Origin of the sequence: Streptomyces sp. NPDC127197, assembly GCF_042672405.1 — a bacterium.
GTDB lineage: Bacteria > Actinomycetota > Actinomycetes > Streptomycetales > Streptomycetaceae > Streptomyces > Streptomyces flavusporus.
Map to the genome: position 1 here is coordinate 213314 of NZ_JBHXVG010000004.1, position 113083 is coordinate 326396.

Annotated in this window: 100 protein-coding genes and 1 pseudogene (2 of these 101 cut by a window edge); 43 read left to right on the forward strand and 58 right to left on the reverse strand. The window is 71.3% G+C overall.

Going from position 1 to position 113083, the window contains the following annotated elements:
- Together xylA and ACFVJQ_RS08470 are read left to right on the forward strand one after the other, a co-directional pair.
- A protein-coding gene (gene xylA, locus ACFVJQ_RS08465; RefSeq protein ID WP_385781921.1) for a xylose isomerase crosses the window boundary here: on the forward strand, nucleotides 1–456 show its final stretch. Its footprint begins 711 nt before the window's first position; the window shows 456 of its 1167 coding nt (coding positions 712–1167); the start codon falls outside the window, past its left edge; the stop codon is at nucleotides 454–456.
- Nucleotides 457–577: 121 nt separating this feature from the next.
- Entirely contained in the window at nucleotides 578–967 is a 390-nt protein-coding gene (locus tag ACFVJQ_RS08470) for a hypothetical protein (RefSeq protein ID WP_385508945.1), read from the forward strand.
- Between the two features lie 10 nt (nucleotides 968–977).
- Here ACFVJQ_RS08470 and ACFVJQ_RS08475 read toward each other — a convergent pair whose 3' ends face one another.
- The 3 genes from ACFVJQ_RS08475 to ACFVJQ_RS08485 all read right to left on the reverse strand — a co-directional run bounded on the left by ACFVJQ_RS08475 (nucleotide 978) and on the right by ACFVJQ_RS08485 (nucleotide 6569).
- The gene (locus ACFVJQ_RS08475; RefSeq protein WP_385781925.1) at nucleotides 978–2318 is read right to left on the reverse strand and encodes an esterase-like activity of phytase family protein; all 1341 of its coding nucleotides are present in this window, start codon (nucleotides 2316–2318) and stop codon (nucleotides 978–980) included.
- Between the two features lie 121 nt (nucleotides 2319–2439).
- Entirely contained in the window at nucleotides 2440–3708 is a 1269-nt protein-coding gene (locus ACFVJQ_RS08480; protein ID WP_385781928.1) for an SWF or SNF family helicase, read from the reverse strand.
- Nucleotides 3705–6569: a DEAD/DEAH box helicase gene (locus ACFVJQ_RS08485; protein WP_385781931.1), complete on the reverse strand. Its 2865-nt coding sequence runs from the start codon at nucleotides 6567–6569 to the stop codon at nucleotides 3705–3707. Before ACFVJQ_RS08485 ends, ACFVJQ_RS08480 begins: the two co-directional genes overlap by 4 nt.
- Nucleotides 6570–6814: 245 nt before the next feature.
- On the opposite strand from ACFVJQ_RS08485, the gene ACFVJQ_RS08490 reads away from it, so the two are divergent.
- Complete coding sequence (locus tag ACFVJQ_RS08490) at nucleotides 6815–6997, forward strand: hypothetical protein (protein WP_129796572.1); 183 nt, start codon at nucleotides 6815–6817, stop codon at nucleotides 6995–6997.
- Nucleotides 6998–7001: 4 nt separating this feature from the next.
- Here ACFVJQ_RS08490 and ACFVJQ_RS08495 read toward each other — a convergent pair whose 3' ends face one another.
- The 4 genes from ACFVJQ_RS08495 to ACFVJQ_RS08510 form a co-directional block, all read right to left on the reverse strand.
- Complete coding sequence (locus ACFVJQ_RS08495) at nucleotides 7002–8402, reverse strand: tannase/feruloyl esterase family alpha/beta hydrolase (protein ID WP_385781934.1); 1401 nt, start codon at nucleotides 8400–8402, stop codon at nucleotides 7002–7004.
- A gap of 171 nt (nucleotides 8403–8573) precedes the next feature.
- On the reverse strand, nucleotides 8574–9407 hold the full coding sequence (locus tag ACFVJQ_RS08500) for a hypothetical protein (protein ID WP_385508940.1): 834 nt from the start codon (nucleotides 9405–9407) through the stop codon (nucleotides 8574–8576).
- A gap of 136 nt (nucleotides 9408–9543) precedes the next feature.
- On the reverse strand, nucleotides 9544–9840 hold the full coding sequence (locus tag ACFVJQ_RS08505; protein WP_385781937.1) for a hypothetical protein: 297 nt from the start codon (nucleotides 9838–9840) through the stop codon (nucleotides 9544–9546).
- A gap of 128 nt (nucleotides 9841–9968) precedes the next feature.
- Nucleotides 9969–10568, reverse strand: a complete 600-nt coding sequence (locus tag ACFVJQ_RS08510) for a class I SAM-dependent methyltransferase (protein WP_385781940.1) — start codon at nucleotides 10566–10568, stop codon at nucleotides 9969–9971.
- Nucleotides 10569–10720: 152 nt separating this feature from the next.
- Here ACFVJQ_RS08510 and ACFVJQ_RS08515 point away from each other — a divergent pair, with 152 nt between their 5' ends.
- From ACFVJQ_RS08515 to ACFVJQ_RS08535, 5 genes are all read left to right on the forward strand, one after another.
- The gene (locus tag ACFVJQ_RS08515; protein ID WP_224739445.1) at nucleotides 10721–11494 is read left to right on the forward strand and encodes an MHYT domain-containing protein; all 774 of its coding nucleotides are present in this window, start codon (nucleotides 10721–10723) and stop codon (nucleotides 11492–11494) included.
- A 49-nt stretch (nucleotides 11495–11543) separates the two neighbouring features.
- Complete coding sequence (locus tag ACFVJQ_RS08520) at nucleotides 11544–14045, forward strand: nitrate- and nitrite sensing domain-containing protein (protein ID WP_385781943.1); 2502 nt, start codon at nucleotides 11544–11546, stop codon at nucleotides 14043–14045.
- Nucleotides 14042–14515 carry a roadblock/LC7 domain-containing protein gene (locus tag ACFVJQ_RS08525; protein WP_385508935.1) on the forward strand — a complete coding sequence of 158 codons (474 nt, stop codon included), beginning with the start codon at nucleotides 14042–14044 and terminating at the stop codon, nucleotides 14513–14515. Before ACFVJQ_RS08520 ends, ACFVJQ_RS08525 begins: the two co-directional genes overlap by 4 nt.
- A 22-nt stretch (nucleotides 14516–14537) precedes the next feature.
- On the forward strand, nucleotides 14538–14951 hold the full coding sequence (locus ACFVJQ_RS08530) for a DUF742 domain-containing protein (protein ID WP_129796565.1): 414 nt from the start codon (nucleotides 14538–14540) through the stop codon (nucleotides 14949–14951).
- Nucleotides 14952–15095: 144 nt separating this feature from the next.
- A complete protein-coding gene (locus tag ACFVJQ_RS08535) occupies nucleotides 15096–15701 on the forward strand; it encodes an ATP/GTP-binding protein (protein WP_224739448.1) in 606 nt (201 codons plus the stop codon).
- Between the two features lie 21 nt (nucleotides 15702–15722).
- Here the strand turns inward: ACFVJQ_RS08535 and ACFVJQ_RS08540 are convergent, their stop codons facing one another.
- Nucleotides 15723–16151 carry a PPOX class F420-dependent oxidoreductase gene (locus tag ACFVJQ_RS08540; RefSeq protein ID WP_385508932.1) on the reverse strand — a complete coding sequence of 143 codons (429 nt, stop codon included), beginning with the start codon at nucleotides 16149–16151 and terminating at the stop codon, nucleotides 15723–15725.
- 93 nt (nucleotides 16152–16244) lie between these two features.
- Here ACFVJQ_RS08540 and ACFVJQ_RS08545 point away from each other — a divergent pair, with 93 nt between their 5' ends.
- Together ACFVJQ_RS08545 and ACFVJQ_RS08550 are read left to right on the forward strand one after the other, a co-directional pair.
- Nucleotides 16245–16655, forward strand: a complete 411-nt coding sequence (locus ACFVJQ_RS08545; protein WP_129796562.1) for a roadblock/LC7 domain-containing protein — start codon at nucleotides 16245–16247, stop codon at nucleotides 16653–16655.
- A gap of 127 nt (nucleotides 16656–16782) precedes the next feature.
- Nucleotides 16783–17664, forward strand: coding sequence for a DUF6397 family protein (locus ACFVJQ_RS08550; protein WP_385781948.1), 882 nt, complete (start codon nucleotides 16783–16785; stop codon nucleotides 17662–17664).
- 45 nt (nucleotides 17665–17709) lie between these two features.
- Here the strand turns inward: ACFVJQ_RS08550 and ACFVJQ_RS08555 are convergent, their stop codons facing one another.
- On the reverse strand, nucleotides 17710–18576 hold the full coding sequence (locus ACFVJQ_RS08555; RefSeq protein WP_385508930.1) for an acyl-CoA thioesterase: 867 nt from the start codon (nucleotides 18574–18576) through the stop codon (nucleotides 17710–17712).
- Nucleotides 18577–18595: 19 nt separating this feature from the next.
- A complete protein-coding gene (locus ACFVJQ_RS08560) occupies nucleotides 18596–21109 on the reverse strand; it encodes a DEAD/DEAH box helicase (RefSeq protein WP_385508929.1) in 2514 nt (837 codons plus the stop codon).
- Nucleotides 21110–21254: 145 nt separating this feature from the next.
- On the opposite strand from ACFVJQ_RS08560, the gene ACFVJQ_RS08565 reads away from it, so the two are divergent.
- A complete protein-coding gene (locus ACFVJQ_RS08565) occupies nucleotides 21255–22049 on the forward strand; it encodes a metal-dependent hydrolase (protein WP_129796558.1) in 795 nt (264 codons plus the stop codon).
- Between the two features lie 56 nt (nucleotides 22050–22105).
- Here ACFVJQ_RS08565 and ACFVJQ_RS08570 read toward each other — a convergent pair whose 3' ends face one another.
- From ACFVJQ_RS08570 to ACFVJQ_RS08585, 4 genes are all read right to left on the reverse strand, one after another.
- The gene (locus ACFVJQ_RS08570; RefSeq protein ID WP_385508928.1) at nucleotides 22106–22369 is read right to left on the reverse strand and encodes a type B 50S ribosomal protein L31; all 264 of its coding nucleotides are present in this window, start codon (nucleotides 22367–22369) and stop codon (nucleotides 22106–22108) included.
- 51 nt (nucleotides 22370–22420) lie between these two features.
- The gene (locus ACFVJQ_RS08575; RefSeq protein WP_385508927.1) at nucleotides 22421–22888 is read right to left on the reverse strand and encodes a DUF5709 domain-containing protein; all 468 of its coding nucleotides are present in this window, start codon (nucleotides 22886–22888) and stop codon (nucleotides 22421–22423) included.
- Between the two features lie 360 nt (nucleotides 22889–23248).
- Nucleotides 23249–25066, reverse strand: coding sequence for an ABC transporter ATP-binding protein (locus ACFVJQ_RS08580; protein WP_385781953.1), 1818 nt, complete (start codon nucleotides 25064–25066; stop codon nucleotides 23249–23251).
- Nucleotides 25063–26868, reverse strand: a complete 1806-nt coding sequence (locus ACFVJQ_RS08585; RefSeq protein WP_385781956.1) for an ABC transporter ATP-binding protein — start codon at nucleotides 26866–26868, stop codon at nucleotides 25063–25065. The genes ACFVJQ_RS08580 and ACFVJQ_RS08585 overlap by 4 nt, the downstream gene beginning before the upstream one ends.
- Nucleotides 26869–27304: 436 nt before the next feature.
- On the opposite strand from ACFVJQ_RS08585, the gene ACFVJQ_RS08590 reads away from it, so the two are divergent.
- The gene (locus ACFVJQ_RS08590) at nucleotides 27305–28669 is read left to right on the forward strand and encodes a cation:dicarboxylate symporter family transporter (protein WP_385508924.1); all 1365 of its coding nucleotides are present in this window, start codon (nucleotides 27305–27307) and stop codon (nucleotides 28667–28669) included.
- A gap of 74 nt (nucleotides 28670–28743) precedes the next feature.
- Here the strand turns inward: ACFVJQ_RS08590 and ACFVJQ_RS08595 are convergent, their stop codons facing one another.
- Nucleotides 28744–29211: a MarR family winged helix-turn-helix transcriptional regulator gene (locus tag ACFVJQ_RS08595; RefSeq protein WP_385508923.1), complete on the reverse strand. Its 468-nt coding sequence runs from the start codon at nucleotides 29209–29211 to the stop codon at nucleotides 28744–28746.
- A gap of 93 nt (nucleotides 29212–29304) precedes the next feature.
- Between ACFVJQ_RS08595 and ACFVJQ_RS08600 the strand changes: the two genes are divergently transcribed.
- Both ACFVJQ_RS08600 and mltG read left to right on the forward strand, forming a co-directional pair.
- Nucleotides 29305–31107, forward strand: a complete 1803-nt coding sequence (locus tag ACFVJQ_RS08600) for an ABC transporter ATP-binding protein (protein ID WP_385508922.1) — start codon at nucleotides 29305–29307, stop codon at nucleotides 31105–31107.
- 43 nt (nucleotides 31108–31150) lie between these two features.
- Nucleotides 31151–32005: an endolytic transglycosylase MltG gene (gene mltG / locus ACFVJQ_RS08605; RefSeq protein WP_385781961.1), complete on the forward strand. Its 855-nt coding sequence runs from the start codon at nucleotides 31151–31153 to the stop codon at nucleotides 32003–32005.
- Between the two features lie 49 nt (nucleotides 32006–32054).
- Here mltG and ACFVJQ_RS08610 read toward each other — a convergent pair whose 3' ends face one another.
- The gene (locus tag ACFVJQ_RS08610; protein ID WP_385781964.1) at nucleotides 32055–33134 is read right to left on the reverse strand and encodes an NAD(P)-binding domain-containing protein; all 1080 of its coding nucleotides are present in this window, start codon (nucleotides 33132–33134) and stop codon (nucleotides 32055–32057) included.
- An 84-nt stretch (nucleotides 33135–33218) separates the two neighbouring features.
- Here ACFVJQ_RS08610 and ACFVJQ_RS08615 point away from each other — a divergent pair, with 84 nt between their 5' ends.
- Complete coding sequence (locus ACFVJQ_RS08615) at nucleotides 33219–33647, forward strand: secondary thiamine-phosphate synthase enzyme YjbQ (protein WP_385508919.1); 429 nt, start codon at nucleotides 33219–33221, stop codon at nucleotides 33645–33647.
- Between the two features lie 59 nt (nucleotides 33648–33706).
- On the opposite strand, the gene ACFVJQ_RS08620 is transcribed toward ACFVJQ_RS08615, so the two are convergent.
- The 5 genes from ACFVJQ_RS08620 to benA all read right to left on the reverse strand — a co-directional run bounded on the left by ACFVJQ_RS08620 (nucleotide 33707) and on the right by benA (nucleotide 40357).
- Nucleotides 33707–36535, reverse strand: a complete 2829-nt coding sequence (locus ACFVJQ_RS08620; RefSeq protein WP_385781967.1) for an AAA family ATPase — start codon at nucleotides 36533–36535, stop codon at nucleotides 33707–33709.
- A 116-nt stretch (nucleotides 36536–36651) separates the two neighbouring features.
- Complete coding sequence (locus ACFVJQ_RS08625; protein WP_385781970.1) at nucleotides 36652–37425, reverse strand: 1,6-dihydroxycyclohexa-2,4-diene-1-carboxylate dehydrogenase; 774 nt, start codon at nucleotides 37423–37425, stop codon at nucleotides 36652–36654.
- Nucleotides 37422–38453 carry a benzoate 1,2-dioxygenase electron transfer component BenC gene (gene benC / locus ACFVJQ_RS08630; RefSeq protein WP_385781973.1) on the reverse strand — a complete coding sequence of 344 codons (1032 nt, stop codon included), beginning with the start codon at nucleotides 38451–38453 and terminating at the stop codon, nucleotides 37422–37424. Before benC ends, ACFVJQ_RS08625 begins: the two co-directional genes overlap by 4 nt.
- Nucleotides 38454–38486: 33 nt before the next feature.
- Nucleotides 38487–39008: a benzoate 1,2-dioxygenase small subunit gene (gene benB, locus ACFVJQ_RS08635; RefSeq protein ID WP_385781975.1), complete on the reverse strand. Its 522-nt coding sequence runs from the start codon at nucleotides 39006–39008 to the stop codon at nucleotides 38487–38489.
- Entirely contained in the window at nucleotides 39005–40357 is a 1353-nt protein-coding gene (gene benA, locus ACFVJQ_RS08640; protein ID WP_385781978.1) for a benzoate 1,2-dioxygenase large subunit, read from the reverse strand. The genes benB and benA overlap by 4 nt, the downstream gene beginning before the upstream one ends.
- A gap of 251 nt (nucleotides 40358–40608) precedes the next feature.
- Here benA and ACFVJQ_RS08645 point away from each other — a divergent pair, with 251 nt between their 5' ends.
- The 6 genes and pseudogenes from ACFVJQ_RS08645 (at nucleotide 40609) to ACFVJQ_RS08670 (ending at nucleotide 44913) form a co-directional block, all read left to right on the forward strand.
- A complete protein-coding gene (locus tag ACFVJQ_RS08645; protein WP_385781981.1) occupies nucleotides 40609–41508 on the forward strand; it encodes a LysR substrate-binding domain-containing protein in 900 nt (299 codons plus the stop codon).
- Nucleotides 41505–42608 carry a mandelate racemase/muconate lactonizing enzyme family protein gene (locus ACFVJQ_RS08650; RefSeq protein ID WP_385781984.1) on the forward strand — a complete coding sequence of 368 codons (1104 nt, stop codon included), beginning with the start codon at nucleotides 41505–41507 and terminating at the stop codon, nucleotides 42606–42608. Before ACFVJQ_RS08645 ends, ACFVJQ_RS08650 begins: the two co-directional genes overlap by 4 nt.
- 92 nt (nucleotides 42609–42700) lie before the next feature.
- Nucleotides 42701–43567 carry a catechol 1,2-dioxygenase gene (gene catA, locus ACFVJQ_RS08655; RefSeq protein ID WP_385781987.1) on the forward strand — a complete coding sequence of 289 codons (867 nt, stop codon included), beginning with the start codon at nucleotides 42701–42703 and terminating at the stop codon, nucleotides 43565–43567.
- A gap of 40 nt (nucleotides 43568–43607) precedes the next feature.
- Nucleotides 43608–43904, forward strand: a complete 297-nt coding sequence (gene catC / locus ACFVJQ_RS08660; protein WP_385781991.1) for a muconolactone Delta-isomerase — start codon at nucleotides 43608–43610, stop codon at nucleotides 43902–43904.
- Nucleotides 43901–44029, forward strand: a pseudogene (locus ACFVJQ_RS08665) (CoA-transferase); the annotation flags it as partial. The gene catC and the pseudogene ACFVJQ_RS08665, both read left to right, overlap by 4 nt.
- Nucleotides 44030–44109: 80 nt before the next feature.
- Nucleotides 44110–44913 carry an alpha/beta fold hydrolase gene (locus ACFVJQ_RS08670; protein WP_385781994.1) on the forward strand — a complete coding sequence of 268 codons (804 nt, stop codon included), beginning with the start codon at nucleotides 44110–44112 and terminating at the stop codon, nucleotides 44911–44913.
- 89 nt (nucleotides 44914–45002) lie between these two features.
- Here ACFVJQ_RS08670 and ACFVJQ_RS08675 read toward each other — a convergent pair whose 3' ends face one another.
- Nucleotides 45003–45728: a polysaccharide deacetylase family protein gene (locus ACFVJQ_RS08675; protein ID WP_385781996.1), complete on the reverse strand. Its 726-nt coding sequence runs from the start codon at nucleotides 45726–45728 to the stop codon at nucleotides 45003–45005.
- Between the two features lie 300 nt (nucleotides 45729–46028).
- Between ACFVJQ_RS08675 and ACFVJQ_RS08680 the strand changes: the two genes are divergently transcribed.
- Nucleotides 46029–47135: an NAD(P)/FAD-dependent oxidoreductase gene (locus ACFVJQ_RS08680; RefSeq protein WP_385781999.1), complete on the forward strand. Its 1107-nt coding sequence runs from the start codon at nucleotides 46029–46031 to the stop codon at nucleotides 47133–47135.
- Nucleotides 47136–47171: 36 nt separating this feature from the next.
- On the opposite strand, the gene ACFVJQ_RS08685 is transcribed toward ACFVJQ_RS08680, so the two are convergent.
- The 9 genes from ACFVJQ_RS08685 to ACFVJQ_RS08725 all read right to left on the reverse strand — a co-directional run bounded on the left by ACFVJQ_RS08685 (nucleotide 47172) and on the right by ACFVJQ_RS08725 (nucleotide 58494).
- Complete coding sequence (locus ACFVJQ_RS08685; RefSeq protein WP_385782002.1) at nucleotides 47172–48746, reverse strand: SMI1/KNR4 family protein; 1575 nt, start codon at nucleotides 48744–48746, stop codon at nucleotides 47172–47174.
- Nucleotides 48747–48871: 125 nt separating this feature from the next.
- Complete coding sequence (locus ACFVJQ_RS08690; RefSeq protein WP_385782005.1) at nucleotides 48872–49351, reverse strand: (2Fe-2S)-binding protein; 480 nt, start codon at nucleotides 49349–49351, stop codon at nucleotides 48872–48874.
- A 12-nt stretch (nucleotides 49352–49363) separates the two neighbouring features.
- The gene (locus ACFVJQ_RS08695; RefSeq protein ID WP_385782008.1) at nucleotides 49364–51730 is read right to left on the reverse strand and encodes a molybdopterin cofactor-binding domain-containing protein; all 2367 of its coding nucleotides are present in this window, start codon (nucleotides 51728–51730) and stop codon (nucleotides 49364–49366) included.
- A 200-nt stretch (nucleotides 51731–51930) separates the two neighbouring features.
- Entirely contained in the window at nucleotides 51931–52920 is a 990-nt protein-coding gene (locus tag ACFVJQ_RS08700) for a helix-turn-helix domain-containing protein (protein WP_385782011.1), read from the reverse strand.
- Nucleotides 52921–53011: 91 nt separating this feature from the next.
- Complete coding sequence (locus tag ACFVJQ_RS08705) at nucleotides 53012–53986, reverse strand: alpha/beta hydrolase (RefSeq protein ID WP_385782014.1); 975 nt, start codon at nucleotides 53984–53986, stop codon at nucleotides 53012–53014.
- Between the two features lie 240 nt (nucleotides 53987–54226).
- Complete coding sequence (locus tag ACFVJQ_RS08710; protein WP_385782017.1) at nucleotides 54227–56347, reverse strand: MMPL family transporter; 2121 nt, start codon at nucleotides 56345–56347, stop codon at nucleotides 54227–54229.
- A gap of 190 nt (nucleotides 56348–56537) precedes the next feature.
- On the reverse strand, nucleotides 56538–56852 hold the full coding sequence (locus ACFVJQ_RS08715; RefSeq protein ID WP_385274152.1) for a hypothetical protein: 315 nt from the start codon (nucleotides 56850–56852) through the stop codon (nucleotides 56538–56540).
- A complete protein-coding gene (locus ACFVJQ_RS08720) occupies nucleotides 56849–57211 on the reverse strand; it encodes an ArsR/SmtB family transcription factor (protein WP_385508916.1) in 363 nt (120 codons plus the stop codon). Before ACFVJQ_RS08720 ends, ACFVJQ_RS08715 begins: the two co-directional genes overlap by 4 nt.
- Nucleotides 57212–57372: 161 nt before the next feature.
- The gene (locus ACFVJQ_RS08725) at nucleotides 57373–58494 is read right to left on the reverse strand and encodes an amidinotransferase (RefSeq protein WP_385782022.1); all 1122 of its coding nucleotides are present in this window, start codon (nucleotides 58492–58494) and stop codon (nucleotides 57373–57375) included.
- A 312-nt stretch (nucleotides 58495–58806) separates the two neighbouring features.
- On the opposite strand from ACFVJQ_RS08725, the gene ACFVJQ_RS08730 reads away from it, so the two are divergent.
- Both ACFVJQ_RS08730 and ACFVJQ_RS08735 read left to right on the forward strand, forming a co-directional pair.
- The gene (locus tag ACFVJQ_RS08730; RefSeq protein WP_385508914.1) at nucleotides 58807–60144 is read left to right on the forward strand and encodes a hemolysin family protein; all 1338 of its coding nucleotides are present in this window, start codon (nucleotides 58807–58809) and stop codon (nucleotides 60142–60144) included.
- On the forward strand, nucleotides 60141–61163 hold the full coding sequence (locus ACFVJQ_RS08735; protein WP_385508913.1) for a hemolysin family protein: 1023 nt from the start codon (nucleotides 60141–60143) through the stop codon (nucleotides 61161–61163). The genes ACFVJQ_RS08730 and ACFVJQ_RS08735 overlap by 4 nt, the downstream gene beginning before the upstream one ends.
- Nucleotides 61164–61254: 91 nt before the next feature.
- Here ACFVJQ_RS08735 and ACFVJQ_RS08740 read toward each other — a convergent pair whose 3' ends face one another.
- The 5 genes from ACFVJQ_RS08740 to ACFVJQ_RS08760 form a co-directional block, all read right to left on the reverse strand.
- Nucleotides 61255–62262 (reverse strand): trypsin-like serine peptidase, encoded by a 1008-nt coding sequence (locus tag ACFVJQ_RS08740; protein ID WP_385508912.1) that lies wholly within the window; start codon nucleotides 62260–62262, stop codon nucleotides 61255–61257.
- Nucleotides 62263–62465: 203 nt separating this feature from the next.
- The gene (locus tag ACFVJQ_RS08745; RefSeq protein WP_385782026.1) at nucleotides 62466–65375 is read right to left on the reverse strand and encodes an ATP-binding protein; all 2910 of its coding nucleotides are present in this window, start codon (nucleotides 65373–65375) and stop codon (nucleotides 62466–62468) included.
- 186 nt (nucleotides 65376–65561) lie between these two features.
- Nucleotides 65562–66479, reverse strand: coding sequence for a (-)-alpha-amorphene synthase (locus ACFVJQ_RS08750; protein ID WP_385508910.1), 918 nt, complete (start codon nucleotides 66477–66479; stop codon nucleotides 65562–65564).
- Between the two features lie 118 nt (nucleotides 66480–66597).
- A complete protein-coding gene (locus tag ACFVJQ_RS08755; RefSeq protein WP_385782029.1) occupies nucleotides 66598–67968 on the reverse strand; it encodes a cytochrome P450 in 1371 nt (456 codons plus the stop codon).
- Between the two features lie 261 nt (nucleotides 67969–68229).
- On the reverse strand, nucleotides 68230–68748 hold the full coding sequence (locus tag ACFVJQ_RS08760) for a TetR/AcrR family transcriptional regulator (protein WP_385782248.1): 519 nt from the start codon (nucleotides 68746–68748) through the stop codon (nucleotides 68230–68232).
- 304 nt (nucleotides 68749–69052) lie between these two features.
- Between ACFVJQ_RS08760 and ACFVJQ_RS08765 the strand changes: the two genes are divergently transcribed.
- From ACFVJQ_RS08765 to ACFVJQ_RS08780, 4 genes are read left to right on the forward strand one after another with little or no spacing between them, the layout of a single operon-like run.
- Complete coding sequence (locus tag ACFVJQ_RS08765; protein ID WP_385782033.1) at nucleotides 69053–69598, forward strand: 2Fe-2S iron-sulfur cluster-binding protein; 546 nt, start codon at nucleotides 69053–69055, stop codon at nucleotides 69596–69598.
- Nucleotides 69595–70587: an FAD binding domain-containing protein gene (locus ACFVJQ_RS08770; RefSeq protein WP_385782036.1), complete on the forward strand. Its 993-nt coding sequence runs from the start codon at nucleotides 69595–69597 to the stop codon at nucleotides 70585–70587. The genes ACFVJQ_RS08765 and ACFVJQ_RS08770 overlap by 4 nt, the downstream gene beginning before the upstream one ends.
- Nucleotides 70584–72719, forward strand: coding sequence for a xanthine dehydrogenase family protein molybdopterin-binding subunit (locus ACFVJQ_RS08775; RefSeq protein ID WP_385782039.1), 2136 nt, complete (start codon nucleotides 70584–70586; stop codon nucleotides 72717–72719). Before ACFVJQ_RS08770 ends, ACFVJQ_RS08775 begins: the two co-directional genes overlap by 4 nt.
- On the forward strand, nucleotides 72712–73845 hold the full coding sequence (locus tag ACFVJQ_RS08780) for an XdhC family protein (RefSeq protein ID WP_385508905.1): 1134 nt from the start codon (nucleotides 72712–72714) through the stop codon (nucleotides 73843–73845). Before ACFVJQ_RS08775 ends, ACFVJQ_RS08780 begins: the two co-directional genes overlap by 8 nt.
- Nucleotides 73846–73932: 87 nt before the next feature.
- Here the strand turns inward: ACFVJQ_RS08780 and ACFVJQ_RS08785 are convergent, their stop codons facing one another.
- Nucleotides 73933–74319 (reverse strand): DUF5997 family protein, encoded by a 387-nt coding sequence (locus tag ACFVJQ_RS08785; protein ID WP_385782042.1) that lies wholly within the window; start codon nucleotides 74317–74319, stop codon nucleotides 73933–73935.
- A gap of 58 nt (nucleotides 74320–74377) precedes the next feature.
- Between ACFVJQ_RS08785 and ACFVJQ_RS08790 the strand changes: the two genes are divergently transcribed.
- A complete protein-coding gene (locus tag ACFVJQ_RS08790; protein WP_385508903.1) occupies nucleotides 74378–75121 on the forward strand; it encodes a LysR family substrate-binding domain-containing protein in 744 nt (247 codons plus the stop codon).
- A 165-nt stretch (nucleotides 75122–75286) separates the two neighbouring features.
- Here ACFVJQ_RS08790 and ACFVJQ_RS08795 read toward each other — a convergent pair whose 3' ends face one another.
- Both ACFVJQ_RS08795 and ACFVJQ_RS08800 read right to left on the reverse strand, forming a co-directional pair.
- A complete protein-coding gene (locus ACFVJQ_RS08795; protein WP_385782047.1) occupies nucleotides 75287–75982 on the reverse strand; it encodes an HAD family hydrolase in 696 nt (231 codons plus the stop codon).
- Between the two features lie 34 nt (nucleotides 75983–76016).
- A complete protein-coding gene (locus tag ACFVJQ_RS08800; RefSeq protein ID WP_385508901.1) occupies nucleotides 76017–76493 on the reverse strand; it encodes an Lrp/AsnC family transcriptional regulator in 477 nt (158 codons plus the stop codon).
- A gap of 256 nt (nucleotides 76494–76749) precedes the next feature.
- Between ACFVJQ_RS08800 and ACFVJQ_RS08805 the strand changes: the two genes are divergently transcribed.
- Nucleotides 76750–78246: an FUSC family protein gene (locus tag ACFVJQ_RS08805; protein ID WP_385508900.1), complete on the forward strand. Its 1497-nt coding sequence runs from the start codon at nucleotides 76750–76752 to the stop codon at nucleotides 78244–78246.
- A 73-nt stretch (nucleotides 78247–78319) separates the two neighbouring features.
- Here the strand turns inward: ACFVJQ_RS08805 and ACFVJQ_RS08810 are convergent, their stop codons facing one another.
- The 4 genes from ACFVJQ_RS08810 to ACFVJQ_RS08825 form a co-directional block, all read right to left on the reverse strand.
- Nucleotides 78320–79243, reverse strand: coding sequence for a sirohydrochlorin chelatase (locus ACFVJQ_RS08810; protein ID WP_224735704.1), 924 nt, complete (start codon nucleotides 79241–79243; stop codon nucleotides 78320–78322).
- 181 nt (nucleotides 79244–79424) lie between these two features.
- Entirely contained in the window at nucleotides 79425–80477 is a 1053-nt protein-coding gene (locus tag ACFVJQ_RS08815) for an N-acetylglucosamine kinase (protein WP_385508899.1), read from the reverse strand.
- Nucleotides 80478–80539: 62 nt separating this feature from the next.
- Nucleotides 80540–81217 (reverse strand): uracil-DNA glycosylase, encoded by a 678-nt coding sequence (locus ACFVJQ_RS08820; RefSeq protein WP_385508898.1) that lies wholly within the window; start codon nucleotides 81215–81217, stop codon nucleotides 80540–80542.
- Between the two features lie 78 nt (nucleotides 81218–81295).
- Nucleotides 81296–82381 carry a WD40/YVTN/BNR-like repeat-containing protein gene (locus ACFVJQ_RS08825; protein WP_385508897.1) on the reverse strand — a complete coding sequence of 362 codons (1086 nt, stop codon included), beginning with the start codon at nucleotides 82379–82381 and terminating at the stop codon, nucleotides 81296–81298.
- Nucleotides 82382–82585: 204 nt separating this feature from the next.
- Between ACFVJQ_RS08825 and ACFVJQ_RS08830 the strand changes: the two genes are divergently transcribed.
- A complete protein-coding gene (locus ACFVJQ_RS08830; RefSeq protein WP_385508895.1) occupies nucleotides 82586–83170 on the forward strand; it encodes a hypothetical protein in 585 nt (194 codons plus the stop codon).
- Between the two features lie 29 nt (nucleotides 83171–83199).
- Here the strand turns inward: ACFVJQ_RS08830 and ACFVJQ_RS08835 are convergent, their stop codons facing one another.
- Nucleotides 83200–84876 (reverse strand): acyl-CoA dehydrogenase family protein, encoded by a 1677-nt coding sequence (locus tag ACFVJQ_RS08835; RefSeq protein ID WP_385508894.1) that lies wholly within the window; start codon nucleotides 84874–84876, stop codon nucleotides 83200–83202.
- Nucleotides 84877–84951: 75 nt separating this feature from the next.
- Between ACFVJQ_RS08835 and ACFVJQ_RS08840 the strand changes: the two genes are divergently transcribed.
- On the forward strand, nucleotides 84952–85716 hold the full coding sequence (locus ACFVJQ_RS08840; protein WP_385508893.1) for a PaaX family transcriptional regulator C-terminal domain-containing protein: 765 nt from the start codon (nucleotides 84952–84954) through the stop codon (nucleotides 85714–85716).
- A gap of 81 nt (nucleotides 85717–85797) precedes the next feature.
- On the opposite strand, the gene ACFVJQ_RS08845 is transcribed toward ACFVJQ_RS08840, so the two are convergent.
- The gene (locus ACFVJQ_RS08845) at nucleotides 85798–86580 is read right to left on the reverse strand and encodes a pectate lyase (protein ID WP_224736623.1); all 783 of its coding nucleotides are present in this window, start codon (nucleotides 86578–86580) and stop codon (nucleotides 85798–85800) included.
- A gap of 31 nt (nucleotides 86581–86611) precedes the next feature.
- Entirely contained in the window at nucleotides 86612–87589 is a 978-nt protein-coding gene (locus ACFVJQ_RS08850) for a polysaccharide lyase family 1 protein (RefSeq protein ID WP_385508891.1), read from the reverse strand.
- A 364-nt stretch (nucleotides 87590–87953) separates the two neighbouring features.
- Here ACFVJQ_RS08850 and ACFVJQ_RS08855 point away from each other — a divergent pair, with 364 nt between their 5' ends.
- Both ACFVJQ_RS08855 and ACFVJQ_RS08860 read left to right on the forward strand, forming a co-directional pair.
- Nucleotides 87954–88724, forward strand: coding sequence for a hypothetical protein (locus tag ACFVJQ_RS08855; protein ID WP_385508890.1), 771 nt, complete (start codon nucleotides 87954–87956; stop codon nucleotides 88722–88724).
- 60 nt (nucleotides 88725–88784) lie between these two features.
- A complete protein-coding gene (locus tag ACFVJQ_RS08860) occupies nucleotides 88785–93068 on the forward strand; it encodes a cation-translocating P-type ATPase (RefSeq protein ID WP_385782056.1) in 4284 nt (1427 codons plus the stop codon).
- 39 nt (nucleotides 93069–93107) lie between these two features.
- Here the strand turns inward: ACFVJQ_RS08860 and ACFVJQ_RS08865 are convergent, their stop codons facing one another.
- Both ACFVJQ_RS08865 and ACFVJQ_RS08870 read right to left on the reverse strand, forming a co-directional pair.
- Nucleotides 93108–94496, reverse strand: coding sequence for a nucleobase:cation symporter-2 family protein (locus tag ACFVJQ_RS08865; RefSeq protein WP_385508888.1), 1389 nt, complete (start codon nucleotides 94494–94496; stop codon nucleotides 93108–93110).
- Nucleotides 94497–94623: 127 nt separating this feature from the next.
- The gene (locus tag ACFVJQ_RS08870; RefSeq protein WP_385782059.1) at nucleotides 94624–95967 is read right to left on the reverse strand and encodes an FAD-dependent oxidoreductase; all 1344 of its coding nucleotides are present in this window, start codon (nucleotides 95965–95967) and stop codon (nucleotides 94624–94626) included.
- A 220-nt stretch (nucleotides 95968–96187) separates the two neighbouring features.
- Between ACFVJQ_RS08870 and ACFVJQ_RS08875 the strand changes: the two genes are divergently transcribed.
- A complete protein-coding gene (locus ACFVJQ_RS08875) occupies nucleotides 96188–96652 on the forward strand; it encodes a DUF6214 family protein (protein WP_385508886.1) in 465 nt (154 codons plus the stop codon).
- A 39-nt stretch (nucleotides 96653–96691) separates the two neighbouring features.
- Here the strand turns inward: ACFVJQ_RS08875 and ACFVJQ_RS08880 are convergent, their stop codons facing one another.
- On the reverse strand, nucleotides 96692–97345 hold the full coding sequence (locus ACFVJQ_RS08880; protein WP_385508885.1) for a DUF305 domain-containing protein: 654 nt from the start codon (nucleotides 97343–97345) through the stop codon (nucleotides 96692–96694).
- Nucleotides 97346–97539: 194 nt separating this feature from the next.
- Between ACFVJQ_RS08880 and ACFVJQ_RS08885 the strand changes: the two genes are divergently transcribed.
- Entirely contained in the window at nucleotides 97540–99042 is a 1503-nt protein-coding gene (locus ACFVJQ_RS08885) for an LVIVD repeat-containing protein (RefSeq protein ID WP_224735668.1), read from the forward strand.
- Here the strand turns inward: ACFVJQ_RS08885 and ACFVJQ_RS08890 are convergent.
- The 5 genes from ACFVJQ_RS08890 to ACFVJQ_RS08910 all read right to left on the reverse strand — a co-directional run bounded on the left by ACFVJQ_RS08890 (nucleotide 99030) and on the right by ACFVJQ_RS08910 (nucleotide 102926).
- Nucleotides 99030–99728: a TetR/AcrR family transcriptional regulator gene (locus ACFVJQ_RS08890; protein ID WP_385508884.1), complete on the reverse strand. Its 699-nt coding sequence runs from the start codon at nucleotides 99726–99728 to the stop codon at nucleotides 99030–99032. The two genes, ACFVJQ_RS08885 and ACFVJQ_RS08890, sit on opposite strands and share 13 nt — an antisense overlap.
- Nucleotides 99729–99855: 127 nt before the next feature.
- Nucleotides 99856–100557, reverse strand: coding sequence for an HAD family hydrolase (locus ACFVJQ_RS08895; RefSeq protein WP_385782063.1), 702 nt, complete (start codon nucleotides 100555–100557; stop codon nucleotides 99856–99858).
- Nucleotides 100558–100613: 56 nt separating this feature from the next.
- Nucleotides 100614–101285 carry a phosphatase PAP2 family protein gene (locus ACFVJQ_RS08900; RefSeq protein ID WP_385508882.1) on the reverse strand — a complete coding sequence of 224 codons (672 nt, stop codon included), beginning with the start codon at nucleotides 101283–101285 and terminating at the stop codon, nucleotides 100614–100616.
- A 55-nt stretch (nucleotides 101286–101340) separates the two neighbouring features.
- On the reverse strand, nucleotides 101341–102276 hold the full coding sequence (locus tag ACFVJQ_RS08905) for a M56 family metallopeptidase (RefSeq protein WP_385782066.1): 936 nt from the start codon (nucleotides 102274–102276) through the stop codon (nucleotides 101341–101343).
- Nucleotides 102277–102371: 95 nt separating this feature from the next.
- Nucleotides 102372–102926, reverse strand: coding sequence for a DUF5134 domain-containing protein (locus ACFVJQ_RS08910; protein WP_385782069.1), 555 nt, complete (start codon nucleotides 102924–102926; stop codon nucleotides 102372–102374).
- A 195-nt stretch (nucleotides 102927–103121) separates the two neighbouring features.
- On the opposite strand from ACFVJQ_RS08910, the gene ACFVJQ_RS08915 reads away from it, so the two are divergent.
- Together ACFVJQ_RS08915 and ACFVJQ_RS08920 are read left to right on the forward strand one after the other, a co-directional pair.
- Entirely contained in the window at nucleotides 103122–104789 is a 1668-nt protein-coding gene (locus ACFVJQ_RS08915) for an FUSC family protein (RefSeq protein WP_385782073.1), read from the forward strand.
- A complete protein-coding gene (locus tag ACFVJQ_RS08920) occupies nucleotides 104786–105364 on the forward strand; it encodes a MarR family winged helix-turn-helix transcriptional regulator (RefSeq protein ID WP_385782077.1) in 579 nt (192 codons plus the stop codon). Before ACFVJQ_RS08915 ends, ACFVJQ_RS08920 begins: the two co-directional genes overlap by 4 nt.
- A 30-nt stretch (nucleotides 105365–105394) precedes the next feature.
- Here ACFVJQ_RS08920 and ACFVJQ_RS08925 read toward each other — a convergent pair whose 3' ends face one another.
- The 3 genes from ACFVJQ_RS08925 to ACFVJQ_RS08935 all read right to left on the reverse strand — a co-directional run bounded on the left by ACFVJQ_RS08925 (nucleotide 105395) and on the right by ACFVJQ_RS08935 (nucleotide 107778).
- Complete coding sequence (locus tag ACFVJQ_RS08925; protein ID WP_385782080.1) at nucleotides 105395–106447, reverse strand: aldo/keto reductase; 1053 nt, start codon at nucleotides 106445–106447, stop codon at nucleotides 105395–105397.
- Nucleotides 106448–106530: 83 nt separating this feature from the next.
- A complete protein-coding gene (locus tag ACFVJQ_RS08930; protein WP_385508877.1) occupies nucleotides 106531–107295 on the reverse strand; it encodes a VOC family protein in 765 nt (254 codons plus the stop codon).
- A 90-nt stretch (nucleotides 107296–107385) separates the two neighbouring features.
- Nucleotides 107386–107778 (reverse strand): VOC family protein, encoded by a 393-nt coding sequence (locus ACFVJQ_RS08935; protein WP_385508876.1) that lies wholly within the window; start codon nucleotides 107776–107778, stop codon nucleotides 107386–107388.
- Nucleotides 107779–107852: 74 nt separating this feature from the next.
- Between ACFVJQ_RS08935 and ACFVJQ_RS08940 the strand changes: the two genes are divergently transcribed.
- Nucleotides 107853–108401, forward strand: a complete 549-nt coding sequence (locus tag ACFVJQ_RS08940; protein ID WP_385508874.1) for a GNAT family N-acetyltransferase — start codon at nucleotides 107853–107855, stop codon at nucleotides 108399–108401.
- Nucleotides 108402–108419: 18 nt separating this feature from the next.
- On the opposite strand, the gene ACFVJQ_RS08945 is transcribed toward ACFVJQ_RS08940, so the two are convergent.
- A complete protein-coding gene (locus tag ACFVJQ_RS08945; RefSeq protein ID WP_385508873.1) occupies nucleotides 108420–109103 on the reverse strand; it encodes a glycerophosphodiester phosphodiesterase in 684 nt (227 codons plus the stop codon).
- A 317-nt stretch (nucleotides 109104–109420) separates the two neighbouring features.
- Between ACFVJQ_RS08945 and ACFVJQ_RS08950 the strand changes: the two genes are divergently transcribed.
- From ACFVJQ_RS08950 to ACFVJQ_RS08965, 4 genes are all read left to right on the forward strand, one after another.
- On the forward strand, nucleotides 109421–110818 hold the full coding sequence (locus ACFVJQ_RS08950) for a DUF6421 family protein (protein WP_385782085.1): 1398 nt from the start codon (nucleotides 109421–109423) through the stop codon (nucleotides 110816–110818).
- Between the two features lie 38 nt (nucleotides 110819–110856).
- Nucleotides 110857–111603: an SDR family NAD(P)-dependent oxidoreductase gene (locus ACFVJQ_RS08955; RefSeq protein WP_385508871.1), complete on the forward strand. Its 747-nt coding sequence runs from the start codon at nucleotides 110857–110859 to the stop codon at nucleotides 111601–111603.
- A complete protein-coding gene (locus ACFVJQ_RS08960) occupies nucleotides 111600–112670 on the forward strand; it encodes a threonine aldolase family protein (protein ID WP_385508870.1) in 1071 nt (356 codons plus the stop codon). The genes ACFVJQ_RS08955 and ACFVJQ_RS08960 overlap by 4 nt, the downstream gene beginning before the upstream one ends.
- Nucleotides 112671–112763: 93 nt before the next feature.
- Nucleotides 112764–113083 carry the 5' portion of a transglutaminase domain-containing protein gene (locus ACFVJQ_RS08965; RefSeq protein WP_385782089.1) on the forward strand. 274 nt of this gene lie beyond the right edge of the window, so only the first 320 of its 594 coding nucleotides appear in the window; the start codon lies at nucleotides 112764–112766; its stop codon lies beyond the right edge, outside the window.

Below are 113083 nucleotides of genomic sequence, written 5' to 3' on the forward strand. Positions count from 1 at the left end.
GCGGGCAAGCTCTTCCACATCGACCTCAACGGCCAGTCCGGCATCAAGTACGACCAGGACCTGCGCTTCGGCGCCGGTGACCTGCGCGCCGCCTTCTGGCTGGTCGACCTCCTGGAGAGCGCCGGTTACGACGGCCCCCGCCACTTCGACTTCAAGCCGCCGCGGACCGAGGACCTCGACGGCGTGTGGGCGTCGGCCGCCGGCTGCATGCGCAACTACCTCATCCTGAAGGAGCGCTCGGCCGCCTTCCGGGCCGACCCGGAGGTCCAGGAGGCCCTGCGCGCCTCCCGCCTCGACGAGCTGGCCCAGCCCACCGCGGCGGACGGTCTGCAGGCACTGCTCGCCGACCGCACGGCCTTCGAGGAGTTCGACGTGGAGATGGCCGCCGCGCGCGGGATGGCCTTCGAGCGGCTCGACCAGCTGGCCATGGACCATCTGCTGGGCGCGCGCGGCTGAGGCTGCGCCCGTCGTGGCCTCCACGCGGAATGCCGCGGAATCGTGCGATCCATGGCATGAGTCCGCGTCAATATCCGCGTGGGGGTCGCGGCACGGCCGGGCGTGCCGCGACCCTGGCGGTATGGCCCTGCCGCCCGTACCGCCTCAACCGCCCGGCCCTCCGGGTGACGCGCCGCCTCCGGGCGGCGGCTTCGGACCGCCGCCGGAACCTCCGGCACGACGGCGGAACCCCGTCCTGATCGTGCTCGCCGCGCTCGTGGGCGTCGGCGCCGTCGCCGCCGTCGTCCTCCTGGCCTCCGGCAACGACGACTCCCCGGACGGCAAGCAGCCCGCAGAGAGCAGCACGAGTCAGTCGCCCCGTCCGTCCCTCGGCATCCCGACCGAGCTGCCCAGCAGACTGCCCAGCCAGTTGCCGTCCCTGCCGTCGCAGTTCCCGACCGAGCTGCCGAGTGGGGTACCGAGCGACCTCGAATCGCTGATCCCCTCCATCCCGGGCGACCTACTGCCCTAGGAGGACTGCATCACAGCCCGCGCGGCAGCCGTACGTAGACCACCGACGTCTCGATCCCGCTGTCGACCAGGCGGCCCTGGGCGTCGAACGCCTCCGCGCCGTCCGTCATCCCGAAGTCGTTGTCGTTGATCAGGGCGAGCGTGTCGCGGTCCACGCGCGCGACGCCCTCGATCTTGCCGGGGACGCCGGCGACCGTGCCCAGGTCGACGACCAGCCGCTTGGCGAGCACCGGAACACCTGCGGACGCCGGGTCGTCGAGCTGCTCCAGGGACGGCGACGTGGCGTCGTCGTCCCACGCGCCGCCCAGGATGTTCGCGCCGCGGTCCAGGCGCACGAGCTGCAGCCGGGCGGCCTTGTCGGTGCGCTCCTCGACCAGCAGACGGTCACCGCCCACGGCAACCACCGAGGAGATCTTGAGCTCGGAGGTGTCGTCCTCGCCGGGATCGACGACGTTCACCGCGTCGAAGCGGTACGCGTACTCGGCGGTGACGGCCTTCTTCTTCGGGGAGAAGCGCAACAGCCGGGTCGTGCGCGACGCCTCTCCGGCATCCTTGTCCGGCAGGGACAGCGGGCTCTGCACCGCCATCACCAGGTCGCCGCCCGGCAGCAGCGCGAGCCCCTCGAAGCCACGGTTGATCTTCCGGTGCAGCAGCACGGACGGCAGCGCCTCCACGACCGGGTAGTCCGCGCCGGTGAGGTTCAGCCCCTCCGGCACATAGCGCGTGAGCACCTTCCCGCGCGCGGAGACATGGACCAGAGAGGGCCCGTACTCGTCGACGAGCCAGAAGCTGCCGTCCTCGGCCCGTACGATGCCCTCGATGTCCAGCCCGTTCGGGTCGTACGACAGCGGGGTCCTCGCGTCGTAGGAGTACGGCGCCTCGTCACGCCCCTCCTGGTTGGACAGGCCGGTCACGGGCTTCCCGGAGGACGTGGTGATCGGGATCGCGTCCAGCACCCGCACCGAGTCACCGCAGACCCGGATCCGCACGATCGCCGGGTCGAAGCCCGGCACCGGGAACGTCCGCCGATTCTTGCCGTCCACCTTGATCTGGCCGTTGGGCCCGCGGTCGGTGACCGTCCAGAACTCGCCCTTGCGGCCCGCCGGGTAGATGTCGCTGCCGATGCCGCCGAGGTCCACACCCCGGTCGTCGGCCACCGTGCCGGGCAGCAGCGCGTTGCTGAACGCGCCGAGCGACATGTCGCCCAGTGTCGCCGTGCGGATCACGCGCGCGTCCTGCGACGGGGCGCCCGTGGCCGGAGCTGCCGCCAGCAGAGCGGCGACCACGGCGAGGGGGACACCCGCCGCGACGGAACGGTGGACGCGGCGCCGGCCGGTGGCGTGCGGGGACATCGGGCCTCCTGATGGACCAAGTTCGGTGACAGCGGCCAGACTTGGACCCCACGGGGAACGTCGTGCGACGCTCCGGTGAACGCCGGACATCGGCCGCCGGTCCGGCCGACGTCCGGTTCGGTCAGGCTTCTTCCGCGGCCGGTTGTTCCGCCGCAGCCAGTGCCGTGGCCGGATCCTGGACCCCACTTCCCGCCGGTGCCCAGCGGCCGTGCTCCTTCCGGTACGGCCACCAGCGGCCGTCGTCGCCCAGCCGCAGCTGGCTCGGCGCGCCGACGATCGTCCACCGGTTGCCCCTGGCGCGCAGCGTCGGCCGCTCGTCGTCGTCCCAGGCCGCCTCCAGGGCGGCACGCGCGCGTGCGAGGGTTTCCCCCTGCACGGCCCACTCCTCCTCGAGCACCGACAGTCCGGCTGCGCCACCGTACTGCCAGGCGCGTACGGCCGACGCGAGTTCGTCCCGGCCGCGCCCGGAACCGTCGGCGAGCCGGTCCGCCACGGCCTCCTCAGGAGAGCCCGCAGCCAGCCGGACGGCGTCCTGCGCGACCGTCAGTTCCGCTTCCGGAGCAGCCGTCGGCCGCAGCGCCTGGGCCAGCATCCGATGCGCCGCCACGGCGGTCCGGGCAGCCAGGAACTCCAGGGCGGCCGGGTCGACCCCCAGGGCAGGCGGTGCCTCGGTGTCCAGAGAGGGCGGGAGACCGGGGTGCTCGGGGAGTCCGGGCGGGTCGGGCAGCGGAGGCAGGATGTCGCCCGCCGCCCAGACCTCCGCGGCGTCCAGTCCCTCCGGCTCGACCGGTTCTTCGGCGGGCCTGTTGGTGCGGTCCTGGAGGCCGTCCAGCAGGGCGCGTTCGCCCCGCCCCCGCATCAGCAGCAGAACGAAGGGATCCTCGTCGAGCAGTCGTGCCGTCTGGTAGCACAGCGCTGCCGTGTGCCCGCACTGGTCCCAGGCGCCGCAGTCGCACTCGGGCTCCAGATCGCCCATGCCCGGCAGCAGTTCGATCCCGGCCGCCGCCGCGTCCTCCACGAGGTGCGGCGGCATCTCCCGGTCGAGCAGCGCGGCGACATGCCCGGCCCGCTCCACCGCCATCTCGAGGAAGCGGTTCCACTGCTCTGCGGACAGCTCCTCCAGCAGCACGTCGGCCCGGTGCCCCGTACCGTCGCGGTCCTGGACGACCGCGGTGATACGGCCCGGCCGCACCGACACCGCGCCCACGGCTCCCGCGCGCGCGAGCCGACGGCCCGTCTTCACCTGCTCGGCGTCCAGTGCCGCGTCCTCCAGGGCCCTGAGCCAGGCACGGCCCCACCACGTCACCGCGAAAGCCCTCCCGCGCGTGGGCGGCAACGCGGCGAACGTGCGCTCTGTCTCGTCGGCGTGTCCGTGGTCGTGACGGCTCATCGTGTGGTCCCCCTCAGCTCGACCAGATCGGCCAGTTCCGCGTCCGTCAGCTCCGTCAGCGCCGCCTCGCCGGAGCCGAGCACCGCGTCGGCCAGTTCCCGCTTGCGGTCCAGCATGTCGGCGATCCGGTCCTCGATCGTGCCCTCGGCGATCAGCCGGTGCACCTGCACGGGCCGGTCCTGGCCGATGCGGTACGCCCGGTCGGTGGCCTGCGCCTCGACGGCCGGGTTCCACCAGCGGTCGTAGTGCACGACGTGCTCCGCCCGCGTGAGGTTCAGCCCCGTGCCGGCGGCCTTCAACGACAGCAGGAAGACGGGAACTTCACCGTCCTGGAAGCGCCGCACCATCGCCTCGCGCTCGGAGACGGGCGTTCCGCCGTGCAGGAACTGCGAGGCCACGCCTCTGTCCGACAGGTGCCGTTCGACGATGCGGGCCATCCCCACGTACTGCGTGAAGACCAGGACGCTCGCCCCCTCGGCGAGGATGGTGTCGAGCAGCTCGTCCAGCAGCTCCAGCTTCCCCGAGCGTCCGGCGATCGTGGGCCGGTCCTCCTTGAGGTACTGCGCGGGGTGGTTGCAGATCTGCTTCAGGCCGGTCAGCAGCTTCACGATCAGACCGCGCCGCGCCATGCTGTCGGCGCCGGAGATCTCCGCCAGCGTCTCGCGTACGACCGCCTCGTACAGTCCCGTCTGCTCCGTGGTGAGCGACACGGCCCGATCCGTCTCCGTCTTCGGCGGCAGCTCGGGCGCGATCCCCGGATCCGACTTGCGCCGGCGCAGCAGGAACGGGCGGATCAGCCGGGCGAGCCGCTCCGCGGCAGCCGGATCCTGGCCGCTCTCCACGGCCTGCGCGTACCGCGTGCGGAAGGTGCTGAGGCGGCCGAGAAGTCCCGGAGTGGTCCAGTCGAGGATGGCCCACAGCTCCGAGAGGTTGTTCTCCACCGGTGTGCCGGTCAGCGCCACGCGCGCGCGTGCGCCGAGGGAACGCAGCGCACGCGCGGTCGCCGAGTACGGGTTCTTCACGTGCTGTGCCTCGTCCGCCACGACCAGGCCCCACGGCACCTCGGCCAGCCGGCCCGCATCGAGGCGCATCGTGCCGTACGTGGTGAGGACGAACTCCCCGTCGGCCAGGTCGTCCAGGGCACGCCGCGAGCCGTGGAAGCGGCGCACGGGCGTGCCGGGCGCGAACCTCTCGATCTCGCGCTGCCAGTTGCCCATCAGGGACGTCGGACACACCACGAGCGTGGGACCGGCGGCCGACGGGTCGGTCTGCCGGTGCAGATGCAGGGCGATCAGCGTGATCGTCTTGCCGAGCCCCATGTCGTCGGCGAGACAGCAGCCCAGCCCCAGGGACGTCATCCGGGCCAGCCAGCTCAGGCCCCGCCGCTGGTAGTCACGCAGCTCGGCGGCGAGAGCGGCGGGCTGCCCGACCGGCTCCTGCCCCTCCGGGTCCGCGAGGCGCTCCCGCAGCGCGGCCAGCCACCCCGTCGGCTGCACCTCGACCCGGCGGCCGTCGACCTCCGTCGAGCCGGTCAGCGCGGCGCCGAGCGCGTCGATGGGCGTGACCTTGCGGTCCTGCTGCGCACGGGCGCGGCGCACCTCCTGAGGGTCGATCAGGACCCACTGGTCGCGCAGCCGCACCACCGGCCGGTTCGCCTCGGCGAGACGGTCCAGTTCCGCGCGGGTGAGCCGCTGGTCGCCCAGCGCGAACCGCCAGTTGAAGGCGAGCAGTGCATCGGCGGACAGGAACGACGGCGTGTCCGAGGACAGCCGGTGCGCAGCCGTCTCGTCGTCCGGGGGGCCGACGACCGCACGTGCGGTCAGCTTGCGGGCCAGTTCCCTGGGCCAGTGCACGTCGACCCCGGCACCGGCGAGGGCTGCCGAACCGTCACCGAGCAGCTCGGTCACCTCCTCGTCGGCGAGTTCGACGGCATCCGGCACGGCGGCCGAGAGCAGAGGGGTGAGCGCCGGCCAGGCGCGGGCGGCGCGGCGGAGCGAGAGCAGGGCGTCCATCCGTGCGCGCGGACCGAGGACACGGCTCGTCGCATCCGTCCCGGCCCACACCTCGGCGGCGTCCGCGACCAGCGAGGGATCGCTCACGCTGTGCACCTGGAGCACGGCCCGGAAGGCCGGCTCCGTCTCGTCCGGTCCCGTGGCTGCCAGACCGCGCACCTCGATCCGCAGCGAGATCCGTACACCTGCGTCGTTGCCCGCGGCGACATCGGCGGCCCATGCCCGTTGCCCGGGGAGGTGCTGCGGCTCATGCGCCGCGTAGGCCGGACCGCCCGTGACGAGCGACGCGGCCGGAGAGCGGGGCAGCGCGTCGGCAGCCGCGTCCAGGAAGGCCCGCAGCAGGCGCTCCGGTGCGGGCAGGCGCAGCGGCTCGGTGGTGCCCAGCGGTACGGCGTGGGCCTCGGGCGGCATCGCGGCGGCGAGCCGGCGGACGCTCTCGACCTCCTCGGCGCGCAGGGGACCCGCACGCCAGGCGTCGTGGTCGCCGGGGGACAGGCCGGGCAGCAGCAGGCCGCGCGCCGCGAACTGCAGGGCCAGCACTGCGGCCGCTCCCCAGAACACGGCCGAACGATGTCCCTGCGGGGCCACACGCGCGCGCGTGAGAACGGGCAGGGCCGCGCGCACAGGGAGCAACAGGGCGGACACGCCTACCAGCTCCACGCCGTCGCCGCCGGGCAGGACGACACCCAGGTCCTCGACGGTGCCGCCGTCGACGCCCGGCGGAGCGGCGCCGTCCGGCCGCCAGAAGGCTACGCTGCCGGTGCGGGCGGGATCGCCCGGCAGGAACACGGCACAGCAGCGGGCCAGTTCGAAGATCTCGGAGGGGGATGCCGCGGGAATCCTCTGCACAGCGAAGTCCGCATTCCTCAAATTTGACTACCTGGGGTCGGAGTCGCCGAGGATACGGCACACCGCCGGCCGACCCGGCATGCTTTGGCTGTGACCTGTATCACTTGTCGACACTCGGGGGTGGGTAAGGGTCGGGCGTCAGGGATGTCTCAGGGTGCGTCTCAGGGTCGCGATCCGGAACCGCCGGAAGCGCGGGCCCGTTTTCAGGACAGAGAGCGGCAGAGGCCGCGAAGGAGGCGACACATATGTCGAAGAACGCGAAGATCGCCGCAGGAGGTGTGGCGGCCGGGCTCATCCTGCTGATCTGGCTTCCCTGGTGGGCCGCGCTGCTGATCGTGCTGGGAGTCCCGGCCGCCGCGTACCTCGCGCTGGACCCCTCGCAGCGACGCAGGCTGCGTCGTGTCGGACGCAAGGAACTCGGCCGCTGACGCGCTACCGTCCCGGACCGGTGCCGTCCAGTGCACACGAGTCGACCACATCACCGTCCGTGGGCCGGGCGACGGTCCGGTCCGCGGGCGGACGGGCGCCCTGTTCGACCCATGCGACGAGCGCGTCGAAGGCAGACCGATAGCAGGGCAGGATCGGCCGCAACCGGTCCGGGTAGGTGTCGTACAGCCCGTCGACATGGGTTCCACCCTGGACGGTGTAGTACCGGTGCAGCGGACCTCGCCCGCGGGCGTCGACCATGCCCTCGTACACGTCGGAGTCGGCCGCCTTGGGCAGCAGCGCGTCCAGGTCCCCGTGCAGTGTGATCAGCGGCCTCCCGATGCGTCCGGTCAGCGCCACCCGGGCCACGGCGCGATGGACGGACGCGGGACGCGAGGCGTAGTCGTAGGCCGCGTCGGACGCACAGGGCGCCAGGATCTCCTCGGTCGTCGCACCGGCGGTCGGGCCGGGGCAGCCGGGATCGTATGCCGGGTCGAACTCCGCTCGATACGTCTTCTGCGTGACACCCCAGTAGGCCTTCTCGTGGTACGGCCACAGAAACTCCGAGCCGCGCGCGAAGCCCACCGAGTACAACTCCTCTTCCGACGCCGAACCGAGGACCCGCGCCACCGCCGTGGGCAGGGAGGTGAGCAGATTGGGGCCGTCCGCCGTCCACAGCGCCCCCTCCCAGTCCACACCGCCGTCATACAGCTCCGGATGGTTCTCCAACTGCCAGCGCGTGAGATAGCCGCCGTTGGAGATGCCGGTCATGTACGTGCGGCGCGGGGCGTGCCCGTACCGCTGGGCGACGGCCTTCCGCGCCGCGCGCGTGAGCTGGGTCGTGCGCGCGTTCCACTCGGCGACCGCGTCGCCGGGCCGGGTGCCGTCGCGGTAGAAGTCGGTCCCGTTGTTGCCCTTGTCGGTCGCGGCGTAGGCATATCCCTGGGCCAGCACCTGATCGGAGATCGCCTTGTCGGTCGCGTACTGTCTGCGGGTGCCCGGCGCCCCCGTGACGACGAGACCGCCGTTCCAGCGGTCCGGCAGGCGGATCACGAACTGCGCGTCATGCCGCCAGCCGTGCGTGGCGTTGAAACGCGAGGAGTCCGGGAAGTAGCCGTCGACCTGCACCCCGGGCACGCCGGACGGTGTCCGGGTGGCCCGGGCGGTCAGTCCCGCCTGGTCGGCCAGGTCGGTGTACGGGGTGCCGGCCAGTCCCGTGGTGGTCAGGTCGGCCAGACAGGCGGTTCGCTGGAACTCCGCGCCCGGCACGCGCACACGTTCCTGTCGTGCGCAGTGGCCGTCGCCGACGCCCGCGGCAGCGGCGGGTGTCGGCGCGCTGAGAGCCGCTGCCACAATCGCTGCCGAAAGGGCGGCGGCAACCGAGGGAACACCACGGGAAGGACGCATCGGGGCCTCCAGAGCATGCCGGGGAGCGGTAGGGGAGCAGAGCCGCGGGCTGCCCCATCGTGCGGCTCCCCCTCCGCGTCTTCCATGGACTGGCACCACATATGACGCCGTCTCCGTATGGATGTCCCTGACAGGGCGAGGGGCGTGTAGCCCTACGGTGGCAGTCCCGGATCAACTGGGCCGTACGGCCATCTTGTCGAGCGCCTCCAGCAGACCCGGCAGTTCCGGCCCCCGGCCCACCGGCAGGACCTCGCCGGGCACCTCGTCGAGCAGCACGAACGCGATGTCGTCGGTCCTGGCCACCAGCGACCAACCGGGACCGTCGGCCCGCAGCGTCCGTGCGTCTCCCGGGGCGAAGGACGAGCGGACGCGGCCGAGCGGCGGCGGGGTGTCCACGTACGCGCGCGCCTCGGCGAGCACGCGCCGGATGCCGGTGCGCCCCGGGCTCGCGTCCTTGCCGTCCCCGCCCTCCGCGGCCCCGGCGGAACCGTCCGGCGTCACGAACTCGGCGTCGTCGATCTGCTCGCGCCACACCGCCCACTGGAGCGCGATCTCGTCGGCACCGAGCCGTCGCTGGGCCGGCCCCCAGTTGCTGGTGTCGGGGGGACACAGCGGGGGACCGTCCGCGGGGTCGGGGTCGGGATCGTGCGGCTCGGGCACGCCGGGCGCCGCAACGGCGACCGCCAGGGGCCAGCCGGGCAGGGCCGCGACGACGGACCGCTCGTCGGGCGACAGGTCGTACTCCATCCCGCAGTCCCAGGAGGCGATGGCGACGGCGACCAGCGACACGTCGTCGGTGACGACCGTCCACCGTGCGCCGTCGCCGTCCTGTCCGAGCACCAGGCCGTACCCGTCGGCGAGCGGCGCGAGGCCGAGCGCCGCGCAGGCCTCCGGGTAGTCGTCGCCCAGCACGCTCGGGAACTGCGCCGGCGTCAGCAGCACCGCCGTGAGCACATAGAGCGCATCGTCCGCGGCGGCGACGGCGGTCTCGTCCGTCCCGGCCATCCCAGCCTCCCCAGGAGTTCGTCCAACGGCGCGCACCCTAGTGCGACCGGGACGAGCTTGTCACGACTCCGCGGACCATCCGGAGCTGCGGTTATCCGGCTGGTCGGGGCAGAATCGCCCGCCCTGGGCGGGTACGTCAGGCCACCGGCAGCCCCAGGAGCGCACGGGCGACGGTCCGCGGCGACTCGTCGCGCTCCCGCGCCAGCGCGATGACGGCCCGGCACGCCAGCTCGTTCACCCCGAACGACAGCGCCTCCGGCGACACCCAGCCCGCAGCCTCGTCGATCCGCTCCTGGTCGTCCTCCGCGCACGCCGAGACGTATGCGGCGGCCGCCTCGAACAGGTTGTGCGTACGTTTGTCCTCGCCGGTGCCCCGCTCCGATCGTATGGCCTCGCGGAATCCTGCCCAGGACTTGCGGATTCTGTCGAACACTGTGACCACCTTCCCCCTCCGTGGCGTCGCCGATCGTTCATCAGCCGCTCCCCAACGTAGGGTTGGAGCTTCGGCGACAGAAGAGGGACGGCGCGGTGAGCGGCCGGACCGGTCCGTTCGACCACGGGTCAGCTCTCGCGGACGGCCAGGGCCAGGAAGCGGGCATCCTCGTCGACGTACGACGTCATGCGCCACCCCGAACGGGTCAGCAGCGTACGCAGGTTGGGCTCCGCGCGGAGGTCGTCCGGCGTGATCTGCCGGCCCTGGCGGGCGGCGAGCGCCTTCCGTCCGATCGGGTGGAAGAGCGCCAGCCCGCCGCCGGGGCGCACCACACGCGCCAGCTCCCGCAGATTCTCCGCCGGGTCGGGCAAGTGGGCGATCAGTCCCGCCGCGAACACCGCGTCGAGCGACCGCGCGCGCAACGGCAGCGCGGCCACGTCCGCGAGCAGCAGCCGCCCGTCGCGGTCCCGTCCGGCCCGTACGGCGGCTTCGAGCATGGCGGGCGTCAGATCGGCGCCGAGGACCACTCCGGAGGGCCCCACGGCCGCCCGCAGCGGCGGCAGGGCGCGTCCGGTACCGCAGCCGGCATCGAGGACCCGATCACCCTCGTGAAGACCGAGCTCGGCCACCGCCGCCGCGTAGGCGGGGCCGTCGTCGGGGAACCGGGTGTCCCAGTCGGCTGCGCGGGCGGCGAAGAACTCCTGGACGTGCGTGCGGTCGTCGTTCATGTTCCGCATGATCCCTCACCGTCACGGATGACGCGTCGGCGCACATGTTCGAGCTGGACGCGATCGTTCAGGTACATTTCTGCGTCATATTCCAACAGCTTTCGAAATGCACCCCCTTTGTGCGCCCGTGCCCCGACTAGCGTCCCGGGGCCATGGGACACCTGGACCACGCCGCCTTCGGCTGGCTGACCCCCGTGCTGTCGTACGCGATGGCCTGCATAGGCGCCGCACTCGGGCTCCGCTGCACCGTCCGCGCGCTCGGCGCCACGGGGCGTTCACGCCGCAACTGGCTCGTCACGGCCGCCTCGGCCATCGGCACGGGCATCTGGACCATGCACTTCGTGGCCATGCTCGGCTTCAGCGTCAGCGGCACCGAGATCCGCTACGACGTACCGCTGACCGTCCTCAGCCTGCTCGTGGCCATGATCGTGGTCAGCGCCGGCGTCTTCGCCGTCGGCTACGGCCGCGACCGGACCCGTGCCCTGCTCCTCGGCGGTCTCACCACCGGGCTGGGGGTCGCGAGCATGCACTACCTGGGCATGGCGGCGGTCCGACTGCACGGTGACGTGACGTACGACCCGATGCTCGTCGCCCTCTCCGTCGTGATCGCCGTCGTCGCGGCGACAGCGGCCCTGTGGGCGGCGCTCAACATCAAGTCGCCCGTCGCGGTCACCGTCGCCTCCCTCGTCATGGGAGCGGCGGTGAGCAGCATGCACTACACCGGGATGTTCGCGGTACGCGTGCAGGTCACCCCCTCCGGCGAGGTCCTGCCCGGGGCCACGGCGATGCAGTTCGTCTTCCCCCTCGCCGTCGGCCTCGGGTCCTACCTCTTCCTGACCTCGGCCTTCGTGGCGCTGTCGCCGACGGCAGGGGAGCGCGAGGCATCCGCGTCGGCCCAGCGGCCCGTCGAGAGCGTCGCCCGCTGACGGCGCATGTGCACCGGCACGCCCCCGAACCCTTCCGAGCGAGGAGGCCATGCGTACACCCCGTAGGACCCCCACGTCAGGCGCCCAGACGCCGCACACACCCCCTGTACGCGGCCGCCGCGCGCACGCCGGACCACCGGCGGAGGAGGGCCCGGACGAGTCCACCGATGCGGCGCCGGAGGGCGGGTCCCCGCGCGCGGACCACTGGCGCATCCGACCGCGCACCGTCCGCGCCAAGATCGTCTGCCTGTTGATGGTGCCCGTCGTGTCACTGCTGGCCCTGTGGGCGTACGCGACCGTCACCACCGTCCAGGACGTCTCCCGGCTGCGGCAGTTGCAGCGCGTGGACTCCGAGGTACGGGCCCCCGTCGCGGCCGCGGTGGCCGCACTCCAGGCCGAGCGCGCCGCCGCCGTACGCCATGCGACCGACCCCTCCGCCGGACAGGGCGGCGACCTCAAGCAGCTCGCGCAGCGCACGGACCGGGCAGTGGCGGAACTGCGGCTCGGCGACCGCAGCACCGTCGCGGACGGCCAGGAGTTGCCCGCGGGAGTGGCCCAGCGCCTCGACGCCTTCGTCACCGGAGCCGAGCAACTGCGCCCGCTGCGGACCGCGGTGCTCGACCGCCGCGCCGGATGGGACGAGACGTACGACCGCTACACCAGGACCATCTCCACGGCCTTCGGCGTGGGCGGCGCCCTCACCGGCATCCAGGACGCCGAACTCGGCTCCGACGCGCGCGTACTGCTCGAATTCTCCCGCGCGGGCGAGGCCCTGGCCCAGGAGGACGTGCTGATCACCAGCGCGCGCCTCGCGGGTGGCCTGGGCGGCGAGCGGCTGCGGCTGTTCACCGGCGCCGTCGACACCCGCCGCGCCCTGACCGAGTCCGCCGTCGCCGACCTGCGCGGTGACGAACGCGCCGCCTGGCGGAACCTCGCCGACGGCGGTGACTACGCCGCCCTCGGTACCCTCGAGGACGAGGTCCTGACCGTCGGCCCGGGCGCCCGGGCGATCGAGGCCGCACCCGAAGCCGAGTGGGAGCGGGCACACGCACGCGTACAGGGCGGCATGCGCACGATCGAACAGGACGCCGCCCGTGGTGTCGCGGACCGGGCCGACCCGTTCACCCGCGGACTGCTCACTCCCGCAGGCGCCGCCGTACTCCTCGGTCTCGCCGCCGTCGCCGCGTCCCTGGTGATCTCCGTACGGATCGGGCGCGCCCTCGTCGTCGAGCTGGTGAGTCTGCGCAACAGCGCCCTGGAGATAGCCCGCCGCAAACTCCCCGAAGCCATGCGGAAGCTGCGCGCGGGCGAGGAGATCGATGTGCGGGCCGAGGCACCGCCCGGGCCGCCCGCGGAGGACGAGACCGGCCAGGTCGCCGAGGCCCTCGGAAGCGTGCACCGAGCCGCGCTGCGCGCCGCCGTGGAGCGCGCCGAACTCGCCAGCGGCATCTCAGGGGTCTTCGTCAACCTCGCCCGCCGCAGCCAGGTCCTCGTCCACCGCCAGCTGAGCCTCCTCGACAGCATGGAACGCCGCTCCGAGGACCCGAACGAACTCAGCGACCTGTTCCGGCTCGATCACCTCACCACCCGCATGCGGCGCCACGCGGAAAGCCTGATCATCCTCTCCGGCGCGGCACCCGGCCGGGCCTGGCGCATGCCGGTGCCCCTCACGAACGTCGTCCGCGCGGCCGTCTCCGAAGTCGAGGACTACGCGCGCGTGGAGGTACGACAACTCCCCGAGGCCTCCGTCATCGGCGCCGCCGTCGCCGACCTCACGCACCTCCTCGCCGAGATCGTGGAGAACGCCGCCCAGTTCTCGCCTCCGCACACGCGCGTGCGCATCACCGGAGAGCCCGTCGGCAACGGCTACGCCGTCGAGGTCGAGGACCGCGGCCTGGGCATGGGCAAGGAAACCCTTGCCGAGGCGAACCGCCGCATCGCCCAGTCCGAGGCCCTGGACCTGTTCGACAGCGACCGGCTCGGCCTGTTCGTGGTCAGCAGGCTCGCGGCACGGCACGACATCAAGGTGCACCTGCGCACCTCGCCCTACGGCGGCACCACGGCGGTCGTCCTGCTGCCCACGGCCCTGCTGCACAGCGGCGCGCCGGAACGTTCCCCCAACAAGGCGGTGGAAACGGAACCCGAGTACGCGCGCGTGCCCGGCGGCCCCCGGCATCAGGAGGCCGTCCCCCAGAAGGCCGACCGGCCCGCCCTCGTGGCTCCGGTCCCGGCGGCGACGGAGACCGGCTCCGAAACCCCGCCCCCCGGAGTGGCCACCTTGCGCCTGCACCGGCCCACGGACAACTCCGAAGACCTCCCACGCCGCGTACGGCAGGCGAACCTCGCACCCCAACTGCGCGACCGGCGTCCCGAGGACACGGCGCAGCCGTCCGACCCCCGGAACGACGACCGGCGTACCCCCGAACTCGTACGGGACCGGATGGCGGCCTATCGCGACGGATGGGCGCGCGGTGGCGGCCGGCAACCCGGCCGCGGTGCCGCACCGGATCCCGCAGGCGGCAGCGACAGCAGTGAAGGAGACCCCGCATGATCCAGGACCCGAGCATGAGAGCCGCCGTGGGGGTCCCCCCGCTCGAGCGAAGCCGAGAGTGGGGGAGGTCCGGCGAACTCGACTGGCTGCTGGATGACTTGGTACTGCGTGTGCACGAAGTACGGCATGCCGTGGTGCTCTCCAACGACGGGCTCGCGGTGGGCGCCTCCACCGACCTCGGCCGCGAGGACGCGGAACACCTCGCCGCGGTCGCCTCCGGATTCCACAGCCTGGCCAAGGGGGCGGGCCGGCACTTCGGCGCCGGCGGTGTGCGCCAGACCATGGTGGAGATGGACGACGCCTTCCTGTTCGTGGCCGCGGCCGGCGACGGCTCCTGCCTCGCCGTCCTCACCGCAGTGACCGCCGACATCGGCCTGGTGGCGTACGAGATGGCACGGCTGGTCAAGCGCGTCGGTGAGCATCTCTACACGGCGCCGCGCGTCGGCGCGCGGCCGCCCGCCGCCGGATGAGGCGAGAAGGCGGTCCACAGCCATGACCGAGGACATCCAGGGCACCCCGCACCAGCAGGGCAGCCAGTGGTACGACAGCGAGGCCGGCCCGCTGGTCCGCCCGTACGCCATGACGGGAGGCCGCACCAAGCCCGGTCCCACCGGGGTGCGGTTCGACCTGATCGCCCTGGTCACACTCGACCCGGGCGCTCCGGACGTCGACGACGACATCGCGCTCGGGCCGGAGCACCGCACCCTGATCGAGCTGTGCCGCACGGAAACCCAGTCGGTCGCCGAGCTGGCCGCGGACGCCGACCTCCCCGTCGGCGTCGTCCGGGTCCTCCTCGGCGACCTCCTGGAGCTCGGCTGCGTCACGGTCAGCCGTCCGGTGCCGCCCGCGCAGCTGCCCGACGAACGGATTCTGCGCGAGGTCATCGAAGGACTGCGGGCGCTGTAGATGAACGTTCAGAACACCCCGGACCCGGACCACCTCATGCTGACTTCGCACCCGTGCACCGAAGCCGTGCGCGGACGACGTGCCGGGTCACAGCACGCACGTACCGACGTCCATCCCTGCCGGCACTCCCGAGAGAAGTGATCGATGGTCTCCGAGGCCTTGGACGCCACAGGTGGCGAGACGGCCGCCCTGGCGCTGAAGATACTGGTCGCCGGCGGATTCGGCGTGGGCAAGACCACCCTGGTGGGTGCGGTCAGTGAGATCAGGCCGCTGCGCACCGAGGAACTGCTCAGCGAGGCGGGCCAGTTGGTGGACGACACCGATGGCGTGGACCAGAAGGTCACGACGACCGTCGCCATGGACTTCGGTCGCATCACGATCCGCTCCGGCCTCTCCCTCTACCTGTTCGGCACGCCCGGCCAGGACCGCTTCTGGTTCCTGTGGGACGAGCTGTCGCAGGGAGCCCTCGGAGCTGTGGTGCTGGCCGACACCCGTCGCCTCGAGGACTGCTTCCCGGCGGTGGACTACTTCGAGCACCGGCACATCCCGTTCGTGGTGGCCGTCAACTGCTTCGCGGGAGCCCGGACCTACGGCGCCCAGGATGTCTCCCGCGCCCTCGACCTCGACCAGGGCACGCCCGTCGTGCTCTGCGACGCCCGCGATCGCGACTCGGGAAAGGAGGTCCTGATCCGACTCGTCGAGTACGCCGGACGGATGCACACCGCCCGGCTGCTCGACTCCGTGGGATGACCGCCTCACCTGACGGGGGCTTCAGCCGGCCACGGCCTTCTGCGCCACGACCTTGTCGATCGTGACGCGGACGAGGAGTTCACCCGGCACACCGTTGCGGGCACCGAACTCCTCGGCACGCTCCTCACCCATGTACCGCGCACCGATACGCGTGGCCCAGAGCCGGAGCTCGTCGAGGTCCTCAGAAAGACGGGCGCGGCCCTGCAGCACCACGTAGTCGAACGGCGGCCGGTCGTCGTCCACGCAGAGGGCGACCCGGCCGTCCCGCGCCAGATTGCGCCCCTTCACACTCTCCTTGCTCGTGTTGAACACCACCTCGTCTCCGTCGAGCAGGAACCAGATCGGCGTCACATGCGGGCTCCCGTCGGCCCGGACCGTCGACAGCTTTCCGGTGCGGGTGCCGTACGAGACGAACTGCCGCCATTCCTTGTCGGTCATCTTCTCTGCCATGTCCCCATGTTCCTTGCCCGCGCGCCGGTCGTGGGGAAGGCTGGCGGAGAGATCCTCCGGCCAGGGGGAGTCATCACACGGGGAGACCGAATCATGGCGCACAACCAGGGACTTGGCTGGCTACTGGACGATCTGACCGAGCGTGTCGAACATGTGCGACACGCCCTGGTCCTGTCCAACGACGGGCTGGTGACGGGAGCGAGTACCGGGCTACGACGCGAGGACGCCGAGCATCTCGCCGCCGTGGCATCCGGACTGCACAGCCTGGCCAAGGGATCGGGACGTCACTTCGGCGCCGGACAGGTGCGCCAGACGATGGTGGAGTTCGATGATGCGGTGCTCTTCGTCACGGCGGCGGGCAGTGGCAGCTGCCTGTGCGTGCTCAGCGCCGCGGAGGCCGACATCGGCCAGATCGCCTACGAGATGACGCTGCTCGTCAACCGGGTCGGCGAGCACCTCGGCGTGGACGCCCGACAGCCCGAGCGCACCCGGCTGGACCCCTGACCTGCTGGTTCTTCGATCCTCGTGGAGTTATCCACAGGCCAGTCGCGAGATCTGTGCGACCGGCTACGGTTTGTGTCACGGCGAGCGCACACAGCGTGAGCAGATGACTCCACGGGGGAGACGGACCATGTCAGGCAACACCATCACGACACCGGACCGCGTGACGTACACGCCGAGCCGTGCGGCTCGCGAACTGGGCCTCAAGCGGCGCGAGTTCGATCTCGCCGTACACCTGGGGCGCATCCGAACCGTGCCCGACGAAGGCGGGGGAGGGCGTCGCGTGGCGCCCGCCGAGATCGAACGGCTGCGCGCGGAGGACGGGTTTCCCCAGTCGCTCCATGAGAGCGTGCGGGCTGTGGGTACCGGCGAAGCCGCGGCCATCATGGAGGTGACGAAGGAGAGGTTCACCCGCCTCGCCCGTCTGGGCCTGGTGGTGCCCGTCTACTTCTACCTGAGCCGCTATCGGGCACTCGTATGGCTGTATCTGGCCGACGAAATCCGGCAGTTCGCGGCCGACGAGAAGAACGCCCACCTGGTGAAGGGGCGTATGCCCGAAGGACTGAGGGAGCAGTTGGACACCGGACTGGACCTCCGCCCCCGCAACTGGCGGGGACGGCATCTGGGATTCCTGCTGCGCCAGGCCGAGGACCCGTGGCAGCGCGCCGGGGCCCTGGCCGCCCTGCTCGATCCCGTCCAGATCGCGGAAATCGCCAAGGACCCCTACGAGCGCGCCCACCTCAACCGGTTCCGACCAGGGCCACCGAACCATGGCGCCCCCGGTTCACCGACCGCGCAGCTCGCCGAGAGGATCATGACGGCCGGTGACCCGGACGAGATCGACTGGCTGCGGGCGGACCTGGCACAAGCCCTGGACGAGGCGCGCGAGCACCGCCCCGCGCCCCGCCCCGCACCCCGGCAGGCGCCGCCGACACCACCACACGATGTGCACGTGTCCGAGCCGGAGCGAACCCACCGCCTGCTGGGCTGGCTGCGCCGCAGAAGCGCTTGACTCACAGCGCCCTGAACAGCCCTTCCGGGACGGCTGGACGCTCCCCTACAGCGCCCTGAAAAGCCCCTCTTGGACGACGGACACCAGCAGCCGCCCCTGAAGGTCGTAGATCCGCCCGCGCGCAAGCCCGCGCCCGCCCGTCGCGATCGGGGACTCCTGGTCGTACAGGAACCACTCGTCCGCACGGAACGGCCGGTGGAACCACATCGCGTGGTCCAGCGACGCCATGTCGAACCCCCGCGGCCCCCACAGCGGTTCGACCGGGATGCGGACCGCGTCCAGCAGGGTCATGTCGCTGGCGTACGTCAACGCGCAGGTGTGCACCAGCGGGTCGTCACCGAGCGGTCCGACCGCGCGCATCCACACCGCACTGCGCGGCTCGGCGCCCTTGACGTCCTCGGGCGTCCAGCGCAGCCGGTCCACATACCGGATGTCGAAGGGCTGACGGCGCGCCATCCGCTCCAACTGCTCGGGCAGCGCACCCAGATGCTCCCGGACCTCGTCCATGACCGACGGCAGGGACTCCGGGTCCGGCACCTCACGCGCCGGCGGCAGCTGGTGCTCGAAGCTCCCAACCTCAGGCTTGTGAAAGGAGGCGGTGAGATTGAAGATCGTGCGGCCCTGCTGTACGGCGGTGACCCGGCGGGTCGTGAACGACCGCCCGTCCCTGACCCGTTCGACCTGGTACACGATCGGCACGCCCGGCCGACCCGGGCGCAGGAAGTACGCGTGCAGCGAGTGCACCGGGCGGTCTCCCTCCGTGGTGCGCCCGGCGGCGACCAGCGCCTGGCCGGCCACCTGGCCGCCGAAGACACGCTGCAGGGACTCCTGGGGGCTGCGGCCACGGAAGATGTTGACCTCGATCTGCTCCAGGTCGAGCAGATCGACGAGCCTCTCGGCCGGGTTTGTCATGGATGTCCTTCTCTTGTGCTCACAGCTGTCCGACGTCGGTGACGCGGACCACGGCACGGCCCTCGGCGTCGGAGGCCGTGAGGTCGATCTCGGCGCTGATGCCCCAGTCGTGATCGCCGTTCGGGTCGTCGAAGATCTGCCGGACGCGCCACAGCCCGTTCTCCGGCTCCTCCTCGATCAGCAGCAGCTTGGGGCCCCGGGCGTCCGGACCCGTGCCCAGGCTGTCGTACTCGTCCCAGTACTTGTCCATCGCCTCGCCCCAGGCGTCGGCGTCCCATCCGGACTCGGCGTCCATCTCGCCCAGTTCCTCGACCTGGTCGAGGGCGGCGAGCTCGACACGGCGGAACATGGCGTTGCGGACGAGGACGCGGAAGGCGCGCGCGTTCGAGGTGACCGGCTTCACCTGGTCGGCCTTCTCCTGCGCCTCCTCGGCGGTCATCTCCTCCGGGTTGGCGAGTTGCTCCCACTCGTCCAGGAGGCTGGAGTCGACCTGACGCACCATCTCGCCGAGCCACTCGATCAGATCCTGCAGGTCCTCGGACTTGAGATCGTCCGGGATGGTGTGTTCGAGGGTCTTGTAGGCGCTGGCCAGGTAGCGCAGCACGATGCCCTCGGTACGGGCCAGCTCGTAGTGGGAGACCAACTCCGTGAAGGACAGCGCCCGTTCGTACATGTCCCGGATGACGGACTTCGGCGACAGCGGATGGTCGCCGACCCACGGGTGGCTCTTGCGGTACGTGTTGTACGCGTGGAAGAGCAGCTCCTCCAGGGGCTTGGGGTAGGTGATGTCCTGGAGGCGCTCCATGCGCTCCTCGTACTCGACGCCGTCCGCCTTCATGGCGGCGACGGCCTCGCCCCGCGCCTTGTTCTGCTGGGCGACGAGGATCTGCCGCGGGTCGTCAAGCGTCGACTCGACGACGGACACCATGTCCAGGGCGTACGACGGCGATTCGGGGTCCAGCAGCTCGAAGGCGGCCAGGGCGAAGGTCGACAGCGGCTGGTTCAGCGCGAAGTCCTGCTGCAGATCCACGGTGAGCCGGACGATGCGCCCCTCGGCGTCCGGCTCGTCCAGTTTCTCGACGATGCCGCCGTCCAGCAGCGAGCGGTAGATGGCGATCGCGCGCCGGATGTGCCGCACCTGCTGCTTGCGCGGCTCGTGGTTGTCCTCCAGGAGGTGCCGCATCGCCTTGAACGCGTTGCCCGGCCGGGCGATCACCGACAGCAGCATCGTGTGCGTCACCCGGAAACGGGACGTCAGCGGCTCCGGCTCGGAGGCGATGAGTTTGTCGAAGGTGTCCTCGCTCCAGGCGACGAAGCCCTCGGGCGCCTTCTTGCGGACGACCTTCCGGCGCTTCTTGGGATCGTCGCCCGCCTTGGCCAGCGCCTTCTCGTTCTCGATCACGTGCTCCGGAGCCTGGGCGACGACAAAGCCCGCCGTGTCGAAGCCGGCACGCCCGGCACGCCCCGCGATCTGGTGGAACTCGCGCGCGCGCAGCGTGCGCACGCGGCTGCCGTCGTACTTCGTCAGAGCCGTGAACAGCACGGTCCGAATGGGCACGTTGACACCGACGCCGAGGGTGTCGGTGCCGCAGATGACCTTCAGCAGACCGGCCTGCGCCAGCTTCTCCACCAGGCGGCGGTACTTGGGCAGCATGCCGGCGTGATGCACGCCGATGCCGTGCCGGACGTATCGGGAGAGATTGCGCCCGAACTTGGTGGTGAAGCGGAAGTTGCCGATCAGCTCGGCGATCTGCTCCTTCTCCTCGCGCGAGCACATGTTGATGCTCATCAGTGCCTGCGCACGCTCCACGGCCTGGGCCTGAGTGAAGTGCACGATGTAGACGGGAGCCTGCTTGGTCTCCAGCAGTTCGGTCAGCGTCTCCGTCAGCGGGGTGCGCCGGTAGGCGTAGGAGAGCGGCACAGGACGGGTCGCCGAGCGGACCACCGCGGTCGGGCGGCCGGTGCGCCGGGTGAGGTCCTTCTCGAACATCGAGACGTCGCCGAGCGTGGCCGACATGAGGATGAACTGCGCCTGCGGCAGCTCGAGCAGGGGGATCTGCCACGCCCAGCCGCGGTCCGGCTCCGCGTAGAAGTGGAACTCGTCCATGACGACCTGGCCGATGTCCGCATCCTTGCCGTCGCGCAGCGCTATCGACGCGAGCACCTCGGCAGTGCAGCAGATGACCGGGGCGTCGGCGTTGACCGACGCGTCACCGGTGAGCATGCCGACGTTCTCGGTGCCGAACAGCTTGCACAGTTCGAAGAACTTCTCCGAGACGAGTGCTTTGATCGGAGCCGTGTAGAAGGTGACCTCGTCCCGGGCCAGCGCGGCGAAGTGAGCGCCCGCGGCGATCATGCTCTTACCGGAGCCGGTGGGGGTCGACACGATCACGTTCGCGCCGGAGACCACCTCGATCAGCGCCTCCTCCTGGTGGGGGTAGAGCGTGAGACCGCGCTCCTGGGCCCACGACTCGAAGGCTTCGTAGAGGGCGTCGGGGTCGGCGGTCTGCGGCAGCTGATCGATGAGGGTCACGCCCCCATCTTGCCTGGCCTCCCGCCCGATCAGGGAATCGGATGCCCGCACGAAGATCGCGAACGCTACGCTGTGTCGCCGACACGACGTCGGCGCACCAGGTCAACCGGACAGCGGCACACAAGGAACGGGGCGGGCTACGGCGATGATGGGACCAGCACACTCTCTTTCGGGGGCCGCAGCCTGGCTCGGTGTCGGTGCGGCCGCCGCCGCGGCCGGACGCCCGATGCCCTGGCCGGTCCTGTTGTGCGGCGCACTGATCTGCGCCGGCGCCGCGCTCGCCCCCGACCTCGACCACAAGGCCGCCACCATCTCACGCGCCTTCGGGCCGATCTCGCGTTGGGTGTGCGAGATCGTCGACAAGCTCTCCTATGCCGTCTACAAGGCCACCAGGAAGCAGGGCGATCCACGCCGCTCCGGCGGCCACCGCACGCTCACCCACACCTGGCTGTGGGCGGTCCTGATCGGCGCGGGCACCTCGGTCCTGGCGATCACCGGCGGACGCTGGGCGGTGCTGGCGATCCTCTTCGTGCACATGGTGCTGGCCATCGAGGGGTTGCTGTGGCGGGCGGCCCGGGGTTCCAGTAGCGACGTCCTGGTGTGGCTGCTGGCCGCGACGAGCGCGTGGATCCTCGCCGGCGTGCTGGACAAGCCGGGCAACGGCGCGGACTGGCTGTTCACGGCGCCGGGCCAGGAGTACCTGTGGCTGGGCCTGCCGATCGTGCTCGGCGCACTGGTGCACGACATCGGGGACGCGCTCACCGTCTCGGGCTGCCCGATACTGTGGCCGATTCCGGTGGGCCGCAAGCGGTGGTACCCGGTCGGGCCGCCGAAGGGCATGCGGTTCCGCGCGGGCAGCTGGGTGGAGCTCAAGGTGCTGATGCCGGCGTTCATGCTGCTCGGGGGAGTGGGCGGCGCGGCCGCGCTCAATTTCATCTGAGGCACGGCGCCGTCCCGGCCGGGTCGGGTGTCGGCCGGCCGGCCTCCGCCTCTGCCTCAGTCGGAACCCTGCCGCGAGCCCTCTCCGTACCGCCGTTCGAAGCGGGCGATGCGGCCCTCCGTGTCCACCGTGCGGGCCTTGCCGGTGTAGAACGGATGGCTCTCGGAGGAGATCTCCACGTCCACCACCGGGTAGGTCTCGCCGTCGTCCCACTCGATCGTCTGGTCGCTGGTCGCGGTGGAGCGGGTCAGGAACGCGTAGCCGGCAGCGCGGTCGCGGAAGACGACGGGGTGGTAGTCGGGATGCTTGTCCTGCTGCATGGCTGCTCCTGGTACGGCGGTGCTGAGGGCATCGGGCAGGTGGGGCGCGGGTCAGCCGGAGAGGGCGTCCTCGTCGACGATGTGCATCGCGGCCTCCTCGGCGGAGGCGGCCGCGCCGTCGATTCCGACGTCCGAGGCGATCAGCGCGCTCTCCTCGTCCTCGTGCGCTCCCTCGTCGGGGGCCACGAGGCGGCCGGAGCGGACGGCGCCGACCTCGTTGTCCAGGAGTTCGCCGTCGGTGTCGTGGTCGCCGATGCCGTCACCGTCGGGTACGGCCGGATCGGGCAGTTCCTCGCCGAGCCGCTGGTCCAGCGTCTCCCCTCGCTGGCGCTCGGCCGCCGTCACATCCGCGCGCTCCACCGCCCACGGCCTCTCCGGAGGGGACCAGCCCCGGTCGAGGGGGTCGCTGACACCGTCGTTCTCCAGGGTGTCCTCCACGTCGAGCAGCCCCGTGTCCTCCCTTTGCTCGGACCCGTCGGGCTGGTAGACGTCGTCCCCCCATCCGTCGGCGCTGTTCACAGGTACCTCCAGGTGGTGAAGACGGGGCCGTTCCCACCACGGTCGGCCTCGGGCCGCCCGTACGGGGGACACAGACTGCGCCCGACGCGATCCCGCGGGGTTCGCGGGCGCTCCCCGAGCCTGCGCCGCTATCCAGCCTTCCACCCCTCTTCGCCCGAGCGCAACGGCACGGGCCCCGGCTCGACGCGGTCCGCCACAGGCACAGGCCATGACCTGGGGCGGACTCCGTGGCCACGGGGGCGTCGCTCGGGGCGACCACCGTGGCCACGGGGGCCTGGCCTCGGGTGAACCACCGCAGCCACAGGGCCCGGCCTGGGGTCGCCCCCTGTAGTGCCGTGGCCTGGCGGCAGCACGAATCCCTCACCCATGCCACGAGCGCCACAGCGCCGCGTACGCCCCGTCGGCCGCGACCAGCTCGTTGTGGCTGCCCAGCTCGCTGATCCGACCGTCCTCGACGACGGCGATCACGTCCGCGTCGTGGGCGGTGTGCAGCCGGTGGGCGATGGCGACGACCGTGCGCCCGTCGAGGACGCGGGCCAGGGACCGTTCCAGGTGACGTGCCGCGCGCGGGTCGAGCAGGGAGGTCGCCTCGTCCAGGACCAGTGTGTGCGGGTCGGCCAGCACCAGCCGGGCCAGCGCGATCTGCTGGGCCTGGGCCGGAGTGAGCGCCAGCCCGCCCGAACCGACCTCGGTGTCCAGACCGTCGTCCAGCGCACGCGCCCACCCGTCCGCGTCGACCGCCCCGAGCGCCGCCCACAGCTCGGCATCGACGGCGTCGGCCGAGGTCCCTTCGCTCGAACGAAGCCGGGAGTGGGGGAGGGCGAGCAGGAGGTTGTCGCGCAGGGAGCCCACGAAGACGTGGTGCTCCTGGTTGACGAGGGCCACGTGGGAGCGGACGCGTTCCGCGGTCATGCGGGAAAGCTCCGCACCGCCGAGGGTGATCCGGCCGTTCCGGGGCGCGTAGATCCCGGCGAGCAGCCGTCCCAGCGTGGACTTGCCGGCGCCCGAGGGACCCACCAGCGCCAGCCGGGTGCCGGGGGCGACCTCCAGGGACACCTTGCGCAGCACGTCCACGCCCTCGAGGTAGCCGAAGTGCACCCGGTCGGCGTGCACGTCGCGCCCGTCGGGAGCGAGCCGGTCGTCACCGGCGTCCGGCTCGACGTCCCGGACACCGACCAGCCGGGCCAGCGACACCTGGGCGACCTGCAGCTCGTCGTACCAGCGCAGGATCAGGCCTACCGGGTCGACGAGCATCTGCGCGATCAACGCACCCGTCGTCAGCTGGCCGACCCCGATCCAGCCCTGGAGCACGAAGACCCCGCCGACCATGAGGACCGAGGCGAGCACCGTCACGTGCGTGATGTTGATGACCGGGAACAGCACCGACCGGAGCCAGAGCGTGTAGCGCTCCCAGGCCGTCCACTCCCTTATCCGCCGGTCCGACAGCTGAACCCGGTCGGCGCCGAGGCGGTGCGCCTCGACAGTGCGCCCGGCGTCCACGGTCTCGGCGAGGGCGGCGGCGACGGCCGCGTACCCGGCGGCCTCCGAGCGGTAGGCGGCCGGCGCCCGCCGGAAGTACCAGCGGCAGCCGACCACCAGCAGCGGCAGCGCCAGCAGCACGGCGCCCGCCAGCGGAGGTGCCGTGACGACCAGCCCGCCCAGCAGCAGGCCCACCCACACGACGCCGATCGCCAGCTGGGGCACGGCCTCGCGCATGGCGTTGGCGAGCCGGTCGATGTCGGTCGTGATCCGGGACAGCAGGTCGCCCGTGCCGGCCCGCTCCAGAACACCCGGCGGCAGCCCGACCGACCGCACGAGGAAGTCCTCGCGCAGGTCGGCCAGCATCCGCCCGCCGAGCATCGCGCCCCGCAGCCGCACCTCGCGGACGAACACGGCCTGCACGACCAGCGCCAGCACGAACAGCGTCACCGTGAGGCCGAGGTGCAGCTCACGAGCCTCGTCCGACACCCGCTCGACGAGCCCGCCCAGCAGGTAGGGGCCCGCCATCGAGGCGACCACGGCGACGGTGTTGGCGGTGATGAGGAGCAGGAAGGCACGGCGGTGCCGGCGGAACAGTTCGGCCACATAGGCGCGTACGGTCGCAGTGGCGCCGACGGGCAGGGTGTTCGCCGTCGTCGGGGCCGCCGGGTCGTAGGCCGGTGGCGCCACGCCGATCATGCGGTCTCCTCGATCTCGTCCAGCTCATCCAGTTCGTCGAGCTTGTCCAGCGCGCCGCTCAGGGTGGCCTCGTCCTCGGTCTCGCGGGTCACCACGGCCCGGTACCGGGGCTCCTTGTGCACCAGCTCCCGGTGCACGCCCACCGCCGCCACCTCGCCCTCGTGCACGAGCACCACCCGGTCGGCCCGGTCCAGGAGCAGCGGCGAGGAGGTGAAGACGACCGTGGTGCGGCCTGCTCGCAGATTGCGCACGCCTTCCGCGATCCGGGCCTCGGTGTGGGAGTCGACGGCGGAGGTCGGTTCGTCCAGGACGAGCACCTCCGGGTCGGTGATGAGCGACCGTGCCAGTGCGAGCCGCTGGCGCTGGCCGCCGGAGAGGGACCGTCCGCGTTCGGTGATGCGGGCGTCCATCGGATCCTCGGTGTCGAGCGAGCCCTGTACGAGGGCCGTCAGCACGTCCCCGCACTGCGCGGCCGCCAGCGCCTCCTCGGCGCCGACGTCTCCCGAGGCGGGCACGTCGAGCAGTTCGCGCAGCGAGCCCGACAGAAGCACCGGGTCCTTGTCCTGCACCAGTACGGCTGTCCGAGCACTGTCGAGCGGCAGCTCGTCCAGCGGGACGCCGCCGAGCAGCGCCGATGCGCCCGCCTCCGTGGGGTGTCCGCCGAGGCGTTCCGCCAGTCGCCCCGCCGCGTCCGGATCGCCGCACACCACGGCGGTGAGCCGGCCGGCCGGCGCGAGCAGGCCGCTCGCCGGGTCGTACAGGTCGCCCGAGGGCAGATCGGCCTCGCGCGACCCCTCGGCGGACGTGACCCGCTCCAGGGCCAGAACCCGCGCCGCCCGCCGGGCCGAAGGCCGCGAGAAGGAGTAGGCCATCGCGATTTCCTCGAAGTGCCGCAACGGATACGTGAGGATCATGACGGAGCTGTAGACGGTGACGAGTTCACCGACGGTGATCCGGCCCTGGCGGGCCAGGTGCACGCCGTACCAGACGACCGCGATCAGCAGCAGCCCCGGCAGCAGTACCTGGATGGCCGAGATCAGTGACCACATCCGGGCGCTGCGCACGGCCGCGTGGCGGACCTCCTGGGATGCGCGGCGGTAGCGGTCGAGGAACAGTTCCTCGCCGCCGATGCCGCGCAGGACACGCAGCCCGGCGACGGTGTCCGAGGCCAGCTCGGTGGCCCGTCCCGCCTTCTCGCGCTGGAAGTCGGCGCGCCGGGTCGCGCGGGGCAGCAGCGGCAGCACCGCCACCGCGAGGACGGGCAGGCCCACGGCGACGACCACGCCGAGGGCCGGCTGGTAGACGACCAGGCCGACGCAGACGAGCACGATGCTGACGGCCGCGGCGGTGAAGCGTGACACGGCCTCCACGAACCAGCCGATCTTCTCGACGTCACCCGTGGAGACGGCCACCACCTCGCCCGCCGCGACACGCCGGGTCAGTGCGGAGCCCAGCAGCGCGGCCTTGCGGGCCAGGAGTTGCTGGACGCGGGCGGCCGCCGTGATCCAGTTGGTGACCGCCGCGCGATGCAGGAAGGTGTCGCCGATCGCGTTGCCGGCGCAGGCCAGCGCCATCAGCCCGCCTGCGAGGGCGAGCCGGGAGCCGGATCGGTCGACCACGGCCTGGACGGCGAAGCCCACACAGAACGGCAACGCGGAGACCGACACGAAGTGGAGCAGTCCCCAGGCCAGCGATCTGAACTGTCCACGCAGCTGATTCCGGCCGAGCCACCACAGGAACCGCGGCCCCGAGCGCGCGTCCGGCACACCTGGGTCGGGATACGGAAGGTCTTGGATCTGCATGACGTCCCAGTGGCTCGTGTCAGGTGGGCGGAAGGGATGGCGGTTGGTGATGGGGTGAGGATGCGAACGGAAAGGGCCGTGCACGGGGAAAACAGACCGTGAAAGGTTCGCGTCACAACGTGGTCGAAGGCAACCGGTTTTCCGTGGCAGCGCACAGATCCGGCTACCGCGGGACTCACCTCGTGCGCCTCCCGTCACCGAGGCCTCATTGCGGGCGCGCCCGACTCGCCGTGGCACACCGGCGATGCGAGGAACGCAGCGGCTGTTGAAGCGAGTTGTGTGCGATGCGTCACTCGGTTCCTGATTTACACGGTGGCAACACGGCGGTCTCGTGGGCGATCAACAACTCCCGCAAAGTGATCGCCGCGGAAGCCGCTTTCCGTATTGCAGAAGTCCTGTCCCGGCTTCTGTGTGCCACCGTCCCCAAGGAGTGCCCGTGCCGCCGTCCGTACCGTCCCTGCCGCGACGCGTCGCACGCATACTGCGTACCTCTCTCTTCGCGCAGGTCGCCTGCGCACTCGTGCTCGGCATCGTCGTCGGAAAGCTGTGGCCCGACCTGGCCGCGGATCTCCAGCCGCTCGGCGACGGGTTCACCCGGCTCATCAAGACGATCATCTCGCCGCTGGTGTTCTGCGTGGTGGTCGTCGGCATCGCCAAGGCCGGTGACCTGAAGGCATTCGGCCGGATCGGACTCAAGGCCCTGATCTGGTTCGAGGTCGCGAGCACGCTCGCCCTGCTCATCGGGCTTCTCGCCGCCAACGTCGTCCAGCCCGGCTCGGGGATGAACGTCGACCCGGCCACGCTCGACACCTCGGCGGTCGACGAGAAGACGGGCGGCGGTTCACTGCCCTCGACGACCGAGTTCGTCCTGAACGCGCTTCCCACCAGTTTCATCGGAGCCTTCGCCGAGAACTCCCTGCTCCAAGTGCTCGTTCTCGCCTGCCTGGTGGGCGCCGCTCTGCTGCACCTCGGCCACACCAAGGTGCCGCAGGTCCTGCCGGCCATCGAGCAGGCCCAGGAGATCATCTTCGCGATCGTCGGCTTCGTCATGCGACTGGCCCCGATCGCGGTGTTCGGCGCGATGGCCGTCCTGATCGGCCAGTACGGGCTCGGCGTGATCGAGACGTACGCCAAGCTGATCGTCCTGTGCTATGTGGCCGCGGCGTTCTTCATCGTGCTCCTCGCGGTCGCCCTGCGGATGGTCACCGGGCTCAGCCTCTGGAAGTTCCTCCGGTACATCCGCGAGGAGATGCTGCTCGCGCTGGGCACGGCGTCCACCGAGTCCGTCATGCCGCGCGTGATGCAGAAGCTGCGCAAGGCAGGTGCCCGCGACGACGCCGTGGGCCTGGTGCTGCCCACGGGCTACTCCTTCAACCTCGACGGCGCCTCGCTCTACCTGTCCATCGGCACCCTGTTCATCGCGCAGGCCGTGGGTGTGGATCTCAGCCTGGGTCAGCAGATCACCGTGCTGCTGGTACTGATGCTGACCAGCAAGGGCATGGCCGGCATCCCCGGTTCGGCCTTCCTCGCCCTGTCCGCGACCGCCGCCTCGCTGGGCGCCATTCCCGCCGGCGCTGTCGCCCTCCTGCTGGGTGTGGACCGCATCATGGACTCGATGCGCGTGGTGACGAACCTCCTCGGCAACTGCGTCGCCGTCTTCGCGGTGTCCCGCTGGGAGGGTGCGCTGGACGCCGCACGGGCGAAGAAGGTGCTGGACGGGGAGATCGTCTTCGTACCCGACGCCCACGAAGAGGCTCTGCCCTCGGCATCGGCCAAGGAGCCTGCGTCCGAGGCCCGCTGATCACTCGTCGCAACGAGCCGCGTGCTGCCACTCCGCAACCGGGAGCGGCAGCGCGCTGCTCTTGGTGTGGGGGCCTACGAGAGCATCTGGCCGGCGTCGGCGCCGCCAGGCCCCCCGTCGACCAGCGTGTCCAGCAGACCCCCGAGCACCTCCCGCTGCTCGTCCGTGAGAGGCGCGAGGATCTCCTCCGCGGCCGATCTGCGCGCCGCGTGCAGCTCGCGCAGCGCCTCGCGTCCCTCGGGCGTGAGGCCGATCCGGATCACCCTGCGGTTGCTCGGGTCGGGAACCCTGCGCACCTTGCCGCTCGCCTCCAGGGCGTCGACCAGCGTCGTCACGGCACGCGGCACCACTTCCAGCCGCTCGGCGAGGTCGGCCATACGGGGCGGCGAGTCGTAGTGCGCGAGGGTGCGCAGCAGCCGGGACTGCGCCGGGGTGATGCCCAGGGCACGCTGTTGGAGATGGCGTTTCTGGATCCGGTGCACCCGGCGGGTGAGCCGCAGCAGCTGCTCGGCGAGCAGTCCGTCGGGGTCGGAGGTGGTCATGCGGGAACAATATCAGGACCACGTTCATTGTGAGTATAGGTAACAATGAGCTACGCTCCGCCAGCCGTTGCCGACTCCCTCCTGAAGGAGCCCATGAAACCCGACCACGAACCCGCCTGGACGCCGCCCGACGACTCCGAGGAGCAGCCGCGGCAGGTGCGTCGCATCCTGAAGCTCTTCCGCCCCTACCGTGGCCGACTGCTCGTCGTCGGCCTGCTCGTCGGCGCCTCGTCGCTGGTATCGGTCGCCACGCCGTTCCTGCTCAAGGCGATCCTCGACACCGCGATCCCCCAGGGACGGACCGGCCTGCTCACCCTGCTGGCCCTCGGCATGATCCTCAGCGCCGTACTGTCCAGCGTCTTCGGCGTCCTGCAGACCCTGATCTCGACGACGGTCGGCCAGCGCGTCATGCACGATCTGCGCACCGCCGTCTACGGCCGGTTGCAGCGCATGTCGCTCGCCTTCTTCACCCGCACCCGCACGGGCGAGGTCCAGTCCCGCATCGCCAACGACATCGGCGGCATGCAGGCCACCGTCACCTCCACGGCCACCTCCCTGGTCTCCAACTTCACCAGCGTCGTCGCCACGATCATCGCGATGCTGGCCCTCGACTGGCGGCTGACCGTCGTCTCGCTGCTCCTGCTGCCGGCGTTCGTGTGGATCAGCCGCCGGGTCGGCGACGAACGCCGGAAGATCACCACGCGGCGTCAGAAGCAGATGGCCGCGATGGCCGCGACGGTCACCGAGTCGCTGTCGGTCAGCGGCATCCTGCTGGGCCGCACCATGGGCCGCGCCGAGTCGCTGACGAAGTCCTTCGCCGAGGAGTCCGACCGGCTGGTCGACCTCGAGGTGCGGTCGAACATGGCCGGCCGCTGGCGGATGGCCGTCATCACGATCGTCATGGCCGCCATGCCCGCCGTCATCTACTGGACGGCCGGCCTCGCCCTCCATCTGGGCGGTCCGGAGGTCTCCATCGGCACGATCGTCGCCTTCGTCTCCCTCCAGCAGGGCCTGTTCCGCCCGGCGGTCAGCCTGCTCGGCACCGGCGTCCAGATCCAGACCTCGCTGGCCCTCTTCCAGCGCATCTTCGAGTACCTCGACCTGCCCGTCGACATCACCGAGCGCGAGCGCCCCCTCCGTCTCGACCAGGTCAAGGGCGAAGTCCGCTTCGAGGGCGTCGAGTTCCGCTACGACGGCAAGGGCGGTCCCGTCCTCGACGGCATCGATCTCACCGTCCCGGCCGGCGGCAGCCTCGCGATCGTCGGCCCGACCGGCGCCGGCAAGTCCACGCTGGGCTACCTGGTGCCGCGGCTGTACGACGTGACGGGCGGCCGGGTCACCCTCGACGGCGTCGACGTCCGCGACCTGGACTTCGACACCCTCGCCCGGGCGGTCGGCGTCGTCTCCCAGGAGACGTACCTCTTCCACGCCTCGGTCGCCGACAACCTCCGCTTCGCCAAACCCGATGCCACCGACGAGGAGCTGCACGCGGCGGCCCGGGCAGCCCAGATCCACGATCACATCGCCGCCCTGCCCGACGGCTACGACACTGTGGTCGGTGAGCGCGGTCACCGCTTCTCCGGCGGTGAGAAGCAGCGCCTGGCCATCGCCCGTACGATCCTGCGCGATCCGCCGGTGCTGATCCTCGACGAGGCGACCAGCGCGCTGGACACCCGCACCGAACGTGCCGTCCAGGAGGCGATCGACGCGCTGTCGGCCAACCGGACGACGCTCACCATCGCCCACCGGCTGTCCACCGTTCGGGGCGCCGACCAGATCGTGGTCCTGGACGCCGGGTGCGCGGTCGAACGGGGCACGCACAAGGAGCTGTTGGAGCTCGACGGGCGGTATGCGGCGCTGGTACGCCGGGACGCCCAACTTGAGCCGACAAGGTGACGATATGCCGGGTTTGTAGCGATGTGCGGGTTACCGTGCCCGCATGCAGACGAATACTCCGCCACGGAGCACGACTCGCAGGACTCGACTGACGCGCCGGGGCCGTGCCGCCCTCATCGCAATCGGAGCCGTCCTGGCCGGTACCGCCGTGGCGGTGCCGCTGCTGACCCACGGGGGCGACGAGGAGGCCAGACCCGCATCGCTGGTGATCCCGGAGGGCTGGCGCGCCGGCCAGGTCTACGAGGCCGTCGACAAGGTCCTCGAACTGCCCCCCGGCACCACCAAGAAGGCCCTCCCCAGAGCCAAGCTGAAACTGCCGAACGACGCCGACGGCAACCCGGAGGGCTACCTCTTCCCGGCGACATATCCGCTGCCCGAGAAGGCGACGCCGGAGCAGTTGCTGTCGACGATGGTCGACACCGCCAACAGGAAGTTCAACGGCGCCCCGATCGCCGCCGGGGCGCAGCGCAACGCCATGAACGTCTACCAGGCGGTCACCATCGCGAGCATCATCCAGGCCGAGGCCGCGACCAAGGCCGACATGGGGAAGGTGGCCCGGGTCATCTTCAACCGGCTGGAGCGCGGTATGCCGCTCCAGATGGACTCCACGATCAACTACGCCCTCAACCGCACCAAGTTGAGGACGACGCTGAACGACACCCGTATCGACAGCCCCTACAACTCGTACCAGCGCATGGGCCTGCCGCCCACGCCGATCGACAACCCGGGCGAGGAGGCGATGCGTGCCGCGATCAACCCGACCCCGGGAAACTGGCTGTACTTCGTCACGGTCAAGCCGGGCGACACCCGCTTCACGGCCGACTACGCGGAACATCAGCGCAACGTCGCCGAGTTCAACGCGCAGCAGGCGAGCGTGAGCCCGCAGCCGACGCGGTGACCCGACGGAGCTTCGGGCGGCGAGGCGGCCGCACGACGCCGGCGGGACGTCATGCGGCGACGGGCTGCTCCTCGGCCAGCAGCCGCCTGATGTCCCGTACGGCCGCCCGCCCGGCCCGGTTGGCGCCGATGGTGCTGGCCGAGGGGCCGTAGCCGACGAGGTGGATCCGCGGGTCGGCGACCGCGCGCGTTCCGTCCACCCGGATGCCGCCGCCCGGTTCACGCAGCCGTAGCGGCGCCAGGTGGTCGATGACGGCCCGGAATCCGGTCGCCCAGAGGATGACGTCCGCGCTGACGTGCCGTCCGTCCTGCCACTCGACACCGTCCGGCGTGATCCGGGCGAACATCGGCTGCCGGTCCAGCACTCCGTCCTTCAGTCCTTGCCGAATGGCGTCGTTCAGCGGCAGGCCCGTGACGGACACCACACTCTTGGGCGGCAGTCCCTGCCGTACCCGTTCCTCCACGAGCGCGACCGCCGCCCGGCCGGCGTTCTCGTCGAAGGGCCCCTCGCGGAAGACGGGCGGACGCCGGGTCACCCAGGTGGTCGCGGCCGCGTACGGGGCGATCTCCAGCAGATGCTGCGTACCGGAGGCGCCGCCGCCCACCACGACGACCCGCTGTCCGGCGAACTCCTCGGGCCCGGGGTACTGCGCGGTGTGCAACTGCCGCCCGCGGAAGGTCTCCTGGCCCGGATAACGCGGCCAGAACGGCCGGTCCCAGGTGCCGGTGGCGTTGATCAGCGCCCGCGTGGCCCAGTCCCCGGCCGAGGTCTCGACGAGCAGCCGCCCGCCCGGGCCCTCCCGCACGGAGTGCACGTCGACCGGCCGCCGTACGCGCAGGTCGAACGTCTCCTCGTACGCGGCGAAGTACTCGCGGATCACCTCCGACGACGGCCGCGCCGGATCGGCACCCGTCAGCTCCATCCCCGGCAGCGCGTGCATCCCGTGCACCTTGCCGTACGTCAGCGATGGCCATCGGAACTGCCACGCCCCGCCCGGACCGGGGGAGTGGTCCAGCACCACGAAGTCACGGTCCGGCTCAAAACCGGTCCGCCGCAGGTGATAGGCGCCGGCCAGTCCGGCCTGACCGGCGCCTATGACGACAACCTCGACCTCGCGCGTGTTGTTCACGCTTCCACCAACAGCGTCGAGTCCGTGGATCTTCCCGCGCGGTCGGTCGGGCGTGGGCGGCGGCCCGTGGGTCAGGATGGAGACATGTCAGATGTGTTCAGCACCCGAGTTCTGCACGTCGCCACCGGTTCCGCGGAGAACGTCGTCGACCTGACCCGTGACTGCGAGGCCTTCCTGAGTGAGGTGACCGCCGGCCGCGACGGCCTGCTCAACGTCTTCGTCCCGCACGCCACGGCCGGCATCGCGATCATCGAAACGGGCGCGGGCAGCGACGACGACCTCCTCGCCGCGCTGCACACCCTGCTCCCCGCCGACGACCGCTGGCAGCACCGCCACGGCAGCCCCGGCCACGGCCGTGACCACGTCCTCCCGGCGCTCGTCCCCCCGCATGCGACCCTGCCCGTACTGGACGGACGGCTCGAGCTGGGGACGTGGCAGTCGGTGTGCCTGGTGGACACGAACAGGGACAATCCCAACCGTCAGGTACGGTTGAGCTTTTTGGGGGCGTCGTGACCTGGCCGGTGGCGTCGACGCAGGCGGCCGGCTGTGCGTCGGGCAGCGCAGTTCTCGAGTCAGTCCACAGGCTGCATCTCCCTGAAGCGGGCCGCCAGTTCGCTGCGGGAGCGGATGCCGAGCTTGGCGTAGACATGCGTCAGGTGGTACTGGACCGTCTTGACGGAGATGAACAGCTCCAGTGCCGTCTGCTGGTTGGTGGCTCCGGAGGCGACGAGCCGGGCGACGGCTTGCTCCTGCGGCGTGAGGTGTGCCAGGCCGGGAGCGTTGCGGGTGGTGTTCAGGCCGCCTGCCTTGAGTTCGCGATCGCACCGCTCCGCGTGGGTACGGGCGCCCAGGGTGACGTAGGCGTCGCGGGCGTTCTTGAGGAAGGCGTCGGCCTCACGGCGTTTGCCGGCTCGGCGCAGGGTCTGGCCGTAGACGAAGTTCACCCGGGCGTGGTCGTAGGGCAGCGGCAGGTGTTCGAGGTGCGCGAGCGCCTGCTCGAAGTCCTTGCGGGCGGTGTCGATGTCGCCCCGTGCGGCGGTGAGCCTGCCGCGGGCCGTGCCGAGGCGCGCCATGCCGGAGCGTCGGCCGCGGCGTGCGGCCAGCTCCTCGTACGGGGTGAGGAAGGCATCGGCCTCGTCGAGCCTGCCGGTCATCACCAGGGCGTTGGCGTACACGTCCGGCCACGGCCAGAATCCCGGCTCGTCGATGGACTCGCGCTCGGACAGCTGGACCACGGGTGACAGTGCCTCGATGACCCGTCCGTAGTCGCCGCGTGCCTCGGCGACCTGTGCGCGTGCCAGACAGGCCGGTACGAGCATGACCTCGTAGTGGTGGATGCCGGCCGCGGCCTCGCCCACGTGGTGGTCGGCCGCCTCCCAGTCGCCGCGCAGGGCGTTGATCTGGGCTCCGGTCCAGTGCACGAGCGGGCGGACGAACTCGATGCGGGCCTCGGAGAGACGGACGGTGGCCCGCTGTACCGTCTCGAGGGCCTCCTGCCATGCCCCGAGTGCGAACTGGGTGCGCGCGAGCCAGCCCTGCGCCCAGAGGGAGATCCGGGTGGAGCCCATCCGGTAGCCGGTGGGAACGGCGGCCTCGAGTCGCCGGCGTGCGTCCTCCGGGGCGTCCAGGGCGAGGTCCACCCAGCCGCGTCCGAGCTGGAAGCGCTGCGGCTGGGCGCCGCCGGGCAGTTGGGCGGCGGCTGTGTCGTATGCGGCGACGGCCTCCTCGGGCCGGCCGATCCCCGCCAGGCCCAGGCCGAGGATGGCCTCCGACTCGATGGCCGACGGATCGTCCGGGTCTGCCAGGTCCATGGCGCGGTGGGCCCAGGAGACCAGCTCGCGCCCGTTCCAGCGTCCCAGGGCGTGCAGCACGCGCCGCTGGCAGATCTTCGCCATCAGGTCGCGGTGGCGTTTCGGGTCGCAGCGCTCCCAGGCCTGGGTCAGGAACGTCTCGGCTTCCGAGGGCCGACCGCGCATGATGGCCAGATAGCCGAGTACCACGTCGCGCAGGGTGCTGGGCGGGAAGCTTTCCAGTTCCAGGGCGAAGACCGCGGCCTGCGGTACGTCTCCTGCGCCGATCATGGCGTCGACCGCGCGGAGCAGCCGGTTCTGGCGGGCGGGGCGGTCGCTGCTCAGACGGCTGGCCTTGACCAGGGTGTCGGCCACGGTGCCCCACTCCCCGGCGGTCGCGCGCTCGACGGCGTGCCGGTCGAGCTCCTCGGCGAGCTCGTCGTTCGCCGAGGTGGTGGCGGCCACCTGGTGGGTCAGTCGGCGGCCGCGGTCCTCGGTGATCGTCGCCGCGCGGCGGTGCAGATCGGCGCGGTGCGTCAGATCGATGCCGGTGAGGACGGAGGCCCGCACCAGAGGGTGGGTGAAGGCCAGCAGTGCGCGGCCCGGATCGACGGTGGCAGCAAGCAGGCCCGCGGCGCGCGCCTCGTCCACCGCGGGCAGAGGATCGTCGAGCTCAGCGAGTGCGGCGGCCTCGGCGAGGGAGACGTCGTTCCCGAGGACCGAGCAGGCCTCCACCAGGGCCCGGGTGGCGTCGCCGCACCGGGCGAGGCGGTGCCGCACGACCGATGCGTAGCGGGCGGGCGCGGGCAGCATGGGGCGCCAGTCGTGCCAGGTCTCCCGGGGCAGTTCGCTGAGCAACTGTGTGACGTACCGGGGATTGCCCCTGGTGTGGTGGCACAGGTGGCGGGCCGTTGGCAGGTCCAGGGTGAGGCCGGCGGATTCGCAGGCCAGGGTCCTGACCTCCGCCGGAGTCAGCGGCCCGGGACGCACCGCGCCGTCCCGGCAGCGGTCCAGGAACTCCAGGGCTGCCAGGACCGACAGGGGCACGTCCACGTACTGCCCTTGCACCTCGTACACGTCCTGCGACCCTTGCACCTCGTACAGGTCCCGGGGCTCGTCTCGTGCGATCAGAATGACGAGCACCCGCTCGTCCGACGCCCTGCGCACCGCGGACCGGATCGCGCGCAGGCTTTCCACGTCGGCCCAGTGGGCGTCATCGACGAGCACCACCAGCGGCTCCTGCTCCCGCCGGGCCGCCCACTGGCGGTGGAGCAGGCGGCCGGTGTCCAGCACCGCGTGCGGCGATGCGGGGTCGGGCAGGGCGGTGTCGCCACCCCCGGCGCGCACGAGCTGCTCGGCGACGCCCAGCGGCAGGGCCGACTCCCAGGACACCCCGGCGACTCGGACGACGCGAGGCGCGTCCTTGCCGACGCCGGCCCGGTGTCTGCGCAGCACGTGCTCGACGAGGGCCGTCTTACCGATGCCCGCCGGCCCCTCGACGAGCACCGTCGCGGAGTGACCCGCGCAGGCGGCCTCGACCGCGCGGGTCAGCGCGGCAACCTCGCCGACCCGCCCGATCAGGCTTTGCTGCTGCTCAGGGCGGTTATCCATGTGCCTGCACGTTAACACTGCCTCGGATGCGGATCATGATGAGTGGATCGGGGCCGCCCGTGCGGCCCGCTCGTCGGGAAGCCGGTCCGCGGCGGGCGACACGGTGCTTACGGGAGTCAGCCGAGGTCTCCACCGGCGACGGGGAGCACCGTGCCGGTGATGTAGGACGCCTCGTCGGACGCGAGAAAGACGATCGCCGCGGCCTGCTCGTCCAGCGTGCCGTACCGCTTCAGCAGGGACGAGGCTACGGTCTGGTCGACGATCTGCTGGTACCAGGCCTTCTCCTGCTCGGTCCCGGGCGCGGGACCGCGGGCGACGCGGCGCGCGGGGGCGTCGGTGCCGCCGGGAGCGGTCGCCACGACCCGGATGCCGTACGGGGCGGTCTCCAGGGCGAGTGACGCCGTGAGGGCGTTGATGCCGCCCTTGGCGGCTGCGTACGGGATGCGGTTGATGCCGCGGGTGGCCACAGAGGAGACGTTGACGATGGTGCCGGAGCGCTGCTCGATGAGGTGGGGCAGCACGGCCCGGCAGGTCCACAGTGTGGGGAAGAGGGAGCGCTGGATCTCCGCCTGGATCTCCTCGGGTGCGTAGTGCTCGTAGGGCTTGGCCCAGATGGTGCCGCCGACGTTGTTGACGAGGCAGTCGATCCGGCCGAGCCGGTCCTGGGCCTCGGCGATCGCGGACTGCGCGCCGTCGTAGGTCTCCAGGTCGGCGATGACCGCGTGCGCCTTGAGATCGTCGGCCGCTTCCCGGACCATCTCGGAGCGATCCACCAGCACGAGCTGAGCGGACTCCTGCGCCAGGCGGCGGGCGACAGCGAGGCCGATGCCCTGGGCTGCGCCGGTGACGACGGCCTTCTTCCCGGCGAACCGGTCCACGTGCACGCTCACGCCGCCTCCACCGCCTCCCGTACGGCGACCGGTGTGAACTTCTCGTAGTGGAAGCTCGCCGGGGTGACACCGAGGGACGCGATGTGGCCGCGCACCGCGTCCACCATGGCGGGCGGCCCGCACAGGTAGACGTCGACGTCGCCGTCGTGCAGGGTGCCGCTGTCCATCAGGGCGGTCACGAAGCCCTTGTTGCGGGCGCTGCTGGAGGGGTCGGCGACGCAGTGGTCGAAGGTGAATCCCTTGATGACCTTCGTGTAGTCCTCCAGGGTGTCGAGATGGACGAGGTCCTGGTCGGTGGTGACACCGTAGAGGAGATGGACCGGCTGCTCGACGGGGGCCTGAGCCAGTCGTTCCAGCATCGACAGCAGCGGCGCGAGGCCGGTGCCGCCGGCCAGGAGCAGTGCCGGGCGGGTGAGATCGCGCAGGTAGAAGCTGCCCATGGGCCCGGTGAACTCGAGGCGGTCGCCGACCTGGGCCCGCTCCGCGAGGTAGCCGGACATCGCGCCGCCCTCGGTCAGGCGCACCAGGAAGGAGGCCTGGTGCTGGTTGGGGCCGGAGCTGAAGGAGTACGACCTGGTCTGGTCCGTGCCCGGCACGGTGATGTTGACGTACTGGCCGGGCAGGAAGTCCAGTGCCTCGCGGTCGTCGACGTCGAGGGTGAAGCCGACCGTGGTGGGGGAGTGCCGCTGGATGTCCGCCAGGGTGGCGCTGTGGGACGCCACAGCGGTCTTGGCGGCGGCCGATGTCGACGGGATGCGCAGCACGAGATCGCTGTGCGGGGTCATCTGGCACGGCAGACAGTAGCCGAGCGCCGCCTCGTCCTCGGTCAGTGCCTCGTCGATGTAGTCACCGCCGTCGTAACGGCCGGACTCGCAGAGCGACTTGCAGGTGCCGCAGGCGCCGTCGCGGCAGTCGAGAGGGATGTTGATCCGGGCCTTGTACGAGGCGTCGGCGATCGTCTCTCCCGGTCGGCACTCGATGAACCGGGTGATGCCGTCCTCGAAGTTCAGGGCGACCTGGAATGCCATGGTGTTGCTCATTTCAAGACGTGGGGGGCCGGCTCAGACGTGGTAGATGTCGACGACGTGGTGCACGTAGTCGTTCTTCAGGACCACCTTCTTGGCGCGGATCAGCGGGTCGGGGCCGGAGAAGTCGATCCGGTAGAACGACGTGCCGAAGTAGGTGTCGACGGTGTGGTAGCGGTAGTAGAGCGTGAACCAGTTGAACCGCACGTCCACGATCCCGCTGTCGTCCTGCCCCGTGATCTCGACGTTCGTGACGTTGTGGCCGGTGCGCGGCTCGGGCAGGCTCGTGGCGCTCGAGCGGTCGGTGCGGATGCGGAAGACCCGGTCCTCCAGGCCCCCGCGGTTCGGGTAGTAGATCAGTGAGATCTCGCGCTGTGGATCAGTGGTGAGCTCGTCGTCGTCCGCCCAGGCGGGCATCCAGAACTCGACGTCGGGGTGGTAGCACTCGAGCCACTTCTCGAACTCGCGGTCGTCGAGGTGGCGGGCCTCGCGGTAGAGGAACCGGCGGACGTCGTCGAGCGTGACGGTGGGCGTGGTGGTGTCGGTTGCCGTGGTCACTTCGCCACCTCCAGGTCCAGGGCGTTGCGCATGGTGTCGAGCCAGTAGCCGTGCTGAATGGGGTAGAGCCCCTCGTCCTCCGTACGCACCCCGCTGGCGATCGGGTTGATGCCGATCCGCTGCGCGGCCTCGTCAGGGCCGTCGATCTGGTGCACGGCGCCGCGGCTGAGGTCGTTCCACGGGGCGGCGGTCGCCAGGTACGTCTTCTGGCAGGAGCGGAACTCCTCCAGGTCGTCCGGCGTGGCCATGCCGGTGGCGTTGAAGAAGTCCTCGTACTGCCGGATGCGCTGGGCCCGGGCCTCGGGCGACTCGCCCTTGGGGGCGATGCAGTAGATCGTGACCTCGGTCTTGTCGACGGAGATGGGCCTGAAATGCCGGATCTGTGAGCTGAACTGGTCCATCAGGTAGACGTTCGGGTAGAGGCACAGATTGCGCGAGACCCCGATCATCCAGTCGGCCTTGTCCTCGCCGAACTCCGCCACCAGCTCGTCGCGCCTCTCATGGAGGGGGCGGTTGGCGGGGTCGAGCCACTTGGTCCACAGCAGCAGATGGCCGTGCTCGAAGGAGTAGAAGCCGCCCTTCTGCTTGGCCCAGCCGCCGGCGTCCATCGTCTTGGTGTCGTTCATGGACTCGCCGGCGGTGCGGCGGGCCTGCGTCGCCGCGTAGTTCCAGTGGGTGGCGGACACGTGGTAGCCGTCGGCGCCGTTCTCGGTCTGCAGCTTCCAGTTGCCGTCGTAGGTGTACGTCGACGAGCCGCGCAGCACCTCCAGGCCCTCGGGGGACTGGTCGACGATCATGTCGATGACCCTGGCCGCGTCGCCGAGGTGCTCGATGAGGGGCTTGACGTCCGGGTTGAGGCTGCCGAAGAGGAAGCCGCGGTAGCTCTCGAAGCGAGCGACCTTCCTCAGGTCGTGCGACCCGTTCGTGTTGAACTGCTCGGGATAACCCGCCTCGCGCGGGTCCTTCACCTTCAGGAGCCTGCCGGTGTTGCTGAACGTCCAGCCGTGGAACGGGCAGGTGAAGGTGGTGCGGTTGTCCGTCTTGCGGCGGCAGAGCATCGCGCCGCGGTGGCTGCACGCGTTGATGAGGCAGTGAAGTTCCCCCTGCTTGTCGCGGGAGATGACGACCGGCTGCCGGCCGATGTACGTCGTGAAGTAGTCACCTGTGCCGGAAATCTGGCTCTCATGGGCGAGATAGACCCAGTTCCCCTCGAAGATGTACTTCATCTCCAGCTCGAAGAGCTCCTCGTCGGTGAAGATGCTCCGGCGGACGCGGTACACACCGTTCTCCGGATCCTCCACCAGGGCGTTCTCGACGATGGTCCGCGCACGGCTGTGGGCGTCGGCCATGTTCCGTCCCTCCCAATCGCGTCTGCATCCCGCCGGACAATGGCCGGTTGCCTGCTTGTTACGGCGGCTTTGCAGAACCTTGTCATCGCGGTGACGACCCGGCCCCAGGTATTTCCCCAGGGTTGACCCAGGGGGGTACTGATATCGCTGGCATCTCAATAGCGTGGAATCAGGTATTTGTGGTGTATGGGAGTTGCTCCCTACGCTGGGGCGCAATCGAGGGCCCCAAAAAACAGGAAAGGGGCAGCCCGATGGAACTCAGGCACCTTCGGTATTTCGCGGCCGTCGCCGAGACCCGCCATTTCGGCAGGGCCGCGGAACGCCTGCACATGGCGCAGCCCCCGCTCTCCCAGGCGATCCGCCGGCTGGAGACGGAGCTGGGCGTGGAGCTGTTCACCCGCACCACCCGGCAGGTCGCCCTGACCGGTGCCGGCGAGGTGTTCCGCACCGACGTGGAGCGCATCCTCAAGGCCGTCGACGAAGCGGTGGCGAGGGTCGGGCGCTTCGCGTCAGGGGTGGAGGGGGTCCTGAGGGTCGGCCTCACCGGAGCCGCCTCGTACCGACAACTTCCCATGCTGGCCCGGCTGGTGAAGCGAGAGATGCCGGGTGTGATGCTGGAGGTGCACACGGAGATGCTGACCCCCGCCCAGGAGACAGGGCTGATCGAGCGACGTCTCGATGTCGGCCTCCTGCGCCCGCCGATCAGGCAGGAGGGGATCGCGCACCGCACGATCGCCGACGAGCCCCTGGTCGTGACCGTCCCCGAGGAGCACTGGCTCGGCGAGGCGGACTCCGTACGCGTGGAGCAGTTGCGGCACGAGAACTTCATCATGTACGGCGCCACGCTCGGCTCCGTCCTGAACGACGCCGTGGTCCGCAGCTGCCTCGCGTCCGGCTTCTACCCGCACTGCGCCTACGAGGTCACCGAGACGTCGGCCGCCCTGGCGCTGGTCGCCGCGGGGCTCGGCGTCGCCGTACTGCCGGACTCCGTCCGCTCCGCACCACGCGAGGGGGTGCTGTGCAAGGCGGTCGAGGACGCGTTCTGCGTACGCCTCGACCTGGCGTGGCGCGAGGACGACGAGTCGCCACTCCTGAGGAACCTCCTGAAGGTCCTCGAGAACAACGATGTATTCCTTGAAGGAGCGGCGTGAAAATCGTCAAGGTGGAGGCAGTTCCCTTCGCCATTCCCTATGCAAAGCCTCTGAAATTCGCCAGCGGCGAGGTGCACACCGCCGAACACGTCCTGGTGACCGTGCACACCGACGAGGGTCTGACGGGCACCGCCGAGGCACCGCCCCGGCCCTACACCTACGGCGAGACCCAGGAGTCGATCATTGCGGTGATCGACAAGGTCTTCACACCGCAGATCCTCGGTCTGTCACCGCTGGAGAGGGAGGCGATCCACGCAAGGCTCGACCGGACCATCGGCAACCCCACCGCCAAGGCCGCCATCGACATGGCGCTGTGGGACATCCTCGGGAAGGCGGCGGGCGTGCCCGTGTCCGGCCTGCTCGGCGGATACACCGACCGGATGCGGGTGAGCCACATGGTGGGCTTCGCCCCCGCCGACCGCATGGTCGCGGAGGCCGAGCGGGTCCGGGACACCTACGGCATCACCACGTTCAAGGTGAAGGTCGGGCGCCGGCCCTACACCGAGGACGTCGAGGCGTGCCGGGCACTGCGCGAGGCCCTGGGCCCGGACGCGGAGCTGTACATCGACGGCAACCGCGGCTGGACCGCGTCCGAATCGGCGCGAGCCCTGCGCGAAATGGCCGACCTCGGCCTCACCTTCGCCGAGGAACTCTGCCCGGCCGACGACGTACTGGGACGGCGCTGGCTGGTCGCCCAGAGCCCGATTCCCTTCATCGCCGACGAGAGCGCCACCCGGGCCGCGGAGGTCACCCGGGAACTCCTCGGCGGATCCGCGACCGCCATCAGCATCAAGACGGCCCGCACCGGCTTCACCGCATCCCAGCGCGTGCTGCACCAGTGCGAGGGCCTGGGCGTCGAGGTGGTGATGGGCAACCAGATCGACGGCCAGATCGGCACCTTGTGCACCGTCACGTTCGGCGCCGCCCACCGCTCGGCCGCACGCCACGCGGGCGAGCTGTCGAACTTCCTCGACATGACCGACGACCTCCTCACCGAGCCGCTCACCATCGAGGACGGCATCCTGCGCATCCGCGAGGGCGCCGGACTCGGCATCGACATCGACCCCGACAAGCTGGCCCGCTACCGCCAGGACCGCTGACGGACGCTGCCCCCCAGTGCCGAAGAGCACGGGGATTCCTCAGCCAGAGGGCGACCGACAGGACTCAGAACCAACAGAACCAGGAACGGGACATGACCGACATCATCACGGAAACGCCGGCCGAGCAGGCCACCGCCGCGGCCTCCGGCACAGCCGCCACCGAACGCTTCCGCAGCAAGCAGCGCGAGGCCGCAGCCGACGTCGACACCAACCGCGTCGACACCCTCGCCTCCGAACTCCTCGCCGCCGCCCACGACATCATCCGCCGCCACAAGGTCACCTACGCCGAGTACGACGCGCTCAAGGCATGGCTGATCCAGGTCGGTGAGGACGGCGAGTGGCCGCTCTTCCTGGACGTGTGGGTCGAGCACGTCGTCGAGGAGATCGCCAACGAGAACCGCGCGGGCAACAAGGGCACCATCGAAGGCCCGTACTACGTGCCCGACTCGCCGCGCCTGCCCGCCGAGGCGACGTTGCCCATGCGCGAGAACGAGGAGGGCACCCCGCTGCTCTTCCAGGGGCAGGTCACCGCCGTGGACGGAACCCCGCTGGATGGCGCCCACATCGAGATCTGGCACGCCGACAACGACGGCTACTACTCCCAGTACGCCCCCGGCCTGCCCAAGTGGAACCTGCGCGGCACGGTCGTCGCCGACGAGCAGGGCAACTTCAAGATCCACACCATCGAGCCCGCGCCCTACCAGATTCCCACCGACGGATCCTGCGGCAAGCTCATCGCCGCCGCGGGCTGGCACGCCTGGCGCCCCGCCCACCTCCACCTGAAGGTGTCGGCGCCCGGACACCAGCTCCTCACCGCCCAGCTGTACTTCAGGGGCGGCAGCCACGTCGAGGACGACATCGCCTCTGCGGTGAAGCCCGAGCTGATCCTTGACCCCGCGCTGGCGGCGAATGGCAACGGCCACGAAGTCACCTACGACTTCGTCCTCGACAAGGCCTGACGCGGCGAGCAGAGGGAACGGAACCGGCAGAGGAAACAGGATGCTTTTCGCAGTGAAGATGGACGTCGAGATCCCGCGCGATCTCGACGAGCAGGTCCGTGCAGAGGTGGTGGCCAGGGAGAAGGCCTACTGCCAGGAACTGCAGAAGTCCGGGACATGGGTCCACATCTGGCGATGCGTCGGACAGTACGCCAACATCAGCGTCTTCGACGTCGCGGACAACGAGGAACTGCACCGCATCCTGTGGAATCTGCCCCTCTTCCCGTACATGAAGATCGACGTCACGGCCCTGGCCCAGCACCCGTCCGACCTGGCGGCCGCGGAGGTCGCGGCGTGACGGACAAGGTGGTCGCCACAGCCGCTGGGGCCGCGGCTGACGTGCCCGACGGCGCCACGCTCGCCGTGGGCGGGTTCGGCCTGAGCGGCGTGCCGAACGTACTGATCAAGGCGCTGTACGACCGAGTTCGACCCCGCCGTCCTCAACCCCCGCGGCGGCGCCATCGCCCTCGTCCTCGAACGCTGACCCGTCCCAGGAGCCGCAGTTGACTTCCTTCCCCGTGTTGCATCACCAGGTCGTCGGCCCGGCCGACGCGCCGTTGATGGTCCTCGGCCCGTCTCTGGGCACATCGATGACCGTATGGGAGCCGCATCTCACCGCCCTCGCCGACCGCTACCGTGTGCTGCGCTTCGACCTTCCCGGTCACGGAGGCTCGCCGACCGGTCTGCTCAGGGATCCCGCGCCAGGCCGCACGACGGTCGAGGACCTCGCGTCGCTGGTCCTTGCCCTGGTCGAGCACCAGGGCGGGGACCGGTTCCACTACGCGGGCATTTCGCTGGGCGGTGCCATCGGGGCCCACCTCGCAGTACGCCACCCGGCACGCATCGACTCGCTCGCACTGGTCTGCTCCTCCGCGCATTTCGGGGCGCCGGAGCCCTGGTGGGAACGCGCCGCCCTCGTACGGCAGAAGGGGACCAGGACACTGCTCGAGACCAGCCCGGAGCGCTGGTTCGCCGACCCCGGAACAGCCGAGACCCGCTTCGGAAGCTCCTTGCTGCAGAACCTCGCCGCCACTGATCCGGCTGGTTACGCGGCATGCTGCGATGCCCTCGCCACCTACGACCTGCGGCCGGAGCTGGCCCGGATCACCGCCCCCACCCTCGTCGTCGGCGGCTCCGACGACATTGCCACCCCACTGCACCACGCGAGGGAACTCGCGGACGGCATCCCCGGAGCCACCCTGAGGACAGTGGCCGCCGGCCATCTCGCAGTCGAGGAGCCCCGGGCCGTGGAGACGGCGCTGAGCGCCCACCTCTCAACGGCCCACACCAGGTCTGTTCGCTTGTGAGTGCACGCGGGTAACCCTGTCGTTCACCCGGTGGACGCGCAGGCCGCCGCCGTTCCCGGCCTCGACTCCTGGCCGATCCTCCCGGTCGATCAGTGCGCGCGAGTCGCCAGCACCTGTTCGGCGACCTCGACCACGGGTGCCACCCACACGCGGTCGTCGCGCGCCAGCCGACGGCAGAACTCTTGGAGGTCGCGGGCGCGCACGGTCTGCGGGGCCCGGTCGCCGATGTCGTGGCCCGCCATGATCACCCACTCGCCGCGGGCTGTTCCTCTGTCCACAAGGGACATGAGCGCGTCGACGTCGAGTCCGTCGATGACGTACGCGTCCAGATGCGCCAGATCGCAGACGTCCGGCATGTTGCCGGTTTCGCCGCCGTAGCCACGTCCTGCCATGAAGCGGTGTGCGACGAGCGGGACGTAGCTCTGCCGTCGCGATCCCCGGCCGATGAAGGACTGGCCGCACGGATAGGCGAACGTCTTCGGGCGCACACCGAGCAGATCCTCGATCACCTGGCCAGCCCTGTCGATGTCAGCGGCGATTTCGTCCAAGGTTCTGTTCTCGAGCGCGTTGGTGCGCGAGAACTCGTAGTTCGCACTGCATGGATGCGTCGTGGTGTGGTTGCCGATCTCATGGCCTGCCGACGCGACGGAAGACCAGCGGTCGGGTGCCGCGGCGATTCCGGAGGGCAGGACGTAGAAACTCGCCCGGATCCCGTGTTCGTCGAGGATCCGCACTCCGTGCAGCTGGCTTTCCCTGGCGTCGTCGAACGACAGGCTCACCGCGACTGCCGTGCCTGCAGGGAAGAACGCCGACATCAGCCCAGTATGCCGCGTGCGTCGTGGGCTTGCGGTGGTCCGTCGCTCAGCCCCTCGGCCCGCGCCACCGCGGGCGCGCACCGGTCTGATCAAGGGACGAGCGGTAGCCCTCCTGCCGGGCTGCAAAAGAGCAACAGCGAGCCCAAGCTGCGGGTTCGTGATCCTCGTCGCTTCACAGAACGCCCACAGAGCCTCGCCGAAACTTTATTCTTCAAGCGTTACGCTCGCCGGCAGGCGAGTGGCCGACGGAGCACCCGCACCGCGGCACTCGCTCCCCCCACCAGGCACAGGAGACTCGGTGTGTATGACGGCGACGTAGTGGTGATCGGCGGCGGCTATGCGGGCGTCCGGCTGGCGAAACGGCTGGACGGGACGGCACGGGTCACGCTGGTGGACCGCAAGGAGATCTTCTTCCACCGCATCGCCTCCCTGCGCGCCGGTGTGCGCCCGGAGTGGTCGGTGACGCCCTTCATTCCGTACGACCGACTGCTGAGCCACGGCCGTGTGGTCGTGGGCAAGGCGGTCCGCGTCGAGACCGGCGAGCGGCAGGTGGTGCTGGCCACGGGCGAGCGGCTGCCGTACGACGTGCTGGTGATCGCCACCGGCGCCGACTACCCGGAACCGGCCCGCTTCACCGGCACCACCGCCGAGGAGGCGGCCACGTCGTTCGCGGTGCACCAGCGGAACATCGCCGCCGCCGATCACGTCCTCGTCGTCGGCGGCGGGCCGTCCGGCGTCGAGCTCAGCGCCGAGATCCGGCTGGCCCGGCCGGACGCCCGGGTCACGCTCGCCCATTCCGGGCCGGCCCTGCTCGATGCCACGGGCAGTGCGCGGGCCGGGCGCAAGGCCCGCGACTGGCTGGAGTCCCACGACGTTCAGGTACGGCTCGACTCCTTCATGTCGCCCGGTAATGACTTCGGCACCTACCGCGACGCCGACGGCAACATCGTCGAGGCCGACCTCTCCTTCTGGGCGACGGGCACCACCCCCAACACGCTCTGGCTGCGCCTGGCCGGGCACGGCGACTGGCTCAACGCGGCCGGGCAGGTGAAGGTCGACCGGATGCTCCGGGTCGAGGGAAAGGCGGACGTGTTCGCGGTCGGCGACGTCAACGACGCCGGCGAGTTCAAGATCACCCCCACCGCGCTCGCCCAGGCGGACCTCGCCGCCCACAACATCCGCACCTACCTGAACAGTTCCGGCAGGCACCGCAAGCAGCCCCGCATGTACCAGCCGGTCCGGCGCAGCCCGATCATCGTGCCGTTCGGCTCGGCCGACGGACTGACGGTGCTGCCCGTACCGGGCGGCGAGACCGCGGTGCTCGGTAGCCGTACCTCCGTCCTGGCCAAGGCGAAGACGCTCATGACCCCGTACATCAGGCGCCAGCTCGGTTACACCGCGAACTGAGGACAGCCTGCTGTCGGCTCGATCCGGCGGCGCCTTTCACCCGTCGACGGTCTTCAGGGTGCCGGAGAGACGCAGGGCGTTGTCGGTGTCGAGGCCGAGACGGGCTGCCCAGGCCAGGGCGTCGTCGAGGGTGGCGTTCGCCTCGGCCAGGTGGGCGGCGGTGAGGGTGGGTGGCACTTTGGCTTCATTCAGGAGGGTGGTCCACTGGCGGGCGGTGAGGGAGAGATAGCGGAGGTCCGGAAGGTCGGCCAGGACGGGCAGGTCGGGGACGTCGGCTCCCGAGAGGTCGAGGCCCCGCAGGTGGGGGACGGTGCGCAGGGGGATGATGTCGGCCGGGCCGGTGGTGGTCAGGTCGAGGGAGGTGAGGTGGGGGTGGGCTTCGAGGGGAGCCAGATCGCCTGTGGTGAGGGTGACACGCAGGGATTCGACGGGAAGTTCGCGCACGGGTGACAGGTCGGCGGCGGTGGAGCGGTTGAGGTGCAGGCGGCGAAGGTTGGGGGCGGCGGTGAGCGGGGCGAGGTCGACGAGGCCGGTGACGTTGTTGATGTGGATCGCCTGGAGGGTGGGCGGGACCTCGTCGGGGACATCGCCGCCGATGAGCTGCTGCGGGGCGGGATCGTGGTCGGGTTCGAGCAAGTGGATGTCGTCGTCGTCCTTCTCGTAAGCGCCCTGGTCCAGGAGTTTCAGGCAGTGGCCCAGGAGTGACGTGATCGAGTCGGCGACGTAGGTGGGTCCCTCGTCGTAGTCGCGGCCGGTCCGGATGATCTGGCCGGGGCGGCCGTTGAGGGCCGGAGCCGTGTCCACGGCCAGGTAGTTGCCGTCCACGCTGCTGCCGAAGCGCAGCCAGCCGGGGTGGCCGCCACAGCGGCGGACGGTCTCGGTGGGGGTGGTGTCGAAGACGACGGCCTCCCATTCCAGGTCCCAGCCGTACCAGGGCCGTTCGCCCGCGCCCCACTCGGTGTGCTCAGCGACCATGCTCTTCAGCGACAGCCAGACGTTGCCCGGGAACAGGTAGCGGTCCTGGTGGCCGGTGTCGTCGCCGTCGGCGATCAGGTAGAGCGCGCGCAGGTCGGGAGGCAGGCGGCGGCCCAGGCGGCGTTCGGCCTCCTCGATCGCGGCGGCGGTGGCGGGCGGGGGCAGTTCCTCGGAGTGTCCCAGGATCGCGGCGCGCCGCTCGAGGTAGGCGCGGAAGCGGGCCACGGCCAGTTCGGGGTCGCCCGCCGGTGCGCCGGTGCCGGGCTCCTGATGCCGGCCGGGCTGGGGCAACCGGTAGTCGGGGTCCAGGACCACCTGGAAGCCGCTGCTCATCCCGGTCACCCTGGTGATGGCGCCGTTGAAGGCGACGAGCCGATACTCGCCTGACGGCCGGCACTGAACCTCCAGGCTGACGGGCTCCCAGCCGCGGTTTTCGCGCAGTCTCCCGGCCAGTGCCATGAGTTCCTCGTGGAGGTTGGGCAGGCCTGTGTTCCAGTTCTCCTCGTGCCGGCCGTAGCCGCCGGTCACTCCCGAACCGCCCCGCCCCGCCCGCCCGTGCAGGACCGCGTGCGTCCAGCCGTTCGGGGCCTTGGCGACGATCGCCTCGACTATCGGTCGTACCGCCTGCTCCACCATGTCGTGCTCCCGTGCTGTCGATGGTGCCGGGCATCATGGCAGCCACCACTGACATCGAGACCGGTGTCCCTGAACGCGTCGGACATCGACAACGACAAGGCGTGAGAACGACCTTCGGGACTGTGTCACGGCATGCGCCGGGCCCCCGCGACGATCGCCTCGCGGATGCGGTTGTAGGTGCCGCAGCGGCATATGTTGCGGATCTCGTCCAGGTCGGCCTCGTCGATCTCCCGTCCCTCCTCCCGCGCCCGGCGCACCTGCGCGACCGCCGTCATGATCTGACCGGGCTGGCAGTAGCCGCACTGGGCGACGTCAAGGTCGAGCCAGGCCTCCTGCAGGGGGTGCAGGTCCCTGCCGACGGTGGCGGGGAGGCCTTCGATGGTGGTGATCTCGTCGGTGGGCGCGATGTCCCTGACCGGGACGGTGCAGGGGGTGAACGCCCTGCCGTTGATGTGGCTGGTGCAGGCCCGGCAGACGCCGACCCCGCAGCCGTACTTCGGTCCGGTGACATCGAGGACGTCTCGGAGCACCCACAGCAGCCGGACGTCGTCCTCGACCTCCGCCGTGACGGCCCTGCCGTTGAGGATGAAGGTGTGCTGCGGCACAGGGACTCCTGTCTAGAAGGCGCGGTCGAGGCCGTCGGTCGGCGAGGCGGGGATCGGCGGGGTGGTGGGCGGCGGCTCGAAGCCGAGCGGTTCGGCGTGGTTGACGGGGAAGGTCGTCGGCATGGTGCCGGTGGCGCGTCCATAGGCGCAGGCGACGGCGGCCATCGCGCCCGCGACAGCCAGCTCCCCCGCACCACCCGGTCGGCCGGTGGTCGGCGGCATGACGACGATCTCCAGCTCGGGCGGGGTGTTCCACTGCCGGGTGTAGAAGTAGTTGTCCCAGCTCCCCTCCAGGAAGTGCCCGTTGTGGAGGTGGAGTCCGGAGGTGAGGGTGAGGGCGATGCCGTCGATGATCCCGCCCATCATCTGGGCTTCCAGGCCGAGTGGGTTGACGGCCAGTCCGACGTCGACGGCGCAGACGACCTTGGTGACCCGGGGTCCGGTGTACGCGTCGGGGATCTTCCGCCCGGTGGTCTCGGGCCGGCAGTCGATCTCGGCGAGCACGGCGACGAAGGAGTGGTACTCGGGATGGACCGCGATGCCCTGGGCGGTGTCGGCGGGCATGGTCCGGCCCCACCTGCCGAGCTCCGCGACCTTGTCGAGGACTGCCCTGGCCCGTTCGTCCTTGAGCAACCGGCGGCGGAATGCATACGGGTCCTGGTCGCCCATCCGCCTCGCGAGCTCGTCGACGACCAGTTCCTGAGCGCAGCGCACGTTGGGCGAGTAGATGTTCCGCATCGCGCCGGTGTTGTAGCCCGTGTCGGTCTCGTTGAGCAGCATGGTGGTGGCCCCGAAGTGGTAGGGGCTCTGCTGCGTGAGCTGGAAGAGCGTCTCGGAGAAGGTGAGATCGGCGACCGGCAGTTCGGCGGCCTGGGCAGTGATGATCTCGCCGATTCCGTGCCCGAAGTCGGTGGCGACCGAGGTGTGGCGCTGCGCGTAGGTGAGGACCTCGCCGGGCGTGTAGGTGGCCCGGACCCGCGAGGTCGACATGGGGTGCGTGCGCCCCTGACGGAAGTCGTCGGCCCGGTGCCACATCAGCTTCACGGGCTTTCCCATGGCCTTCGAGATCTCGGCGGCCTCACTGGCGGCGTCGTAGAACAACTTGCGTCCGAACGAGCCGCCGCCCTCGGTGACATGGACCCTGACGGCGCCGCTCGGCAGACCGAGCCGGTGGGCAATCTGCTCCTGGGCGACGATCGGCGACTTGAGGCCGGCCCAGATCTCGGCCGAGTCGGCGCGTACGTCGGCGATGGCGCAGTTGGTCTCCAGGGCACTGTTGCTGGCGAAGTGGAAGGTGAAGCGGGCGTCGACGGCCTTGGTGAGGAGCGGCAACGGTGATACGACGAGGGGCGGTTCGGCGGCCTTCAGCTTGCGCAGGACGGTCTCGTCGGATGCGCCGTCGGCAGTGCCGGGTCCCCAGGTGACCTTCAGGGCGCGGACGGCGTCGATGCACTGGCCGAAGGTACGGCCGCGGACGGCGACGCCGGTGGAGATCCGTACGACGTCGGTGATCCCGGGCATGGTGCGCACCGCGTCGAGGTTCGCGACCGAGCGGACGGTGCCGTTGATGGTCGGGGGCCGGCACACCATGGTGGGCAGCGCGTCGGGCACCTGCACGTCCATGGCGAACTTCTTGCGGCCGGTGACCGCCTCAAGGGCGTCGATCCGCCGCTGCGGGGTTCCGATGACGGTGAACCGGGACCGGTCCTTGAGGGTCACCTCGACCGTGGTGTCGCTGAGGGCGGCCGCCTTCGCGGCCAGCTCGCCGTAGGTGAGGCTGCGCCCGGTCGTGGAGACGACGGCTCCGGCGCGGGCGGTGAGTGAGCCGACCACCTCGCCGAGTTCGAGGGCGGCGGCGCGCAGCAGCCGGCCCCGGGCGACGGCGGCGGCGACGCGGATCGGGGTGAAGGTGGAGATGGTGGTGTTGGAGCCCCCGGTGAGCTGGTTGAAGAGCAGCTCGGGCCGGGCATCGGCGAGCGTGACCCGTACCTTGTCGAGCGGTAGGTCGAGTTCCTCGGCGATCAGCATCGCGCTGGAGGTGGTGATGCCCTGTCCCACCTCGGCCCGGGGCAGTGCGAAGGAGGCCGTGCCGTCGGCGTCGATCCGGATGGTGATGAGGTTCGCCGTGGGCAGCGTGGCATGCGTGAGCATGTCGTTGAGGTCGTAGATCTCGGACGGGCCGGGCAGAGACGGGACCACGGACGGGGCCTGTGCCGCGGCCTGCGCGGAGGCCTGCCGGGGAGCGAGCGCCGCCCCGCCGAACTGGGCGGCGACGGTCAGGGTCGGTGCCGCCAGTACGTATCCGAGGAATCTGCGCCGCCCGGTGCCGCGCCGGACCGCGGCCTCCTCGCCCCGCCGCGCATCGTCCCACGCTTCCATCGGCTGCCCCTTCGACGCGTCCTGTGGGTCTCTGGTGGCTGATCCCTGCAACTCGCAGGCACCATGGCGCACTTCGACCGGCCGCGGGAGCGGGTTTGTCGTATGCTTCACCCGTGCGGCACGAATCCCTCACCGAGGGTCAGGCCTACCGCTGGCTTCGCGTTTGCTGCCGGGATCACGGGATTCACCCCGCGTGATCCTTACGGCCGAGCCAAGAGGCGCATTCTCAGGGCCAGTTGGAGCCGGAACCGGCCCTCCGGGGTGCGCACCGGCCAGCCGAGCAGGGTCTCGGCGTGGGTCAACCGGTCCTGGAGCGTGGAGTGGTGGACGTTGATCTCGGCGGCCGCCGCCCGCAGGCTTGTCGTCGAGGCGACGGCGTGCAGGGTGGCCAGCACCCAGGGGGCGTGCGCCGCCGCGGACTCGAGGATGCGTACGTCCGGCGGTACCTCGGCGCCCGGTGCGACCAGGCCGGCGAGCAGCGCAATGTCGCCGAGGCCGTCCGCGTGGACGACGCGTGAGCCGGGGTCCTGCGCCGTGCCCTCGGCGGTGAGGCGCAGGGCGATGCGGGCGGCGGCCCAGGAACGGGGCAGGTCCAGTACGGGGAGGGCGGGTCCGACGCCGAGTCGGCCGGCGGGCAGTGCGGCGTCCGGGTGCACGGGGAGGATCCGGGGCCGGCCGCCGGGGGTGGCGAGCGCGCGGTACCTGGCGGTGAGGTCGAGGCTCAGCCGGCGGGCCGCGTGCAGGCGCGCCGCCTCCGGCGCGGTGGCGTCGACGACGGTCTCCAAGAGGGCGGGATCGTCGAGCGGAATCCGGCCCCGCGTGCGGTCGAGGACCTGTCGCAGGGCCCCTGCAGCCCGCTCCAAAATCACCGCGTCGACCACGCTGGGTGCCGCCTCGGGCCGCTCCAGCCACAGGGCGGGAGCGCCGCCCGGCGCCAGGGCCGTCGACGGCCAGCCGGGATCCGGCGGGAGATCCGTGTCCCGGCGCGTTCCGTCGGCCTCGACGCGGATGTGTACCCGCGTCCCGGTTTCCACGAGCCGTGCGGGCACCCCGGCCAGTACGGCGGCCCCGCGCACCAGCGCTTCCAGACCGGCACGTGACTCGGCCAGTCGGTCGAAATAGGCGATGACCTGCACGGCGGCCCCGGCATCCGGGTCCAGCGCGGTCAGGCGCCCGGCCAGCTCTTTCATACACCCATGGTGCGCCATGAGGCGGGTGGTGAAGGACCCTGCGGAGCGTTGTCGCGCAGCTCACGCCGCATATGGCCCGCGTACCCTTCCCTCACCGGCCGAGAATCCTGCGCAGCCACTGAAGCTGTGCCGCCCGGGCCGCCTGGGAGAGCGCCGCCTGGGGCGCGAAGCCGTCGAAACCGTGGAATCCGCCGGGCCAGACGTGGAGTTCGGCGACTCCGCCGGCCTGCCAGATGCGGGATGCGTAGGTGACGACCTCGTCGCGGAAGGTCTCCGCGGAGCCGACGTCGAGGAAGGCCGGGGGGAGCCCGGAGAGGTCCTCGGCCCGGGCGGGCGCGGCGTACGGGGGCACGTCGGGGCCGCCGCGGAGGTCGCCCAGCAGGGCCGTCCAGCCGGTCTCGTTGGCGGTGCGGTCCCACACGCCGAGGCCCGCCATCTGGTGGGCGGACGGGGTGTCGTTGCGGTCGTCGAGCATCGGGCACATCAGGACCTGGGCGATCGGCTGCGGGCCCTTGCGGTCCCGGAGCAACAGGGCGAGCGCAGCGGTCAGGCCGCCGCCCGCGCTGGCCCCCGCGATGACGATCCGCTCCGGGTCGCCGCCGAGCTCCTCGGCGTGCTCGGCGGTCCACAGCAGACCGGCCAGCACATCGTCCACCGCGGCCGGGTACGGGTGCTCCGGTGCCAGCCGGTACTCGACGGACACCAGGACCGCGTCCAGATCCTCGGCCCAGGCCAGCGGCACGTCGACGCCCATCCGGTTGTCGCCCAGCACCATGCCGCCACCGTGAATGTGGTAGATCACGGGCAGCGGACCGGACGTGGCGGGGGTGATCGGGCGGCATACCAGCAGGGACACCTCGGGCGCACCCTCGGGCCCGGGCACCAGCCGGTCCTCCGCCTCGAACGCCCCGCCCGACGTCAGGTCCACCTCGGCCAGCATCTGCACGGACGGCCCCTCCCGCTGTGCCTGGATGGCGTCCAGGGTGAACTGGGACGGCATCATCTCCTTGACCAACTCCAGGGCTGCGGCCAGCTCAGGGTCGAACGGGGGCGGGACCCGGGTCATGTCTGTCTCCTTGGGCCGGGAAACGGTGGTTCGTACGACCATGGTCGACGCGCCGGGCGAGCCTGCGACGCCGCCGTACGGCGGAAGGTGCCCGCCACCTGGCGGGTGGCCGCGGGTCCAGGTCCGCCGCACCGTCCGCGCGTCGCCGCTCGCGGCCGACCACCACGCCACCCGACCTACGGCCTTTGTGTCAGCGACAACGATCGGCCTGGCCGCGTGGTCCTGTGTGTCCGTCTCGCGTCAGGCAGGCTCGTGCGCATGGTCCCGCGCGGAGGGTGAGGCGGGGCCGCCCGCGGCATCTCGACCGCGCTCGGCCACGCGGTGGAAGAGCCTGCCCGGCCACCAGAACCAGCGGCCCAGGTCCAGGGCGAGAGCGGGGACCAGGACCGTGCGGACCAGGAAGGTGTCCAGGAGGACGCCGATGCCGACGAGCACGCCCATTTGGGCCATGGTCACCAGCGGCAGGCCGGCGAAGACCGCGAAGGTGGCGGCGAGGACGATGCCGGCGGAGGTGATGACGCCGCCGGTGCTGGTCAGGCCCTCCAGGACGCCGCGGGAGTGGCCGAGGCGGGCGGCCTCCTCCTTCACGCGATGCATGAGGAAGATGTTGTAGTCGATGCCGAGGGCGACCAGGAAGACGAAGCCCATGAGCGGGATCGACCAGTCGACGCCGGCGAAGCCCAGGACGTGCTCGAAGATCAGGTTCGAGGCACCGAGGGCGGCGAAGTACGACAACACCACGGTGGCCAACAGCAGTAGCGGGGCGACGAGGGCCCGCAGCAGCCAGATCAGGACGCCGAGGACGACCAGGAGCACGATCGGGATGACCGTGGTCAGGTCGCGGTCGGCGGCCCGCTGGGTGTCGAGGGTCTGTGCGGTGGTGCCGCCGACGAGGGCGCCCGAGCCACTGACCTCGTGCACGGCGTCGCGGAGCTCGTCGATCGTGTCCTTGGCGGCCTGACTGTCCGGGGCGTCCGCCAACACCACGGAGAGTGTGGTGAGTTCGCCGTCCGGAGTGCGGTCGGCGGCCTTCTCGACGCGGGCCACACCGTCGACCGTGGCCGCGGCGGCCCGGACCTCGGCTGCCTGGCCGGTGCGGGTGACGATCTTCGCGGGGTCCGAGGCGCCCGACGGATAGTGCGCCGAGATCCTCTCCTGGGCGACGACCGACTCGGGCTTGTCCTGGAACATCTCGGCCTGCGTCAGCCCCATGCCGATGCCGGCCGCGCTGAGAGCGAGGACGCCGGTGGCGGCGACGGACATCATCCACGACCAGCGGGGGCGCCGGGCCACGGCCGTGCCGATGCGGGACCAGACGGTGCGCTCCTTGTGGGCGGGTGTGCCGTGGCGCGGGACGAACGGCCAGAACACCCAGCGGCCCGTGATGACGAGCAGCGCCGGCAGCACCGTGACCATCGCCAGGAAGCCGCAGACGACGCCGATCGCGCCGACCAGTCCCAGCGAGCGCGAGGAGTTGATGTCGGCGAAGGCGAGGCAGGCCAGTCCGACCGCGATGGTGCCGGCCGAGGCGAGGATCGCCGGGCCGGAGCGGCCGAGCGCGATGCGCATCGCCTCGTGCCGGTCGGCGTGGCGGTGCAGCTCCTCGCGGTAGCGGGCGATGAGCAGCAGCGCGTAGTCGGTGCCGACACCGAAGACGAGCACCATCAGCACGCCCGCGCTCTGCGGGTCCACCGGAAGCCCGGCGTGCTTGGCCAGCAGGTAGGTGGTGACCTGGGTGAGGACGGCCGCGAAGCCGACGGCGAGCAGGGGGAGGAGCCACAACACGGGGCTGCGGTAGGTGATCAGGAGCAGTACTGCGACGACCAGGGCGGTGGCGAGCAGCAGGGTCGAGTCGAGGCCGTCGAAGACCGCGACCTGGTCGGTGAGGGAGCCGGCGGGCCCGCCGACCTCGATGTCCACACCGGGCGGGGCATTGGCTCCCGCGATCTCGCGCAGTTCGTCGACCCTGCCGGTGAGGTCGTCCTCGGTGTCCAGCGGGACGACGGTCATCAGGGCCTCGCCGTCATCGGACGGAAGGGGTCGCGAGACTTCCTCCCCAGCAGGGGCGAACTGCGCGAAGGCCGTCCGGTCGGCGGCCGCCTTCGCCTCCGCGCCCTCGCCGGTGTAGACGACGACCGCGGGCATCACCGTGTCCGTACGGAACTTCTCCAACTCGGTGTTGACCCGCGCGGACTCGGCGCCGCGCGGCAGGAACGCGTTGGCGCTCGTGTCCTCGACGTCGCCGAGCTTTCCGGCCAGCGGGCCGAGCGCGACGGCCACGATCAGCCAGGCCACAAGGACGAGCCATTTGCCGTGCCGCCCGCCGGGCGCACGGGTGACGCGCTGGAGCAGCGCACGCATGAGTAGTCTCCTTCGTGGGAGCGCGCCGCCGGTAGCCAGTGCGGCGACCGGCGCAGGGCGCACGGGATCGGCACCACGGCGCATGAGGTGTGACGACCTGCCGTGGCGTACGGGATGGGTGTGTCCGGGCGTGTGCCTCCTCGGTACGGCCGGGAGTTGGCGCTCCCGGCCGTACGTCTGCCGGCCGCTGTTACTCGATCTCGCGCATCATCTTCTCCATCGAGCCGACCGCCAGCCGGGTCTGCGTCAGTTCGTCGAGGGTCTGGCGCTGCTCCTCGACGGTGCGGCGCTGCAACTCCACGGTGTCTTCGAGGAGTTGCGCATACTTTGCCGCCAGTTCCTTGTACTGCTCCTCGCGCGCCGCCAGCATGCGGGCCCGCCAGGTGGCGGCGAGCTGCCAGACGATCACGATGAGCAGGGAGAAGACTCCGGCCGCGCCGACGGCGCCGACGAGGGCCTCCAGGTCGGATCCGTCGGCGGCGAGCGTCACCAGTTCCTCGTTCACTTCGCTTCCTCTTTCGGGATCCGGTCGGTCCGGTCAGTGGTCTCGGTGATCGTCGCGGCCGCCCGGGCGATGACGTGGGGTGTCAACTCGTAGAAGAACGGGGCGACTTCGAAGTACTTCATCGCCTTGCCGTCCTCCGCGAGTTCGAGCGTGCCGACGACCAGTCCGGCGGCCTCCAGTCGCTGCAGGTGCATGTGCAGCAGCGGTCGGCCCATGCCGATCTCGCGCGCCAGCGCGCTGACATAGTTCCGGCTCTCCATGAGCGCCGCGACGATCCGCATGCGGTGCGGATTGCCGAGCGCGGAGAGCACCTTCAGCAGCTCGTCGCCCGTCGGTGCCGGAGGCGGGACCTCGGGCATCGCGGCCCCTTTCCGTCGTACCTGTCAGAAAAGGCTGACGGCCCCTTCGGATACCTGTCAAAGATTCCTGACACATCTCGGGGGTAGATGGGGGATCCCTCAGGGTCGGCTCGGGGGCGGAGGGCAGGTGCCGGCGGGCGGTTGCGGGATCGGTGGGCCGATCAGGAGAAATAGGATTCGAGCGTGCCGCGACGCCGGATGTCGAGCGTCGCGCAGTGGAACGATCCGCCGAACGGCGCATAGTGCAGCAGATCGCACGGGATCGGTTCAAATCCCCACTTCTCGAGTGCGCGGAGCATGTCGGTGTGGTGCCGCTCCGCGATCACCCGTTTTTCGTCGATCATGAGAACGTTCATGCTGAGCCACTTGCCGCACATCGAGGTGATCCTGAGGATGCGCTCGTCGATCGGGTTGGGCTCGGGGGCGATCAGGATGTCCCACGAATTCAGGACGTCCGGCAGGCGGTCGACGTCGATGTATTCGGGATTGACCAGCGCCCTGCCAGGTGAGAGCAGGACGAACGTCGTGTCGATGTGCATGGGTGTACGGCAGCGGCTCTCGATCTCGTGGATGCGGTAGCCGGGCCCGAGATGGCGACGCAACCAGTCGATGCCCATCTGGTTGGTGACGTTGCTCCGCGTGACGAACAGATCGCGTCCCGCGCGCACGAAATCCGCCGCGTCGAACACCGGCTCGAACTCGGTGAGGATGTAGCGCATGGGCTCGCCGGCCTCGGGCGTACGGAAATCCGCCTCGAACAGTGCGTCGGTGAGCTGCGGCTTCGGTGCCGCCGTCCAGCGCGCGCCGCGCCGGAAGTAGTCCTTGAGGAGTGAGCGATAGGAGTGAGTCTCGAAGTACCGGCACGGCCAGGCCATCGGGGTCTCGATGATCTCGTCGCCGATCACGAGCATGCTGTCGCGCGGACAGGTGTTGCAGAAACCGCGCGATGACCAGTCGGGAGTCCCGAAGCGTTGCCTGTGGTCGACCGCGTCCGGGCGCCTCACCGTGATGTCGAGGGACTCCAGGAGAGTGACGAACTGGTCGAGCTCATGCTGCGCCCGCTCGATCAGCAGGCGCGGATACCTGAAGCCGGAGGCAAGGCCCTGCAGCCGGGCCGCCCAGGGTGGGATGTTGCAGGCCACGACCGGGTGCTTGGAGGGGATCGCCGCGCCATCGAGACGACCGACGATGATCTCCTCCAGCGGGTCCCACTCGTTGTGTGAGTTGACCGGCGAAACGACAGATTCCTCAGTGTCGTCGGTCGTGAACGATGGCGCCGCCATGCTCAACCGCTTTCGATCACGGAAGTGAGTGATGCACTGCACTGTCCACGTTACTCAACGTGGCGTTGCAGGGCTGTCTGTGTGCGTCCGTCATGCGGAACAACCGGGAGGGCCTGCGCGTTCCCCTCATGACCGCCAAGGACTTGACCAGTAGGCTTTGCTTGTCATTTACCATGGCCTGAGGGTTGTGACGCCCTCCCGACCACCCTTCGTACCGAAAAGGAGCCCGAGTCCCGCAATGGGTGAGCCTCCCAGTACCAGCCGTGCCATGCCCCGCCCACGCCAGAGCAGTGAGGGAACGGGGGTGGCGCGGTGACCGAGGTCCTGCTGCTCCTGCTGGCTCTCCTCCTGACGCTGGCCTGCGCGCTCTTCGTCGCCGCCGAGTTCTCCCTGACCACCGTCGAACGCGGTGAGCTGGAGCGGGCCGCTGCGGCGGGCGAGCGCGGTGCCGAGGGCGCGCTGAAGGCCGTACGCCGCCTGACCGTCCAGCTGTCCGGCGCCCAGCTCGGCATCACTGTCACGTCCCTGGTGATCGGCATGCTCGCCGAGCCGTCCCTCGCGGCGCTGCTGCGCGGCCCACTGGAGGCGATCGGCCTCGGCGGTGCCGCATCGTCCGTCGCGACCGTACTGGGCGTGGCCGTGTCCACCGTGGTGCTGATGGTGGTCGGCGAGCTCGTGCCCAAGAACTGGGCGATCTCCCGCCCCCTGGCCGTCGCCAAGGTGGTGGCGGGCCCGCAGCGCGGCTTCACGGCCGCCTTCGGCCCGTTCATACGCCATCTGAACAACACCGCGAACCGTTTCGTACGTCGCTTCGGCCTGGAGCCCGCCGAGGAGCTGGCCTCCGCCCGCAGCCCCGAGGAACTGGTCGCGCTGGCCCGGCATTCCGCCGCCGAGGGCGCCCTGGAGGCCGACTCCGCCGAACTCTTCGTGCGCACCCTGCACCTGAGCGAGCTGACCGCCGAGAACGTCATGACCCCGCGGGTCGACGTCAAGGCCCTCGAAGCGCGCGCAACGGCCGCGGACGCAGCGAACCTCACCCATGCCACCGGCCTGTCCCGCTTCCCGGTCTACCGCGACAGCCTGGACGACGTCATCGGAACCGTCCACATCCGCGACGTACTCGCGCTGGCGCCGGAGAAACGCGCGGTCACGCCGGTCACCGAGCTGTCCACCGCACCCCTGCTGGTGCCCGACAGCCTCACCGCCGACCGGCTGCTGGAGCGGCTGCGCTCCACCCGCACCATGGCCGTGATCATCGACGAGTACGGCGGCACCGCGGGAGTGGCGACGATGGAGGACATCGTCGAAGAGGTCGTCGGCGAGGTCCGCGACGAGCACGACCCCGTCGAAGTGCCCGACCTGCTGCCCGCTGAGGAAGCAGCCGACGGCCGCGCGGCGTGGGAGGCGGACGGCTCCGTCCGTATCGACCAGCTCACCGGGATAGGACTGACGGCACCGGAGGGCCCGTACGAGACCGTGGCCGGCCTGGTCGCCACCCGACTCTCACGTATCCCCGCCAAGGGCGATGTCCTGGCCCTGAACGACGGCTGGCGCCTGGACGTCCTCGACGTCGACCACCACCGCGCCGACCGCGTCCGTATCACCGCACCGGCCAGGGTGCCGGCCCAGGCGGGGGAGGAGCCCCGATGACCGTCCTGCAGCTCGCCATCGGCGCCCTCACCCTGCTGACCAACGCCTTCTTCGTCGGCGCCGAGTTCGCCCTGATCTCGGTACGCCGCAGCCAGATCGAGCCGCGCGCGAAGGAGGGCAACACCCGAGCCCGGATGACCATGTGGGCCCTGGAGCACCTCTCCGCGATGATGGCCACCGCCCAGCTCGGCATCACCGTCTCCTCGCTGGTGCTGGGCGCCGTCGCCGAACCGGCCATCGCGCACCTGTTGGAACCCGGCTTCGAGGCGGCCCACATCCCGCACGGCCTGGTGCACCCGATCGCGTTCGTCATCGCGCTGACCGTGGCGACGTATCTACACATGCTGATCGGCGAGATGGTCCCGAAGAACATCGCCCTCGCGGCACCGGTCCCGACCGCCCTGCTGCTCGGCCCGCCGCTCGTCGCCCTCACCCGCGCGCTGAAGCCGGTGGTGTTCGGCATCAACGCCTTCGCCAACACCCTGCTGAAGCTGCTGCGGGTCGAACCGAAGGACGAGGTCGAGTCGGTCTTCACCGACGACCAGCTCGCCCGCATGGTCGTCGACTCCAGCGAGGCCGGCCTACTGTCGCCCGCCGACGGCGAACGGCTGCGCGACGCCCTGGAACTGGGCACCCGTCCGGTCGGCGAGATCCTGGTCCCCGCGCAGAAGATGCGCACCGTCGACCACACGGTCACCCCGGCCGAACTGGAGCGGATCGCGGCCGAAGCCGGCTACTCCCGCTTCCCCGTCGCCGGCCCGAACGGCAGCCTGCTGGGCTACCTGCACATCAAGGACACTCTCGGCGTCACCGACCGCGACCGGCCGTTCCCCCGCGATGCCCTGCACCGGGTCACCCGGGTCCGCATCGACACCCCGCTGGACGACACCCTGACCGCTCTGCGTGCCGACGGCAGCCACCTGGCCGCCGTGACCGGCGCGAAGGGCGCCGTCCTCGGCTTCGTGACCATGGAGGACGTCCTGTCCGAGCTGGTCGGCCCGGCGCCGGCGAGGGCGTGATCCCGGAGTGGGGCGTACGGCACAGCCGACCAGCTCCGCCGCGATCACGGTCCTCGGCTCGTGATCGCGGCGGGCGGGGCGGGCCGACCGATCAGGACGACTGGGCGGTCTGGTAGAGGTTCTGCGCGTCCGCGCCGAAGTACGGCCCGTACATGGCGGTCGGCAGGAAGTTGTACTTGAAGCTGTTCACCGACGACTGCAGCCCGGTGCCGGTGGCCTCGTCGAACTGGGTGAACCAGGGGCCTCCACTGGAGCCGCCGGTCATGTCGCAGGTCAGACCGTGGTCGCTGGACAGCAGGAAGTCCCGGTAGGTCGTGCCGCTGCAGTAGATGAACTTCTCGCCGTCGTACGGTGCGGCGGCCGGGAAGCCGAAGGCGTACATGGCCTTGTTGTAGCCGGTGTTGAAGGCCAGGCCCTGGCCGCCGACGACGTCGGTCAGCTTCTTGCCGTCCAGCGGGGCCACCACGGCCGCGCCGACGTCGTAGTTGATGTCCTCACTGGCCGTCCACTGCGGTGTGGACAGGGTCTTGGCCGCCGCCCACCTTCCGTACGGGGCCTGTCCGTCGTGGTAGCCCGGCACGAACACCCAGTTGGTGTGCCAGGAGCCCTCCAGCTTCACGCAGTGGCCGGCGGTGATCACGGTGCTCTTGTTGGCGCTGGTGACGGCGTTGCCCGAACATGAGGCGGTGCGGCCCTGGTAGGTGAAGAACACCCGCCCCGCGGTCTTCACCACGGCCCCGCCGCCGGTCCAGGCGCCGCCGCTGTGGGGAAACGCCAGGGGCCCGACGGGGGCTGCCGGGGCGCTGGGCGCGATGATCGCCTTCTTGCCCTTACGAGGCGCCGATGCTCCGACGTCCGAGCGGTCGACGGACAATACGTCGAGCGGAGTGGCCTGACGCATCCGCTCCGGCGTCCAGAAGCCACGGGCGCGTTCCTGCGCCGAGAGCGGCACCATTCCCGGTTTCGTGTCGGCGGCGCCTGCCGGCGTGGCGGTGACACCGGTGGCCAGCAAGGCGGCAACGCCGGCCAGAGCGCCGAGAACGGTGCGGCGAACGCGGGTGCCGCCGGATGTGCCGAACCTGCGGAGGCTGCCTATCACGCGGTCTCCTTCTGCGGTGGGGGCCGGGCGGTGGGGACCATCCGCCCAGGCAGGAAGGGGTGTTACTGCGCGCAGTGAGAAAGGCAGCGTGCCATCGGAAAGCAAGGTTTGGACAGGTGCACGTCATAAAGATGACTGAAAAAGCACACACTCTCTTCGTCGCGAACACGAGGGCGGGCACGCCCCCGGTAAGCGTCGCAGTGTCACGGCCGGGGCCGGGGAAACGCCTCCAGGGCCCTGGCGAGGCCGGCGGCATCGGTGCCGACCTTCCGGTAGACGGAGGAGAGCAACTGCGTCACCCCTTGCTCGGTGAGGCGCAGATCCTTCGCGACGACGCCCACCGGGTGCCCCACGGCCACCATCTCGGCAGCCTTGCGCTCGGGAGCGGTGAGCGTGTCGGTCTGGGCGTAGCGCAGGGGCAGCGGCCGCAGCCCGGCTGCGGACAACTCGTCCCGGGCCCGGGCGGCGAGGGCCTCGGCACCACAGTGGACGGCACCTTCCAGGCCCTGGTAGAGCCGGTGGGCAGCCTCCTGCAGCCGGCCGTTCCGGGACAGCGCGGCCCCGTGGCCGACCTGGGCGCGGGCCAGTTCGTACGCGGCCGGCGACCGCTGCAGATGCTCGACGGCCTCCGCGTACAGCTTCAGAGCGGCCGGACCGCCGGTCGCCTCGGCCTCGGCGTGCAGCGCCTGACCGATCGCGGAGGCCGCACCGAAGTCCCGGGCCCGCTTCACCGCATCCCGGGCGAGACGGACCGCCCGGTCGGGCGCGCTGGGGGCGAGAGCGGACGACAGGTCCAGCTGCCACGGGCACCACGCGGGGTTGCGCCAGGCCCGCGCCTCCAGCCGGTCCCCGACGGCGGCCAACAGCTCCGCTGCCTCGGCGAGCCGGCCCTCGGCCAGCAGCAGTTCGGCGTACACCGTGCGGGGATCGGGGTAGATGACCGCGTTCGGGACGACCTCGCCGTAGCGGTACGAGTCCGCGAGCCGGCGTGCCTCCCCGGTTCGGCCGCGGGCGAGCAGGATCTGGATGAGGATGCCGATGGCGAACCACTGGGCGGGGACGGCGCCTTCTACTCGCTCGGCGGTGCGCAGGCCCTCGCGCACCAGGTCCTCCGCTTCGGCCAGACAGCCGCGCCGGTAGCGGATGTAGCCGAAGAGAGTGTGGCCGAGGGCCAGATGGGAGCCGCGCCAGCCCTTGGCCTCACACTCGGCGATGCCCTTGGTAAACAGTTCCTCCGCCCGCCGAGGCTGATCGCAGTACATGAACACCAGGGCGACCGACACCGGGACCTCGAAGCCGTGGTTCTCGTCGGTCCAGCTCATACCACCGCGCAGAGCTTCCTCGGCGCCCGCGAGCACGACCCGTCGCGGCTCGCCGCGCACCAGGGCGTCCCAGGCTCGCAGGCCCAGGATGTAGCGCTCCTCCAGACCACGACCCGGCAGTCGCGCGGCCAGCCGGGCCAGTCGGCGGGAGCGGGCGGGGGAGTCGGGCTCGTCGGTGCGGAAAGCGCTCCACACGAAGTGATCGGCCTGCATCCGCAGTCGTGTCCGCGCATCGACGGCCTGTCGCGCCTCCGCCTCGGCCACGGCCGCAGCCTCCGCCATCTGGTCGGTGTGGGCGAGCGCCTGGGTGAGTCGGTAGACGATGGAGGCATGCAGCTCGGGGTCGACGCCGGGCTCCGCCAGCGCTTCTCGGAGGTGACTGACAGTGGCTGCGGGGTCGATGAGAAAGGTCGAGGACGCAAGTTCGTGGAGGAGCGCGGCGCGGTCCTCCGGAAGGGGCGGCTCCTGAAGTGCTCGGGTCAGGACCCGCCGTGCGGCCTCCGGGGCGCCGGCACGGAGGTATTCATGGGCGGCCTCCCGCAGACAGGCCACCGCCTCGGGCCTGCCCTCGCAGGGCACTTCCAGCAGATGCCGGGCGGCGGCGGTGGGGCCGAGGCCGGCCGCTCGGACGGCTTCCGCCGCCGCGTTGTGCAGACCGGGCCGCAGGCTCGGCGGAATGCCTCGGTAGACCGTCGTCGCGATCAGGGGGTGGACGAACTCCAGGCCTCCGCCTGGCCCGGACGTGTCCGCCAGGATCCTGGCGGCGCGCAGTCGCTCGGTCGCCTCGGCGGCGTCCTCGCTGCCGACCACCGCGATGGTGGCTGCGAGCTCCGGCGAGATGGACGTGCCCAGTACGGCGGCAGCCCACGCGAAGCGGACGGTGGTTGTTCCGAGACGCTGCAGACGGTCGAGCAGACCAGGGCCCTTCACCGCGGAGGCGAGGTTCCGCATGGTGGGCAACTCGTCCCGGCTACCCCTCAGTCGGCGTTCGCCGAGCCGGATGGCCAGTTCGACCACCTCGAAGGGGCTTCCGCCGGTGACCGCCCAGCATTCGTCGCAGAACCCGTCCTCGGCCCCCTCACCGAGTTCATGCCGAACGATCTGCGCAACGGCGGCGGCGGTGAGTGGCTCCAGAACGTAGGGGCGGTTTCCTCGGTCCTCGAAGCGCGCGCGGAACGCGGACGCCCCGTCCGGCAGTTCGTCGGGGCGGTACGCGACGACGATCAGCAACGGAAGGTCCGCGACCCTTGGGGCGAACGAGGCGAGCCAGTTCAGGGACTCGGCATCGGCCCAGTGCATGTCGTCCAGCAGCAGAACGAGGGGACCCTTCAGCACGGTCAGGCGCGTCATGACCCAGTCCAGGCCGTCGCGCACGCCGGTCGGGTCGGGTACCCGGGCGGTGCCCGTCGCCTCGAGCCCCAGTGCGGCCGAGACGATGTCGTACCAACTCCCCAGGAAGTCCCGCCGCTCCGTCTCGTCCATCACCGCCAGGGCGGGCTGCATGAGCTGGCGTACCACACGGAAGGCCAGTTCCTGTTCGCTCTCACCGCCCTGGCCCGAGAACACCGTGAACCCGCGTGCTGCGGCCTGCTCGCGTGCCTGCCGGATGAGCGTCGTCTTTCCCAGCCCCGCCGAGCCGGTGAAGGCGAGCAGTCCGCCCCGCCGTGGCTGCGGCACTCCATCGACGCTGTCGGAGAGGTCGGCCAACGCGGCGTCGAGCGCCCGCAGTTCACGGCGACGTTCGAGCAACGGCTGGTGCTCCGTGATCGGTTGCCGAGGCCCCATCACCATCTGCCGTACCCGCTCCCTGTTGTCGGCCCTCGGAAGACAGCGCCGAGCGTACGACCTCGCAGAGGCACGGCGACCGGACTGACGAACCAGAACGACCGAGATGGGTGAATCATCCGTCGTGGCGGCGTGGACGCCCCTGTTCTGGGTAACGTAGCTCAAATCGACCCAGGTTGGGAGCCGACGGGCTCAGGGGAGCGCGGAGGCCGCCGCCGTGTCCGCGTAGCGCGGCACGGTGCAGGACCAGTAGTAGCAACCGCGGATCCAGCCCACCATGCCGTCCACATAGCCGACGCCTGCCGCGCTCAGCTGCGGTTCGATCTCCCCGTAGAGCCTCTCGAACTCGCTGATCGTGCTGTTGATCTGCCGGATGGCCAGCGTGACCGCTTGCGGCAGGGAACAGCGGTACGTGCTCTGGTGGGCCAGGGCCAGATTGATCATTCCGCCCGCGCGCTGCTCCTTCACCGCGGAGAACAAGTCGGGTATCCACACCGCCGCGTCCGCCGACAGCCTGCCCAGTCGCCGCATGACGGGGTGATGCAGCTCCTCGGGATGCAACTCGTGCGGACCCGCAGCCTCGCACAGCGGGTAGAAGGGCTCGACACCCGCAATGAGCGCGCGTATCGAGCTGTTGAGCCCGATCCGCAGGGGGAGCGAGTGGGTCTGGGCCACCGCTTCATATAACAGCCCGTGCACGTACTCCCGGCTGTTCCACGCCCATCGCGCTGCCTGCGCGGGCGTGCACCGTTCCTGAACCCGGCGGTACAGGTCGGCCAGGGCCGCCCCGAGCGGGGTGCTGGGCGGCTCGTCGTCCCGCAGGATCCTGATGCTCTCGCACAACATGGGCAGCAGGCGGTTGGGCTGCCGCCGGCCGACCTCCTCCGCCCGGTCGTCGAAGATGAACTGGTAGGCGATCTGATCGGCCACGAGTTGGAGGAGCTCGAGGTCCATCGTCGGGCTGTTGTAGGACGCGAGCTCGGCCGGGCGGGTTCGGGCGATCATCTCCGCCACAGGGGGATCGTCGGTCAGCCCCCAGGTGCGCAACCATACGTCGACGCCGGCTGCGGCTTCGGGTTGATGGGGATTGCTCAGAAATGGGAAGGGCATGTAGAGGGTTGTCTCGATCAGTTCCTTGAGACTTCCTGTTGCAATTCCGCTGTGGGATGTGGCGGGAGTTCCCTCATACGTGGTGGACACCGTTTTCACCTGCCATTCGGATGTCCTGTCATGTGCGCTGACGCGATTCACAGATCATCTCCAGCGACCTGGGCCCCAATGTCACCGCAGGGCGCGGTGGTCCGATGTGCCCCGACACGGGGCGCAAACGCCACCGACCGGCAAATGTCGCGAGGGCCACGGTGGCCTCCGCCATGGCGAAGGTGTCGCCTATGCATTTGCGGTTCCCTGCGGAGAAAGGCAGCATCGCGCCCTTCGGTACGGACGTGGCCCGCTCCGGAAGCCAGCGTTCCGGAAGGAACACTTCAGGCTCGGGAAAGGACGCCGGATCGTGGTGCAGGAGGTACGGGCTGTACAGGACAGTGGCTCCGCGGGGCAGCCGGCGGCCCGCGAACTGCGTTTCCTCCGTGGTGACCCGGGTGAACAGCCAGCCGGGTGGATGCACGCGCAGCGTCTCGGTGACCACGCAGCGGGCGTGGACGAGACGCGCCAACTCGTCCGGTCCCGGAACGCGCTGACCGTCGAGGACCGTGTCGACTTCGCGGTGGAGGCTGCGTTCCGCCTCCGGATTCACCGCCAGGAGGCGGAAGGCCGAGGCGAGACACATCGCTGTGGTCTCGACCCCGGTGAGCAGGAGCGTGATGAGCTGGTCGTGGATTTCCTGCTCGGTGAGCCCTTCCGCTCCGTCGCCGCGGCGCTCGGCCTCCAGCAGGGTTCCCAGCAGATCGTTGCGGGGCGTGCCCTGCCGACGCTCGGCGATGAGGGCGTCGACGAGCGAGTGCAGGCGTACGAGTGCGTCCCGGTAACGGCGGTTGGCGGGCGTCGGGACACGGAACGGGGCGTCCATCGGCACCACGGTGCGGATGAAGAGGCCTCGCACGACGGCGGCCAGGCTCTCGCGCACGGCGGCCGCCCGCTCCGCGTCCAGCGAATCGGAGAACAGCACCCGGCTCGTCACCCGCGTCGTCAGTCCCATCATCGCCGCGGTGACATCGACCCTCTCTCCCGGCCGCCACTCGCGGCACAGCGCGTCGGCCTCCTCGCCCATCAGCTCCGTGTACGCGGCGACGCGGGCCGGGCGGAAGCCGGGCTGCAGGAGTGTGCGTTGCCGGCGATGTGCGTTCTGGCGGCATGTGACGAGGCCGTCGCCCATCAGCGCGCCGAGGCGGTCGTACAGCGGACCGCCCTTGTCGAAGGTGTGCGGGTCCATCAGCATCTGGTGGACCAGTTGAGGATCACAGGCCACCCAGGCGCGCATGGGGCCCAGGCGTATCTCGACCAGATCTCCGTGCGTGGGAAGGGAATTCAGAAAGTCCAGCGGGCGCCGGAACAAGGCGATAGCATGACTGACGAACGGGAATATGCCCGGCGCAGTACCCACGGTCCATATCCGCCCCGGTTCGGTCACGGTGCCGCCCATCGAATACCCCCTGCCTCAGTCGACCCATGGAAATCGGTGATCGCTCACCGACCTGGCGCCTGAATCTTTGTTCTGCCCAATCCAACCCGCCGTCGGCTCCTGAATCCCCTTTCCGTGGGGGCGCACAGGAGCACAAAGAAGCACGAGTGAACGGCTGTTGATACGAGCTGCATCACATGGCTATTGCCTTCTGCAGAAGGTGTGCAGAAGGCGCGTGGAGGCACATATGGCTCGCCCGGCGCTACCGCGCCGGGATCCGCGTCACCGCCCGGGTGCTCCGGCGCGCAGTCCGTCCATGACGAGGTCCAGGAGCGGGGTGACTTGAGGCTGCCAGTCGCCGCGGGGGTCGATCTGCCAGAGGCCGGAGAGGGCGAGGAGGAAAACGTCCGTGGTGACTCCCGGGCGGATGGTGCCCGCCTCCTCGTTGGCGCGGAGCAGGAGTTCGGCTGCGGCGATCAGCGGGGTCGGGCCGGGTTTGTGGATGGTCCCGGGCGGGTTGGTGGCCAGCCGTATCGCCTCCGCCAGGCCGGCCTTGGCCATGGCGAACTGGGCGAAGCGGTCCATCCACTCCCGTAGCGCCTGGTCCGGTTCCCGGGTCTCGAGCAGCTGGGCCGCGTAGTCGGAGACCTGCTGCATCTCGTGGCGGTAGATCTCCAGGACGAGCGACTCGCGGTTGGGGAAGTGGCGGTAGAACGTGCCCTGGCCGACGCCCGCCTTCTTGGCGATCGCGCTCAGCGGGGTGTCCGCGGAGCGGGTCAGCTCGAACAGGGCCACCTCCATGATGCGCTCGCGGTTTCGCTGCGCGTCCGAGCGCAGAGGTGTGTGCTTCTTCTCCTGCACTCGTCCTCCTGGCCGGAAGTGCGCCTTGCTAAACGGACAGGCTGTCCGGTACGTTTTTCTGTAGCGGACAGGCTGTCCGGTTAGGTCCACCATACCGACGGACGAGCCGATATCGCCATGTGTGGCGTCATCTCCCTGCCTCTCGACTCTTCAGATACGTCCATCGATCTACCGATACATTCCGATTCGTCTGTTTGCCGGATCGTCCCCCGACGTCCTCCGGATACGCGAAAGAAGGCTGATCATGGCCCCATCGACGTCCAGCGACATCACCTTGACCATCAACGGCGAGAAATATCCGCTGACCGTCGACCACCGCACCACCCTGCTCGACGCACTGCGCGAGCGTCTCGATCTGACCGGCACCAAGAAGGGCTGTGACCAGGGGCAATGCGGCGCATGCACCGTCCTGGTCGACGGGCGACGGGCCGTGGCCTGTCTGCAACTGGCGGTGGCCGCCGAGGGGCGGGAGATCACCACCATCGAGGGCGTGGCCGACGGCAAGCGGCTGCACCCGGTGCAGCAGGCGTTCCTCGAGCTGGACGGCTACCAGTGCGGCTACTGCACGCCGGGCCAGATCTGTTCGGCCGTCGCGATGATCGAGGAACACGCGGCGGGCTGGCCCAGCGCCGTCACCGACGACGTCCGGCCCGAAGCGGGGCCGCCACCCCTGACCGCGGAGGAGATCCGGGAGCGAATGAGCGGCAACCTGTGCCGCTGTGGTGCGTACGTGTCGATCGTCCAGGCCGTGGCCCAGGCCGCGGCGGTGGACGAGGAGGCGGCGGCATGAGGGACTTCGGCTATCAGCGGGCCCATGACGTCTCCGGCGCGGTCGCGCTGCTCGGCGCCGATCCGGACGCGCGTTTCCTCGGCGGCGGCACCAACCTCGTCGACCTGATGAAGACCGGCGTCGAGCGGCCCGCCCGGCTCGTCGACGTGCGCGAACTGCCCCTCGACCGGATCGAGGTGACCGAGGAGGGCGGCCTGCGTATCGGCGCGACCGTCACCAACAGCGACCTCGCCGCCCACCCCGAAGTCCGCCGCCGCTACCCGGCGTTGACGCAGGCGGTCCTGGCCGGCGCCTCCGGACAACTGCGCAACATGGCCACCGTCGGCGGAAACCTGCTCCAGCGCACCCGCTGCGGCTACTTCGCCGACGTGACCAAGCCCTGCAACAAGCGCGTCCCCGGCAGCGGTTGCCCAGCCGTCGAGGGCGAGCACCGCAACCACGCCATCCTGGGCGCCTCCGAGCACTGTGTGGCCACCCACCCCTCGGACATGGCGGTCGCCCTCACCGCCTTCGACGCCGTCGTCTCGTACGAAACGGCCCATGGGCCCGGAGAGTTGCCGCTCACCGAGTTCTATCTGCCGGTGGGCGACACGCCCCACCTGGAGACCGCGCTGCCGGCGGGCGCGCTGATCACCGGCGTCACCCTGCCGCCCGCCCCGGTCGCCGCCCACTCGCGCTACCGCAAGGTCCGCGAGCGCGCCTCCTACGCCTTCGCGATCGGCTCCCTCGCCGCCGCGATGGACGTCCGGGACGGCGTCGTACGGGACGTACGCCTCGCCCTCGGCGCCGTCGCGTCCCGGCCGTGGCGGGCCCGGGAGGCCGAACGCCTCCTGACCGGGGGACCGGCAGACGCCGAGGCCTTCGCCGCCGCCGCGGACGCCGAACTGGCCGCCGCCCGACCACTGCCCGACAACCGATACAAGGTGACCCTGATGCGCAACCTCGTCGTGGCCGTGCTGACCGAACTCGCCGAGGAGGCCGCCCGATGACCACGGCCACCCGTCTGACGCCCTCCGTCGGCACCGCCCACTCCCGTGTGGAGGGCGTGGACAAGGTCACCGGAGCCGCCCGCTACGCCGGAGAGATCCCCTTCGTCGAACTCGCCCACGGCTGGCTCGCGTTGTCCACCGTGGCCCGCGGCCGCATCCGCTCGGTGGAGGCCGAAGGCGTCCTCGGCATGCCCGGCGTCCTCGCCGTCCTGCACCACGGCAACGCCCCCCGCGTCGACACCGACCACGTCGGCCTGCTGGGAGTGAAGCCGGAGCCGACCACCGCCCTCTTCCAGCACGACCGCGTGCCGCACGTGGGCTGGCCGGTGGCACTGGTCGTCGCAGAGACGTCCGAGCAAGCCCGGGAGGCCGCCGAGGCGCTCGTCGTGACATACGAGCAGGAGCCGCACGACGTCACGTTTTCGGCCGGACGCCCGGACGCCTACCCGGTGGACTCCCACATGCCGGGGGCGACGGAGAAGGGCGACCTGGAGTCCGAACTCGCCGCGTCCGCCGTCGTCGTGGACGCCGAATACACCACACCCGAGGAGCACCACAACCCCATGGAGCCGCATGCGGCGACGGCCCACTGGGACGGCGGCCGGCTGGAGGTCGTCGACTCCAACCAGGGCAGCACCTGGGTCGCACAGGGGCTGGCGGCGCTGTTCTCCCTCGAACCGTCCGCCGTGCGCGTGCGGTCCGAACACATCGGCGGCGGTTTCGGGTCCAAGGGCGTCCGCGCACACCAGGTGGCCGCCGTGATGGCCGCGACCGCCCTCCGGCGCCCGGTCCGGGTCGTCCTCACCCGCCGCCAGATGTTCTCGCTCGCCGGCTACCGCAGCCCGACCGCCCAGCGCGTCCGCCTCGGGGCCGACGCCGACGGACGGCTTCGCGCACTGGAGCACCGCTCACTGAGCGTGACGTCGACCGTGTACGAGTTCGTCGAGCCGAGCTCCGGGCCGGCCCGCGTGATGTACGACGCCGACGCCCACCACACCGCCAACGAGGTGGTACGACTCGATGTGCCGACCCCGACCTGGATGCGTGCGCCGGGCGAGGCACCCGGCTCGTTCGCGCTGGAGTCGGCGCTCGACGAACTCGCCGAGAAGTGCGGCCTCGACCCCATCGAACTGCGCACCCGCAACGAACCCGAGGCGGGCCCCGTGTCCGGGCTGCCGTTCAGCAGCCGCAACCTGCTCGCCTGTTTCCAGGAGGGCGCCCGCCGGTTCGGCTGGGCGGACCGCGACCCGCGCCCCGGCCTGCGCCGGGACGGACGCTGGCTGCTCGGCACCGGCACGGCGGCGGCCTCCTTCGGAGCCGGGGCCGCGCCCTCGACAGCGGCCGTGACGGCGGAGGCGGACGGCACCTTCACCGTGCGGATCACCGCGTCCGACATCGGGACCGGGGCGCGCACCGCGCTCACCCTGATCGCCGCCGACGCACTCGAGGTCGCTCCGGACCGGGTCCGCGTCCGCATCGGGGACAGCGACTTCGGCTTCGCGATGATCGCGGGCGGCTCGATGGGCACCCGGTCCTGGGGCTGGGCGATCACGGCCGCCGCGCAGGAGCTGCGGGAGCGACTCGCCCTGGGCGGCGGTATTCCGCCCGAGGGCATCACGGTCCGCTCGGACACCTCCGCGGCCGTGGGTGCCCTCGCACAGAAGGAACGGCACTCCTTCGGAGCGCAGTTCGCCGAGGTCGCCGTGGACGTCACCACCGGTGAGGTGCGCGTCCGGCGCATGCTGGGCATGTTCGCGGCGGGCAGGATCGTCAACCCGCTGACGGCACGCAGCCAGTTCATCGGCGGGATGATCTGGGGCATCTCCATGGCCCTGCACGAGGAGGCGGTCCGCGACCGGACTTCGGGCGGGCACGTCGGCGCCGACCTGGCCGGCTATCACGTCGCCGCGCATGCCGACGTGCCGCACATCGAGGCGGACTGGGTGGACGACCCTGACCCCGACGACCCGGTCGGCATCAAGGGGATCGGCGAGATCGGGATCGTCGGTGCTGCCGCGGCGATCGCCAACGCCGTCTGGCACGCGACCGGCGTACGCCACCGGAACCTGCCGATCCGGCCCGACCGCGTCCTGCTGGCCGCAGCCGCGGGCACCGGAGCCCGGGATGCTTGACATCGCCGAGGAGCTGAGCCGCTGGGTGGCCGAGGGCCGGGACTTCGCGGTCGCCACCGTCGTCGCCGTCGGCGGCAGCGCGCCGCGCGATCCCGGTGCCGCCCTCGCCGTCGACCGGGACGGCACGGCCATCGGCTCGGTCTCCGGCGGTTGTGTCGAAGGGGCGGTGTACGAGCTGTGCGTCCAGGCGCTGCAGGACGGCGAGACGGTGCGCGAGCGGTTCGGCTACAGCGACGAGGACGCGTTCGCGGTCGGGCTGACCTGCGGCGGGGTCATCGACGTACTGGTCACGCCGATCGCGTCCGGCGACCGGGTGTTCGCGGCGGCGCTGTCGGCCGCTGCGCAGGGCGAGCCGGCCGCGGTGGCCCGGGTCGTCCGTGGTCCGGCCGGATTCCTCGGCAGCGCCCTGTTCGTGCGCCCCGACGGAACGACCGAGGGCGGTCTCGGCGGGCACCCGGAGCTGGACCGGACGGCGGCGGCCGAGGCCCGCGCCCTGCTGGATGCCGGCCGCACCGGCACGGTCGAGCTGTCGGAGGACGGCTCGCACTGCCCCGGCGGCCTCACGCTGTTCGTCGAGTCCTGGGTGCCGCCGCCACGCATGATCGTCTTCGGCGCGATCGACTTCGCCGCGGCGCTCGTGCGCGCGGGCAAGTTCCTCGGCTATCACGTCACCGTGTGCGACGCCCGCCCCGTCTTCGCCACGCGGGCCCGCTTCCCCGACGCGGACGACATCGTCGTGGACTGGCCGCACCGCTATCTGCGAGGTACGGCGACCGATGCGCGCACGGTCCTGTGCGTGCTCACCCACGACGCCAAGTTCGACGTACCGCTCCTGCAGGAGGCCCTGCGGCTGCCGGTCGCGTTCGTCGGCGCGATGGGTTCGCGCCGCACCCACGCCGACCGCAACCGGAGACTGCGGGAGGCCGGCGTGAGCGAGCGGGAGCTGGCCAGGCTCAGGTCCCCCATCGGCCTCGACCTGGGCGCCCGTACGCCCGAGGAGACCGCCCTGTCCATCGCGGCGGAGATCGTCGCGACCCGGCGGGGCGGCACGGGCGTCCCGCTGACCGGCTCGGGCACGCCGATTCACCGGGACGGGTCGGAGCGCGGTGCTCGGGAGGCCGCCTGAGACCGCCGGTCCACTCCCATGCGTGAGGGCCCCGGTCCGTAACCGGGGCCCTCACCCGCGTGCACGATCTCGGGGCGGAATTCCGCGTCAGCGATCGCCCTGCTCGGCGGTGCGCGCCTTGAGCCGGGCCGCTTCCTTGCGGACCTCCGCCTGAGTGGCGCGCTCCTTCTCCAGCCACTCGGGCCGCTCCGCCTTCAGCGCCTCGATCTGCTCGCTGGTGAGCGGCTCCGTCACCCCGCCGCGCGCGAGCCCCGCGATGGAGACGCCCAGCTTCGCCGCGACCACCGGCCGCGGGTGCGGGCCGTTGCGTCGCAGCTCCCGCAGCCACTCAGGCGGATTGGCCTGGAGCTCGTTCAGTTCGGCGCGCGAGACGACTCCCTGCTGGAACTCGGCGGGGGTGGCGGGGAGGTACACACCCAGCTTCTTCGCCGCGGTCGCGGGCTTCATCGTCTGGGTGGTCTGGTGCGACTTCATGCTGTCCAGACTATCGGCCGGATACGAGACCTCCGACCACAGCCGGTAACCTGGCGAGGTGACAGGCTCGGAAGCACACCCTTCGTTCCGGCTCGCGTACGTCCCTGGGGCGACACCCGGCAAGTGGGTGCGGATCTGGAACGAGCGCCTGCCCGACGTCCCCCTGAACCTCATTTCCGTCACGGCCGCCGAGGCATCCGATGTGTTGCGGGACGGCGCGGCGGACGCGGGGATCGTACGGCTGCCGGTCGACCGTACGGTCTTCAGCGCGATCCCCCTCTACACCGAGACGACGGTCGTCGTGGTCCCCAAGGACCACCTCCTGACCGCGGCGGACGAGGCGACCCTCGAGGACCTCGCCGAGGAGGTCGTCCTCCACCCCCTCGACGACGTCCTCGGCTGGGAGCAGCCCCCCGGAGAGCCCGCCTTCGAACGCCCCGCCACCACCGCCGACGCGATCGAACTCGTCGCGGCGGGCATCGGCGTCCTCGCCGTCCCCCAGTCCCTGGCCCGTCTGCACCACCGCAGGGACCTGACCTACCGGACGCTCGTGGACGCCCCGCAGTCCGGCGTCGCCCTCTGCTGGCCGGAGGACGCGCACACCGACCTGGTCGAGGACTTCATCGGCATCGTCCGCGGGCGCACGGTGAACAGCACGCGGGGCCGCACCCAGCCGGCGGCGCAGCCCAAGGAGAAGCACCGCGACGAGGCCGCCGCACGGCGGAAGCCGGCGGCGAGGAAGAACCCACGGTCGGGCACCGCCAAGAGCGGCCGCCGCGGCAAGCCCCGTCGCCGTTCCTAGCGCCCGGAATCAGGGAACGTACGGACGCCTGCTGCGCCGCCGGAACGGGATCGTCACCGCACGGTGTCGCCGTCCTGCCAGGTCCGGGAGACGGCGAAGCAGCTGCCGGGCCTCGGAGTCCCGCCGACCGCGAGGTCCGCACCGGATACGCTGCTGTTGGCGGGTTCAGGACGCCCGAGTCGTGCGCACGAGCCAGTCGTACGCCGCCCGCGCCGTGAACTCCGCCTGACCGCCCCGCAGCAGGAGGTCGGCGGTCGCGAACTCCGGCGCATCGGCCTGGGCGGCCACATAGGGGAGCGCGATGCAGCGCATGTCGGCCGCGTGGGCGGCGGCCGCGCCGGGAGCCGCGTCCTCGACGACCACACAGTCGGCGGGAGCAGCGCCGAGCCGGCGGGCGGCCTCCAGGAAGACGTCCGGGGCGGGCTTGCCGTGCGCTACCTCGTCCGCCGAGACGACCGTCCGGAACTGGGTGTCCAGGCCTGTGACGGCCAGGATCGCCGCGATGGCCTCGGGCGACGAACCCGAGGCCACGGCCAGCGGGACGCCCTCGGTGGCCAGCAGCTCGACGAACTTGCGTATCTCGGGGTACGCGCGCGTGGAGGCGCGGGCGAGCTCCAGGTAGCGGCGGTTCTTGGCGGCGATCAGGTCCTCGACGGAGGCGCGCAGCCTGTAGCGCTGTTTCCAGTGCGCGACCGTCTCCTGGGTGCTGATGCCGACGTACTGCTCGTGGTCGGCCCATGTGAAGTCCGGTACGCCGTGCTCGGCGAGGATCTGCCGGCCCGCCTCGTAGTAGTTCGGCTCGCTGTCCACGAGCGTTCCGTCGAGATCGAAGATGACCGAGATGCCGCCGAGATTGCTCATGCGGGTCATGATGCCAAGGGCGTCCGTGCCGTGATCACTGCGCGGTCGCCCGGCCGATCGACTCGACGAGCGGCAGCAGCCGGTGCGGCACACGTTCGCGCAGGGCCACCTCGGTGCGGGTGCGGACGACCCCGGGCAGGCTGATCAGCTTCTGGATCACGTCCTCGAGGTGGGCGTTGTCACGCGCCACGACCCGGGTGAGCAGATCACCGCCGCCCGTGATCGAGAACGCCTCGACGATCTCCGGTACGGCGGCCAGTGCGTCGCCCACGTCGTCGAGGTGGCCCTGGGTGACCTCGATGTGCACGAATGCGAGCACGGGGTGGCCGAGTGCGGCGGGGGAGAGCACCGGGCCGGTGCCGGTGATCACGCCGTCCCGTTCCAGGCGGTCGAGGCGGGCCTGAAGCGTGCCGCGGGCCACCCCGAGGAGACGGGCGTACTCACGCACACTCGTACGCGGCTGCTCCAGCAGCAGCCGCAGGATGCGGGTGTCCAGCTCGTCCACGGCCATGGCACCCTGCCTCCCTTCCGCCGAAGATCACGGCCGACTGTACCAATGGCCCAGCGGGACGCAGTCGGGCTGGGCCGTCCGACGTCGTCCGTTGGCTTGGTGGAGAGTCCTGTGAGGTCCTTGCTGCTGTGCCAATGGCCCAGTGAACTCGGAGCCACTTGAGCCAGTGGCGGAAGTGATGCTGTCATGGAGGCGTCGATGGCGCTGCGGATCCCGCGGCGCCTTTTTCATGCCGGTCGTATGCAAGGGGTGGGAAGTGCTGAAGAGGGTGTTCGTGGCTCCGGACCCGGGGCGGACGCGGCTGCGCTTCGCCGCGCGTGCCGTCCTCGGCATCGGCCTCGCGGTCGTCGTCTGCGGCCTCGCCGGGCACTCCCTCGCCGGTGCCGTCACCGGTGGGCTGGCCGCGCTCCTCGCCCTGTTCACGGTCACGGACCCGACCGTCCGCGGGCAGGCCGTGACCACCGCGCTGCTGCCGGCCGTCGGTCTGCCCGTGCTGGCCGCCGCGGCCGAACTGCACGACCACCCCGTCGCCCGCGACCTCACCTTCCTCGCCGTGGTCGGCGCGGGCGTCTACGCCCGCCGCTGGGGGCCACGCGGACACAGCCTCGGCGTGTTCGCGTTCATGACCTTCTTCGTCGCGCAGTTCCTGCAGGCGACCCCCGGGCAGTTGCCCGAGCTGTACGCCGCCGTCCTGCTGTCCGTGCTCGCCGCGGCCGCGGTGCGCTTCGGACTGTGGTGCTACGAGCGCCGCCTGACCCCGGCTCCCGCGGCCGCGCCGCCGGGCGGGACGGGCCTCGCCCGGATCACCACGCGCCAGGCGGTCCAGGCGACCGTCGGCGCGGGCTTCGCCCTGGTCGTGGGGCAGCTGGTGTCCGGGGAGCGCTGGTACTGGGCCGTCGGCGCCACCTGGTGGATCTTCGTGAACACCACCTCGCGCGGCGAGACCCTGGTCCGCGGCTTCCGCCGGCTCCTCGGCACGGTGATCGGCATCGGCCTCGGACTGCTCGTCGCCGTCCCGCTGCACGGCGCCGCGGTGCCCTCCGCCCTGCTCGCCGCCGTGTGCGTGTTCGGCATCTTCTACACGGCGGCCGTGTCCTACACCTGGATGATGCTCTGCGTAACCCTGCTCGCCGAGCTGCTCTACGGCCTCCTGGGCGTGCTCGAGCCCGCGCTGCTCGCGCTGCGCCTCGCCGAGACCGGCATCGGGGCGGTGGGTGCCGTACTGGCCGTCCTGTTCGTCCTGCCCGTCACCACCCACACCGTCACCGACGCCTGGATCCAGCGCGCCCTGCGCTGCGTCCATGCGTGCACCGCCGAGGCCGCGGCACGCCTCGCCGGCGCCGACGACGCCGACCCGGCCCTGCGGGTGGCGGAACTGGAACTGCTCCTCGGCCGGGTACGCCTCGCCGTCGCCCCGCTGGTGCACCCGCTCAACCCCGTGCTCGGCCGCAAGCGGCGCGCCCGCCGGGTGCTGGCCCTGCTCGACGACTGCGCCCGCGAGATCCGCGGCCTGGTCGCCGTGGCCGCCGACCCGGAGGCCTCCCACGACGCCCGCCTGGCCGCCGCCTGCCGGCGCGTGCAGGGCGCGGTGGAGGCGCTCACGGGCGATGCGGTGGGCGGCGCCCCCGATCTCGCGCCTCAGCAGCGCGCGGTCGAACCGGCCGCCCTCGCCCATCTGCACGGCCTGGAGCGCGCCCTGGCCGAACTGGTCACGCCCCTGCGCACGCCGTCCAAGTCGCCGCACTTGGCCTAGGTCTGCATGACGAAGGGCCCGCTCCGCACATGCGGAGCGGGCCCTCGTCGTACGACTGCGGGTGACGACCGGTTCAGCGGACCGGAGCGCCCTGCGGCTGCTGCGGGGCGATGCCGAGCGCCGTCGTGTACTTGGCCAGGGCGAGCTTGCCGATGGCCGGGTAGGCGCCGAGCGGCTCGGCGGCCGAGCAGCCCGCCTCCTTCGCGGCTTCCGCGACCAGACCCGGGTCGATCTCGGGGCCGATCAGGTACGGCGCCAGCGCCAGCTGCTGCGAGCCCGAGGAACGCAGCTGCTCCGCGACGGACGCGATCGAACCCTCCTGGTCCAGCGCCGCCGCCATCACCGGCACGGCGAGCCGTGCGGCGAGCAGCATGCCGGTGATCCCGGCCGCCTGCACGGCCTCCTCGCCGCCCACCGAGGCCAGGATGATGCCGTCCGCGGCGGTGGCCACGGTGAACAGCCGGGCGCGGTCGGCGCGAGCCAGGCCCGCTTCCGACAGGCGCACGTGCAGGGCCTCGGCGAGCAGCGGGTGCGGGCCGAGCACATCGGTCAGCTCGGCCGCGACGCGGCTGTCCATCACGGCCTGGCGGACCTGGCGCAGCAGCGCACTGTCCGGACCGGCGAGCAGCGGCACCACAACGGCGACCGGGCCGTCGGGCTCCTTGACCTCCACACCGGCCGCGCGCGCCTGCTCATAGCGGGCGGTGCGCTCGTCGGCGGCGTACGCCAGCACCGACTGGAGCGTGGGGAACTCCGCGTCATCACCCTCGACGTAGCCGATCCGGGCGTCGAGGCCGGGCAGCTCGGAGCGGGCGATGCTCACGACCTCCTCGGCGAGGCTGCGCGTGGCCACGCTGGGCGTGCCCGGAACCGCGAGGACGAGCGCGGGCGCGCCCTCGGGAGCCGCCAAGGGTTCGGGTCGGCGGTGCCGCCCGGGCTGGCGGGGGCGCGGCATTCGTACTGGCAGGCCGGACGCGGGCCCAGTGGGGGAGCTCATGGCGCCGCATGTTACTGGCTTCCTGGGCTCCCTTGTTCGGGGAGGGTGCAGGTGAGCGGTATCCGTCCGGATTTGTCTGATGAGTTACGTACGGATCATAAGTGATCAGCGCGTTTGTGTGAGACGACTGATGAACTGCGCGGCGCCAAGTGCTACATGTCGGATATGCGTTGTGCCGGGATCAGTCGCCCTGGGCAGCCACCACGTACAGCAGTTTGTCGTCACCCGGCAGGGTGAGCGCCCCGGCCGTCAGGTCGGCCGCGATACGGACCGCCCCGTGCAGCGGATCGCCCTCGGCCGCCACCCGGCGGGCGTGGGGCAGCCGCTTCGTCAGTTCCTCGTCCAGTGGTACGAGGAGAGCGGCGCCCATCTTGAAAAGGCCCCCTGTGAGGGCGACCTGGGGCTCGCCCGTCGTGGGGCACACGGCTGCCGCTGAATCGGCCATGTGCCGGGCGGCTGCGCGCAGGACGTGCACGGCGACGGGGTCGCCGTCGTCGGCGCAGGCCGCCACGCTGGGGGCGAAGGAGGCGAGGACGGCGGGACGGTCCGGGCGCGGGTACACCTGGGCGGGCAGCCCCGGCATCGGGCCGAACATCTCCTCGGCGCACTCCAGCAGCGGGGCCGAACCGCCCTCCCGCCCGTCGTGGGCGCGCAGTGCGGCCTCCAGACCGGCCCGGCCGATCCAGGCTCCGCTGCCGCAGTCGCCCAGCAGATGGCCCCAGCCGTCCGCGCGACGCCATCGCGTCAGGTCCGTGCCGATCGCGATGAGTCCGGTACCGGCGGCGATCACGGCGCCGGGCCTGGGGCCCAGGGCGCCTGTGTAGGCGGTGACGGCGTCGGCGGCGAGGGCGACGGTCCGGATCCCGCATTCCCGGTGCAGGGCCGCGGGAAGTCCGGCACGCAGATCGTCGCCGAGCGTGCTGAAGCCCGCCGCGCCGACGGCAGCCGTGTCCAGCGCGGTGACTCCGGCCTCGGCCGTCAACGCCCGGACCATGGGGACGAGTTGCTGCATGAAGTGCCCGGTGTCGATCCCCCGCGCCCCGGTGCGGACCGGCTCCGCCGACTCCCGCAGGGCGAGCGGCCCTCGCGCAACGGTGCCCACGACGGCCCGCAGACCGGAGCCTCCCGAGTCGACAGCGAGGAACGCGGATTCCCCAGCGGCTGCCGGCCCGTCGAGCGGGTCCTCCCCATCGAGTCGGCCCGCCCCGTTCGAGAGCCCCGAGCCGAAGGTCACAGCCGCCGGGGAAGCCGACGGCGCTTCTTCCGCGTCCGACCCCGGCCCGTTCCCCGCTCCCGTCACGGCAGGCGCCAGTCCACCGGCTCTCCCCCCTGCCGCATCAGCAGATCGTTGGCGCGGCTGAACGGGCGGGAGCCGAAGAAGCCGCGGTCGGCCGACATCGGGGAGGGGTGGGCGGACTCCACCGAGGGGAGGTCGCCGAGCAGCGGGCGGAGGTTGCGGGCGTCGCGGCCCCAGAGGATGGACACCAACGGCTTGCCGCGTGCGGCCAGCGCGCGGATGGCCTGCTCCGTGACCTCCTCCCAGCCCTTGCCGCGGTGCGCGCCCGGACGGCGTGGCGCCGTGGTGAGCGCCCTGTTGAGCAGCAGCACGCCCTGCTGGGTCCACGGGGTCAGGTCGCCGTTGGCCGGCTGAGGCAGGCCCAGATCGGTGTTCAGCTCCCGGAAGATGTTGATCAGGCTGCCGGGCAGCGGCCGCACATCGGGCGCGACCGAGAACGACAGCCCCACCGCGTGCCCCGGCGTGGGGTACGGGTCCTGACCGACGATCAGGACGCGTACGTCGTCGAAGGGCTGCTGGAAGGCCCGCAGGACATTCGGTCCGGCCGGGAGGTAGGTCCGTCCCGCGGCGATCTCCGCGCGCAGGAAGTCGCCCATCTCGGCGATCCGCCCGGCGACGGGTTCCAGGGCCTTCGCCCAGCCCGGTTCGACGATTTCATGCAAGGGTCGTGGTGCCACGGCGTCACCCTACTGCCGTACGGGCAGCGGCGATCAACCAGTGGCCAAGGCCGAGCCCCGTCGTGCGACGCATCCGGCTCATTCGAGGACCGCAGCCCGCACGCACAGCACATCCGGCAGATGCGACGCCAACTGCTGCCAGCTGTCGCCGTCGTCGGCCGAGGCGTACAACTCGCCGTTCCGGTTGCCGAAGTACACGCCCGCCGGGTCCGCGTCGTCCGTGCACAGGGCGTCGCGCAGCACCGTGCCGTAGTGGTCCTCCTGCGGCAGACCGGCGGTGAGCGGCTCCCACGTGCTGCCCGCGTCCGCCGTGCGGAAGACCCGGCAGCGCCGGCCGGCGGGTACCCGGTCCGCGTCCGCGTTGATCGGGAACACGTACGCGGTGTCGCCGCGGTGGGGATGCGCGGCCGCAGCGAAACCGAACGTCGAGGGCAGGCCCTTGCCGATGTCGGTCCAGTGCGCACCGGCGTCGTCGCTGCGGTACACCCCCCAGTGGTTCTGCAGGTACAGCCGGTCCGGCGTCGACGCGTCCTGCGCGATCTTGTGCACGCACTGACCGAACTCCGGGTCGGGATCCGGCAGGAACACGGCGGAGACCCCGGAGTTGGACGGTGTCCAGCTGGCGCCGCCGTCCTTCGTGCGGAACACCCCGGCCGTCGACACGGCGACCGTGACCGCCTGCGGATCGCGTCGGTCGGTGATCACGGTGTGCAGGCCCTCTCCGCCGCCGCCCGGCACCCACTTCGAGCGCGTCGGGTGCTCCCACAGCGGGCGGACGAGGTCGAAGTGCTCCCCGCGGTCCTCGGAGCGGTACAGCGCGGCGGGTTCCGTGCCCGCGTAGACCACGTCCGGCTCCGCGGCCGCCGGGTGCAGCTGCCATACCCGCTCCAGTGAGGCGCCTGTGTCCTGCGGGAACTTGACGGCCGGTTGTGCCGGTTCGGTCCACGTCCGGCCCAGGTCGTCGGAGTGGAACACCGACGGCCCCCAGTGCGCGCTGTCACCGCCCGCCAGTAGCCGCGGGGTGGCGCCGCGGGTGTCGATGGCGACCGAGTACACGGCCTGTGCGTTGAAGTAGGGACTCTCGTCGAACTCCCAGGCGCCACCGCGCCGACGCCCGATGAACAGACCCTTGCGGGTGCCCACGGCGAGCAGTACCTCGGTCATTGCCGATCACCTCCGCGACGTCCTTGTCTCAGATACCGGCCAGTCTGCACCCCGGCACTGACAGTCCCCTCCCGGAATCGCTTCGTCGCAGGTCAGCGGGGTGTCGCCGGTCACCGCGCAGTCGCGCGCTGAGCATCGGCGAGCCGTTCGCCGTATGGGAGGGCGGTCGGTGATGTCCGTGCGCTCACGAGGAGGAAGCCTTCGATGGCGTTCCGTTGTCCGAAGGTGTGGCTGTGGCGCTGGCGGCGCAACCCGCTCAAGCGACGTGCCGACACGGTGGAGGCCTGGGTCCTGCTCGGCGCCGGGATGCTCACCGTCCTCGGCGGGGTGCTCGCCGGTCTGACGGTGGCCCGGTCCGTGGAACAGGAGCTCGCTCGTGAGCGTGCCGAGTGGCGGCCCGTGACGGCGAGCCTGACCGAGGACGTCCCCGGAGCGTCCCGCGCGGCAGGCGGCGCGTCGAACGGCGAGCGGGTGTGGGCCGAGGTGCGCTGGACGGCGCCGGACGGTTCCTCGCGCACCGGCCAGGCCCGGGTCCGCCCCGGCAGCTCCGTCGGCACACCGGTCAGCGTGTGGACGGACCGCCGGGGCCGCCTGGTGACCGCGCCCGCCTCCGAGTCCCAGGCCCGGGTGCGGGCCTCGCTGATCGGCGGCCTCGCGGGAGTGTGCGCCGCCACGGTGCCGTTCGCCGGCGGGCGCGTCCTGCTCGCCCGCCTGGAACGCCGCCGCCTGGACCAATGGGACCTCGACTGGGCGCGGTTCGACCCGCTGTGGGGGCGCAGGACGGGCTGACGGGGCGGCGACACGCCCCGTCGGCACGCTCAGTCCTCGCCAGGCAGCGCCCTGCTCAGGATCGCGTCGATGTCGGCCGCGTCGGGAAGCGTGCCGAACGCATGCCCCCAGTCGCCGCCGAGCCGTGTGGCGCAGAACGCGTCGGCGACCGCGGGCGGGGCGTACCGGACCAGCAGCGAGGCCTGCAGGGTGAGCGCCATCAGCTCCACGAGCCGCCGCGCACCGGCCGGCGAGGCCGTGGCCAGCCCCTGCTCCAGGCGGGACACGGCCGCGTCCAGCCGTGCGTCTGTGCCCTGCGCCAGGGCGAGCTCGTCGAACAGCGCCTGAGCGGTACCCGGCTCGCGGCTCAACGCCCGCAGCACATCGAGGGCGTTGACGTTCCCCGAGCCCTCCCAGATCGACAGCAGGGGCGCCTCACGGTAGTGGCGGGGCAGGCCCGAGTCCTCCACATAGCCGTTGCCGCCCAGGCACTCCAGGGCCTCCGCGGTGAAGGCGGGGCCCCGCTTGGTCACCCAGTACTTGCCGACGGCGGTCGCGATCCGGCGGAACGCTGCCTCCGTGCCCTGCTCGTCGGCTCCGCGCACCGCACGGTCGGCCGCGCCGGCCAGCCGTAGCGTGAGCGTCGTGGCGGCCTCGGACTCCAGCGCGAGGTCGGCGAGGACGTTGCGCATCAGCGGCTGGTCGACCAGTCGGGCCCCGAACGCGCTGCGGTGCCGCACATGGTGCCCCGCCTCGACGAGCGTCTTGCGCATCAGGGTCGCCGACATCATCACGCAGTCCAGCCGCGTGCAGTTGACCATCTCGATGATCGTCTTGACGCCCCGCCCCTCGGGCCCCACCAGCCAGGCCACGGTCCCGTCGAACTCGGGCTCGGAGGAGGCGTTCGAGCGGTTGCCCAGCTTGTCCTTCAGGCGCTGGATGCGGAAGGTGTTGCGGCTGCCGTCGGGCAGGACGCGCGGCACGAAGAAGCAGGACAGGCCGCCCGGAGCCTGGGCCAGCACCAGGAAGACGTCGCACATGGGCGCCGAGGTGAACCACTTGTGCCCGCGCAGCGTGTACACGCCGGGCTCGGCGGTCGGCGTGGCCGTCGTCGTGTTCGTGCGGACGTCGGAGCCGCCCTGCTTCTCGGTCATCCCCATGCCCGCGAGCAGGCCCCGCTTCTCGGTCGGCACGCGCAGACCCGGGTCGTACTCCCGGCTGGTCAGCAGGGGTTCGTAGACCTTCGCGAGCTCGGGCTGCCGGCGCAGCACGGGGACGGCGGCGTACGTCATCGACGTCGGACAGCCGTGCCCGGCCTCGGTGTGCCCCCACACCATCCCGCCCGCGGTCCGGGCGACATGCGCTCCGGGCCGCTCGTCCGCCCAGGGCGCCCCCGCCAGCCCCTCGGTGACGGCGACCCGCATCAGGTGGTGCCAGCTCGGGTGAAACTCGACCTCGTCGACGCGATGGCCGTACCGGTCGTGCGTGCGCAGCTCGGGCTCGTAGCGGTTGGCCTGCTCGCCCCACTCCTGCGCCTCGGCACTCCCGGCCCGCCGGCCGAGCTGCCGGATGTCCTCCTCGGCCCACGCGGCGCCCTCTCGGCGCAGCCCTTCGAGCAGGGCCGTGTCCTCGGATGCGTCGTAGGGGGTCAGAGGAGGTGGCTGGTTGGTGACGTCGTGCGTCGCGTAACCCGGGTGCTGCTGCTCCTGCGCCAGTGTCGAGGCCATACGGCGAGTGTTGCACTCTGGCTACAGCCGCAGCAATTCTGCAACATGAAAATCCGCCGCGTACAGTACGTGACCATGCGGGCGAACGTGACAGCGCAGCAGGTCGGCGGGCTCGAGCTGCGCCCGCTGTCCGCGCGGTCGGTCGTCCTGAGCCTGCTGCTGGGCTCGCACCCGCCCGAGCTGCCGGTGCGGGACCTCGTGCGCGGCGTGGAGCCGTTCGGCGTCGGCGGGTCCACGGTGCGGGCTGCGCTCAGCCGGATGGTGACCGCCGGTGATCTGCGGCGCGCGGGCGGTGTCTACCGGCTCAGCGAACGTCTGCTGGAACGGCAACGCCGGCAGGACGAGGCCGTACATCCGCGCACGCGCGCGTGGGGCGGCGACTGGGAGATGGTCGTGATCACCGCGACCGGGCGCGGACCCGCGGAACGCGCCGACCTGCGCAGCCGGTTGACAGCGCTCCGGCTCGCCGAACTCCGCGAGGGCGTCTGGCTGCGGCCCGCCAACCTGCGCCGGTCCCTGCCGGACGACCTGGACCAGGTGGCCCAGCGCTACACGGCCCGTCCGGACGACCGCCCACCGCGTGAACTGGCCGCGAACCTCTGGCCGCTCGATGCCTGGTCCGCCACCGCCCGGGCCCTGCTCGCCCATGCCGCCGGGGCGGACCGCCCGGCCGACCGCTTCACCGCCTTCGCGGCCGTCGTACGCCATCTGCTCGCCGACCCCGTTCTGCCTCCCGAACTCCTCCCCGCCGACTGGCCGGGCACCGAGTTGCGCACCGTGTACGCGGACTACCAGCGGGAGGTCACCGAGGCGGTACGCGCGCGTGGCCGCCAGGAATGACGCGGCGGCCGTACGAAGCGCCGTGCGGGGACGCTTCGGACGGCCGCCTTCACCGTGGGGGGGACTACCTGCGGCTGGGGGCTACCTGTAGGTGATGTCCGAGCTGGAGTACAGGCAGTTCGTGCTGTCCGGGCCCGTGCCCACGGCGGTGTTGTTGTTGTACTTCTGGCAGGGGATGACCTTGCGGCCGGCGTCGTTGAGGATCGTGATGCCCCGCAGCGTCGCCACGTCGTTGCGGTTGACGTTGATGCCGACCAGGCGCGCGGTGGATCCGGTGCCGGTGACCTCGATGTTGCTGAGGTTGACCTTGCGCGTGTACTGCGTGGAGCAGTCGCCGCACGAGCGGTACAGCGTCTTGAACTCGCTGACCGCGAAGTTGGAGATGTTCACCGTGCCGGGCCCGTTGTGCTGGAAGACCTTGTCGGCGGCCTTCTTGGCGCCACCGCCGATCACGTTGTAGGTGGAGCCGCCACGGAAGGTCGCGGCGTCCTCGCCGACGTCCTCCCACCACACGTTCTGCAGGGTGCAGTTGCCCTCGCAGTGGATGCCGTCGGCGCCGGGCGCGCCGATGATGACGTTCTTCAGCGTCGCGCCGGCCGCGAGCTTGAAGATCGGGTCCTGGCCCTCCTCCTGGCCGTCACCGGCCAGGTCTCCGGTGCCGTAGAACTTCTTCATGCCGTAGTCCTTGGTGCCGGACACGGAGATGGTGGAGGACGTCCCCTGGCTGCCGTTGGGCGTCGGCCAGGTGGCGGCGCTCGCCGGCGACGTGCCGAGTGTCGTGATCATGACAGACGAGAGACCGAGCGCGGCCAGCCCGCCGGTCAGTGCGCGTCGGCGGGCGCGGGGCTTTGCTGGTGAAGTCATGTCCCGATGCCTTCTTCCAGTTGGGGGGTGGTCAGATCTTTCCGGTGCCCGCGCCGGACGTCACCGAGGCGACGACCGTGGACGCGGACTCCGCGGTGTAGCTGTAGGGCGGCGTGGTGAAGGTGCCGACCCGGGAGATCTCGGTCGCGGCCCCGCCGAGATCGTTGCCGCGCAGATTCGCGTAGCCGTCCACGTCACTGCTGCGGTTCGTGGTCACAGCGATCTTCGTGTCGCGGAAGACGTTGTTCTCCACGAGCATCTGGGCGCCCATGCGCGAGTGGCAGGCGGTGTCCGCGCCGGCCACGTAGTTGTTGTAGAAGTGCCCGGTGCCGAAGCGCAGGCTGGGGATGCGCGAGTACACGTTGCTGAAGTGGTTGTGGTGGTACGTCACCTTCAGGTGCCCCGTGTCCTCGGACGCGTTGTTGTCGCTGTGGCCGACGAGTGAGCCCTTGAAGTGGTCCTTGAAGGTGTTCCAGGACACGGTGACGTTGTCCGAGCCGTGGTTGATGTCCAGCAGACCGTCGTAGTGGTCCTTGTCGTGCTCGCGGTCCGCCGAGAAGGAGTTGTGGTCGAGCCACACCTTCGTCGACGCCTGGACGGTGATGCCGTCTGCGGGCGCGACCGGCTTGCTGATGTTCAGGTTGCGGACGACGACGTTGGAGACCTCCTTCAGGCGTAGTCCGCCACCGGTGAATCCCGACGACGAACCGACGCCCAGGACGGTCGTGTTGGACCCGATGTCGACCTGACCGCTCAACGAGATCAGCCCGTTGACCCGGACGACCTTCGCCGCGTTGCCGGACACGGCCGACCTGAAGGCGTCGAGCGTCGAGACGGTCACCGCCGTGGCGCTGCCGCCGCCGGTCGCCCCGGCGCCGAACCCGATCGGTGAGCTCTCGGCCGCCCCGGCCGACTGCGGGAGGGTGACGACGGCCACCGTGGCGATGGCCGCCGCGGCCGCCACCAGGGCAGATCTTTGCGCGTGTGTACGTGGGGGGACTGTGCGCATGCGGGTGCGTCCCTTCGAGAGGGCTTGTTAGGTCCTGTACGTGAATGACGTACGTCATGCTGAACGCCTCGCGCGGGCAGGGTGACGATTCCGACCCAAGGGGGCGTCGACCGGTCAGCCTGCTGAACGGAACGTAGGGGGCAAGCGCTTTCTAGTCAACGCTTTGCGCAGAACACATTCGGACGCTTGGGAGCGCGCAGGAAGCGGCCGGAACCATGGTGGGGGAGCGCTCCATGACGGCCCGGCGCAGCCGCTGCGAGCTCGCACCGGTCACGCGGGTTTCCCCTTCCGCGCGGATGACGTCGCGTTTCCCGGGAACACGGCGGGTGAAGAGAGCGGATCTCTCAGGGAGGCGTGGAGTGTCATGACAGCGCAGAAAACAGCGCAGAAATCCTCGCCCGAGCCGGCGCAGCCGCTGCGCGCCACCGCTGCGACGCTGCGCGCCGTGCCGAGTGCCGCCGCCTCGACGCTGCGCAGGATGCCGGGTGCCGGGGTCGTGCGCAAGGTGCCCGACGCGGTGCGCCATGCGCCCGAGACGGTGCGCCATGCGCCCGACGCGGTGCGCCATGCGCCCGGAGCCGATGCGGTGCGCAAGCTGCCCGACGCGGTGCGCAAGGTGCCCGGCGCCGGCGCCGTGACCAAGGCGGCCGAAGGCGCACTGGACGCGGTCGGCACTGTGTCGCCGCGTGGTCGGCGCATCGCCGTGTACACCGGCGCCGGCCTGCTCGGTGCCGCGGGCCTCGTCGAGTGGCCCGTGGCCGCCACCGTCGCCGGCGTGGCCTGGCTCACCCAGCCCCGTCCGCGGCACGACGGCGCTGCGGAAGAGAAGGGCAAGAAGGCCGAGAAGGCGACGAAGGGCACCAAAACGGCTGAGAAGACGACGAAAGGCACCAAGACGGCCGCCGCCCGCCGTACGACAAGCGGTGGCAGCCGTTCGACGTCGACGAGCACGCGAACGTCCGGCAGCCGGAGTGGGACGTCCGCGCGCGGGAAGTCGCCAGCCGCCGGCAGCCGTACATCGTCCACGTCGTCCACCGGCCGGCGTACGACTACGACGAGCAAGGGACGCACGTCGTCGACCGGCAGCCGTGCGTCGTCGTCCGCCGGTCGGCGCAAGGCGACCGCAGGCGGATAGGGAACGCGGGCCGGGAGCGCAGGCTCCCGGCCCACCCGGAACCACGAGCTGAGGGATGAGATGGCGCTTGGGTTGCTGACGGGTTCGGCTGCGGCCCTCTCCGACGCCGTACTGGCCGGGCCGGGGCTGCTGGTGAGCGGTGCCGCGCCCGCGGTGGGCGCGGCGGCGGGCGCCCTGGCCGGGACCGCACGGGCCGGGGTGCGCGGCGCGGACGCCCTGGTGCGGATGACGCGGGTCGCTCGTGCCGCAGTGCCGGGCGGCGATCGCCACTGGCGGTCGGGCCGGCGGGCACACCTCGCACTGCGGCTTGCCGGACCGGAGACGGAACGACGGGCGGTCGGGACGGCGCAGGCGGCGCGGCGGGTGGCCAGGGCGCTGGCGGAGCATCCGGACGTGGCGTACGCCTACTGGGACGGTGGGCTGGCCCGGCTGGTGATCGTCGCGACCGAGGACGCGGTGGGTGACCGGGTGCTGGAGAGGGCGAACGACCTCGCAGCCCGCCACGGACTGGTACCGGCGGACGACGACGTGGAGGAGTTCGCGCATCCGGGCGACCCGGGTGAGGTGCGGACCACGGCTGGGGCGCTCGCGGCCGATGCCGTGGGGATCGTCGCCGCCGTCACCGGATCGGCGCTACGGCTGCCGGCCTCGCCCCGGCTCGTGACCGCGGGTGTCACGCTGCTGCGCGAGAACCCCCGCTTCCGCAGCTGGATGCGGTCCCGCTTCGGCCCCTCCCGTATGGACCTGATGCTGGCGGTCGTGAACGCGGCCGCCCACGGCGCGGGGCAGACACCGATCTCGCTGGTGCTCGACGGGGTCCTGCGCTCCTTCCAGCTCACCGAGACACTGGCCCGCGCGGCCGCCTTCGACGTGGTGCACGACCAGGTGTGCGGGCCCGGGCGCCAGGACGTGGCCGCGCACCGGTTCCCGCGCCCGCCGCTGCGGACCACACCGGTGCACGAGTACGCGGTCCACGCCGAGGCCGGCAGCCTGGCGGGCGCCGCCGCGACCTTGCTGGTCAAGCACAGCGGCGCCGAGGCGGCCGAGGCGGTGCTCGCGGGCTCCCCGAAGGCCGCCCGCTACGGGCCCGCCTCCTTCCACGCCGTGCTGGGCTGTGCGCTCGCCCGCACCGGTGTGCTGGTGCGCAACATGCAACGGCTGCGGCAACTGGAGACGGTCCGGACGGTCTTCCTGCATCCCAGTGCGCTGCACACGGCCGAGGGCGACGCCGACCCGTGGGCCGAGGCCGTGCTGGACGCGGCCCGGCGCGCCGGGCTGAGGGTCGTGGTCGTGGACGATCCGGCGCTCGGCGAGTTCACCGCCCTCGCCGACCACATCGTCGCCGCCGACCGGCCGTCCGACGAGGTGGTGAACGGGCTGCGGGGGCGCGGCGGTGTCCTGACGGTGGCCCGGCCGAGGTCGTCCGAGGACACCGACGTCCTGGCCGGGCTGCTCGCCGGTGACGTGGCGGTCGCGCTCGCCGACGGGGACGCGGCCGTCGCGTGGGGTGCGGACCTCGTCGCCCCGGGCGGGCTGGCCGACGTGTGGCGGCTGCTCGCCGCGGTACCCGCGGCCCGCAAGGTCGGCCGGCGTTCGCAGACCCTCGCCCGGTCCGGGGCCGCCCTGTCCGGGCTGCTGGTGGCCATCGGCGAGTCCGGGAACGGCAATCGCACCCCGCTGATCGGCCTGCGCCACGCCCCCGTCGACGTGGGCGCGGCCGTCGCCCTGCTGAGCGGGGCACGCGCCGCCGTCGGTGTGGCGGCCGCCCGGGCGCCGCACCCGCGGCCGCGCGTGGCCTGGCACGCCCTGAAGGTGAGCGACGTCCGCAAGCGGCTGGACCGCGGGGCGGAACGACAAGCGACCCCCGTACAGGAGGCGAGGACCCGCGTCCGCAAGGCGGCCGATGCCGTCGGCCGCGTCCCCGCCCTTGCGCCGGCCCGGTGGTCGCTGCAGCTGGGCCGGGCCGTACGCGGCGAACTGGACGACCCGCTCACCCCGGTCCTGGCGGTCGGCTCGGCCGCGTCGGCGATCCTCGGCTCCGTCGTGGACGCGCTGCTGGTCGTCGGCGCCCTGGACCTGAACGCGCTGGTCGGCGGGATCCAGCGGCTGCGGGCCGAGCGGGCGCTGTCCGGGCTGCTCGCGGAGCAGAAGCAGAAGGCGCGCGTCACCGCCGAGGACCCATCGGCCGGTGCGCGCACGGTGGACGCCACCCGGCTGACGCCCGGTGACGTGATCGAGCTCAACGTCGACGACGTGGTACCTGCCGACGCACGTCTGCTGTGGGAGGACGGTCTGGAGGTGGACGAGTCGGCGCTGACCGGCGAGTCCCTGCCGGTGGACAAGCAGACGGAACCGACTCCGAGCGCCGCGGTGTGCGGCCGTCGCTGCATGGTGTTCGAGGGGACGACCGTCGTCGCCGGGCAGGCCAGGGCCGTCGTCGTGGAGACCGGCGACCGCACCGAGGCGGCCCGCGCCGTCCATCTCGCCGCCCGCACACCGCCGGCCGCCGGCGTCCAGGCCCGGCTGCAGGAACTCACCCGCAAGGCACTGCCGTTGACCATGGCGGGCGGCGCCGCGGTGACCGGCCTGTCGCTGGTGCGCGGCGCACCGATACGCCGGGCCGTCAGCGGTGGCGTCGCGGTGGCGGTGGCCGCCGTTCCCGAAGGGCTGCCCCTGGTGGCCACGGTCGCGCAGTTGGCGGCCGCCCGCCGACTCAGCCGACGTGGCGTCCTGGTCCGTGCTCCGCGCACGCTGGAGGCACTCGGCCGGATGGACACGGTCTGCTTCGACAAGACCGGCACCCTCACCGAGAACAAGTTGCGCCTGGTCCGCGTGACCGACGTGGACGGTGAGGTCCGCAGGCCGGACGAGGCCGCGGACTCGGTCACGATGCGGGTCGCGGTGCGCGCCTGCCCCCAGCCCGAGGAGGGCCCCGACCGGCCGGTGCACGCCACCGACGAAGCGGTTCTGGACGCGGCACCGCGCGACCCCGAGTGGGTCCAGACCGAGGGCAGGCCGTTCGAGGCCGGCCGGGGCTACGCCGGCGCAGTGGGCCACGCGGCGGACGGAGAGCGCATGCTCGTCGTCAAGGGCGCGCCGGAGACCGTGCTGCCCGCCTGCCGCGACGTCCCCGACCACGCCTCCGACAAGGCCCAGGAGCTGGCCCGCAACGGGCTGCGGGTCCTCGCGGTCGCCAGGCGGCGCCTGGCCGAGGACGAGAAGGACACCGAAGCGTGCGAAGCCCCTCTGGAGCAGCTGGAGTTCACCGGACTGCTCGCGCTGGCCGACGTACCGCGCGAGACATCCACGGCGCTCGTGCACGGGCTGCGCGAGGCGGGCGTACGACCGGTGATGCTGACCGGCGACCACCCGCAGACCGCCCGGGCGATCGCCCTCGACCTGGGCTGGCCCGAGGACACGGCCGTGATCACCGGTGACGAACTGGCCGCCGCCGACCGCTCGGAACGCGCCCGCATGCTGCACGACGTGGGCGTCGTGGCCCGGGTCGCGCCCGAGCAGAAGCTCCAGGTCGTCGAGGCGCTGATGGACGCCGGCCGCGTTGTCGGGATGGTCGGCGACGGCGCCAACGACGCCGCCGCGATCCGCGCCGCCGACATCGGCGTCGGGATCAGCGCCCGCGGCTCGGCGGCCGCCCGCAACGCCGCCGACCTGGTGCTCACCAACGGAGACCTCACCGTCCTCGTCGAGGCCGTTGCCGAGGGCCGCGCCCTGTGGCACAGCGTCGCCGACGCCGTCGCCATCCTGATCGGCGGCAACGCGGGCGAGGTCGGCTTCGGCGTCCTGGGCACCCTCCTCGCGGGCGCGGCGCCGCTGTCGACCCGTCAGATGCTGCTGGTGAACCTGTTCACGGACCTGTTCCCGGCGATGGCCGTGGCGGTCACGCCGCAGAAGGACCCGGCCGAGGACGCGAGCGCCGGCAGCCGGCCGTTGGGCGCGACGCTGCTCGGCACCCCGCTGATGCGGCAGATCCGGCACCGCGCGCTGACCACGACCCTCGGCGCGGTCACGGCCTGGCTGATCGGCCGCTTCACGCCGGGCTCGACCCGCCGGACGACCACGATGGCCCTGTGCGCCGTGGTGGGCAGCCAGCTCGCCCAGACCCTCGCCGACCGCCGGGACAGCCCGCTGGTGCGGGTCACCGTCCTCGGTTCCGCGGTCGCGCTGGTCGCCCTGGTCCAGATCCCCGGCCCCAGCCAGTTCTTCGGCTGCACGCCGCTCGGCCCGGTCGCCTGGGCCGGCGTGCTGGCGGCGATCGCCTTGGCGGTGACCGGCCAGCGGGCGCTGCCCCCGCTGGAGCGAGCGGTCGTCCGGCTGAGCCACTGACCAGCGACACGGTCGAACCGGACGAAGCGGAGCCGCCCTCTAGACGGCCTCTTCCCGGGGCTTTCCGACGTGCTTCTCGGCGCCGCCGACCGGCAGTCCTCCCGCCTCGGCGAGATCTGAACCCGCCTTTGCGGGAAGGTGGTTGAAGAGCAGGTTGAGTACGATCGCCGTCAGGCAGCCGGCGCTGATCCCGCTGTGCATGATCGTCTGGAACCAGTCCGGGAACCGGTCGTAGATCGTCGGCACCCCGACCGGCAGCACGCCCATGGCCACCGACACGGCCACGACCGTCAGGTTGTGATTGCCCCTGAAGTCGACCTCGGCCAGGGTCCTGAGGCCGCTGGCGGCGACCGTCCCGAACATCACCAGGCCCGCGCCGCCGAGGACCGGCGCCGGAATCGCCGCGACCACCGCGCCCAGCTTGGGCAGCAGGCCGAGCAGCACCAGGATGCCGCCCGCCGCCGCGACGACCCAGCGGCTGCGCACCCGGGTCATACCGACGAGGCCCACGTTCTGCGCGTACGCGGTGTAGGGGAAGGTGTTGAAGACACCGCCGAGTACGGTCGACAGACCGTCGGCGCGCAGCCCGTCCGCAAGGGAGCGGGGCTCGACCTTCCGCCCGGTCATCTCACCGACCGCGATGAAGTCACCGGTCGTCTCCGTCATGCACACCAGCGCGACCACCAGCATGGACACGATCGCCGACACCTCGAAGGTCGGCGCCCCGAAGTGGAACGGCGTGCTGATCCCGACCCAGTCCGCGTCGGAGACCCCGCCGAAGTCCGTGAACCCGAACGGCACCGCGACCGCGAGCCCCACCGCGATCCCGATCAGCACCGCGATCCGGCTCAGGAACACCGGCGCGAACCGCTGCACGCCCAGCACCACCGCCAGCACGAACGCGGCGAGCGCCAGGTTCTTCGGCTCCCCGAAGTCCTCGGCCCCCGCACCACCGGCGGCCCAGTTGCCCGCCACCGGCAGCAGCGAGATACCGATGATCAGGATCACCGTGCCGGTGACCAGCGGCGGGAAGAACCGCAGCAGCTTGCCGAAAACGGGCGCGAGCAGCACGATCGCGAGTCCCGCGACGATCACCGAGCCGTAGATCGCGGGCAGTCCGCCGCCGGTCGTCCCGATCATGACCATCGGCGACACGGCCGCGAACGTACAGCCCTGCATGATCGGCAGCCGCACGCCGAACCGCCAGAAGCCGATGCACTGGATGAGCGTGGCGATGCCGCACACCAGCAGATCGGCGGTGATCAGATACGCCAGATCCGCCGGCGGCAGCTTCATCGCACCGCCCACGATCAGCGGCACGGCCACCGCGCCCGCGTACATGGCGAGCACATGCTGCAGCCCGAAGGCGGCCAGCTGCCGTACGGGTGGGACCTCGTCGACGGGATGGACGGGCACGGTCGATGCCATGGGCACTCCAGAGCGGCGGTGAGCGGGGAACATCCGAACTGCAGGAGACCGTAAGCGGCTTGAACAGTTTGTTGATTTCCGTCTCGTTGCAGCCGTGTGTCCTGCCCGCCGGAGGCGCCGGTTTCTGCTACGAGTCGACCCTGCGCGCCGCGGTCAGCAGCGACTCCCAGTCGGGCAGCTTGACCACGCTCCGCCCGAGCGAGACCCCGAGTTCCGCCTCGGCCCGCTCGATGGCCCGCCACCCCGCCCACTCGACCGGCTCGACGCCCTCGGCCCGCAGTACCGCGAGGGGATCCTCGGGGATTTCCTTCCGTACGAGAACGGGGGCGTCCTCGAGCAGCGACAGCACCGTCTCCTTGGCGCACGGACGGTTGGTGCCGATGACACCCGTCGGGCCCCGCTTGATCCAGCCCGCCACGTACTCGCCCGGCGCCACGACCCCGCCGCGCAGCACCCGGCCGGCCAGCTGCGGCACCGTGCCGGTCGCCGGGTCGAAGGGCAGCCCCTCCAGCGGCACTCCGCGATAGCCCACCGACCGCAGCACCAACTGGGCCTCGATCTCCTCGTACCGGCCCGTCCCCGTCACGCCGCCCTGCCCGTCCGGCAGCGTCCGTTCGAACCGCACCGCGCCCACGCGCCCGCCCTCGGCGAGCAACTCCACCGGGCGCAGGAAGAACCGCAGCCGGATCCGGCGCGGAAGATCCCTGGCCGGCTGGGCGGCCCAGCCCCGCAGCACCTCCACGTTGCGGCGCTGCGCGGCCGGCAGCGCGGACGGGTCGACGTACGCCGGATCCAGCGCCAACTCCTCCGGATCCACGCTCACTTCGGCACCCGGCAGCGAGCCCAGCTCGCGCAGCTCCTTGGTGGTGAAGCGGGCCTGCGAAGGGCCGCGCCGCCCCACCATGTGGATGCCGGTCACCCGGCTCGCCCCCAGCGCGGTCAGCGCCGTCTGCGGCATGTCGGTGGGGCTCAGCTCGGCCGCGCCGCGCGCCAGGATCCGGGTGACGTCCACGGCGACGTTCCCCACGCCGATGACCACGGCCGACCGGGCGCCGAGCACGAACCCGTCCTCCACGGCGTCCGGATGCGCGCTGTACCAGGACACGAACTCCGTCGCCGAGAAGCTGCCCGGCAGATCCTCCCCGGGGATCCCGAGATGCCGGTCGGTCGCGGCTCCCACGCAGTACACGACCGCGTGGTACAGCTCCCGCAGCCGGGCGGCCGGCACTCCGCCGGCGCCGACCTGGACGCCGCCGAGGAACCGCACCCGCTCGTGTTCCAGCACCGTCCGCAGATTGTTCTGCAGCGACTTGATCTTCTCGTGGTCGGGCGCCACGCCGTAGCGCACCAGACCGTACGGGCACGGCAGCCGGTCCAGGACGTCAACGAACACGGTGGGGTCCAGCTGGACAAGGCTCTGGGCGGAGTAGACCCCGCTCGGCCCGGAGCCGACGACGGCGACACGCAGCACGGCGGAACTCCTTCGTCCGGTGGTCCGGCGGATCGTCCGGTGCATCACAGGAGATCGCTGACGGGTCCAGCATTGCACCGCTGCCGCTCCGCTGACAGGGTGCCGCGCCAAGGACGGACGCGTGTTCCGTTCGTATGGAGTGTGATCATGCGGTTACGTTGCGTGCGTGCTGGAAGCATCCTTTCTTGATCTTTCTGATCGCCGTCCGGAAGACGGTGCGGTGTCCGTGTGGCCCGCGTGGGAAGTGCGCGAGGAGAGCGGCGCGACGGCGTGGTTCCATGTGCGGCTCGACTTCGCCGACGGCGCCCGGGTCGACGCGCTCGCCGTGGCGGCCGACGGTTGCGTCAACCTCGAGGACGTACGGGCCCGGCCCGCGCTGTCCCTCGACGATCTGGCGGTGTTCGCCGACTGGATCGAAGAGCCGCTGTTCTCGGTGTGCGGCGGTGCGGGGACCGAGCCGTTGCAGGGGGAGCCGGCGGGCGGCAGGCGCGCCCGCCCCGCCTGGCCGCGTGGCATCGAGGGGAGCCGGCTGGTGGCGCAGGAATACCGCGCCGCGCAGCACGAGGGGCTCGACCCCGTCCTCGCGGTGATGTGCGCGACTGGGCACAGCCGCCGCCGGTCGCTCAGGCTGATCGCCCAGGCGCGTGACGCGGGCTTCCTGACCCCGCGTCACGCACGGCGCTGAGCGGGCCCGGCGGGCGCAGAGGTCACACGGGCGCGGACGTCACAGCATTCCGCGCATGCGCGTGATCTCGCTCGTCTGCTGGGCGATCACGTCGTCGGCCATCTCCTCGATCCGCACGTTGTTGCCCTGCGACTTCACATCCGTGGCCATCGTGACCGCCCCTTCGTGATGGGTGATCATCAGCGTGACGAAGAGCTGGTCGAACGCCTTCCCCTCCGCCGCGCGCAGGTTCTTCAACTGCGCCTCGGTGGCCATCCCGGGCATCGGGCCGTGGTGGTGGCCGTCGCTCTTCTCGTCCTCGCCGTGCGTTTCCAGCCAGCTCCTCATTGCCGCGATCTCGGGCCCCTGCGAGGCCTCGATCCGCTCCGCCAGCTTCTTCACCCGCGACGACTCGGCGCGTTCCGGGGCGAGTTCGGTCATCTCCAGGGCCTGGGAGTGATGCTCGATCATCATCCGCGCGTAGTCGATGTCCGCCGAGTTGGGCGTGTCGTCGTCGGCGCGCTGCTGTGCGGCGTCCTCGGCGGACATCGTGCGGTTCGCCTCGCCGGGCTTGCCGGGCACGAGCACCGAGGGGCCGCTCGCCCGGTCCGGCTCCGCGTCGGAGCCGGAGTCGCAGCCCCCGAGCGCGAGGGCGGCCAGGGTGGCCAGTGAGGCCGCGGTGAGTGAAGCGCGCGACGCTCGACGGAAGGGCACAACGACCTCCTGTGGCAGGCGGGTGAGGGGGCACCTTGTGAGTGCTGGTGACCGTCCTAACACACGCTTCCGCTCATGAACGAGCGAAAACCTTCATTACATGTTCGTTGCCCCCTGTTGATCTGTGCATGCAGAAGACGATACTTCGGGGGTCCGTGAACCGTTCCCTGGCGAACGGAACAAGGGAGGAAGCAGTGACCCTGTTGAACAACCCCCGAACGCGGCGCAGACGCCTGGGAGTTGCCGCGGCAGCGGCCGGACTCCTGGCCGCGCTGCTGACGGTCCATCCGGCGGCCGCGACCCCCGACCCGGGGGACGGCCCGGCGACCGACAAGGAGGTGTCCCGCAGCGCCCAGGCCGAGGTGCGCGAGGCCCTGGAGAGCGGGGAGATACCCGGCCAGGACGAAGTCGTCCACTCGGACAACATCGAGCACGTCACGAACATCCCCAAGGACGTGCTGCCCGGCACCAATTCGGATCTCGCCTTCCAGGGCAGGTACGCCTTCGCCGGCAACTACGACGGCTTCCGCATCTTCGACATCAGCAACCCGAAGTCGCCGAAGACGGTCGCCCAGGTGCTGTGCCCCGGCTCGCAGAACGACATCTCCGTCTCCGGCAACCTGCTGTTCCTGTCCACCGACTCCTCGCGCAGCGACAGCAGTTGCAACAGCACCACGCAGCCGGTGACCGAGAAGTCCTCCTGGGAGGGCATGAAGGTCTTCGACATCAGCGACAAGCGCAACCCGAAGTACGTCGCCGCCGTCGAGACCGCCTGTGGTTCCCACACCCACACGCTGGTGCCCGAGCGCAGGAACGTCTACATCTACGTCTCCTCGTACTCGCCGAACGCCGCGTACCCCGACTGCCAGCCGCCGCACGACGGCATCTCCGTCATCAAGGTGCCTCGCAACGCGCCGGAGAAGGCTGCGCTCGTGGGCTTCCCGGTGCTCTTCCCCGGCGAGGGCCCGGACGGCGGCGGCAACCCGGGCGGGCCGACCAACCCGGGTGTCTCCAAGACGACCGGCTGCCACGACATCACCGTGCTGCCCTCACAGGACCTGGCGGCGGGCGCCTGCATGGGTGACGGCATCCTGTTCTCCATCAAGGACCCGGAGCGCCCGAAGGTCATCGACCAGGTGCAGGACAACGTGAACTTCGCGTTCTGGCACTCGGCGACCTTCAACCAGGACGCCGACAAGGTCGTGTTCACCGACGAGCTGGGCGGCGGTGGCGCGGCCACCTGCAACGAGGAGATCGGCCCGAACCGCGGCGCCGACGGCATCTACGACATCGTCGGCAAGGGCGACAACCGCAAGCTCGTCTTCCGCAGCTACTTCAAGATCGAGCGCCACCAGGCGGACACCGAGGTCTGTGTGGCCCACAACGGCTCGCTGATCCCGGTCAAGGGCAAGGACATCATGGTCCAGGCCTGGTATCAGGGCGGCGTCTCCGTCTGGGACTTCACCGACTCCGCCCGCCCGAAGGAGATCGCCTACTTCGAGCGCGGTCCGCTGACCACCGACCGGGTCACGACCGCCGGCTCCTGGTCGGCGTACTACTACAACGGTTACATCTACTCGAACGACATCGCCAAGGGCTTCGACGTCCTGAAGCTCGACGACCGGCGCACGGACCCGGCGAAGCGTGTCCGTCTGCACGAGCTCAACGTGCAGACGCAGCCGGACTACTTCGACTGATCCGAAGCCGGCCGACCGAGGGCCGGTGTGTCTGCCGGGTCTGTCGCGAAGAACCGTGACAGGTCCCCGTCGCGTGTCCCGCCGGGCGTTTCGGCGTCCGGCGGGCACCCGAGCTCCCAGTCGAGCCGGTAGCGCCGGAACAGCTCGGTGCGCAGGGGAGTGATCGGCATCCCCACGTTCGGCAGCACCATCGCATAGACGGCCCCCATGAGCAGGGCGCGCAGCATCGGATAGTCGGCCTCGGCGTTCCGGGAGCCGTGCCGGGCGACGGTGTCCCGCAGCAGCTCGGCGAGCCGCTGCTGCTCCGGGCACTGCACGAAGCCCTCGGTGTCCAGCAGTCCCGCCATGTGCTGGCGCATCAGCACGGTCCGGTCCCGGGCCAGGCCCAGGATCGCGTCGATGGCACGCGCCATCCGCTCCTGGCCGTCCTCCGTGCGCGGTTCGCGCTCCAGTGCCTCCTCCAGCGTGCGGTGCATCAGCCGGTGCACGGCGGACTGCACGAGCTGGCGTTTGCCGGGGAAGTAGTACGACACCAGTCCGCGCGCCGAGCCGGCCCGGTCCGCGATGTCGCCGAGGGTCGTGGCCTCGTATCCCCGCTCGCTGACCAGCTCGACCGCCGCCTGCAGGAGCCGCTCCCGGGAACGCCGCCGCAACTCTTCATTGACCGAAGCGCTGCGGGGGGTCATGCTGTAACTCCTGCGTTGACTGGCTGCCAGCCAACTATACTCGGAGCGTCCGTCCCGGGCCCTGCGTGGCCGGGACCGGCGGTGCCGTCTGTCTCGGGCGACGCGGGGGATCGTCCGAGACAGACGGTCATGTCACGGGTCGGTCGACGAGGTCCAGCACAGGGCGCAGCCCGTCGGGCCGCTCGTCGGCCGGCAGGTGGTGCACGAAGTGGACCGCGCAGCCCAGGGCGGCCGCGCCGCCGTCCGCCCGGTGGTCGTCACCCACCATCAGCACCTGCTGGGGATCGGCGCCGAGATCCGCGCAGGCCGCGGCGAACAGCCGCGGATCCGGCTTGTGGATGCCGTGCTCGTACGACAGGACGTACGTGCCCACGTAACGGTCGAGCCCGTGCGCGCGGAACACCGGGCGCAGGTCCCAGCCGATGTTGCTCACCACGCCGATGCCGACTCCCCGCTCGTGCAGCGTCCGAAGCACCTCGGCTGCGTCCGGGTACGGCGTCCACGCGGCCGGGGTCATATGGCGGTCGTAGAGCGCGTCGTGCAACCCGGGGTCGGGCAGCGGCACGTGGCGGGAGAGGCCGGTGTAGGCGGCCCGGTGCTGGGCGGAGCTCTGGTCCCGGACCTCCCACACGTCGGCCAGTTCGGCGGGCACCCGCTCCGGGAGCGCCCCGCCGGGCAGCGCCCCGGCCGCCTGCAGCGCCTGCGCGGCCTTGCCGAACTCGGGCTCGGGCAGCGGGACATCGGCCTCGGTCAGTACGGCGCGCAGCCAGGACTCGGTGGACTCGACACGGAAGAGGGTTCCGGAGAAGTCGAACAGCACGGCGATCATGCGGTGATCCTATGGGCCCGAGTTCCACGCCGAAGGCGGTTCGCCTCCGGCCGTGGTCAGGGTCGCCACCGTTCGTGGGCGGTCACCGCGAGCGTCACCACCGTCGCGCCCAGCAGCCAGCCGCCGACGACGTCCGAGGTCCAGTGCACGCCGAGCCACACCCGGGTCAGCCCCACGCCGAGCACGGACACCGCGGCCACGACGAGGGCCGTACGGCGCAGGGTGCGGTCGGCGCCGTGGCGGTGCAGGAGCCACAGGAGCAGGCCCAGTACCACCGTGGCGGTCATGGCGTGGCCGGAGGGGAAGGCCGCGTAGTGGGCGGAGTCGACCGGGTCGGACCAGACGGGGCGCGGGCGGTCGACCGCGGCCTTCAGGAACTGCTGCGTCGCCGTGCTCAGGGCGACGGTGACCACCAGCCACACCGCGGTCCACCACGCCGAGTGTCTCCACACCAGCCACACCACGACCGCCCCGCACAGGATGCGCATCGTCAGCGGGTCCCAGGCCCAGTCCGTGAGGATGCGGCACACCTGCGTGATCCCGGACTCCTCGACCGCCCAGCGATGGGTGGTGCGGGAGACGTCGCCGTCCAGGTTCATGAGGGGGTACCACTCGGCGGCGACCAGGACGAGGAGCAGGAGGGAGCACAGCGCCAGCGTGATGGGCGTCCGGCGGGCGGTGCGGTACTCCGGCGGGCGGGGTGGGGACTCGACGGTGGGGATGTGCATGGTGCGATCCTCGCCGACTGGTGGGGCGGGAGGCGACCCCCCTCCCAGGATGCGGCTACCCCAGTGCCCGCAACCCCGGTACGAACGCCACCAGCAACGGCACGACCGGCACGAGCGCGGCTGTCGCCGTGAGCCGCAGCCGCCGGGCAGCGGTGAGGCGGTCCGGGGGAGTGAGCAGCCGGTGCACCCGCTGCGGCACATGGGCCTGCGGTGTCGGGCAGGGGCCGAACACGCCTCGGTCCTCGTTGACTCCCACCAGCGCGAGGGCAGTGGTCAGCCGCCCGAAGCGGCGGGAGGCCATGTCGTCCGCGGCGAGCTCCACCAGTCGGTGCATCTCGTCGCGGAACGCGGCGAACACCGGCACCCGCGGGAACCCGCCCGCCAGTGCGGCCGAGCAGTGCAGCAGCCAGTCGTGCCGGGCCCGCGCATGTCCCTGCTCGTGCGCGAGGAGGGCGTCCAGCTGTTGTCCCTTCAGCCGGCGCAGGGCGGCGGTGGTGAGGACGAGCCGGGGTGCCGTGCCGGGCAGCCACCAGGCGTCCGGCCGCTCACCCTCCAGGACGACGAGCCGACCGTTCCCCGGTTCCTCACCCGGCAACAGCGGGGCCCGCACGAGGAGTTCGGCACGTCGCCGCCGACGCCGCGCCTGCGCCCGTACGACCTCCCGGACCAGCATCACCGCGGTCCAGACGGCGCCCGACGCGAGCGCGAGCGCTGTCGTCGCCGCCCAGGGGCCGGTCGTACCCAGCGCATAGGCCTCCACGACCGCACGCGGTGCCGGCGCGAACACATGGCCGCGCACCGCCTGCCAGGCGGCCGCCGCGCTGAGCGTCATCGACAGCGCGCAGCACAGCAGTACGGCCACCACCACGCACTGCCAGACCCACAGGGCAACCACCGGTTCGCGGTTCGGCCAGTCGGTCCGGGCGAGCAGCCGCGGGGCCAGGACGGCGGTCAGGGCGCCGAGCAGCAACAGTGCCGCGGGGACCATCATGGGGACACCTTATGAGCGCCGGCTCAGCGGGAGGCTCGCCTTCCCGCAAAGTGACACAGACCACGGGGTTCGTACCGTCCGCGTCCGCCGTGTCCTCACAGCGTCAGCAGCATCGCGACCATGGCGATGCCCATCGACAGCCGGCAGGCCCGCGCCAGCTCGGGCCGGTCGCCCCACCCCGCGGTGCGGGGGGCGCCCGCCACGGCCGGGGCGGGTATCAGGCGCACTCCGCCGAGCAGCACGTATCCGGTGAAGTAGAGCAGCAGGAGCCCGGTGAGCAGGGGGAGTCCGGCGCTGCCGTGCCCGTGTCCGGGGGCGTCGTTCGGGGTGCCGGCCATCACCACCGCCATGTAGACCATGGCCGAGGCGCCCACCAGGTGGTGCAGATGGCGGGCCCCGCCCCGGGCCGCCCACAGGGCGCGCAGTGCGGCCGCGCCGAACAGGACCGCGAAGGCGGGCCAGGCCCAGGCCGGCGGTGTGTACACGGCCGACGGTACGGCCATCGCGGCCATGCCGAAGCCCATCAGCGCCTCGTCTCCCGCGGCCCGGCGCTGTTCCTCGACGGTGCTGCGCAGGCGCAGCAGGCAGTAGGCGCCGGTCACCGCGCACAGCGCGACCAGCAGCCAGCCGGACGCAGCCGGTCCGTGCACGCGCACCTCCCTGCCCGAGGGGCCGGTCGACAGGGCGTCGACGGTCGGTCAAAGGGATGCCCGGTCCGTACGGCGCGCACGCGAGCGCAAGGGTGTACGCGGGGAGCATTCGGCGGAGCGCGGGAGGGCGGGGCGGCGCCGGAGGCCGTCCCACCGATATCTTTTACTAGTAAAACACCTGTTAAGCTGTTTGCCATGAGCAGTGCGACCCCCGCCCCCACAACCCGGCGCCTGCGCCGACTCCCGCTCACCGGCGTGCTGCGCCTCGGCCGCCCCTCCGACATCTGGTCCAAGCCCGCGCTGAGCGTGGTCGCCGCGGTCGCCCCGCCCAACCTGACCCTCCTGGTGCTCGACCGCCTCGACCTGGCCGTCTACACGATGGCCGGATCCCTGTGCGCCCTGTACGCCCACAACCGTCCGTACGCCGCCCGGGCCAGGGCGCTGGCGTGGGTGGTGCTGGGCATGCTCGGCGGGCTCGCCGTCGCCCTGGTCACGGCCTCGCTGACCACGAACGCCGTCGTGCTGGTCACCGTCGGCGCCCTGCTGGCTGCCGTACAGAAGGCGCTGTGCGACGCGACGCGCATCGGGCCGCCGGGCAACGTCATTCCCACCTTCGTCAGCTCCGCCGCGCTGTTCGCCCCGCAGACCCCGGCCCAGATCCCCGGTCACCTGGCGCTGGGCCTCGTGGCAGGCGTCTGGTCCTGGCTCGTCTGCATGGCGCCGGCCCTGGTCCGCCCGTACGGCCCGGAGCGCCGCGCCACCGCACACGCCCTGAACGCCGCCGCCGCGTACGCCGACACCCGCGGCACCGGAGACGGTCACGCCCGGGCCGTCGCGGCCGCCGCCGTGCAGGCTGCCTGGCAGTCGCTGCTGTCCGTCCGCGCCCGCTCCACGACCCGGCGTGCCCTGCAGCGCCTCGTCGTCCGCGCCGAGGTCGCCCTGGCCGCGCCCGCCGACACGGATCCGGCACGCCTGCGCGCCTGGGCCCGTGACCTGCGCGGCACCCGGCCCGTGCCGTACCCGGGTGGCGCGGACGCCGACGAACTGCTCGGCCTGGACATCGACTTCGCCGCCCCGAGGCAGCCGCTGCGGCGCGCCCTCGCGCCGCTCACCCCGATCGCCCTGCGTACCGCCCTCGGCTGCGCCCTGGCCGGATACGCATCCCTCGCCGTCGGTATCGGCCGCCCCTACTGGGCCCTGGTCACCGCCGCCGCCCTCTACCAGGCCAACCTCGCCCTGACCTGGAGCCGGGGCGTGCAGCGCGTCGTCGGCAACCTCGCCGGGGTCCTCCTCTTCGCCGCCGTCGCCCCGCTCGCCCACCTCGGCCCCGCGGCCCTCGTGCTGTGCTGTCTCACCTTCAACTTCGGGGCGGAGGCACTGATCGGCCGCAACTACTGGCTCGGCAGTGTCTGTGTGACCCCGATGGCGCTGCTCATCACCGAGTTCACCGGGTTCCAGGATCCCGGGACGCTGATCGTCGAGCGGGTCGTCGATACCCTCGTCGGCGCGCTGGTCGGCCTCGTGGCCGCCGTCGCCGTCACCAACCGGCGTGCGGGCGACCGCCTCGAACGCGCCCTGGCCGTCGCCGAGCGTGCCCGTGAGCGGACCGCCCGTCTGCTGGCCGAGCCGCACCCGGACGCCGGTGCTCTTCAGGCCGCCCGCCGAAGCCTGGCCGCCGCCCTGGCCGACCTGCGCGCCACCGCGGATGCCGCGTCCGGCGAGTGGCGGCAGCGGGCCCTGCCCCAGGAGCGGGTCGTGCTCGTCGAGCAGTCGGGACACCGTACGCTCGCGGCGACGGTACGGCGCCAGGGTCCGGACCTGGACCGGGACACGGGCATGACGACGGAGGACGCACGGCCATGACGGGGACGAACCGGCGGCGGACGACCGGGCACGAGACGACCGGCGCGACGGGGCGCGACGCCGGTGCTGCGCGGGGCGACACCGTCGCCGCGGTCGTCCGGCAGTGGCAGTCCGTGCGCCCCGACCTCGACACCGGCCCCATGGAGATCATCGGCCGGGTCAACCGCTGTGCCGCCCTGCTCCAGCAGGCCGAGGACGCACCGTTGCGCCGGGCCGGGCTCAGCCGGCCCGAGTTCGACCTGCTCGGCGCGCTGCGCCGCACCGGTCACGAGCTGACGCCGGGCGAACTGGCCCGGGAGACCTTCTCCTCCGGTGCCGCCGTCACCAAACGCCTCAAGCAGCTCACCGAACGCGGCCTCGTGGAGCGACGCGGTGACGCCCGTGACCGCCGCGTCGCCCACCTTCGCCTCACGGACGCCGGACGCGACCTGGTCGACGCGATCCTGCCCGAGCAGCTCGCCTACGAGACCGCTGTCCTGTCCGGCATGGGCACACCGGCGCAGGGCGAACTCGCCGCGTTGCTGGGTCAGTTGCTCGAGCAGCTGGAGGGCCGGCTCGGGGCACTGCGGGTCTGAGCGGCCGCCGGGCGTTTCCCGACGGTGCCGTCAGAGGACGTCGTGCACCGTGCGACGGTGCGTGGAGCGTCGGTCGTCGATGTCGGGCCAGCGGTCGCCGTAGATGTTGCGGGTGATGGGCTCCTCCCGGACGAAGTCGTGCGGGAAGCCGAGCGGCACCGCGCTGACCTCGTCGAGGCGGGCGACGGCGTCCGCGTCGAGCCTGACGTCCAGTGCCCCGAGATTGTCGGCGAGCTGGCTCTCCTTGGTGGCGGCGATGATCGGGACGATGTTGCCGGGCCGGCCGAGGAGCCAGGCCAGCGCCACCTGCGCCGGACTCCAGCCGCCCTGTTCCGCGATTTCCAGGACGGCGGTCACGACCGCCTCCTCGCGCGGGTCGACCGACCCCCCGGTGACGTCCAGCCGCCCCGACTCGCCCCGCCGGTACTTCCCGGTGAGCTTCCCGGCCGCGAGCGGCCCCCACGCCAGCACGGCGAGGTCGAACGCCCGCGCCTGCGGGAGCAGTTCACGCTCGGGAGTGCGCTCCAGCAAGTTGTAGCGCAGCTGCGATCCGGCGAACGCCGTCCAACCCCGCAGCTCGGCCAGCGTGTTGGCCTGCGCGATCTCCCAGGCCGGCCAGTCCGAGACGCCGACGTACAGCACCTTCCCGGTCCGTACGAGGTCGTCCAGGGCCCGCATCACCTCCTCGACCGGGGTGAAGTTGTCCCGGGCGTGCACCCACAGCACGTCGAGCCGGTCGGTGCGCAGCCGCTCCAGACTGGCCTCGACCGACTGCACGAGGTTCTTGCGGTGGTTGCCCGCGGCATTGACGTCATCGTCGCGGATGCCGCAGGTGTACTTGCTGGCCAGCACGAATTGGTCGCGCCGCCCTTCCAGCAGGGCGCCGAGAATCCGCTCCGAGCTGCCGCCGGTGTAGTTGTTGGCGGTGTCGACGAAGTTGCCGCCGGCGTCCGCGTAGGCGTCCAGAATCCTGGCGCTGGTCTCCTTGTCCGCGCCCCAGCCCCAGTCCTCGCCGATGGTCATCGCGCCGAGGCTCAGCTCGCTCACGCGCAGGCCGGTTCTGCCGAACAGTGTGTAACGCACGGTGCTCTCCCCTTCGGGCCCTTCGGGCGGATCGTGCTGACGACGCTAGGAGTTCGAGCGCACTCCAGTGCAAACGCCCCGGTTCAGCCCTCGTGGCCTGCGAGATACACGCCGAAGACGGCACCCTGTGGATCGCGCAGCACCGCGATGCGCGGTCCGTCCGGCACGGAGGTGGGCTCCATGAGGGCCGTACCGCCCGCCCCGGTCGCCGTGGCGGTGGTGTCGTCCACGTCGGCCACGGCGAAGTACGGCAGCCAGTGCGGCGGCACCTCGTGCGGGAACTTGTCGTCCATGGTCATCATGCCGCCGAAGTCCACCCCCGCGATGCCCCACTGGGTGTAGTGCTCCGAGGCGTTGACGGTCCAGCCGAAGACGGTGGTGTAGAAGTCCCGCGCCCGCGCGGGCTCCCGGGTCATCAGCTCCACCCAGCCGAGCGAACCCGGCGCGTTGAACAGCCCGGCGCCCTCGAAGGCGCGGGGCTGCCACAGGGTGAAGGCGGCCCCGGACGGGTCGGCGGCCACCGCGAAACGGCCCATGTCGAACACGTCCATCGGCCCCATCAGCACTGTTCCACCGGCCGCCGTGATCTCCCGCGCGCTCTCGTCCGCGTCCCGCACCGAGAACGACACGGTCCAGGCGACCGGCTGCCCCTCCTGGTACAGCGGCGACAGCGCGGCAACCGGTGCGTCGCCCAGGTGCGCGACCGTGTAGCCGCCGGCCTCCTGACGCGGATCCGTCTCGGCCTGCCAGCCGAACAACTCGCCGTAGAACCGCTTGGCGGCCTCCAGATCGCTGGTCCCCAACTCGGCCCAGCAGGGCCCGCCGACCACCGGCTTGTCGAGCCTCATCCGACGTCCCTTCCGCAGCGCGAACCCACACCAGCACGCTAGCGCCGCCCACTGACAGCGGCCATCCGGGACTCCCTCGCGCACCGGGGATCAGATCCCGGGCCGGTACCGGATCGGATGGTCCGCGGGCACCTCCACCAGCACGATCGGTGTGCCGTCCGGATCCGCGATCCACATCTCGATCAGCCCCCACGGCTCGCGCAGCGGCGGCCGCACGATGTCGACCCCCTTGGCCCGCAGCTCCTCCTCGGCCGCGGTCACGTCGTCGACCTGGAGCCAGAGCCGTACGGCCGGGGACGGCGGGGTCTCGGACCGGCCCGAGATCTCCAGGAAGCCGCCGCCGAGGAAGTAGACGGTGCCGCGCTCCGGCCCCGTACCGAACTCGCGGTAGACGGCGAGGCCCAGCTGTTCGCCGTAGAAGACTCGGGACCGCTCGGCGTCGTTGGGGCGGAGCAGGGTCCGGCTGCTGAGTACGTGCACCATGCACCCGGAGCCTAGTGGGAGGGTTACTCTCGTCCGTGCCCGAGCCACGCCCGAGAAACCGGAGAGACGCTCCCATGGACACCGCCGCCACCGCTGCCACCGGACTGACCTTCCGTGACGCCACCGACGCCGACGTCGAGGCGCTGGTCGCGCTGATCGAGTCGGCGTACCGGGGCGACTCCAGCCGGGCCGGGTGGACCACCGAGGCGGACATCCTTCAGGGGCAGCGGACCGACCCCGAAGGCGTCCGGGCCGTCATCAAGTCGACCGACGGCAGGCTGCTGACCGTGGAACGGGACGGCGCGGTCGTCGCCTGCTGCCAGCTCGAGCACCGCGGTGACCACGCCTACTTCGGGATGTTCGCGGTCAGCCCGCGGCTCCAGGGCGCCGGCCTCGGCAAGGTGATCATCGCCGAGGCGGAGCGGCGGGCCCGCGCGACCTGGGGCGTGACGCAGATGCACATGACCGTGATCTCCGTACGCGAGGACCTCATCGCCTGGTACGAGCGGCGTGGCTACCGCCGTACCGGAAAGATGACGCCGTTCCCGTACGGCGACGAGCGGTTCGGCATCCCGCAGCGCGACGACCTGCAGTTCGAGCTGCTGGTCAAGGAACTCGCCTGAGCCGTATGTCGCGGCGCCTCAGGCCGTGAACCGGCCGGTGCGTTTGATCTCCGGGTAGTCGGTCGTCGCTCCGTCCAGCTCCAGCGCGCGGACGAGACGCAGGTGTTCCTGCGTGTTCACCACCCAGCCGATGATCCGCAGGCCGGCCTCGCGCGCATGCTCCACGACCTCCAGGGTGAGCCGGCGGATGTTGAGGCAGACGGTCGCCGCCCCGGCCTCGACGGCGCGCTCCACGATGTCGGTGCCGTACCGGCTGCCGATCAGCGCGGTCCGTACCCCGGGCAGCAGCCGGGCGATCTCGGCGATGGCCTCGTCGTGGAACGAGGACACCTCGATCCGCTCCACCAGGTCCCGTTCGCGCATGACCTCCGCCAGCGCCCGAGCGGCGGCCACGTCCTTGATCTCGGCCTGCAGCGGCGCGTCGACCGTGTCCAGGACCTCCTCGAACACCGGGATCCGCTCCCCCTGGCCCGCGTCCAGGACCCGTAGCTCCGCGAGGGTCTTCTCGGCGACCGGACCGGTGCCGTCGGTCGTACGGTCCACCTCGGTGTCGTGCAGTACGACGAGGGCGCCGTCCTTGCTGAGGTGCAGATCGAGTTCGATGACGTCGAGGCCGGCCTGCTCGGCGGCGACGAAGGAACGCAGGGTGTTCTCGGGTGCGACACCCATGACTCCGCGGTGACCGATGGTGAGGAAGTTCAAGGTTCGACTCGCTTCCGTCGACGGCGGCGGCAGGGATCGCGCGGACCGGGACGGCCCTGGGCGCGACAGGGCCGCAGCCTAGTGGCCCGTCCCGCCGATGAACCCCTGCTTACACAGGGGTATCGGGACGACGCCGGGGCGGACCTGGCGCCCTCGCGGCCGGCGTTCTCCCGCGCCGACGCTACTCCGGTGGTTGACAGGAAAAAGTTCAGTGACCATGGGGGTGCGCAGGATAATTTCCCGAGGCTCCCCTTGCTGGGAGAAACCCCCTATGCATACGGTGTCCTTACGCAAGGTTCTCCAGCGGAGGATGGGACATGACGGAAATTCTTGTGCAGGCGGGTGCGGAGGAGCAGGTTCCTCCCGTGGCCAGGGTGGTGGAGCATCCGGCGTGGCCCGTGCTCAAGGATGCCGTGGAGCAGATCCGGCCATGGCAGTCCAAGGACGGATCGATCGACTTCGACGCCGAGGGCGCCCCGGCCCCCGCGGACGCCGAGCTCGCCGTGCGCCGGATCGCCGATGCCGTCGAGGAACTGTCCCCGCTGCTCCCGCACGACGCCGCCTACCACGCGGCGCTGGTGAAGGACCTGCGCCGCTGGGCCGACGACGGCTTCAAGGTGCCCGACTTCCTCGACTCGCTGCTCGCCTTCCAGCCCGCGGCGAACCGCCGGGACGGCCTCCAGCACCTGGTCGTCTTCCCGATGTACACCCAGAACGGCAACCCCGACCGCAACCTCGAGGCGGTCGTGCTGCGCATGGTCTGGCCGGACTGGCTGGCCGAACTGGAGCGCACCCGCTACGACAACCCGCTGTTCTGCGGCATCACCTTCGAGGACTTCACGGCGGGCTACGACACCAACTCCGCCGTCCTCTTCCCGGAGACGATCGCCGTCCGCGAAGCTCCCGAGCGCTTCACCTGGGGCGGCATCTTCTGCGACCGCGAGGCCGCCCGCTTCCGCCGCGTCACCGCGGCCGCCGTCGACACCCTCGGCCTGGAACTGCCCGAGGACATCGCCGCGATGGTGCACGACCAGAAGCGCTGCGAAGAGGCCTTCGTGCTGTGGGACATGGTCCACGACCGCACCCACAGCCACGGCGACCTGCCCTTCGACCCGTTCATGATCAAGCAGCGCCAGCCGTTCTGGATGTACGGCCTGGAGGAGCTGCGCTGCGACCTCACCGCCTTCAAGGAGGCCGTGAAGCTCCAGACCGAGGGCGTCCCGCAGGCTCGTGACGTGCAGTACGCGGTGCTCTTCGACCGCATGTTCCGCTTCCCGGTCACCGGCGAGCGCGTCCGCAACTACGACGGCCTCGGCGGCCAGCTCCTCTTTGCCTACCTGCACAAGCACGACGTCGTCCGCTGGACCGACAACAAGCTGTCCATCGACTGGCAGCGCGCCCCGCAGGTCACCAACCAGCTGTGCGCCGAGATCGAGCAGCTGTACCGGGACGGCATCGACCGCCCGAAGCTCGTGCACTGGTTCGCCGGGTACGAGCTGGTCTCGAGCTACCTCGCCCCGCACCCGGGTTCCAAGTGGGCCAAGGGCCCCGACGCCCTGGACCTGACCCAGCCGCCGCGCAAGCTCGTCGATGATGTGCTTCCGGACGAGTTTCCGCTGAGCATGTTCTATGAGGCGCTGTCCAAGAAGCTGAAGAACGTGATTGCCTCGACCAAGGGCATCACGGCGGACAGCACCGAGCGGGTCGCCGCGTGAGCGATCTCGTCCAGAACACTGCTCAGGAGGCGAGGATCATGGGGAACGGGGCTCTCAGCGGTGCGGTGATCGCGGTGGCCGGCGCGGGGGGACCCGCCGGGCGGGCGGCGCTGCTCAGGCTGGCCGAGGCGGGGGCGACCGTCGTCGGCGCGGACAACGATCCGGAGCGGCTGGCGGAGGCCGTGGACGCGGCCAGCTACGCGCACGGCGGCGCCACCGTCGTCGGCGACACGGTGGACCTGCTCGACCGGCAGGCCGCCCAGGACTGGGCCAACCGCATCGAGAAGGACTTCGGCCGTGTCGACGGCCTGGTCCACCTCGTCGGCGGCTGGCGCGGCAGCGAGACGTTCACCAAGACCAGCCTTGACGACTGGGACTTCCTCGAGCTGCTGCTGGTCCGCACCGTGGCACACACCTCCCTCGCCTTCCACGAGGCGCTGCAACGCAGCGACCGCGGCCGGTACGTCCTGATCAGCGCCGCGGGCGCCACCAAGCCCACCGCCGGCAACGCCGCCTACGCCGCCGCCAAGGCCGCCGCCGAGGCGTGGACCCTGGCCCTGGCCGACTACTTCCGCAAGGCCGGGGGCCCCGAGGGGCCGACGTCCGCGGCTGCCATCCTGGTGGTGAAGGCGCTGGTGCACGACGCGATGCGCGCCGAGCGACCCAACGCGAAGTTCGCGGGCTTCACGGACGTCAAGGACCTGGCCGAGGCCATCGTCGGCGTCTGGGACAAGCCCGCCGCAGAAGTGAACGGAAACCGTCTGTGGCTGACCGAGAAGCCGTGAACCCCCCGAAGACCGACGCGCGTCGCCATCACGACCCGGAGGTCCGCGGTTTCGCCAGTGACAACTACGCCGGGGCGCACCCCGAGGTGCTCGCCGCCCTGGCCCTGGCCAACGGCGGCCACCAGGTCGCGTACGGCGAGGACGCGTACACCGACAACCTCCAGCGGATCGTCCGCAGCCACTTCGGGGCCACGGCGGAGGCCTTCCCGGTCTTCAACGGCACCGGCGCCAACGTCGTCGCACTCCAGGCCGTCACCGACCGCTGGGGTGCGGTGATCTGCGCGGAGAGTGCGCACATCAACGTCGACGAGGGCGGCGCGCCCGAGCGGATGGGCGGCCTGAAGCTGCTCACCGTCCCCACACCCGACGGCAAGCTCACCCCCGAGCTGATCGACCGGCAGGCGTACGGCTGGGAGGACGAGCACCGCGCGATGCCGCAGGTCGTCTCGATCACCCAGAGCACCGAACTCGGCACCCTGTACACGCCCGACGAGATCCGCGCCATCTGCGAGCACGCCCACGCGCGCGGCATGAAGGTCCACCTCGACGGCTCCCGGATCGCCAACGCGGCCGCCGCCCTGAACGTGCCGATGCGCACGTTCACCAACGCGGTCGGCGTCGACATCCTCTCCCTCGGCGGGACCAAGAACGGCGCCCTGTTCGGCGAGGCGGTCGTCGTCATCGACCAGGACGCCGTCAGCCACATGAAGCACCTGCGCAAGCTGTCCATGCAGCTCGCCTCCAAGATGCGCTTCGTGTCGGTGCAGTTGGAGGCGCTGCTCGCCAAGGACCTGTGGCTGCGCAACGCCCGCCACTCCAACGAGATGGCCCAGCGCCTCGCCGAGGGCGTCCGTGCCGTGCACGGCGTCGAGATCCTCTACCCGGTACAGGCCAACGCGGTCTTCGCCCGCCTGCCGCACGACGTGAGCGAGCGCCTGCAGAAGCGGTTCCGCTTCTACTTCTGGGACGAGGCGGCCGGCGACGTCCGCTGGATGTGCGCCTTCGACACGACGGAGGAGGACGTGGACGCGTTCGTGGCGGCGCTCAAGGAGGAGATGGCTCGATAGCGCCTCCTTGCATGGGCATGGTCTCTGCATAGGTATGCGGCCACCCGAAAAGTCATTGACGCTTGGGTGGTCGCATTTCTATGCTCTGCGGGCATGGAGCTGATCCAGGAAACCCCGGACCTGTCCGCCTACTTGGCCGTCGACGAGGTCATCGACCATGACCATCCGCGCGTGAGGGAGGCGGCGGCCCGGCTCGCGGCGGCGGCATCGGACTCGTATGACTATGCGCGCATGGCGTTCGAGTTCGTGCGCGACGCCATTCCGCACTCGCAGGACTTCGGTGATCCCCGCGTCACCTGGCGCGCGTCCGACGTGCTGGAGCAGGGAACGGGCATCTGCTACGCCAAGGCCCACGCGCTGGCGGCGCTGCTGCGGGCCGAGGACATCCCGACGGCGCTCTGCTATCAGCGGCT

Coding starts and splice junctions, on each gene's coding strand:
- ACFVJQ_RS08470 (WP_385508945.1), top strand. CDS start 578: ATGGCCCTGCCGCCCGTACCGCCTCAACCGCCCGGCCCTCCGGGTGAC.
- ACFVJQ_RS08475 (WP_385781925.1), bottom strand. CDS start 2,318: ATGTCCCCGCACGCCACCGGCCGGCGCCGCGTCCACCGTTCCGTCGCG.
- ACFVJQ_RS08480 (WP_385781928.1), bottom strand. CDS start 3,708: ATGAGCCGTCACGACCACGGACACGCCGACGAGACAGAGCGCACGTTC.
- ACFVJQ_RS08490 (WP_129796572.1), top strand. CDS start 6,815: ATGTCGAAGAACGCGAAGATCGCCGCAGGAGGTGTGGCGGCCGGGCTC.
- ACFVJQ_RS08495 (WP_385781934.1), bottom strand. CDS start 8,402: ATGCGTCCTTCCCGTGGTGTTCCCTCGGTTGCCGCCGCCCTTTCGGCA.
- ACFVJQ_RS08500 (WP_385508940.1), bottom strand. CDS start 9,407: ATGGCCGGGACGGACGAGACCGCCGTCGCCGCCGCGGACGATGCGCTC.
- ACFVJQ_RS08510 (WP_385781940.1), bottom strand. CDS start 10,568: ATGAACGACGACCGCACGCACGTCCAGGAGTTCTTCGCCGCCCGCGCA.
- ACFVJQ_RS08515 (WP_224739445.1), top strand. CDS start 10,721: ATGGGACACCTGGACCACGCCGCCTTCGGCTGGCTGACCCCCGTGCTG.
- ACFVJQ_RS08520 (WP_385781943.1), top strand. CDS start 11,544: ATGCGTACACCCCGTAGGACCCCCACGTCAGGCGCCCAGACGCCGCAC.
- ACFVJQ_RS08525 (WP_385508935.1), top strand. CDS start 14,042: ATGATCCAGGACCCGAGCATGAGAGCCGCCGTGGGGGTCCCCCCGCTC.
- ACFVJQ_RS08530 (WP_129796565.1), top strand. CDS start 14,538: ATGACCGAGGACATCCAGGGCACCCCGCACCAGCAGGGCAGCCAGTGG.
- ACFVJQ_RS08535 (WP_224739448.1), top strand. CDS start 15,096: ATGGTCTCCGAGGCCTTGGACGCCACAGGTGGCGAGACGGCCGCCCTG.
- ACFVJQ_RS08540 (WP_385508932.1), bottom strand. CDS start 16,151: ATGGCAGAGAAGATGACCGACAAGGAATGGCGGCAGTTCGTCTCGTAC.
- ACFVJQ_RS08545 (WP_129796562.1), top strand. CDS start 16,245: ATGGCGCACAACCAGGGACTTGGCTGGCTACTGGACGATCTGACCGAG.
- ACFVJQ_RS08550 (WP_385781948.1), top strand. CDS start 16,783: ATGTCAGGCAACACCATCACGACACCGGACCGCGTGACGTACACGCCG.
- ACFVJQ_RS08555 (WP_385508930.1), bottom strand. CDS start 18,576: ATGACAAACCCGGCCGAGAGGCTCGTCGATCTGCTCGACCTGGAGCAG.
- ACFVJQ_RS08565 (WP_129796558.1), top strand. CDS start 21,255: ATGATGGGACCAGCACACTCTCTTTCGGGGGCCGCAGCCTGGCTCGGT.
- ACFVJQ_RS08570 (WP_385508928.1), bottom strand. CDS start 22,369: ATGCAGCAGGACAAGCATCCCGACTACCACCCCGTCGTCTTCCGCGAC.
- ACFVJQ_RS08580 (WP_385781953.1), bottom strand. CDS start 25,066: ATGATCGGCGTGGCGCCACCGGCCTACGACCCGGCGGCCCCGACGACG.
- ACFVJQ_RS08585 (WP_385781956.1), bottom strand. CDS start 26,868: ATGCAGATCCAAGACCTTCCGTATCCCGACCCAGGTGTGCCGGACGCG.
- ACFVJQ_RS08595 (WP_385508923.1), bottom strand. CDS start 29,211: ATGACCACCTCCGACCCCGACGGACTGCTCGCCGAGCAGCTGCTGCGG.
- ACFVJQ_RS08600 (WP_385508922.1), top strand. CDS start 29,305: ATGAAACCCGACCACGAACCCGCCTGGACGCCGCCCGACGACTCCGAG.
- mltG (WP_385781961.1), top strand. CDS start 31,151: ATGCAGACGAATACTCCGCCACGGAGCACGACTCGCAGGACTCGACTG.
- ACFVJQ_RS08615 (WP_385508919.1), top strand. CDS start 33,219: ATGTCAGATGTGTTCAGCACCCGAGTTCTGCACGTCGCCACCGGTTCC.
- ACFVJQ_RS08620 (WP_385781967.1), bottom strand. CDS start 36,535: ATGGATAACCGCCCTGAGCAGCAGCAAAGCCTGATCGGGCGGGTCGGC.
- benC (WP_385781973.1), bottom strand. CDS start 38,453: ATGGCATTCCAGGTCGCCCTGAACTTCGAGGACGGCATCACCCGGTTC.
- benA (WP_385781978.1), bottom strand. CDS start 40,357: ATGGCCGACGCCCACAGCCGTGCGCGGACCATCGTCGAGAACGCCCTG.
- ACFVJQ_RS08645 (WP_385781981.1), top strand. CDS start 40,609: ATGGAACTCAGGCACCTTCGGTATTTCGCGGCCGTCGCCGAGACCCGC.
- catA (WP_385781987.1), top strand. CDS start 42,701: ATGACCGACATCATCACGGAAACGCCGGCCGAGCAGGCCACCGCCGCG.
- catC (WP_385781991.1), top strand. CDS start 43,608: ATGCTTTTCGCAGTGAAGATGGACGTCGAGATCCCGCGCGATCTCGAC.
- ACFVJQ_RS08675 (WP_385781996.1), bottom strand. CDS start 45,728: ATGTCGGCGTTCTTCCCTGCAGGCACGGCAGTCGCGGTGAGCCTGTCG.
- ACFVJQ_RS08685 (WP_385782002.1), bottom strand. CDS start 48,746: ATGGTGGAGCAGGCGGTACGACCGATAGTCGAGGCGATCGTCGCCAAG.
- ACFVJQ_RS08695 (WP_385782008.1), bottom strand. CDS start 51,730: ATGGAAGCGTGGGACGATGCGCGGCGGGGCGAGGAGGCCGCGGTCCGG.
- ACFVJQ_RS08700 (WP_385782011.1), bottom strand. CDS start 52,920: ATGAAAGAGCTGGCCGGGCGCCTGACCGCGCTGGACCCGGATGCCGGG.
- ACFVJQ_RS08705 (WP_385782014.1), bottom strand. CDS start 53,986: ATGACCCGGGTCCCGCCCCCGTTCGACCCTGAGCTGGCCGCAGCCCTG.
- ACFVJQ_RS08710 (WP_385782017.1), bottom strand. CDS start 56,347: ATGCGTGCGCTGCTCCAGCGCGTCACCCGTGCGCCCGGCGGGCGGCAC.
- ACFVJQ_RS08720 (WP_385508916.1), bottom strand. CDS start 57,211: ATGCCCGAGGTCCCGCCTCCGGCACCGACGGGCGACGAGCTGCTGAAG.
- ACFVJQ_RS08725 (WP_385782022.1), bottom strand. CDS start 58,494: ATGGCGGCGCCATCGTTCACGACCGACGACACTGAGGAATCTGTCGTT.
- ACFVJQ_RS08735 (WP_385508913.1), top strand. CDS start 60,141: ATGACCGTCCTGCAGCTCGCCATCGGCGCCCTCACCCTGCTGACCAAC.
- ACFVJQ_RS08745 (WP_385782026.1), bottom strand. CDS start 65,375: ATGGTGATGGGGCCTCGGCAACCGATCACGGAGCACCAGCCGTTGCTC.
- ACFVJQ_RS08750 (WP_385508910.1), bottom strand. CDS start 66,479: ATGCCCTTCCCATTTCTGAGCAATCCCCATCAACCCGAAGCCGCAGCC.
- ACFVJQ_RS08755 (WP_385782029.1), bottom strand. CDS start 67,968: ATGGGCGGCACCGTGACCGAACCGGGGCGGATATGGACCGTGGGTACT.
- ACFVJQ_RS08760 (WP_385782248.1), bottom strand. CDS start 68,748: ATGGAGGTGGCCCTGTTCGAGCTGACCCGCTCCGCGGACACCCCGCTG.
- ACFVJQ_RS08765 (WP_385782033.1), top strand. CDS start 69,053: ATGGCCCCATCGACGTCCAGCGACATCACCTTGACCATCAACGGCGAG.
- ACFVJQ_RS08770 (WP_385782036.1), top strand. CDS start 69,595: ATGAGGGACTTCGGCTATCAGCGGGCCCATGACGTCTCCGGCGCGGTC.
- ACFVJQ_RS08775 (WP_385782039.1), top strand. CDS start 70,584: ATGACCACGGCCACCCGTCTGACGCCCTCCGTCGGCACCGCCCACTCC.
- ACFVJQ_RS08780 (WP_385508905.1), top strand. CDS start 72,712: ATGCTTGACATCGCCGAGGAGCTGAGCCGCTGGGTGGCCGAGGGCCGG.
- ACFVJQ_RS08785 (WP_385782042.1), bottom strand. CDS start 74,319: ATGAAGTCGCACCAGACCACCCAGACGATGAAGCCCGCGACCGCGGCG.
- ACFVJQ_RS08795 (WP_385782047.1), bottom strand. CDS start 75,982: ATGAGCAATCTCGGCGGCATCTCGGTCATCTTCGATCTCGACGGAACG.
- ACFVJQ_RS08800 (WP_385508901.1), bottom strand. CDS start 76,493: ATGGCCGTGGACGAGCTGGACACCCGCATCCTGCGGCTGCTGCTGGAG.
- ACFVJQ_RS08810 (WP_224735704.1), bottom strand. CDS start 79,243: ATGAGCTCCCCCACTGGGCCCGCGTCCGGCCTGCCAGTACGAATGCCG.
- ACFVJQ_RS08825 (WP_385508897.1), bottom strand. CDS start 82,381: ATGACCGAGGTACTGCTCGCCGTGGGCACCCGCAAGGGTCTGTTCATC.
- ACFVJQ_RS08830 (WP_385508895.1), top strand. CDS start 82,586: ATGGCGTTCCGTTGTCCGAAGGTGTGGCTGTGGCGCTGGCGGCGCAAC.
- ACFVJQ_RS08835 (WP_385508894.1), bottom strand. CDS start 84,876: ATGGCCTCGACACTGGCGCAGGAGCAGCAGCACCCGGGTTACGCGACG.
- ACFVJQ_RS08840 (WP_385508893.1), top strand. CDS start 84,952: ATGCGGGCGAACGTGACAGCGCAGCAGGTCGGCGGGCTCGAGCTGCGC.
- ACFVJQ_RS08845 (WP_224736623.1), bottom strand. CDS start 86,580: ATGACTTCACCAGCAAAGCCCCGCGCCCGCCGACGCGCACTGACCGGC.
- ACFVJQ_RS08850 (WP_385508891.1), bottom strand. CDS start 87,589: ATGCGCACAGTCCCCCCACGTACACACGCGCAAAGATCTGCCCTGGTG.
- ACFVJQ_RS08855 (WP_385508890.1), top strand. CDS start 87,954: ATGACAGCGCAGAAAACAGCGCAGAAATCCTCGCCCGAGCCGGCGCAG.
- ACFVJQ_RS08860 (WP_385782056.1), top strand. CDS start 88,785: ATGGCGCTTGGGTTGCTGACGGGTTCGGCTGCGGCCCTCTCCGACGCC.
- ACFVJQ_RS08865 (WP_385508888.1), bottom strand. CDS start 94,496: ATGGCATCGACCGTGCCCGTCCATCCCGTCGACGAGGTCCCACCCGTA.
- ACFVJQ_RS08890 (WP_385508884.1), bottom strand. CDS start 99,728: ATGACCCCCCGCAGCGCTTCGGTCAATGAAGAGTTGCGGCGGCGTTCC.
- ACFVJQ_RS08895 (WP_385782063.1), bottom strand. CDS start 100,557: ATGATCGCCGTGCTGTTCGACTTCTCCGGAACCCTCTTCCGTGTCGAG.
- ACFVJQ_RS08900 (WP_385508882.1), bottom strand. CDS start 101,285: ATGCACATCCCCACCGTCGAGTCCCCACCCCGCCCGCCGGAGTACCGC.
- ACFVJQ_RS08905 (WP_385782066.1), bottom strand. CDS start 102,276: ATGATGGTCCCCGCGGCACTGTTGCTGCTCGGCGCCCTGACCGCCGTC.
- ACFVJQ_RS08915 (WP_385782073.1), top strand. CDS start 103,122: ATGAGCAGTGCGACCCCCGCCCCCACAACCCGGCGCCTGCGCCGACTC.
- ACFVJQ_RS08920 (WP_385782077.1), top strand. CDS start 104,786: ATGACGGGGACGAACCGGCGGCGGACGACCGGGCACGAGACGACCGGC.
- ACFVJQ_RS08930 (WP_385508877.1), bottom strand. CDS start 107,295: ATGAGGCTCGACAAGCCGGTGGTCGGCGGGCCCTGCTGGGCCGAGTTG.
- ACFVJQ_RS08935 (WP_385508876.1), bottom strand. CDS start 107,778: ATGGTGCACGTACTCAGCAGCCGGACCCTGCTCCGCCCCAACGACGCC.
- ACFVJQ_RS08940 (WP_385508874.1), top strand. CDS start 107,853: ATGGACACCGCCGCCACCGCTGCCACCGGACTGACCTTCCGTGACGCC.
- ACFVJQ_RS08950 (WP_385782085.1), top strand. CDS start 109,421: ATGACGGAAATTCTTGTGCAGGCGGGTGCGGAGGAGCAGGTTCCTCCC.
- ACFVJQ_RS08955 (WP_385508871.1), top strand. CDS start 110,857: ATGGGGAACGGGGCTCTCAGCGGTGCGGTGATCGCGGTGGCCGGCGCG.